The sequence below is a fragment of the Shewanella sp. SR43-4 genome, from assembly GCF_014163845.1.
GTDB classification, from domain to species: Bacteria; Pseudomonadota; Gammaproteobacteria; order Enterobacterales; family Shewanellaceae; genus Shewanella; species Shewanella vesiculosa.
Genome location: NZ_JACJEB010000006.1, coordinates 115,343 through 230,685, shown reverse-complemented (window position 1 = coordinate 230,685; position 115,343 = coordinate 115,343). Strand labels below are relative to the sequence as shown.

The following is a 115,343-nucleotide window of genomic DNA, read 5'->3' as shown; positions in this document are numbered from 1 at the left end:
ATGAGAAGTCGCTCGATATTACTCGCATTAAAGTCATTACCGAAAACGGCGAAGTGTTTTTGCTTGGGTTAATTGACCGCAAACAAGCTGATTTAGCCGTTGATATCGCTCGAAATACAGCTGGTGTTCGCAAAGTGATTAAGGTTTTTGAATACACTGAATCTTAATCCTGCTGTAGCTAACAACTTATCGCGATTTAAAAAATTCATCCTGCATTTTGCTCGATGAATTTTTTTTGCGATCTTTTGGCTTGTATCCAAGGGATAACCAGTGACGGTAACACAATAAAACTAGCGCCTAACCAACTTAGTCCATCAAGCCATTCGTCAAAAAATAACCAGCCCAAGAAAACACAGAACAACAAACCTGTATATTCTGCCACCACAATTTGACTGGCTTGCGCTTGACGATACGCTAAGGCACAAAACCATTGGTATGCGAGTAAAAATACGTTACTTAACACTGCGATGACCACTAAAGAAACACTTATTCCCTCTATGCCTTGTACTAAGGCCATCACAAAAACTAACGGCATGCTAAGTAAATTATAAAGCATTAGCGTAACGATTGGACTTTCTGTACTAGGTAACTTGCGCAGTGCCAACTGGTTAATCGCAAACGTAAATGCTGAAATTAATACTGCAATACCAAACCAGTTAATTTCACTTGGGCGCAGTAAAATAATAATGCCAATAAACCCCAAAATAGCCGCTAACCAATGCGCTGCAGTAACGGTTTCTTTCAAAAACAAAAATCCCATTAATACAATCATTAATGGCGCTGAGTAAAATAACGAACTCACTGTAGCAATCGGTAGCGCAATTAAGCCCATAACTAAACATACAGCGCCAATAGCGCCGGTATTAGCCCGCACTAAATGCACCTTTACGTGGCGGCTGGTTGGTTTTTTAGCCGCCAACCACAAAGGCAGCAACATGATTACTGATGTTAACTGTCTAATTAACAGAAATGTTGCAGCGCTACTGCCCTCTGGAAGCCATTTTATAGACACATCATACATAGCGCTAAAAAGGTTACCGACGACCAATAACATCATGCCGATGGCGATTGTGGATTTCATTGTACTTACAACCTAAGAATCAATAATTAGCTGCATCATATCCTTAGCAATTAATAACGAATAATGATGTTTTTAATCAATGCATGAGTTAAATTCATACATAGTAAATTTTAATAAAATAAACTCATATTTAAGGTGCATATGCGCAAACTACCACCACTGAGGGCACTACAAGTATTTGAAGCGGCTGCAAGGCATGCGCACTTTTCTCGGGCGGCAACTGAGCTTTGTATTACTCAAAGTGCGGTATCGCATCAAGTGAGGCTGCTTGAAGCTCATTTTGGTGAACGATTATTTAGCCGCGAAGGTAGGCAACTCTGTTTAACCAGTAAAGGCAGTGTGCTTTATCATGAGCTAGAACAAATATTTAATGAGCTGAATGATTTAAGCATGCAAATCACTGGAGACAGTAATGATCAACTCCGTTTAGCGGTATACAGTTCATTTGCCATTAAGTGGCTCATCCCTCGCTTAAGCGATTTCCATCGATTGCATCCACAAATTAAAATTCGCCTAGATATGATCACCGACGACCCACTGATGAGTGATAGTGTGGCTGATATGTTTATTACTGGGCAAAGTGGCCAACCCGGTTATGTGCATCGCATGTTACACCAAGAGAGACTGATCCCAGTGATCTGTCCTGGGCTGCTCAATACCGACCTCTCGGCGCTGAGTGTATTACGTCAGCATGCATTACTTACCGTTGACGAAGGGCCAACAGGCTTTGATTGGGAGCGCTGGTTAACCGTTAATGGCATTAGCATAGCAGCGACACAACAACAGCATGTATTTAGCCATGTGTTGTTAGCCATTGAAGCGGCAATTGCCGGTCAGGGTATCGCGCTAGCGTCAGATTTTATGGTAGAGCGAGATATTAGTAAGGGAGCATTAGTCGCGCTTGACTTACCCGCTATGTTGACTGGCTTTGAATTCAATTTTAGCTGTAAACAACGACGTTTAAAGGAACCTGCTATCGCTGCGTTTGTGCAATGGTTAACCAAAAAATAAGCCAGCAATTTGCTGGCTTATCAGTAACAATAGCTAAAGTTTTACTTACACGATAAGGCCAATTTTTTCGTAGACTTTTTTAATGGTCACTTCTGCACGCGCTTGGGCTTTTTCAGCACCTTCCGCCATCACTTGGCTTAGGAATGCATGATCGGCGCGGAACTCTTTAAAGCGAGCTTGTAATGGCTCAAGCATACCAACAACCGCTTCACCGGTAGCCACTTTTAAATGGCCATACATTTTGCCTTCAAATTCTGCTTCTAAAGATGCAATTGACTGCCCTGTACAACCTGACATTAAACTCAGTAGATTAGACACACCCGGCTTTTGTTCGATATCAAAACGCACCACAGGCGGCTCTTCACTGTCAGTCATGGCTTTTTTCACTTTCTTTAAAATCGCTTTAGGATCTTCAAGTAAACCAATAACGTTATTGCGGTTGTCATCTGATTTGGACATTTTCTTTAGTGGGTCTTGCAGTGACATGACCTTAGCACCATGCTCAGGAATAAACGGCTCAGGAATAGTAAACGTGTCGCCATAAGCATTGTTAAAACGAGTGGCAATATCGCGAGTCAATTCTAAGTGTTGCTTCTGATCTTGACCAACTGGGATTTCATTAGCTTGATACAGCAAAATATCTGCCGCCATGAGCACAGGATAACCATATAGCCCAACGTTAATGTTATTAGCATGCTTTAAAGACTTATCTTTAAACTGGGTCATGCGGTTTAACTCACCCATTTGGGTGTAACAGTTTAATACCCAACCAAGTTGAGTATGCTGCGGCACTTGCGACTGAATAAATACGGTGCTTTTTTTAGGGTCAACACCACACGCAAGGTACAAGGCTAATGTATCTAAACAGGCTTCACGGAGTAACTTAGGATCTTGACGAACCGTGATGGCATGTAAATCAACAACACAATATAGGCAATCATGACTATCTTGCATGGCAACCCATTGACGAAGTGCGCCCATATAATTACCTATGGTTAATTCGCCTGATGGCTGCGCACCGCTGAGTACTATGGGTTTAGTCATGTGTTTTATTGCTCCAGATTATCTTTTTGAAAATTAAAATTATTATGAAAGTAAGTATTGCTCTATATCAGCAAAATTTTCGCATACCGCATGGGGATGACTTAGGCCGATATCTTCGCCGTAGTTGTAGCCATAGGTCAAGCCAATAGACATAACATTGGCAGCTTTAGCTGCTAAAATATCATTCTTTGAATCACCAATCATCAGTAATTGCGACTCATCCAATTGCCACTGTCCAAGCAAATGCTGCAACGGCATAGGATCCGGCTTCATTTTGGCTAATGAATCGCCGCCGAGCACTTCGCTAAACACATCATCGAGACCAAAAGCACTTAATATCGGCAAGGTAAAACGATAAGGTTTATTGGTGACGATAGCCAGTTTAAAACCAGCTTGTTTTAGCTTTTGTAACGTGGTGATCACCCCAGAGTACAAACGACTATGCGTATGTAAATGCTCACTATAGTAAAGCATAAATAGTGGCATCGTTTTCTCAAGTAATGCCTGTAGCTCAGGAGTATTTTCTGCCATGCCAGAGGCATAACTTAATGCACGTTGCATTAATACACGCGCACCATTTCCGACCCAACTCAGCACTAGCGCTTCTGTTACGGGTGGATATTGGCATTGTGCTAATGTGGCATTGGTGGCTACAGCTAAATCAGGCACACTGTCGATTAATGTACCATCTAAATCAAAAGCGATAGCGCTAATGTTTGACCATTGCATCATGTTAAGTCCTAATAATACGAAAAGACGTTATGATACCGTAGCAAGTTCTGCACGCATTTGATCAATAACAACTTTATAATCTGGTTGATTAAAAATTGCCGAACCCGCGACAAACATATCTGCACCGGCAGCCGCGATTTCAGCAATATTGTCGACCTTTACGCCACCATCGACTTCTAAACGAATATCAAACCCACTCGCATCAATGAGTGCACGAACTTGGCGAAGTTTGTCTAATGTATGCGGAATAAATGACTGACCACCGAAACCTGGGTTAACCGACATCAATAAAATAACATCAAGTTTGTCCATTACGTGATCTAAATAATGCAATGGTGTGCCGGGATTTAAGACTAAACCAGCTTTGCAGCCAGATTCTTTAATAAGCTGTAAGGTACGATCAACATGCTCTGAAGCTTCTGGGTGAAAAGTAATAATTGAAGCGCCAGCTTTAGCAAAGTCAGGAATAATACGATCGACGGGTTTTACCATTAAATGTACATCAATATCTGCAGTGATGCCGTAATTACGCAGTGCAGTACATACCATAGGGCCAATGGTTAAATTAGGAACATAGTGATTGTCCATTACGTCAAAGTGAACAACATCCGACCCCGCATCTAATACGGCTTTAACATCATCACCTAAACGGGCAAAATCGGCGGACAAAATTGATGGTGCAATTAAAAATGGGCGCATAATCTTCTCTATTGGCAGATCAAAGTGTCGACATTTTACCCTTTGCAGCCGCAACCCTCTAGTCTCACGCGAGAAATAACCACTCTGAAACTGGAATTTAGTCGAAAATGCCAACATTGGTCAACTTTGTTATTTTTTAAACAGAAACCAGTGTTCAATAACTAAGCTATTTTGCTATAATGCGAAAATGTTGTTATGTTTATGATCCAATATAAGATCTTACATCTGTTGTAGTATTAATCGATTTTACACCACGGATAGGGCAAAATTTATGCTTAAGTACTTAATACGCAAGCTTTCTGGTCGTGATGGCAAATTATTGTCAATACAGATTTTTGCTGTTTTTGCGACATCAGCTTCGGCACTATTGCTAAGCCAAGTATTAATGAGCACCGAAAATAACTCTGCCAATAGTAAAGCCTGCGTGTGTAATAGCGGCACCAACTACAATACTAGCTTGCCAAGTAGTCATCCTACCAATCGATGTGCAGAACAATCAAACGATGTGAGCTGGGGAAATTGGGTTACAGGCAACAGTCGCTCAAGCCAATTTCATTTCATTGATCTACTTGAACTGATCCACGGCCACAAAGATAAGCCATTAAATGATATGCCATCATCTGGCAGCCCAACTCAGATATCGCGTTAATGTCTATTTGGCGAGTATTTAGTAGTACTGTAGCGGCTTTTTTTGGCGTGCAGACAGAACAAAACCGTCAAAAAGATTTTCAAACTCAATCTCCTCTGCCCTTCATCATCATGGGAATTATCTTAGCAATTACTTTAGTGATTTCAATAATCTTGATTGTTAACCAAGTATTAAGTTAATTACCTGCTTTGCTAGATATGCCACTGTAATATTATTCTTCTTCACGATAATGATGGTCATATAACGCCATAATTTCGTCGACTTTATTACGTGAACCACCTTTAGGACTAATATTACGTTGCACCGAAATCGTTGAACAAGATGCACCGCGATATAATTCTCGAGTTAACGGAATATCATGGTTACTGATCAGCACAGGAATATTTCGCTCATGAGCAATAAGCCGTGAATGACGTGCAAGTAATGCTTGATCGTCTAGGCTAAAACCAGGGCCGGCATAAGTGGTAAAACTGGCTGTTGTCGATAAAGGTGCATAAGGCGGATCACAATAAATAACATCGCCGCTTTCAGCAATATCAAAGGCTTGTTCGTAACTTATACATTTAAAGGTCGCTTTTTGCGCTTTTAATGAAAAATAACGAATTTCGGCTTCTGGAAAATAAGGTTTTTTGTACGAGCCAAACGGCACGTTAAAACCACCTTTACGATTGTATCGACATAGACCATTAAAACCATGACGATTCATATATAGAAAATATACTGACCGAATAAATGGATCGCTACAGAGATTAAATTCTGCACGAATACGATAATAGGCATCTTTGTCATTCATCTCATCGACAAACATTGCTTTTGCCGCTTGAATGTATTTATCAGGCTGTTGCTGAACAATTTGGTATAAATTGATTAAGTCTTGATTAATGTCACACAACAAATAATCATCAAACTGAGTATTGAGGAATACCGAACCCGCGCCAACAAAAGGTTCAATGAGTCGATTGCCTACTGGAAGGTGTTTTGCTAGCTCATCAACGAGCTTGTATTTACCGCCTGCCCACTTTAGAAAGGCTCTATGCTTTTTTATCATGAAAAGGAATTATACCAGCAAAATTAAAGCTGAAGATTGTACTCTGTTTAACGACAATTATCATCGGCTAAAGTAGATTAATTGTGTTGATTCTTCATGTTATTGACTTAAATGCTCCAGAATATGATGCAACTAATCTTGTCGCTTATAATCACTTAAGTCGGCCCACTTTCTAACCCAAGGTGCCGCTAACCCATATTTTTCCTGCAGACTTTTCGCTTTTAAGCTAGCGCTCGTAGCCGTTTCAAAATCACCCAATAATATAATGTGACGTTGTTTGTAACTCATAACGTAAACCTGCGGCTCTTGCGCCAATTTCACTAATATAGGCATAAGTGAATCTTTGTCATTCACACTCGCAAGTTGCAGTGTAAACCCTTTAACTTTTAGGTTGGGAGTATTGTCTCGCTCAACGATATCATTCGGTTTATTGACCGGATTAACTTGTGCTTTGGGTAATTTCCCCTGAAAAGACAAGCCCGTTAATGATGAGTTGACCACCACCTCGGTATAATTATCAACAGGCACACCTTCAACAAGCTCAGTCGCATCTTTATCTTCAATTAGGCTATCTGTAATGACTGGCTCCTCTATAAGCAACTGTGCTTGCTCATTGGCGCTCGACTTAGTGAATACCAATTGCCTCTGAGCAAAATAAGCGGTTAATGTTTTATCGGCATAACTCATCACATATTTTGTTGCTTTGGCACGCAACCTTGATTGCTCAGCCGTTAATGTTGGCGATATCGATGTAGAAATTGCTGGAGGTAATTGACGACTAATACCCCACCACATTGCCACACTCGCTAATATGGCAAACAAGGCAATAAACATTTTCGCCGACCATGGCCAAGATGCTTTGCTGGTTTGCGGCTCTTCTAATGCTAACGCTAATAATTTAACCACTTCAGCTGGCGTGCCCTGCTGTTTTTCTAATTGTTTATGGATGATTTCACGGGGAATAAACGGCGTTTGCTGGCTACGAAGTAATAAACTCTGGTAAAGACCATCTCGCTCAGGTAGCGATAAAGGCTCGATCGTAACCGGGAGCAATCTAGCACGAATATCATCGGTTAAATCTGCCACTAAGGTATACCAAAAATCAGGGCTAACCGTTACTGTGACCGCTACAGGTTTACCAGCACAATGGATTTGACTCAGAAGAATGCATTCAGCCCAAATATCTTTAGGCAATAGATCGGCATCATCAATAATGATGTGTAATGGCTTTTTCAAACTTGATTGAATTCTAAGAACGGTATCCATTAAAGGACGTTCGTCATCAAATATGGGGGCAGAGATGAGTTGAACAAGAATTTTTCGACGAATTTCTGCACTATCGGCATGTTGAGGGCATATAATTAAAGCTGAATTGTAATCATCTAACTCACTGGCTAGTGCAGCTGTAAGCGTAGATTTACCTGAGCCATCAACGCCACAAACCACCGACATCTGTTCACTATAGCTAGCAATATGCTGTAAACGCTGAATAAGCGCTTCTTGAGTGGGGAGTAACAATAGTCCTGGAGTCGTCAATGATTCACCACACTATAATTGATATGTAGGAAGCATAACTTATTCGCAGCTAATAACCTGTTTTAACAAGTCTTCACCTACATCACTAAAGACGTCAGCTTGGCCTATACCTGTGGGTAATACTAAGCGAATCTTACCACCTAAAACTTTCTTATCACGGCGCATATGCTTAATAAACTGTTCAAAATCCATCGACTCGGGAGCCGTTATAGGCAAATCAAACGCTAGCATTAACTGACAAATACGTTCAACACTTAAATCATCTAATAGATTGAGTTTACATGCAGTTTTTGCCGCAAGAACGGTACCAGCAGCGACAGCCTCACCATGTAACCAAACTCCGTAGCCCATTTCGGCTTCGATAGCATGACCGAAGGTGTGCCCAAGATTTAATAACGCTCTGACACCTTGTTCAGTTTCATCTTGCGCGACAACATCAGCTTTAATCTGACAACATTTTGCAATGGCATAGTTAAGCGCATCAGTCTGGAGTGACTTTAATGGGTTAACATTTTCTTCCAGCCATAGAAAAAATTCTGCATCCCAAATAATACCGTACTTAATGACTTCTGCCATACCTGCTGCAAACTCATTTGCAGGTAATGTCTGTAAGCAAAGCGTATCGATAATCACAGATTTGGGTTGATAAAATGCGCCAATCATATTTTTCCCAAGAGGATGATTTACTGCCGTTTTACCACCGACAGAGGAATCAACTTGGGACAATAATGTTGTCGGCACTTGAATAAAATCAATACCACGCTGATAACATGCTGCCGCGAAACCAGTCATATCACCAACAACACCACCACCGAGAGCAACTAAGACTGAGTCTCGGGCAAAATTGTGCTCAAGTAGTTCAGTAAAAATATAATCTAGGTGCTGTAAATCTTTAAATTTTTCGCCATCAGGCAAAATAACCGTTTCAACACGCGCGCAAGCGCTCATCGCTTGTTGTATCTTTTGAAGATACAACGGAGCAATGGTGTCATTTGAAACAATTAAGGCTTTCTTGTTTGTTAGGTAGCGAGCAAATAGCTCGCTATCATTCATCAAATCCTGGCCAATATAAATGGGGTAACTTCTATCACCTAATTGAACCTGAATCTGTTGCATGTTGTTACCTAAAAGCCGAGTTGCTCGATAATTTGGTTTGCGACGATCTTCGCGCTTTGCTCATCCGTTTTAACGATAACATCCGCAATTTCCTCATATAAAGGATTACGAATTTCCGCTAAGCTTTCGAGCACTTCACGTGGATCATCTACTTGTAACAACGGGCGACGCTTATCACGCTGAGTACGCGCAACTTGCTTGTCGATAGTTGTCTCTAAGTAAACCACTATACCTCGAGCAGAAAGATAGTTGCGGATATCTTTACTCTGAACAGAACCACCACCTGTCGCGAGAACGATACCTTGCCTTTCTGAAAGATCACCAATGACTTGAGCTTCACGACGACGGAAACCCTCCTCACCTTCAACATCAAACACCCAGGCAATATCTGCACCGGTACGTTGTTCAATCTCGTGATCTGAATCGTGGAAATCTAAATGCAGCATTTGCGCCAGATGGCGACCAATTGTGCTTTTACCTGCGCCCATAGGGCCTACCAGAAAAATATTGCGTTTTTCAGCCATTTCGTATACGTCTGAATCTTATATGGAAGAATGCCTTATCGACTTAAACCTCAAGCCGACCTATAATTTAACCTTGCTCTATTGAGACTTGACGAAGGATTATCTCAGTTAAGGGCTACCGCTTGCAAGTCATCACAGCTATTTATAATGATTTTATTATAACCTCGAAGATAAAAACACCCTAAATAATGTAATGTTTACAGTTAAGTGTTTGTTAATACAAAGACTATAGTTTACTGCAGACAACATAATCTAATTAATATCATTCGCTATAAACTTTAAGAAAGTCACTATTATTGCCACCATAGGCAGTCATTTTACTCACTTGAGTGATATTTACCGCTAGTGTATTTATCCTACGTGGTAATTTGCTGCTCATAAACATGTGCCATAAAAAAACCAGCGCTTACGTCGCTGGCTTTTTATGCTCGTTATCGCTAAAGAAAACTATCGTTTATCAGCAACAATCTTAGGGGTAACGAAAATCAACAATTCTTGACGCTCGTTGGTGTCAGTTGAGTTTCTAAATAAGAAGCCTACTAACGGAATATCACCCAATACCGGCACTTTACTCACTCGGCTAATTAAGTTCTGTTGGTATATACCACCAAGCACAATGGTCTCACCATTATCAACCAGCACTTGGGTACCAATACGTTGAGTATCAATCGCAACAGCTTCACCAGTCGCGGTGGCAACCGTTGTTCCTTGAGAGTCTTGAGTAATTTCAAGATCAAGGATAACACGGTCATCTGGGGTAATTTGTGGGGTTACCCGAAGCGATAACACTGCCTTCTTAAAGGTAACCGTTGTTGCACCACTAGATGCTGACTCAACATAGGGAATTTCAACACCCTGCTCAATATACGCCGACTTTTGGTTAGACGTCGTAATACGTGGGCTGGCAATAATCTCGCCTTTGTTTTCTTGCTCTAATGCGCTTAACTCTAAATCAAGTACCGTACCGTCAGCCAATTTAGCAACATGAAAAGCAATACTGGTTGCAGAGCTTGCTGCTGCCGGTAAATTTACATTAAGACGATCATTAACACTTGGGATAATACCGTTAGCAATATCAGTGGCGCCATTAATGGTACCAGAGGTGCCTTTTGTGCCTTGCTGGTCGGTGATGCCCCAACGGATGCCTAAATCTTCAGACACATCGTCTTTCACTGTCACCATGCGGGCTTCAATCAATACTTGCTTAATAGGAATGTCTAATACATCTATTAATCGGTGTACGTTCTCTAAAATTTCCGCAGTGTCTTTTACCAATAGCGTATTTGTACGTTCATCAACGGCAACACTGCCGCGAGATGATAGTAGAGTGGAATCGGTAGTTTTAAGTAAATCCGCTATATCGACGGCTTTGGCATAGTTTATTTGTAAATATTCAGAATATAACGGGGCTAACTCTTTTACTTCTTGGCGATTTTTCAAGTCGTTACTTTCGCGAATAGCAAGCTCTTCACTTGGTGCAACCATTAAAATATTGCCTTCAATACGTTTATCCAAACCTTTAGTTTGTAAAATAAGGTCCAAGGCTTGATCCCAAGGCACGTCATCTAAACGTAAGGTAATTTCACCTTCTACGGTATCGCTAGTAACAAGGTTAAAGTTATTGTAATCAGCAATAATTTGTAAAACAGTACGGACTGAAATATTTTGGAAGTTAAGTGACAATGAGCGACCATTATATTTTTTGGCCTCTTTAGCAACCGAAACTCGTTCAACTTTATCAATGCTAACTTTAAACACATTACCGTCTTGGCGGTAGTTATAGTCATAGTTACCATCAACATCAACCAAGATACGGGCAGTAAGATCGTCTTTAAATGTTTCAAAACTATTCACTGGTGTGGCAAAATCTTGTACATCCATAACATAAAGCAAATCATTACCAATATCGGTGTTATAGAGTTTTATTTCGAGCTTTGAACCAACTTGTTCAACATTAGCGGCTACAGAACGATTGCTAAGATTAAATAATATTTCTCCGCCACCGGTTTTGTTGCGACGAAAATCAATACTACTAATACCGTTAACAAATGGATTATTAGCTTCTACTGGACCAGCGACATCATCATTAATCGTTAACCGATAACTATTACCAACAATTTTACCTTGGTACGGTTTTACTTTATTCATTGCAACAATGATCTGTAAATCGCCACCTTGTTGTTGTGTATTAATTTCTTTTACGCCAACAGTATTCACCGGAATATTGTTTTTAGTTAAATTAGAAATAGTATCAGAGAAATTCAACATGATTTCTGCTGGATCTGCCGATAAATCAACAGACGGTGACACTATTGATGATTCAAAAATCAACTCTAATTCTAATTGATGATCAACCATTGAATGGTATTTGACGTCCATAAGACGATTAGCAGCTATCGCACTGGGTATTAAACCCATTAATAATACTGCGCCTAAAAACGCTCTAAAAAATAATAACTTTGTTATTGCTTTTTTTATCGCGGCAGAAGATTCCATTATTCTCTCATCCTTCGCACGTTATTTTCCTGATAATTCTAAATTGCTGGATCTTTGTGACCAACAACCCGAACCATCAGGGATTAATTCTATAATTTCGATAAATTGCGGCGTTACTTTAGCAATTCGGCCATGATAAAGCCCTAAATACTCGCCTACACCCATGCGATAAACATTGGCATCGCTAGATTCGACTAAAGCCCAAATAGTTCCATCTTCGCTTAATGTTCCACGCATTCTTAAATTGTCTAATGCATAAGTTTCTAAACGACTTTTGCGACGTTTTAAGTCTGGTTGTAAACAATCTTTAGATGTATCAATCACCTCTTCTGTCAATTCCCTTGATGGTGGAACAAACGGGCTGCGCATCAACTCAGCTTGATATGCAAAATGTTCAAACTTTGGTGTTTGCTTCAAAGGCGGTATACGGGCGACGTGTTGTGCCTTTGTAGTAGTAACAAATAGCTCTAAATCGCTGCGATCGCCAATACAACCACTCAATAAAAACACCATTGATAAGAATAAAGGCAAAAATTTCATTATTTCTGTCCCTTATTGGCCTGTTGCGTTAATTCTGCCCCTTCTTTAAAGCGATACGTTTTAGCGAGAATATCCATTGATAAACCACCACTATCGTTCTGCTTTATAATAAAGTCGTGCAGACTGACAATTCGAGGTAATTTTGCAACCCCGCTCACCATATTACCTATTTTATGATAATCACCTTCCACTGACATCTTAATTGGGAATTCAATATAAAAATCACGTTCGATTTCATCATCCCAATCTAGGCTATTAATTCTAAGGCCAGCATCAGTAGCAACAAACGTTAAATCATCTAATAAACCAGGCATCTCATTTTCAGAAGGCAACATTTTAAGCAATTCGGCAAACTGCACTTCCATCACGTCTAATTGCTCACGGTACAGTTTAAGATTAGCTGCTAAACGATATTTAGTTTCAAAATCTTCACGTAATTGAATTTCTTTTTGCTGTTCAGCTTCCATCTCATTGATCGAGTCGGAAATAAACAAGTAATAACTGCCACCAATAACACATAGAGACAAGAAACCAGCAAATACAATTTTTACCAGCTTAGGCCAACCACCAATGTTTTCAAAATCGATATCGTTAAATTGATCTAGGTCGAGATTCATTTTCTCGCTCCTTGGTTCGGATCAACATTCGCTTCTTGTGAATCATCACGAATAGTGACACGTAATTTAAAACGTTGTAACTGCCTTAACTCTTCATTTTGGGTCACAATCGATTGCATACTCGGATCGTTCAGATAAGCAGAAGTTTTAACCTTTCTCATCATATTAGCGACGTTATTGTTCGATTCACTTCGTCCCTCAATTAATAACACGCTACCTTTCTTCTCTATACTTGAAAGATAAATACCAGGCGGAACAATTCGAACTAATTCATCTAAAACATGGGTCGGTAAATTACGCGATTGTTGTAAATTGAGAATAATCTCAGTGCGACGTTCTATGTCTTTTTTACGTTCGGTAATTTTTCTAATTTCGGCAATCTGGGTATCAAGCAAACTAATTTCCGATTCCAAATAGGCATTGCGTTGACGTTGATCATCAGTGACCACCTCCAAAAAACCCAAAAATAAATAAACGACTAATGAAGTCACTAAAAAGACTAATGCTAAAATACCGATGAAGTCGCGTTTTTGCTTCTCTCTTGCTTCTTCACGCCAAGGTAATAAGTTTATGTTCGCCATTGAGCATAACTCCTTAACGCAAGACCACATGCCACCATATATTTACTCATATTAGGTTGAAGCTGACTCTTCATCACATCATCTGCATGCAAACAGCCTTGGAAGGGGTCAGCAAGAATAGTATGAGTACCTAACTCGTTGGTAAGTAATTCAACCATTCCTTCTAACTTAGCTGTACCACCACATAAAACGATGTAGTCAACTTTTTCACGGCCACTGGCAGTACAGTATATCTGTAAGGTTCGTTTAATTTGTTGTAATAATTGCGTCTGAAAAGGTGATAGAACTTCGAACATATAATTACGGGGTAATTGCCCTGTTATCTTAGCTCGTTCAGCCTCATCATGGGGCATTCCATAAAATGACAAAATTGATTGAGTAAATAACTCACCACCAAAAGCTTGTTCACGTATGAAAGTAGTATCACCATTTTCAACCACTGAGAATGTGGTCATATTGGCACCGATATCAACCATGGCGATTGATTTATCTTTAGCACCATCAGGTAACTGGCCATAAATTAATTCTGCAGAACGTCCTAGGGCATAGGCTTCCACATCGACAACTTTTACATCTAGCTCGACTGCATCTAGTGCATCTACTCGTGAATCAATGTTTTCGGTGCGACATGCACTCAGTAGCACATTCACTTTCGTTGGATCGGTAATGTTAGGATTAAGTCTTTCAAAATCAATACTGACTTCATCGAGCGAATAAGGAATAAGATTGTCAGCTTCAATCTCAATTTGAGCTTCCATTTCCTCTTCATTCAACGCAGCATCCATATAAATGACCTTAGTCATTACAGCAGATCCTGAAACAGCAACAGCAGCAAATTTGAGGGATTTAGGTAATCCCCGTCGAATTTGTCTTAATGATTCAAGTACCGCTTCAGAATCACGAATATCATGATCAACTACAGCTCCTTTTCTAACAGGAACCGCCGCATGGTTTTGAATTTTATATCCATCCGCAGTCTTGCTCAACAATATGGCTTTGATTTCATGAGATCCAATATCGATCCCGACCATTTGAGGTGCTTGACGCTTCCATAATTTTGAAATCATAGTCCGTCATCACAATTGTATTTTTATTTTCTAAGAGATTAGCACATAATCAACTCGTTATAAGTATTTGTATAAAATGTTTCAACATTTTACAAATACTATTTAGTTATTTCATGTTTTACTTCACCAAAAACCCTCACGCTTATATACTAACGTCACTATTTGTAATTTTTCTGGAATTCTAGAGTGAAGTGGTTTAAACGTTTATTAATTGCATTTTTTAGCCTATCACTACTTGGCATTGCTGCTATAGCTGCCGCTTATTTTTATGTGCTACCCGATTTACCCGATGTTAATTCGCTAAAGACGGTTCAATTACAAACTCCGCTGCGTATTTATAGCCGCGATGGCAAACTGATTTCTCAGTTTGGTGAAAAACGTCGTATACCTGTTGAGTATGAAGAGGTCCCGACTCAGTTAATTAATGCCGTGCTCGATACCGAAGATGCGCGCTTTTTTGAACATAATGGCATTGATCCAATTGGTATTATTCGTGCGGCGGTCATTTTGATAACGACGGGTAAGAAAAGTCAAGGTGCCAGTACGATAACCCAGCAAGTTGCCCGAGGTTTTTTCTTATCGAATGAGAAAACGTACATTCGTAAAGTAAAAGAAATATTTCTAGCGCTAAAAATTGAAAAAGCACTCACTAAGAAAGAAATCTTAGCTCTTTATTTAAATCGCTCATTTTTAGGTAACCGTGCCTATGGCGTAGGTGCTGCAGCGCAAGTTTATTATGGTAAAGAACTTAACCAACTGACGTTACCAGAGATGGCAATGATTGCCGGTTTACCACAAGCACCATCAGCAGCAAATCCTATTAGAAATACCGAACGGGCAATATCTCGTCGAAATTGGGTTCTAAGCCGCATGCTCGAGAAACGTAATATCACTCAAGCAGAATATCAAGAGGCCATCAATAGCGCTTCTACCGCGAAATATCATGGCGCTGAAATTGACTTATATGCTCCATATGTTTCGGAAATGGCACGTGATTACATGATCCAGAAGTACGGTGAAGAAGCCGCCTATACCAATGGATATAATGTCTACACCACCATATCTTCAGATCTACAATTAATGGCTCAGGAGTCATTAAGAGATAATGTTTTTGCTTACGACCAACGCCATGGTTACCGAGGCCCTGTCACTGAATTATGGACTGATACACCACTAAGCAACGATGAGATTGTGGCGATTTTAAAGCGCACGTCTTCGGTACAGGGCATTATGCCAGCAGCTGTGCTAAGCGTAAAAGACCAACAAGCACAAGTGATTGATGAAAAAGGCGAACTGCTGACTCTTGAATGGAATGGCTTAAAATGGGCGCGTAAGTTTATTAGCGATAAACGTCAGAGCTTACCACCGAAACTTGCAAGCGATATATTAACCGCCGGCCAACAAGTCTGGATCCGTCACAATGGTAAGCATTGGCAATTATCACAAATTCCTCAGGTATCGAGTGCAACCGTCTCGCTTGAACCTCATGACGGAGCAATTAAAACGCTTGTAGGCGGATTTAGCTTTAGCCAGAGTCAATTCAATCGAGTGACTCAAGCTAAGCGTCAATTAGGCTCTAATATTAAGCCTTTTATTTATGCCGCTGCTTTAGAAAAAGATTACACCTTGGCTACGCTTATCAATAACGCACCAATTAACAAACCCGATACCCGCCAAGGTACTGCATGGCGACCAAAGAACTCACCTGATATCTACGGCGGGCCAACACGCTTACGTGTGGGTTTAGCTCAGTCGATTAACGTTATGTCAGTTAGAGCAATGCGACATACCGGTTTAGACGACACCATAAAAGAGCTGATAAAGTTCGGATTCGACCCAAGTGATTTACCACGCAATGAATCGTTAGCTTTAGGTTCTGCATCGGTAACACCATTACAAGTTGCTACTGCATTTAATACTTTCGCTAATGGTGGCTACTTAGTTGAGCCTTACTTTATCGATCATGTCACCGATGCATACGACAACATGGTTGAACAAACCATTCCAACTATTGCATGCAGTAAACCAGAACCATCTATAACAGGGCCAACAGAGCTTACTGATATTGATGACCCATTTACTGTGATGGCAACAGAGTTAGATGAAGATAATGTCAGCTCAATCACCGCAGAGCAAAATGTATGTACTAATCCACAAGCTCATTTTGCCAAAAGAGTTATCTCTGAACAGACAGCATTTTTGATTACTGAAGCTTTAAAAAGCGTGATTTGGGGTGGCGGTGACTGGAGCCATGGAACGGGGTGGAATGGTACGGCTTGGCGAGCATCAAAATTAATTAAACGTCATGATATTGCGGGTAAAACAGGAACAACTAACGAATCTCGTGATACTTGGTTCAGTGGTTTTAATCCTACACTAACCGCAACCTTCTGGGTTGGTTTTGATGATCATGGTCGTCAATTAGGCCGTTCAAGCTGGATGGCTAATGGCGATCCAGATCAAATATCCGGTGCTGAAGCAGGAGCAAAAACTGCCGGTCCTGGTTGGAATGACTATATGAATAAAGCCCTATCTGGCACCCCAGAAGCGCCCGTCATTCCACCTAAAGGGATTGTATCTGCGCGTATTGATTTAGCCACGGGTAAATTGACTCGAAAAACAGACTATACGACAGAGTTTGAGTACTTTGTTGAAGGCACTGAACCTAAAGAATATGTCACTGAAACTCAGCAAAGTGGAGATATCTTTATCGACAATGTTGCTGAAGATTTATTCCAATAATATCGATTTACATTAGCTAATAAAAAAGCCATTCAACTGAATGGCTTTTTTATAACAGATGATATGACATTACAATGTAGCTAACCTGCTACTGATGTGTTCGGTATCAATAGTTGATGTAGCTCAGTTAAATTTCGTACCTGATAACTGGGAACAATATTATCGCTTATAGGTTGGTCATGATGATTTAACCAACATGTGTCGATACCCGCATTGATCCCCCCTAAAATATCTGAGTGTAGGTTATCACCGACCATCAGCACTTGGTGCTTCTGCGGCTCTCCCATTAAGCTGAACGCATGCTGAAAAATAGCTACATCAGGTTTTGCTTTACCCAGTTGTTCAGAAATTACCACTGGATTAAATGCATCTTGGAAACCGGTACGACTCAAACGGATATTTTGTAATTCGGTAAAGCCATTAGTAATAATGCCTAAATTGACCTTACCCGACAATGAATCAACTAATTCACGAGCTCCCGGTAAAGGGAGACAAATATCAGCCATAGCACTTAAAAACTGACTATTTAAATGCTGTGGTGTTACGGATAATTTAGCAGCCCAATGAGTAAATCGAGTGTGTTGCAAATGTGCTGCGCTGATTAAACCGTTCTGATACTCGACCCATAACGGTTTATTAACCTGCTGGTAAACAGAAAAATCTTCTGCACTAAAATCAATATCAAAGCGCGAAAACATTAATTTTAATCCAGCAAATGCATCGAAATGAAATAGTGTTTCATCTGCATCAAATAAAATCCATTTATATTTATTGAGCATATTTGACATCAATTAAATCCTTATTTTAAAAACGCTAACCTAACTAAGTTTGAATAATAAAAGTTATCGAGCAGAGCTTTGGTCTACTATTGGTATTGGCTAGCAATGGGCAATATAACGAGATGATTCTTACGATACTGGCTAAGCGCTAAATAAAGACATTAACCTAGTTTCTTGCTGCAGTAGACTTTGATAAATGGTTAACTGATTGATGGCACGATCAAGATTATGGTTTTCATATTTAATCCCAAAATAAACGTCACCATTTAAATAATCAGTTAAAAAACGAACACCAAGCATTAATGGCATCACTTTGGTTCCTAGCCACAAACTACGCTTTTCAAGCGGAGTAATAATACCAACAAGAGAAGCAATATAAGAGTTGGCAGCGGCGATAATAATTTCAGGACGCGCGTAAACATTGGCTAAATTAGTCGAATCTTCCGCCTCAGGTGAGCAAAATGCACGAACCATATCGCCAAAGTCATACATTAAATATCCTGTCATACAGGTATCTAAATCAATAATAGCTAAACTAGACATGTCTCGACTATCAAACAACATATTATTGATTTTAGTATCATTATGGCAAACCCTGATCGGTAAATCGGTTTCATATTGCAACAATGTTGTCACTAAATCAGTTTGAGCCAAACAAAAATCGACCCATTTTTTACACTGCGCTAATCGCTCATGACTATCGTTAATCTCAGCACTATGCAATTGAGCCATACGTTGAGGTAAATTTAAAAAATTGGGGATCACATCGATAATATCAGTGGGGGTTAAGTTACTCAGTGCCGCAGCAAAATGCCCAAACGCCTCGGCCGCTAACTTAGCTTGCTCGGGCGTATCAACTACTTCAATTGTATCGCTATGGGGCAAATAATCTATTGCCCGCCAAAATCCTTGCTCAGCTAAATCTACGTAAAGCGCGCCAGAAACGGTAGCGATTGGACTCACCACTTGCAAGGGATATTGTTGCTGTTGCCGCTTAGCCAATAAATGCTGACTAATGTTAGCGGCATTTTGAATCATAACCCTAGGATCAGTAAATATTTGAGTATTAATCCGCTGCAACACCATCGTTTTAGCTTGATCTCGCACCAAAAAAGTCTGATTTATATGGCCATTACCCAGTGGATGAATGGAGCTGTGCTCGGTACTAAAACCAAACTGAGGTAACACATTGCTACGGATAAAATTAACCAATCAACACTCCAACACTAATATCACCAAAACCTAAGGTAACCAATACATCACTTTGGTCCGGTTTCTCTCTGTAATCGTTACTGACTCAGTATCATTTCAAATTGAGGGTTTTGCATCAAGGTTGCTTGACTGCCCTTTAAGTTAAATTCATAGCCACACAACTTAAAGCTGCCTCTGAGCGCGACATCATTGACAATGGCATCTTTGTCTAATGGTGTAAATCTAGCCTCACTGGCACCATCATTAAGTAAATCAACGGTGATAGGTCGATAGCGACTACCGTCATTAAACTCAAGATTAGCGCAGGTTTTATCACCCGTTGCTGTCGCTAAACGCCACATATTTTGCGCAGCGCCGCTATCTCCTAACCAGCGCACAATCAAGATTTCACCCTCTAACGCCAGCCAAAATCCGTCTGGTAGTTTTACCATCTCTCGAGTGCCAGCTTGTTGTTGATGACTTATGCCATCAAGGTGTGCGGCTTGTTCGGTTTCGTCGCTAGAAAAAACATTGACCAATGCAAAGACCAAATACACGACTAAACAGATAGCCAAGATAAGCGCAGTAATTTTACCAATTAAAATAAGCTTTTGCTGGTGTAATTTGGCCACATTAAGCCAAGATTTTGCTAGCTCGGTAATCGACCCAGATTGTAATGCATCTTGATCGACATAAAGCGGTTGATTATTACGCACTGACGCTGTGGAAAATGAGCTAGTGTATTGGTCATCTATTGCAGCATCTGCATCGAGGGCCGTGTTATCTTGCTCAATATCAGCCTGTGGTAAAACATCATCAATAGTCTGATTGCTCTGGGTTTCGCCAGAATATGGCTCAGATGATGTACTAAAGTTCACGTCATTATCAGTTAACTCTACGGCTGAAAATGTACTCTCTGGCGTTGCCTGAACAGGCATAGCCTGCCCTTTCATAACTGGCTCTTGTCTGTGATAAACCGAACCTATATTGGATACTGGCGCCATATTTGGTCCATTATATCCTTGTACATAATTAATGATATTTCTAGGCGGTAAAAATGCCAAATAGCCACCACAGGCTAAGCCGAATAAAAATACGCCAGCTGACGCGCCCAAAGGCGCCATAAAGTAAGTCAATATGCCAAAAGCCAATACAGGTATGACACAAATCATCGCTAACTTAGCCGATTTATTGGCATCATTTAAGCGACGAAGTGCAGCCAAACCAACAATAGGCATAACCGCCAGCGTCACAATCACATTAATTACACTCGTCGGAAATACGATAGCAGCAACGGTTAACAACAAAAATGCAGCGAATATAATTGCCATTAACCTTAAGCCTGTGTCACGACCATCTCGGCACAGTAGGGTTTTTACAGACATCAATCATTCCTATTCATTTACGAAAAAATCAAAAAAAACAGCTAGGTACATAACAGAATTTATCGGTAATTATACACAGTGATGGCAAGGTGATTAGATTGTTTTCACCATCAAAACTGACAACCACTATCAATAGCGCAAAGCCTACAGAATTTATCTTATAAAGCCAGACCCAACCTAGGTTTTACATAACTTTTTTATTCATTAACCTGTCTGTTGCTTGTCGCCCATTTATCGCAACAAGGCACAGTAGCAATCGCTATGATTGCGCTAGCATAACCTTACAGTTAACGAGTATAATATTAAGCTTTCTTAATGAATAATCGGATGAGAAACCCTATTTATGAGCACTCGTGGAAATCTTTTTATTGTGTCAGCCCCCAGTGGCGCAGGTAAATCATCACTTATATCAGCACTATTAAAAGATACACCATCTGATAAACAGGTTTCAGTGTCACACACGACCCGTAAACCTCGCCCTGGCGAAGTCGATGGCCAACATTATCATTTTGTCACTGTTGAGCAATTTAAAGCATTAATTGACCAAAACGCCTTTATTGAATGGGCTGAAGTCTTTGGCAATTTTTATGGCACCTCCAAAACCGTCATTGAACACACTTTGGCTAATGGTATCGACGTCTTTCTAGATATCGACTGGCAAGGTGGTGAACAAGTTAAAAAACTAATGCCATATGCGATTGGGGTATTTATTTTACCGCCATCGAAAACTGAACTAGAGCGTCGTTTAACTGGTCGAGGCCAAGACAGCCAACAAGTGATTGATTCACGCATGGCACAAGCGGTTTCTGAAATGTCACATTACGCACAATATGAATTTGTGATTGTAAATAATGATTTTGATGACGCCCTAACCGATTTAAACGCCATTATTCGCAGCCAAAGACTAACCTGTGCTAGTCAGCAGCATACCCACAATGATATGCTTATTGATCTCTTGGCAGACTAATTGTCATAGTGTACAATTTTGCGTCATTTTTCCCCATAGATAACACTGGAGTTTCAACACATGGCTCGCGTAACTGTAGAAGACGCCGTAAATAAAATCGGCAACCGTTTTGATATGATCCTGGTTGCAGCGCGTCGTGCACGCCAAATCGCCGTCCAAGGTAAAGAACCTATGGTTGATGAGATGAATGATAAACCAACGGTTGTCGCATTACGTGAAATCGAATTAGGTTTAGTCACCTCAAACACTTTAGATGCTGATGAGCGCCAAACTGTTCGTGAACGTGAAGCAGCTGAAATTGCCGCTGTAGCAGCCATAGCAGAAGGCCGCGTTTTATAAGGAGTAGCGCCACTTGTATCTGTTTGAAGGTCTAAAAGAGTCAGCATCCAGCTATCTAGAGCCGGATCAAGTAGAATTACTCAAGCAGGCCTATTTGGTTGCGCGTGATGCCCACGAAGGGCAAATGCGCACAAGTGGCGAGCCTTATATCACCCATCCCGTTGCGGTTAGCCGCATCTTGGCAGACATGCGCCTCGATCATGAGTCGCTTATGGCTGCCTTGCTTCATGACACCATTGAAGATACACCGGTAACCAAAGAAGAACTCACTGAGTTATTTGGTGCTGATGTTGCCGAACTGGTTGAAGGTGTTTCCAAGCTTGATAAAATCAAGTTTCGTGACAGAAAAGAAGCCCAAGCAGAAAACTTCCGTAAAATGATGATGGCAATGACTCAAGATATTCGAGTTATCCTCATCAAATTGGCCGACCGCACCCACAATATGCGCACATTAGGCGCTCTTCGCCCTGATAAGCGTCGTCGTATTGCTCGCGAAACGTTAGAAATATATGCTCCAATTGCTAATCGATTAGGTATTCATAATATTAAAATCGAACTTGAAGATCTCGGTTTTCAAGCCTATTACCCTATGCGACACAGAGTGATCCGCGATGTCGTAAAAGCAGCTCGTGGTAATCGTAAAGAACTGATTAACAGTATTGAAGTGGCTATTGAAACACGCCTTGAAGAAGCTGGAATTCCCACTAAAGTCAAAGGCCGTGAGAAAAACCTCTATTCAATCTATCGAAAGATGCGCAGTAAAGAACTTCAATTTCAAGAGGTTATGGATATATATGCGTTCCGTGTTATCGTCGACTCTATTGATACCTGCTATCGCGTATTAGGTGCTATGCACGGATTATACAAGCCGCGCCCTGGACGTTTTAAAGATTATATCGCCATTCCAAAAGCCAACGGTTACCAATCACTGCACACCTCGTTATTTGGCCCCCATGCGGTGCCTGTTGAAGTACAAATTCGTACCGAAGAAATGGATCAAATGGCCGACAAAGGTGTCGCTGCGCATTGGATGTACAAAAACAATACCGATGCGGCTCAACAAAGCACTTCTCAAGTTCGCGCTCATAAATGGATGCAAAGTTTGCTGGAATTACAGCAAAGTGCTAGCAGCTCATTTGAATTTGTTGAAAACGTTAAAACTGAGTTATTCCCTGAAGAAATCTACGTATTTACTCCAGAAGGTCGTATATTAGAATTACCAGTCAATGCCACGGCGGTCGATTTTGCCTACGAAGTGCATACTGATGTGGGCAATACCTGTGTTGGCGCACGCGTTAATCGTCAAGCATACCCGCTGAGCCAACCATTAATTTCAGGGCAAACCGTTGAAATTATTACCGCCAAAGGTGCCCGCCCTAATGCTGCATGGCTAAATTTTGTGGTAACGGGTAAAGCCCGAGGTAAAATCCGTCAGGTATTAAAGAGTCTTAAAGGCGATAATGCTATCGCATTAGGCAAACGTTTATTAAACCATGCCTTGGGTGATACCAAGCTGGAAACTATTCCCGCTGAATTACTTGAGAAAGTGATCAAAGAAACCAAACATACATCATTAGACTCGCTGCTAGCAGATATTGGCTTAGGCAATGCCATGAGTATTGTGATTGCCCAGCGCTTGGTTGGTGAGCAGTTTGATTCTCAAGAAATCAATAAAGAACGACCACAAATGCCAATTCGCGGTGCCGAAGGTATGTTGGTCACTTACGCCAATTGCTGCCGCCCAATCCCTGGCGATGCGGTCATTGCTCATGTAAGCCCAGGCAAAGGTCTGGTAGTGCACATGGAAAGCTGCGCCAATATTCGCGGCTATCAAGGCGAGCCAGATAAGTACATTTCAGTACACTGGGACAACGTAGAAGGGGTTGAATACCAAGCTAACTTACGCGTTGAAATTGTAAACCACCAAGGTGCTTTGGCAAAAATCACTTCGATCATTGCTTCTGCTGGTTCTAACATTCACAACCTCAGCACAGAAGAACGTGATGGCCGTGTATATCTGATTAATTTACGTATTTCAGTTAAAGATCGCGTTCATCTTGCAAACGTTATGCGCAGGATCCGTGTTTTACCTGAAGTCTTACGCACTTCGCGTAACCGCTAATGATTTCATGAGTGGTTTAGTTAACCTCTCATGAATATTCATATTTTAAGTTATTACTCAGTTATAGTCGCGGAAAATACTCTTTGTTCTTCCTCAATATAATCAGTTAACGACACCATCTGCATCACCCGTTGCTGGGTTTGATTGGCCGCCTTGCGCCACTTTTTATGCTTATCAGAGCGATCAATCTGGTGGTTAAAACGTACCACTAAATAATGGCCTTCATCTAAACCTAAACAATACATATCTGTCCGACTGCGTGAACGAGGATTTACTAATTGATAAAACACCCATTCGGTACCATTTACTTGTACCGTAGTAGCATCTGGAATTTTGGGGTAACCGCCGTTGTTTATAGCAGCTTCTAATTGAATAGCCATTACCTCATCTGAAAGAGTGGTATGTTTACTCATTTCTTGCCTTATTCTAGTGTTGCTACCTCGAGCTTTCTCACCAGGCTCAGGGTGATTATAATATTCATCATATTCTTGATTGAGCCATGTACCAAGCGCCTGATTATCAAGCGTATTAACGCCATCAGGGGTCTTCTTTATTCTAAACACGGTGCTGAGCATGCCGTATTCACTGCTGGGGAAAATACCAATAATGGGTAAATACATCCAAACCCGAGTATAGATATGCACATAAGTTTCATGGGTGTGAGTTTTTTGCTTCGTATTAAACCAATGCCTATTTCTATAAGGATAATTAACCTCTTTGGGTAACTGTCGAGCAACTATATTACTGATAGGAATAGTTATTTTTAACAGTTTGTCTTCTAAAATAAACCGCTCAGTGACGAGCTGAGTAAAATCAGCGCCACCAACAAAGCCTTGCCACAAGCTCTTCAATAAACCCATTACGCCGTTTCTTGCCTAGATGAAGTTTGCAGAGCTGACGAAGTATCATTGGATAGTCGCGATTGTGGCTCATCTGCAACATAATCAGTTAATGACACCATCTCCATCACCCGTTGTTGGGTTTGATTTGCCGCCTTGCGCCATTTTTTGTGCTTATCAGATCGGTCAACACGATGACTAAAACGCACCACTAAATAATGACCTTCATCTAAACCTAAACAATACATATCTGTCCGACTGCGTGAACGAGGATTTACTAATTGATAAAACACCCATTCGGTACCATTTATTCGTACCGTTCTAGCATCAGGAATAGACGGGTAACCACTACCACTGATACAAGCCTCCAGTTGCTCAGCCATTACCTCATCGGATAATGTCGTATGTTTACTCATTTTCGCTCTTAAATAAGTATTTCGCCCCTGCATTTTATCTCCAACTTCAGGGTGATTATAATATTCATCATATTCTTGATTAAGCCATGAACCAAGCGCCTGATTATCCAGCGCATTAATACCATCAGGGGGTTTTTTTATTCTAAACACACTGCTGAGCATACCGTATTCACTGCAGGGCTGAATGCCAATAATAGGTAAATACATCCACAACTCAGTATAAATATGTACATAGGTTTCGTGGGTGTGAGTTTCTTGTTTATGACTAAACCAGTAGTTGCTTCTATAAGGATAATTAACTTCTTTTGGGGGCTCTACCGTGGCAATATTGCTGACTGGCATAGTTATTTTTAACAGTTTATCTTCTAAAATAAACCGCTCAGTGACGAGCTGAGTAAAATCAGCACCACCAACAAAGCCTTGCCACAAGCTCTTCAATAAACCCATTATGCCGTTTCTTGCCCAGATGAAGTTTGCAGAGCTGACGAAGTATCATTGGATAGTCGCGATTGTGGCTCATCTGCAACATAATCAGTTAATGACACCATCTCCATCACTCGTTGTTGAGTTTTATCAGCAGCCTTGCGCCACTTTTTATGCTTATCAGAACGGTCAACACGATGACTAAAACGCACCACTAAATAATGACCTTCATCTAAACCTAAACAATACATGTCTTTTCTGCTTCTTGAACGGGGGTTGACCAGTTGATAAAATACCCATTCAGTATTATTAATTTGTACCGTGATTGCATCTGGAATCGGTGGATAACCACTGCCACTAATATAAGCCTCCAGTTGCTCCGTCATCACCTCATCTGATAGCGTTGTATGTCTACTCATTTCAGCTCTTAACTCGGTATTGCAACCTCGAGCTTTATCTCCAGGAATAGGGTCATTATAATATTCATCATATTCTTGTATCACCCAAACTCCTAGAGCCTCATTATCCAGCGCATTAACGCCATCAGGGGTTTTTTTTATTCTAAATGTGCAGCCCTGCATACCATATTCACTACTAGGGAAAATACCGATAATAGGTAAGTACATCCACAACTCAGTATAGATATGCACATAAGTTTCATGGGTGTGAGTTTTTTGTTTCTGACCAAACCAATAGTTGCTTCTATAAGGATAATTAACTTCTTTTGGGGGCTCTTCCGTGGCAATATTACTGACTGGCATAGTTATTTTTAACAATTTGTCTTCTAAAATAAACCGCTCAGTGACGAGCTGAGTAAAATCAGCACCACCAACAAACCCTTGCCACAATGTTTTTAGTAATTTCTTCATAATGTTTTTTGTTTTTTTTGTGCTTCTTGCATTAATTGCTCAGCTTTCTGAATATATTTTTTAACTTCTTTTGCGCGAACTTTTGAACCTAACGTCGATAATTGGGCATAATAAGTTTTTACCCCCAAAAAAGGCAGTGTATGTGGACTTACACCCGTAGAACTAAACATTATTGAGGGAAAAAATTTAATTGAACGAGCAAAACTACTGGCAGAGAGATCATTTTTACCGGCAAGATTAGGCACGGGATCGAATGGATTATTACGTGGTTCATGGGTTTTTAACCCCACCAATTTAGCCGCTTGCTGCAAGTCAGCCACATTAGCACCACTGCCATGAATAGCTAATTCTTGACTAGTTAATAAGCCTTGATAATGAACTCGATAATAGCGTAATGCCGATAAGAAAATAATTGCCCCTTGGCTGTGGGCGACCCATTTGACCTTTTTACCCAACTGCTGGTTTTGCTTCAATACTGCCGCCAAGTGCTGGGCATTATGCGAAGCATTACTTTGACTTTTATCAAATGCACACTCAATAAGATCGCGCACAACTTTATCACTAGGATTATGAAATAAAGTATAAGCTTGAATTGCATCACTTTGATAGGCAGTATCTAAATGGGTGCCCATTAACCACTGCGCTTTAGTAAACTCATTTAACATACCATTGACTGCTGCATGGGCAGTATTCACTTGCGTAGCAGGTTTAGTACGACCCCATTCATCTACAAGATTCTCAATTTCATCTTTGCTTTTTACCCCATCATACTTAGCCCCAGCACCAATTCTTTCAACCTGATACAACATGGTGCGTTCATCTGTATGGCGATCTCTCTCACCAAATAATTGCTTATCAAAATAAATATCGGTTACCTCAACTTGGCTATTAGCGGCAATTTTATAATCAATAAAGTAATGATAATTACGAAATGGAATATCAGAGCGGCGCATATGCCTAAAGGGATTACGGCTTTGTTTAACTGACGAGGCTGCTGTTGGGTGCAGGCTGATAAATTGAATTTCTTTAATCACCTGCTGTTGGTCATAATCATTAAGGCTTTGCAGCATAACAAATGCTTGATAGGAAAATTCAACTTTTTGGTAATTAAAGTCAACCGGTAATCGAAGTCCATGCTCTAATGCTGTTTGATGGTCTAAACCCATTAAACTATGAGGTGAACTCGGTTGTAGTGCATTTTTATTTGCGCCGCTGTTTTTCCATGTCATGCTAATCATCCCTGATATATAAATTATGTATCATAAAATGGATTGTCGATTTTATATATAGCTACAAATAACTGGTTTTATTATGGTAAGTAATACTTGATGATAATGAGATAATAATAAGCTCATATATACCCATTTAGGTCAGACGTTATTCGTAGCATTGAAACTGTTTAAGGAGGCTTGCTCAAATAGCGCTAAGCCGATACATTGACTATTAATTTTTACCAACCAACACAATTAAATAAAGAGAATTCAACATGGCTGAAAAAATTATCATCGCAACCGACAAAGCCCCCCAAGCTATTGGTACTTATTCACAAGCAGTTAAAGTCGGCAGTACCGTTTATCTTTCAGGTCAGATTCCGTTAGACCCAAAAACCATGACCATGGTGAGCGATGATTTTGCAGAACAAGTTGTACAAGTGTTCGAAAATTTAACCGCGGTATGTGAAGCTGCTGGCGGAAAAATGAGTGACATCGTTAAGCTAAATATCTTCTTAACCGATTTATCTCATTTTGCCACGGTAAACGAAATTATGAGTCGTTACTTCCAACAACCTTATCCAGCTCGTGCCGCGATTGGCGTCAAAGAGTTACCAAAAGGGTCATTGGTTGAAATGGACGGAATCATGGAAATTTAGCGACAACCGTACAATTTTCTTAAAGGCACCTAGGGTGCCTTTTTTATTATCTGTGGATTTTACACTGTAGAGTATTTACTCAACACCTATTGTTTCTTCAGTAAATTCTGCTAACGTGTTTGTTGTGTTACCTTGCACACATACTGTGCAATTGTTTGCGCCAGCGCACAAAAATGGCCATACTAAATTTATAGAGACCCACAATAACAATAAAGAACATGGAAGCGTCGATGGAAAATTTAATTAAAACTCCTGTTGAGATGTTGTCTCATTGGGTAGATACGCAAGGCGACAAAGTTTACCTTCGCCAGCCGATTGACGGTAAATATGTAGATTTCACCTGGCGTGAAGTTCAACAAAAAGTGCAACAACTTGCAGGTTCACTGCGCCATTTAGGTCTAGAGCGCGGTGATAAAGTTGCTGTACTGTCTAAGAACTGTGCCGAGTGGTTTATTGTCGATTTAGCATTAATGTACGGTGGTTATATTAGTGTGCCTGTTTATCCAACTGCTAATGCCGAAACGATTCGTTATATACTTGAGCACAGTGGTGCAAAAGCCATCTTTACTGGCAAGCTTGATCATTGGGCAGAACAAGAAGCTGCCGTGGGCGGTGAAATTCTCCGTTTAGCCATGCCATATGACACCATGCCTGCCCAATATCATTGGGAACAGCTATTGAAGCTGGGGCAACCTCTGGTTGACGAGCAGTTACCCACTGCTGATCAAGTCATGACGCTCATTTATACCTCAGGCTCAACCGGCAAACCTAAAGGCGCGATCCAAACCTTTACCAGTTATGGCTGGGCGTGTGAAGCCGTGATCCGTGATTTACAAGCAAACACGACTGACCGACTATTATCTTATTTACCGTTAGCACACATTACCGAACGCGTAGCTATTGAAGGTTCATCATTCTATTCTGGGGCAACGGTTTCTTTTGTTGAAGGTCTCGACTCATTTGTTGATGACATTCAGCGTTGTCGTCCAACGATATTTTTCTCCGTACCGCGTTTATGGACGGTATTCCAACTCAATATCATCAACAAAATTGGTGAGAAAAAACTTAAAACCTTACTTAAACTGCCCATTATTAGCAGTATTGTTAAGCGTAAGATTAAAAAAGGTTTAGGGCTGGATCAATCACGCTTAAACGGCTCAGGCTCGGCGCCAATACCACCATCATTGCTTCAATGGTACAACGATATCGGCATTGATATTTGTGAAGCATGGGGGATGACTGAAAACTGTGCTTACTCGATAATCAACCATCCATTTAATGCCAAGAAGATTGGCACTGTCGGCCGTCCAGTTGAAGGATGCTTGGTGCGTCAAACTGAACAAGGTGAGTTGTTAGTTAAAAGTCCTGGCTTGATGAGCGGCTATTACTTACAAGACGAAGCCACCGCTGCCGCATTTACCGAAGATGGTTTTTTCCATACTGGCGATTTATGCGAAATTGATGCAGACGGTTATATCGATATTACTGGTCGAGTTAAAGACAACTTTAAAACCTCAAAAGGTAAATATGTCGCACCTGTCCCTATTGAACGTAAATTGGCTCAAGATTCACATATAGAATTAATTTGTGTTATTGGCTCTGGCTTACCACACCCAGTCGCATTAGTGCAGCTTTCAGAAGGCTCTAAATTGCAGCCTCGTGAGGAAGTAAGAACATCATTGAAAGAGACGCTCGACAGCATTAACCCGCATCTTGAATCACATGAGCACGTTGATGCCATTATAATCGTCAATGATGACTGGACCATTGAGAACGATGTGTTAACTCCAACGTTAAAAATTAAACGTCACGTACTGGAAAAAACATTCAGCGCCAAAGTAGACGGTGTGCGCGGTGCAAAAGTACGTTGGGAAGACGAATTGTAGTCATCCACTATCGATTATTTCGCCTCAAAAAATACACGCAATATGCGTGTATTTTTTTGACATATTCTGTCAATATACGCGCCATCAACTATGCAGAGTTTACATAGCGTTGCATACCCATTAATTAGGCAGAGACTCATGTTCATTGCGTTATATATTATCGGCGGTTTTATCATTTTAACCTTTGGCGCAGAAGCTCTTGTGCGCGGAGCCAGTGCCGTAGCGCTGCGTTTAGGTATTGCGCCGCTCATTATAGGCTTAACCATTGTGGCATTTGGTACTAGCGCCCCTGAATTAGCGGTGAGTGTAAAATCGGCATTAGCAGGTAATCCTGGGATTGCCTTAGGTAATGTTGTCGGTTCCAACATTGTTAATGTCGGTTTAATTTTAGCCATCACCGCCCTTATTCGCCCTATTACCGTGCAATCTCAAATGGTTAAGCGCGATATTCCTATTATGATTTGCGCGTCAGTACTAATGTGGTTTTTGCTGCTTGATGGTGAAGTCAGCTTTATCGACGGAGCCATCTTATTTGGTGCACTTGTTAGTTATTTAGTCTTTAGTTATGTCAGCGCCAAAAATAATCCAGAAGATGTTGATGTTAATACCAATCCACAACACCCAGGATTATCAATCGCATTAATTATTGCTGGAATCGCAATGTTAGTCGGTGGTGGCATATTATTTGTGGATGGTGCTGTTGATTTAGCCAAGCAGTTTGGCATTAGTGAAGTCATCATTGGCTTAACGATTGTGGCTATTGGCACCAGTATGCCAGAACTCGTTACCTCGGTGATGGCGGCTCTTAAAGGTCAAAGTGACATTGCCATCGGTAACGTTGTTGGCTCTAATATTTTCAACGTACTCGGTATTTTAGGCGCAACAGCATTAATTCACCCAGTATCCGCTGCCGGATTTAACGAAGTTGATTTTATCGCCATGCTGATTTTTGCGTTTATGGTATTGCCGTTTGCTTGGAGCGGTTTACGTATTGGTCGTCGTGAAGGTGGAGTGTTATTAGCTGGTTACCTTGGCTACACCAGTTATTTAGTGATGCAAGTGGTTTAAGTTATCGACAATATTACTCATACTAAAGGCCGAATATTCATTCGGTCTTTTCATAACACTTTGTAAGCCTATACTCATATTTAATACGAGATCCTGACAATACATGACATTTGTCATCTTCAATTGATGACCTTTGTGTCTAAGAATAACCCCAGCCTATCGCCATACTACACCTATCCCAACAACATCTTGATTGGGGGAAACGTAAATGGAGATAACCATGAAAACCTTACTACTGATCACCAGCTTAACCTTAGTCAGCCAAGCTAGCTTTGCTAATATTAGCGATATTGATGCTGCTGCCAATACCATGAACATCAATGAACTCAGCCAATACAGTGAACAGGCTATTGATTATGAAAAAGCCTATGCTGATTATCGTCTAGCCATTACTGCCAACATAATGGGTCAACGTCAACTCGCTACAGATTCATTAAACGATGCTCAGCAAACACTAGAATCTCTTTTAGACCAAGACCCATCTGCAGACCCACAAGCGCTACTTGCTGCGGTATACGGAATGCAAATCTCGTTTGATAATAGCAAAGGTGCTGTATTAGGAATGAAAACGGCACAATTACTTCAACAAGCAAACGATCTGGAACCTAACAATCCGCGCGTCAGTTTAGTGCGAGCAATTAATGCATTTTATACCCCTAGCGTATTTGGTGGCGGACTCGACAAGTCGCAAACATTAGCAACCCAAGCAATTAGTCAATTTGAGCAGCCTTGTAATGAAATCTGTTGGGGACATGCAGAAGCCTATACTTGGCGCGGACTCGCTAAACAAGAACAAGGCGACTTAAAGGGTGCTTTACAAGATTGGCAAACCGCCATTGAAGTTGACCCTCAGTATGGTTGGGCAAGATATCTGTTAAACCAACAAACAGTAAAGCAGTAATCGACCAGTTTATTATTACTCGCATAGGTTTGAGTTAGCGCGCAGTTACTCTATGATTAACTGCGCTAGGAGGCACTATGACACTCGGTTTAACAATACCCAACGAAAAGAGTTATGAGCAAAAAACCGCTTGGGTTTACCTCATAAACTTAGGTTTTTACTTTATTCCATTGTATTTCATGGACGGTCAATGGTTAAACATTACGATCGCTATCTTATTATTAGTGCCATTTATTATCGGTTATTTCTGGGCTTATAACTGTAGCAAAGAGCGAGCCCTCAAACCTATTGGGTTAATGTTTGTCACAGCAATAGCCTCATCATTTGTTAGCAGTGGCGCCATATCACTGTTCAGTTTTTGCTGTTTCTTTATTGGTTTTTTCTACTCACTTCGTACTGCCATATTGAGTTTTATCGGACTGAGTATTTTGCTTTTAGTGATCGATATTAGCATGGATTACACAGGCTACTTTTTTACTTTTTATGGTATGGGAATTTGCTTAGGGGTGGGAGTGTTTGGGATAATTGAACAAAACCGCCAACGCATCAAACGCCAGCAACAACAATCAAAAGATGAAGTCGCCAATTTAGCTACCGCATTAGAACGCGAACGTATTGGCCGCGATTTACATGATGTGATGGGGCACCACTTAGCCGCCATCGCCTTAAAAGCTGAACTGGCAGACAAACTCATTGCCTCAGGTAAAATCGATTTAGCGCAGCAGCAAATTCATCAAGTGAGCATGATAACTCGAGACTGTTTAAGCCAAATTCGCCACACGGTATCGGGCTATAAACATCAAGGCTTAACGCATACCTTAAACACCTTAGCCAACACGTTAAGAGATAACGCTATTGCTGTCAGCATAGAAGGCACATTTCCTAAACTCAGTGAACTCATGGAATCGCAAATCAGCTTACTGTTAACTGAGTTGATTAATAACACCATAAAACACAGCCACGCAACACATTGCACCCTGCGTATTGAACAAAGCCCAAATTGCCTCAAACTCAACTTTATCGAGAATGTACCGGTTAAAACCATCACTAAAGGCAACGGATTAACCGGTATTCAAGAGCGAGTAACCTTGCTACATGGCACCATCGACTATCAATTAATTCCCCATTATAAAGTAAGTATCCAATTGCCACTAAGTGAGTCCGTTAGATGAAAATTCTATTAGCCGAAGATCAAGCCATGGTAAGAGGCGCCCTCGCCGCGTTACTCACATTAGGATGTGATAGCTTAAATGCAATAGAGATTGTCGAAGTCGAAGATGGCGATAAAGCGATGCAACAACTTAAAACCGATTCGTTTGACCTGCTACTTACCGACATTGAAATGCCTGGGAAATCAGGTTTAGAACTGAGCCTATGGTTGCAACAGCAACGCAGTCAGACCAAAGTGATTATTCTGACCACCTTTGGCCGAGCGGGTTATATCAAACGAGCATTAGAATACGGTGTCGGTGGTTTTTTATTAAAAGATGCACCTTCTGCTGACTTAATTAACGCGATTAAACAAGTCATGGCGGGTAAACGAGTCATCGATCCAGAATTGGCTTTCACCGCTATTGGTGAAATAGATCCTCTCAACGACAAAGAAAGGCGCGCACTGCGTCTGGCAAGCGAAGGCTTATCAACCAGCGATATTGCCAGTCAGTTGTTTATTGCAGAAGGTACAGTACGAAACTATTTGTCAGAAGCCATTAATAAACTCAATGCCAGTAACCGAATTGATGCCGCCAGAATTGCCAAGCAAAAGGGTTGGTTGTAATTAGTGGCTTAATATTGCCTTGTATGCAAAGTCTGCTAAGATACCTTAAACATCTGTATATAATTACAGTGATTTGAGATTGATAGCTTGAAATCACTATAATTTTTACATCTTTGGTAATCAATTTAGGTGAGCACAATTTGCTACGACTGGATCTTGTTCCGATCACCGACCTTAAAGGCGTTGCTAAAAAGGTTGCGGAAAAACTGGCTAAGTTAGGTATTAAAACAGTACAAGATGTGCTGTTTCATTTACCGCTGCGTTATGAAGACCGTACGCAAATCCATGCTATTGCCGCATTACCTCCTGGCAGTTATGGCACCATAGAAGCAGAAATTCAGTCAACTCAAATCATGCAAGGTCGGCGGCGCATGTTAGTGTGTAATGTCCGTGACCACAGCGGAATGATGAGCCTGCGATTTTTTAATTTCTCTATGGCGCAACGTAATGCCATGGAAAATGGCGCCAGCATTCGGGCTTACGGTGAAATACGCCGTGGCAATCATAATAAAGAAATTGTTCACCCCGAATATCAAATTATTCATCCTGGTGAATCTGTCACATTAAGCGACACCCTAACGCCGATTTACCCGACGACTGAAGGGGTAAAACAAGCCAGTTGGATCAAATTAACACAACAAGCCTTGGCGATGTTGGACCAAGGTGGATTACCTGAGTTGCTGCCCAGTGCATTACAGCCAAACAATATTAGCCTGCGTGATGCATTGCATATTTTACATCGCCCCCATAGCTCAGTATCACCTTTTGAATTAGAACAAGGTCAGCATCCTGCCCAACAAAGATTAATCCAAGAAGAACTGCTGGCACATAATCTGAGCATGTTGCAACTACGCCAACGCAGTAACCAAGATGCCGCGGTGCCAATGCCAGCGACAGGTCAGTTACTAACGCCTTTTCTAGCGCAACTGCCTTTTAAACCCACTGGAGCACAACAGCGGGTTGTCGCCGAAATCAGCCAAGATATTCAACATCCAACGCCGATGATGCGTTTAGTTCAAGGCGACGTGGGTTCAGGTAAAACCTTGGTGGCGGCACTGGCGGCATTACAGGCAATTGAAAACGGTTACCAAGTGGCCATGATGGCACCGACTGAATTACTCGCCGAACAACATGCCAGCAACTTTGCAGCATGGTTTGAACCACTTGGGCTAAAAGTCGGCTGGCTGGCGGGTAAATTAAAAGGCAAAGCTAGGGTTCAATCACTTGAAGATATCGCTTCTGGCGCTGCACAAATGGTTATTGGAACTCATGCAATATTTCAACAAGCGGTGGTGTTTAATAAACTGGCGCTGATTATTATTGATGAGCAGCATCGTTTTGGTGTGCATCAACGCCTAGACTTACGAGAAAAAGGTGTCAGCCAAGGCTTCCATCCACACCAGCTTATAATGACTGCTACGCCAATTCCGCGTACCTTAGCCATGACCGCTTATGCCGATCTTGATACCTCGACCATTGATGAACTGCCTCCAGGACGAACTCCCGTAACCACAGTAGCCCTTGCCGACAGTCGCCGAGAGCAAGTGATTGAACGTGTAAAACAAGCAGCATTAAACGATAATCGCCAAGCTTATTGGGTCTGTACTTTAATTGAAGAGTCTGAAGTACTTGAATGCCAAGCGGCTGAAGACACCGCCACAGAACTCGCCATAGCGTTACCAGAACTGAAAATAGGCTTGATCCATGGAAGAATGAAAAGCGCTGAAAAACAACATATCATGGCGCAATTTAAAGCGGGTGAATTGAACTTACTCGTCGCCACTACCGTCATAGAAGTTGGCGTTGATGTGCCTAATGCCAGTTTAATGATTATCGAAAACCCTGAACGCTTAGGCCTAGCGCAGTTACACCAATTAAGAGGTCGAGTCGGCCGTGGGGCTGTAGCTAGCCATTGTGTATTACTTTACAAAGCCCCGTTATCACAAACGGCCACCAAACGTTTAGGCGTACTCAGAGACAGTAATGATGGTTTTGTTATTGCTCAAAAAGACTTAGAAATTAGAGGTCCAGGCGAAGTGCTTGGCACCAAACAAACCGGTTTGGCAGATCTTAAAATTGCTGATCTGATTCGTGATCAACACTTAATTGCACCAACTCAAAAATTAGCATCTCATGTTTACCAGCAAGTGCCACAAAACGTAGATGCTATCATTCATCGCTGGATCGGTGATAGACAACAATATGTCCAAGCGTAATATAGATCATAATATATTGTTCATTATCATCAGTTATCACTAGACAAGTGGGCCGAATATTGCAAAATGGTATATAAATTGTGTTTGTTATCTAGTCAGCTAGTGGGGATCACCTTACTGCAAGCAAAGCGAAAGCTTTAACGCAGTGAAAGCGATTTGAAATCAGTCCTCCGCAACTGTTTAGTTATTGAATGTAATTAGTATCATGCAGAATTTTTCGACTCCATCTAGATCTTTGTATCGATTAGCTATAACGCCAAGGAATTGAAATGCAAGTTAATGAAGAAGATAGAATTACCCCACAAGCCACGGAAAAAACTGGCTCTAACATGCTATTAATCGCTATAGCCGTTATCGCGCTATTAGGCGCCAGCAGTTACTTCTATTTTACGAGTGATGATACCGAAGAATTAGAACCGGTTGTCATGACACCAGTTGAACTGCCAGAATCAGTACCAGAGGTGCCAATAGAACAAGCGCCGATTGAAGAACCGCAAAACGTTAGCACTGTTGATGATATGGTTCCCGCTGGAGAATCTGAATCGTCTGCTGCAGTGGCAGAGCCTCTGCCAGTATTAGCTGAATCTGATGATTTTGTTGAAGCAAAAACATTAGCCATTGCCAACGGTATGAAAATTGCGCCGATGATCTTGAAAAAGGACATAGCTCGCCAATTTGTGGTGTTTGTTGATAACCTAGCCCAAGGTGATATCGTGCATAAAGCAAGCCCGTTAAAAGGCCCTGATACCCAATTTACTGTGAGCGAGATAACCAATAAAACCTATCTTAATCCAGATGGATATCATCGATATGATTTGTATGCGAATTTCATCGAAGGCTTGAACGATAAAGATTTAGTCGCTACTTACATTGAATTAAAACCACTCTTTGCTGAAGCGTTTACTGAACTCGGTTACAGTGATATTGATTTTGATAAGCGTATGCAGCAAGCTTTTAGCATGGTTGCTAGCGCCCCGATTATTGAAGACCCTATTGAGCTTTCATCAATCAGTGTGAACTATAAATACGTTGATCCTAACCTTGAAGCGTTGCCCAGTGCACAAAAACTGTTGATCCGTATGGGACCTGACAATACTCGTAAAATTAAAGCTGCGGTCAAAAAGCTACAACAAAGTTTTCCAAACAAATAAGCTTATATCCACGAGTAACCCTAGCAGATTAAGCTATCAAAAATGAACGCGACATATGTCGCGTTTTTTATTGAGCCATCACCTTAGCTAATCCCCCTCCACTATTAGGCTTTTTCGTTTGCATGACTTCTTATCTACATTAACTTCAGTGTACAATCGCTAAGGTTAACTAATCTTTATTATTTAAATGATTATTAACTGTTAAATAAGGATAGCTTGGCAGTTATAGAGGGAAAGTCATGCAGTTAGTATTTGAGCTTCTATCATGGGGGGCATGGTCACCAAACTTTCAAACCACAGAAAGTTGGCTACAATGGCAACAGCCAAATGGCAACTTGACGCCTAAGCCCGACTCGCCAGCTTTAAAGCACATTCCGGCCATGCAACGTCGTCGTTTTAGTCGTTTAACTAAAATGATGCTAACAGCAGCTCACCAATGCCAGCCAGAAGAGCATTGTCGGAGCATTTTCTCATCTCGTCATGGCGAGCTCACGAGAACATTAGGCTTACTTAATGACATTACCCAGCAGCAAGCTTTATCGCCAATGGCTTTTAGTCAGTCAGTGCATAATACTGCCAGTGGTATTTTTGGCATTGTAAATAATAACACTACAGCCTCTACATCCATTGCTGCTGGTGAACAAACCCTTTCTCAAGCACTTATTGAAGCCTATGCCCAATTAGCACAATCTCCAGAGCCCTTATTAGTCATTTATGGTGACGATCCTGTGCCGCCGATATACAGCGAATTTACTAACGAAGTCGAACTGCCCCTCGCCTTGGGGTTGTATCTTGCACCAAAAGATCACATAGGTTACCACGTTGAAAAACAGGCGCCTCAACGGACAACACTGAGCTTGTCTGATTATCCACTGGATGTCGCTAATCCACAGGGACAAAAAAATATAAGTTTAAGCGAGTTAATCCACCATATTGTTGGCGCAAAAAATATTCAAGGTAAATTGTGCCATTGGTATTGGTCGCTTGAACACCATGACTGATCAACAAGAGATGCCACATGCTGATGCTATTGAGTCAACAAAAACACCCGCACCGAAACTCAGCGGAGTGCGATATATTCCTCGCTGGTTAGCTGGAGTTGGCTGTTATATTACCTTTGGTTTAGGTGGCCTATTGTGTTCATTAACTATTTTACCTCTATTACAACTTTGGCCTACTAAACCAGAACTGCGAGTTGCAAGAGTGCAACGATTAGTCAGCTGGATGTTTAGAATATTTGTCGCCATGCTTAGTTTTGCTGGGGTGATTGCTGTGAGTACTAAGAATATCGAAGCACTGCAACACGCTAAAAGGAAAATTGTTATCGCTAATCACCCCACATTAGTGGATGTGGTGGTATTAATTAGCTTGATGCCTAATGCGGGCTGTATTGTCAAACAAGGTTTATGGCGTAATCCATTCTTTCGCGGCGTACTCGCCAGTGTAGGGTATATTCCCAATCGCGAAGTCAATTGGCTCCTGCACGACTGCTTGCAGGTATTAAATCGTGATACTAACTTAATTATCTTTCCAGAAGGGACCCGAACATTAACTGGTAATATCGTTAACTCATTTGCTCGTGGCGCCGCCAATATTGCGCTTCGCACCCAAACAGATATTTTACCTGTAGTATTAAGAACCGATGTTGCCGGCTTAACCAAACAACAACCTTGGTACCAAATACCGCGACAAACCATCAATATGTCAGTAGAAATTGGCACAAGCATCCCATACCTGCGGTATGATGCTCAACAGGGTAATGAAGCCAAAATGGCTCGACAGCTGACGCGCGACTTGCAGCAGTTTTACATTGATACACTTAAACAACCTATCAAGTCCAATTGATAGCCATACTGATAAGAAAGACAAATAATGAACTTACACAACCAAATAAAACAACTGATCATTGATTGCTTAGATTTAGAAGATGTCACTGTCGATGATATCGAAACTGACGCGGCCTTATTTGGTGACGGTCTGGGGTTAGACTCGATCGATGCGCTAGAGTTGGGCTTGGCGATTAAGAAAGAGTTTGATGTCAAAATTGAAGCCAATTCAGATGCAACTAAAGCACACTTTTTCAGTGTTGCTAGCTTAGCTAGCTTTATTGAATCTCAACGTGTTTAGGAGCTAGCATGCAAAATCGTGAACAAATACTCGAAATGCTTAGCGCTATTTTAGTTGAAGACTTTGAAATAAATGCGGCAGATATCACCCTCGAAGCCACTTTGTACGAAGATCTGGATTTAGACAGTATTGATGCCGTTGACTTGGTGATTAAATTGCAACAGCAGACCGGCAAAAAAATTCAGCCTGAGGCCTTTAAAGCAGTGCGAAGCGTCGATGATATCGTCAATGCCATTGAAGGTTTAATTAAAAGCTAATGCGCTTAGTCCTGCTGATTATCACAACTTTGGTTATTATCACTTATCCTTTAGCTGTGTACTTTGGATTGCAATATTTACCACCAGGCACAATCGCCTTATTACTATGCTTATCGTTAATAATGCGATTTATTATCAATAAACAGCAAGTAAAATCCATGACGCTGCCAATATTGATTGGTATAGGATTAACTGCAGCCAGTTTTATTGCTCAGCGTCACCACTGGTTATTGTTCTATCCAGTGGTGATAAATATGAGTATGTTGGGACTATTTGGTTATTCACTGATTAATGGCCCAAGCATGATTGAACGTTTAGCGCGCTTAAAAGAGCCTGACTTGCCAGACTCCGCCATTACTTACTTACGCACTATTACCATACTCTGGTGTGGGTTATTTATTATCAATGGTGCCGTGGCTGCCTATACGGCCCTAGCAACCAGTATTGAAATATGGACACTTTACAACGGACTGATAGCTTATCTGCTTATGGGTATGCTGCTCAGTGGAGAATGGATTTACCGTCGTTTTTGGTTGAAAAAACATGAATAAACTTTTACTCAATTGGTTAGCAACAGGGCCGGCCTCCCAGCAGCTGATAAGCTTTGATCATCATGACATCATGACGGGATCATTATTTTGTGCCCAAGTTGCTCATCTGCATGCGCAACTGAGCCAAAGTACAGCGAAGCGCTGGTTGCTTGCCGCCAAGCACAGTGACGTATTTGCCGCCGGTTTATGCGCGGCATTGTTGGCGGGTAAACAAGTGATATTACCTGCCAACACCCAAGGTGGCACCTTGAGCCAACTTAATCATGAATTTGATGCCATTATTGCCGACAGGCCTCTATGTGAGGTGCGTGAGTACATTGCGCTAAAAAAAGAATTAAGTTTACCCGCTGCACCTTGGCCGAAAACAGAAACCTTGGGGGAATTAATCTTATTCACCTCAGGCAGTAGCGGTCAACCGAAAGCGGTTAAGAAAACCTTGCAACAACTGGATGCTGAAGTCAGCATTCTTGAACACACCTTCGCCGAACATTTACCTCATTGCTCAGTCGTTTCAACGGTTTCGCATCAACATATCTACGGCTTATTATTTAAAATTCTCTGGCCTTTGGCTGCGAGCCGCGCATTCTTAAGCGAACAAATCGACTATCCAGAAACCTTAAGCTACTACTTGGCTATTATGCCAAATTTATGTTTAATCAGTAGTCCTGCTCAATTGACTCGCTTACCTGATGCACTTGAAAACCAAAGGCAACAACGTATTCCTAGCTTAATTTTCAGCTCGGGTGGCCCGTTAAACTTTGAGGCAGCCCAGGCGGTTAAGCACTGTTTTAATCAATTACCGATTGAAATATTTGGCAGTACTGAAACTGGCGGTATTGCCTATCGCCGCCAGCTGCAACCTCAGCAGCCATGGCAAGCCTTTAACCAAGTCAATATTGATATCGCGCCACAAGACGGAGCATTAATGTTGCAGTCAGTCTATTTAGACGACCCGACTCAATGGTTAAAATGCGATGATAAAATTGAACTGGTAAATGATGGTCAGTTCCGTTTATTACACCGACTTGACCGCATTGTAAAAATTGAAGAAAAACGTTTGTCATTAGCCCAAGTTGAGCATTTACTGCAAACGCATCCTTTTGTGCGCGAAGCTGCGGTCACGGTATTAGAACAGCCGCGGACCATGTTAGGTGCTGCAATATGTTTAAGCGAGTTAGGCTTGCAAACCCTAAAGGACGAAGGCAAATTGGCAGTTAATAATGCATTAAAAAGCCATTTATTGAGTCAGTTCGAGCGCATCACGTTACCAAGACGCTGGCGCTATCCAGAAAACTTGCCGCTCAATAGCCAAGGCAAGCGTACCCAATCAGAAATTGTAGCCTTATTTAGTCATGATTAAGTCCGAATTACCTCATATCATTAGCCATGAAGGCGATAATAATAGCTATCATTGGCGCTTATTTATTAGTGCAGATTTAGCCTTTTTTAAGGGCCATTTCCCAGAGCAAGCTGTATTACCTGGGATAACTCTAGTCGATTGGGCGGTCAAATTGGGTTGCGAGGCATTTGGCTATTCCGCTACGGTTGCCACATTAGAAGTACTTAAGTTTCAGCAACTCATATTACCCGACACCTATGTAGATTTGGTGATTGAACACCAAGCGCAAAAAGCAAAACTGATTTTTAGTTACCGCGATCAAGATAAACGCTTTGCTTCTGGGCGCATTGTTATCAAACCCGCATGGGTTGATGCAGCAACCAATATTGAGAGTGACTCATGAAGCTCGCCTTGGTTATTCCTAACTACAATCATCATATCGCCATAGAAAAAAACCTCGCAGAGTTGGCAAAATTCAACCTGCAATGTTATTTGGTTGATGATGGCAGCCAAGATGAAACTCGTTACCTATTACACGCCATGGCGGAAAAATTTGCCTGGGTAACGCTTATTAGTCATCCGTTTAATCGTGGTAAAGGAGCCGCTGTGACTAGCGGGCTGCGCCAAGCTTATCGTGATGGTTTTAGTCATGTATTACAGGTCGATGCTGATGGACAGCATAATTTAGACGATATTCCGTTAATGATATCGACCAGTGAGCAGCACCCACAAGCATTAATATCTGGCCAACCAATTTATGATGAGTCTGTGCCTAAAGGGCGTTTATACGGGCGTTATATCACTCATTTTTGGGTGTGGGTTGAGACCTTAAGTTTTGATATTCAAGATTCTATGTGTGGCTTTCGGATCTACCCACTCGCTGCGACTGAGCAATTATTTAGCCAGCAAGCGTTAGGCGAACGGATGGACTTTGATATTGAGATCATGGTCAAGCTTTACTGGCAAGGCACTGCCGTCGTGCAGGTGCTAACCAAAGTCATCTATCCTGAAGATGGCATCAGTCACTTTCAAGGCGTTCAGGATAATATGCGCATCAGCTGGATGCACACCAAGTTATTTTTTGGCATGTTAGCGCGTCTACCACGTATTATTAGCACACGGTTTTTGCAGCAAAATGAGTCGCCCCCAGCTCAAGTTCAGTCACCAAAACATTGGTCCACAATGACCGAGCGAGGCAGTTTTTGGGGGATTAAGCTGTTAGCCCAATGCTATCGTTTGGGCGGACATTGGTTGTGCCGAGCGGTTATGTATCCAGTAATTTGTTATTTTTTCCTCACTGGCTCAACAGCTCGACGTGCATCATTAGACTTTTTACACCGAGTGCAACTGCAACAACCCAATCACCCTCATCTCAGTCGCGAGGTCAATTGGCGCGATAGCCTCAAACATTTTTTTGCCTTTGGTAATGCCGCCCTCGATAGAATTGACGCTTGGTGTAACCGGATAAATCTAGACCAAGTCGACTTTGACGACCGTAAAATACTCGCAGATCAAGCGGCTACTGGCAGGGGCGCCGTATTAATTGTGTCGCACTTAGGTAATATGGAACTGTGCCGCGCTATCTCTGTCCACCAGCAAAATGTCAAAGTGAATGTGATGGTGCTAACCCAAAATGCGGAAAATTTTAATAAGGTTCTACAGCAGCTTAATCCACAAAGTAGCCTAAATTTAATCCATGTTAACGAGCTCGATCCGAGTACTGCCATGTTACTGCAGCAAAAAATCGACCAAGGTGAAATTGTGGTAATTGCCGCTGACCGCACCTCGTCGAGCAGCCAGGGCCGTGTAACCTATTTACCGTTTTTAGGCCAAGATGCAGCTTTTCCACAAGGGCCATTTATTTTAGCAAGCTTACTCGACTGCCCGGTTTACACCTTATTTTGTATTCGTCAGCATGGCCGTTATCAAGTACATGTTGAACATCTAAGCGACAGCTTAAAAGGTCCACGTACAGGTCGAATTGAACGCTTAACCGACGCCATGAGCCAATACAGCCAACGCTTAGCGCATTTTGCCCAACTCGCTCCGATGCAATGGTTTAACTTTTTCGATTTTTGGCGCAAAGACGAGCTGGTATGGCGTAATACTCAGCACTCTCCCTCAAGCGCAACCCATTTACCCAGTCAGGATAGATAATTCATGAGCCATTCATCTTCAATGTCATCAACCGCCGACAGCACAGTGCATTTAGGCCAACGCTATCTTAGTCTTGAGCAAGTGGTGGCTATAGCCAAAGGCGCTGCGGTCAAACTGACAGACACTGCTGACTATGTTGAATATATTCAAAAAGGTGCACGCTTTATTGACAGCGTACTCCATGAAGAAGGCGTGGTTTATGGCGTGACAACGGGTTACGGCGACTCGTGTACAGTTAATGTTAGCTTAGATTTAGTCCACGAATTACCGCTGCACTTAACCCGCTTCCATGGCTGTGGCTTAGGCGATGTATTTAGCCCGATGCAAGCCCGCGCGATTATGGCTTGCCGCTTAAACTCACTGGCGGTGGGCAAATCAGGCGTAAGTTATATACTGCTACAACGCATCGAGTGGCTCTTAAACAATGACATTACTCCAGTAATCCCCCAAGAGGGCTCGGTCGGCGCCAGTGGCGATTTAACCCCATTATCTTATCTTGCTGCGGTATTAGTTGGCGAACGCGAAGTGATTTACCAAGGTAAACGCCAAGCGACTAAAGATGTTTATCTACAATTTGGCATGATGCCATTAACTTTGCGCCCTAAAGAAGGTCTCGCATTAATGAATGGTACTGCGGTTATGACGGCACTTGCTTGTTTAGCCTATGACAGATCGCAATATTTAACCCGCCTATCAAGCCGGATAACCGCCATGGCATCGTTAACGCTCAAAGGTAATGCAAACCATTTTGATGAAATTTTATTTGCCGCCAAGCCTCACCCAGGTCAAAACCAGATTGCCAGTTGGATCCGTGAGGACTTAAATCATCATGTGCATCCCCGAAATTCAGACCGCCTACAAGACCGTTATTCTATCCGCTGTGCACCGCACATCATCGGCGTATTGCAAGATGCTCTACCATTTATGCGTCAGTTTATTGAAACCGAACTTAACAGCGCTAACGATAATCCGATTGTTGATGCCGAAGGTGAACATATTCTCCATGGTGGCCATTTTTATGGTGGCCATATTGCCTTTGCCATGGATGCGATGAAAAATGCCGTAGCCAATATCGCCGACTTAATCGATCGCCAAATGGCCTTAGTGATGGACCCTAAATTTAACAATGGCTTACCGGCTAATTTATCTGCTGCAGAAGGTGAGCGCCGCGCGATTAATCACGGTTTTAAAGCCGTGCAAATTGGCGTATCAGCATGGACTGCTGAAGCATTAAAAAACACTATGCCAGCTAGCGTGTTTTCACGTTCAACAGAATGTCACAACCAAGACAAAGTGAGCATGGGCACCATAGCTGCACGTGATTGTATGCGTATTTTACAGCTCACAGAACAAGTCGCTGCCGCGGCATTGTTAGCCATGAGCCAAGGTATTCAACTGCGTATTATGCAGCAAGAACTCGATGCGAGTTCATTAACCCCCTCTCTTGCAACGACCTTAGCCCAAGTCAGCGAAGATTTTGAACTGCTAACCGAAGACCGTCCTTTAGAGACGGTATTGCGCCAAACAGTGGAAAAGATTCAATTGGGTCTGTGGGAGGTGTGCTAAATGAAAGGTTTATTACTGACCGAAATGGACATGGTGATCCCGTTTCACGATGTTGATTCGATGGGCATCACTTGGCATGGTAATTATTTACGTTACTTCGAAGTTGTGCGCTGCTTATTGCTGGATAAACTCGGTTATAACTACCGTACTATGCAACAATCGGGTTATGCATGGCCGATTGTCGATGTGCAAGTAAAGTATGTTAAAAGCAGCACTTTTGATCAAAAAATCAAAGTGATCGCCGCCATTGTTGAATGGGAAAATCGTTTACGCATTAACTACCAAATTGTTGATGCCCAAACCAATGCGCGGATAACGAAAGGCTATACCATTCAAGCTGCGGTAGATATTACGACCGAAGAATTATGCTTTGTCACCCCTGAAGTATTTCAGGAAAAAATTCGTCGATTACTTGATGTGAGCCAAGCTTAATGAATACTCGCAAAGGCATGTTTACTCAGGTTTGGATAGTGATCTGCCTCTGTTTGCCTCTTGGCAGTATTTCCGCCAATGAACATTCACTAGCAAGCAGTAATAAACCACTGACTCAAGCACAACTGGCAGATGTTCAGGCGTTGTATACTCAACCCGCCACCACAGAGGCCCTCAGTGCGCTAGCGCAACAACTGAATTTACAACTTGATACCAGAGGGCAGTTTATTCAGCGGCGTCACTTACAGGTGCTAAAAAAGCCCTTGCTCAGCCAGGGACAATTTATTTTTAGTCCGACGCAAGGGTTAGTATGGCAGCAGCTGCGACCATTTAGCACCTTGATGGTGCTAAAAGATCAGCAGTTAATTCAGCAAAACAGTCAAGGCAAGGTGCAACAACTGAATGCTATGGCCAGTGGTAGTCCAATCGCACAGCAAGTACCGCGGTTACTGCAAGCAATTATGGCGGGTAATATTGCTGCTTTAAGTGCGGATTTCACTTTATTTATGCCCGCTAATTACAACGCAGGCACGCCATGGCAACTTGGTTTGCAAGCTAAAGACCCACAACTACGCGCATCCATGGGTAATATCACGCTCAGTGGCGATACTCTATTACGCTCATTAATCATCACCAGCAGCCAGGCCGATATCAGCGATTATACTCAAATTCAATTTCTTGATGCCCAACAAGGGCCGCTCAGCACAACTGAACTCGAGCTTTTTAGCCTTGGCAGTGAGTCCAATCAATAATGCTTCGATTATCGCTTAATGCAGTGTTATCTCCCATTGGGCGTTTTGCCTTATGGGGAGTATTGCTGCTCGCAATGATAGTCACAGGCTTTGTGCAATGGCAGCAAGGTGCACATATTCAGACTGATATTTTGGCCATGTTGCCGCACCTACAACAAGATAAGCTTACCGAGAAAGCCTTAAACAAGGTAGAACAGCAACTGGCTAATCAAGTGTATATTGCGGTAATTGCCCCAAACGAAACCCAAGCTATCGGCGCAGCCAAGCAGCTGATGACATCGCTCAATCAATCCAATCAATCGCCCTTTACTGCCGTTCGCAGCGGCGCAGATGATAATCTACAACACTTAGCTAAAGTCTACTTCGAACATCGCTTTGGCTTACTGACACCAGAGCAAGCGCAGGCCATTGAAACCGATAATTGGCGCCAACTGCTTACCGCAGCCCAAAGCCAACTTTATAGCACATTTGGTTTTGCCAACAGCCAACTGCTCAGCAATGATCCATTACTGATGTTTCCAGCCAACTTACTGGCGTTATCGCCCAATAATGCGCTGCGCAGCCAACAGGGTATTTTACTCACAGATACTGCCGACGGTGTGGCGGCGATTGTGATGGCCAAAGGCCGTGATAGCGCCTTTAGCCCCAACGCTCAGCAACAGCAAATTCAAGCATTGGAATCTGCGTTGAGTCACATTAACCAGCAATATCCCCAAGTGAGTTTTCTTAAGGCGGGGGCGTTATTTCATGCCATTGCTGCCACCGAGTCAGCCAAACAAGAGATCAGCCGCATTGGCTTAATTTCCATGTTGGGGATTATCTTATTAGTCTGGTTGGCATTTCGATCGGTGATGCCATTATTCGCGGCACTACTTACCTTAACGAGCGGTGTGGTGTTTGCGCTAGTCGCCACCTTAAGCCTTTTTGGCGAGCTGCATTTACTGACATTGGTATTTGGCACCAGCTTAATTGGCGTAGCGATTGATTACAGCTTTCACTTTTACTGTGAAAAACAGGCTCACCCCAATGACAACGCCAGTGACACCTTAAGGCGTATTTTTCCGGCGCTCACTCTCGCTCTTGCTACCAGTGCCAGTGCCTTTATCGCTATTGGTTTTACCCCGTTTCCTGGGATGCAACAGGTGGCAGTATTTTGCGCCGCTGGCTTAATAGGTGCGTACCTAACCCTACTACTGGTGTTCCCATTATTGGGCAACCATGCGCTAAAACCAACACCAGGATTAACCCTAGCCCAAGGTTATCTAACGTTATTAAAACGCATTTTTACTGCGCCGCAATGGTGGCAAAAAACCACCATAGCGGCACTGCTGCTGTGTTTAACCGCTATATTATTTTTTGGCTTATCCAAAGCAGACGCTAATGATGATATTCGTCAATTACAGCAAAGTCCTGCAGCCATCACCACAGAAGAAAACCAGCTTAGACAACTACTTAGCGGCGGCACAGACAACCAATTTATTTTAGTCAGCAGTAACAATGAACAAGGTTTATTGCAAACCTTAGAACAACTGACACCTGTGCTTAATCAAGCCATTAGCGATGGCGAGTTAGACCAAGCCATAAGCCTAAGCCGCTTTATGCCCAGCATTGCCAGTCAACGCCACAATTATGAGTTACAACAACAACTTTATCAGCAACATTTGCACGAAATCATTAGCAACATGGGCCTAGATGACAACATAAATGCCAGCCTGCTGAGACAACTTGATCATGCAAAATCAAAATATCTAACCCCAAAAGAGATGTTAGCCCTAGCCAATGATGACTTACGTGCCTTATGGCTTGGTGCTGTAGCGACCACAGACCAAACCCAGCAATATGGCGCAATTGTATTGTTAGGTGGTATTCACTCATTAACCTCTATTGAGCAACGACTGACTCGCCATCATTGGTCTTTGGGGCAGGTGCAGTTAATTGATAAAGTCGGCGATATATCGGCTTTAATGGGCCAATATCGTCAACTAACATTGCAGTTACTAGTGTGGGTATTTGCTTTGGCCTGCCTACTCTTCAGTATTAAATACGGCATTAAGCTGGCATTAGCCATTGTTTCGGTACCCGCATTATCAGTACTGCTTACCCTGGCGTGTTTAGGCTTAGTTGGCTCAAGCATTAGCTTGTTTCACGCCTTAGCGCTTATTTTAGTGCTGGGAATTGGTATCGATTACAGTCTATTTTTTGCCGAAGCCAAACACACCAGTCGCGGAGTCATGATGGCTATCTTTATGTCAGCCTGTTCAACACTATTGGCTTTTGGTTTGCTGGCGCTGAGTCAAACTCATGCGATTCACTTTTTTGGTCTTACATTATTATTTGGGATCAGTTTTTCCTTTTTACTCGCACCATTTATTTCATTTATCACAAGGAAAACAGTGTAAATGTTAAGCCATCAGACACATAAAATCAGCAACATGGATGTTGATGTAGCCATCATTGGCGCCGGCCCTTCAGGTGCTATAGCCGCAAGCTTGTTACGCCAGCAGGGCCATCGCGTTGTGGTGATTGAAAAACAACATTTTCCGCGTTTTTCAATTGGCGAAAGCTTACTCCCCTGTTGCATGCAATTTATTGAACAAGCCGGCATGCTCGAAGCCGTTAATAATGCTGGGTTTCAGTTTAAAAACGGCGCAGCATTTAGCCACCAAGGTCGCTATACCACCTTCGACTTTACCGATAAGTTTACTCCAGGCCCGGGTACCACCTTTCAAGTTCAGCGGGCTGATTTTGATAAACTCTTAGCTGATACAGCAATAAGCCAAGGGGTTGAGGTTCGATTTGGACATCAAGTCGATGCAATTGATTTAACTCACGATCCTCGCTTAACCGTAACCAACGAGCAAGGATCACAGTATCAGGTGAATGCTAAATTTGTGCTTGATGCCAGTGGCTTTGGTCGAGTATTACCACGATTGTTAAACCTAGAACAATCGTCAACTTTACCCCCACGAAGTGCTATTTTTACTCATATTGAAGACAACATCAGCGATCCTAGTTTTGATCGCAATAAGATCCTCATTAGCGTGCACCCCAAGCATAAGGATATTTGGTACTGGTTAATCCCTTTTAGCAATAATCGGTGTTCAATTGGGGTGGTCGCTGAACCGCATTTACTCCAACGTTTATCCGGTAGTCTTGAACAACAGTTGTTAGCTATCATCAATGAAGAGCCGGTACTGCAACGCTTGCTGACCAAGGCTAATATCGTTCAGCCCTGTGCCACCCTAAAAGGTTATTCGGCCAACGTCACCACTTTAGCAACCAACAAGTTTGCTTTATTGGGTAATGCAGGCGAGTTTCTTGATCCGGTATTTTCATCAGGGGTAACGATTGCAATGCAATCTGCGTCTATGGCTGTAGCATGTTTACATAAGCAACTTAATGGCCAAAAAATTGATTGGGATAGCCAATACTCAGAGCCATTAATGCAAGGGGTTAATACCTTTAGAACTTATGTCCAAGCTTGGTATGATGGTCGATTTCAAGATGTCATTTTCTATCAACAAGCTAACAACACCATTAAACAAATGATTTGCTCAATCTTAGCCGGCTATGCTTGGGACATGAATAACCCATTTGTAAAAGAGTCTGAACGCCGCCTCAATACCATTGTCGAGTTATGTCGGGAGCCCAATGTTGCTTAACTTATTTGGACATTTTATTAATGTGTTATCACGCCGTGTTGTGGCCCTGCTTCTGTTAAGCTTTTTAACCGCTTGTAGCCAGCAAATAGCCAGACAAACTTGTGTCCCTCTAACGAGTGAAGCACAATATTGCTTAAATCCAACCTCGTCGGTATTAACTGATGCTCAGCATCAAGACATTAATTTAACTCAAATGGTTAACTTTACCCGTGGCCAAGATAGCCATGAGTTATTAACCCAGCTTGACGTTAATTCACAACGGATGACATTAGTGGGATTAGCCCCGCTTGGGCAAGCGTTATTCACTCTTGTATACGATGGACAAACTCTGCAAAGTGAGCAAAGTTTGTTATTGGGTAAACAGTTTAAAGCAGAATACTTGATGGCAATAATGCAGTTAATTTACTGGCCAACAGAGCAAGTTAATCAACAATTGAGTGGTGGAAACTTGGTAACAATATCCTGTGATATGGCACTATGTAAGCAACTGGTCGATGATAATGGCGCGTCAATAACATTAACGTACAACAATATTGATCCTTGGTTGGCACAAGTGAATGTCGACATCGATGCTGCTGATGTTCACCTGCAAATTAACCCGATTGAATAATCAGTGTGCCACCAATAAACAGACAGTGATAAATAGGCCATATAAGCAAATATGAATAGTCGCATTGCAATAACTCACATTGGATTGTGTACACCTCTGGGCAACTCGCCTGAAGAAGTGTTGCCACGTCTCATTAATGGTGATGTCAGTGCCATGCAATGGCGCGATAATTTGCTGTTCAATGCGCCCACATTAGTCGGTTGCGTTGATGATAAACGTTTAATCGCTATCGCCGATCATTTAAGCCTGTTTGCTTGTCGGAATAATCGTTTATTAAACACCGCTGCTCAGCAGCTTATCCCTGCCGTCGAGCAAGCCAAGCAACGTTTTGGAGCCGATCGGATTGGCGTCGTGTTAGGTACGAGTACCTCAGGTATTTCTAAAGGCGAAGCGGCGTTAAAATATAAGCTTGAACATGGCAATTTCCCGCCAAGCTACCATTATTCACAGCAGGAACTGGGCAGTACTAGTGAGTATCTTAAGCGGTTATTTTCGCTATCAGGCCCTTGTTATACCGTCTCTACAGCGTGTTCATCAAGCGCCAAAGTGTTTGCCAGTGCCCAACGATTACTTAATGCCAATTTATGCGATATGGTGATTGTGGGTGGCGTAGACAGTTTATGCCAACTAACCGTTAATGGCTTTGCTGCATTAGAGTCGGTATCCAAAGGTCATTGTAATCCATTCAGTCGCCATCGTGATGGGATCAATATTGGTGAAGGTGCAGCCTTATTCACTTTAGAACGCGGCCAAAGCGATGTAATGCTGGCGGGAATAGGCGAGTCTGCCGATGCACATCATATTTCAGCGCCACACCCCCAAGGACATGGCGCAATTGCCGCTATGCAATTGGCGCTATCTGCCGCTAATATTTCGCCGCAGCAGATTAATTATGTCAATCTGCATGGCACTGCCACACCTAAAAATGATGCCATGGAGTCTCGCGCAATAAATGCGGTATTTAACCATTTATCACCACTGTGTAGCTCAACTAAACCACTAACTGGCCATACCTTGGGAGCTGCTGGAGCCATTGAAGCAGCCTTTTGCTATTTGTTATTAAGTCCCCTTAATCATAGTAAGCGCCTACCTCCTCATGTTTGGGATGGCCAATTTGATGATAACGACCCGCAAATCTCCTTGATTAATGCCCACAGTAATACTGGGCTCAGTGAGCTCAATTTCATTATGAGCAATTCATTTGCCTTTGGCGGTAGTAATGCCAGCCTGATTTTTTGTCGAAAGGATGCCTAGTTTCATGTCTATACTCACAGCCGATGCTGCTATGTTAGCGCAAGATGTTAGCAATTTTATTCCGCACCGTGCGCCGATGATCTTAATCGATAAGCTGTTAGAGCATCGTCCAGATAGCCTAACCACAGAAACCTATATTAGCCCTAGCAGTGCTTTTTTTAATAGCACAATCAATGGGGTGCCTAATTATGTTGCGATAGAGTATATGGCTCAAAGCGTGGCGGCATTAGCAGGCATCGAAGCACGACTAGACAACGAAGCTATCCTAGCCGGTTTTTTACTCGGTACCCGCAAGCTACAAATGCATATAGACACTTTTACCTTAGGCCAGTCATATCGCACTCAAGTGACTAGACTGTACCAAGAAGAGTCGGGATTAGCGGTATTTGATTGCCATATTTATCATCAAGATACCTTAATAGCACAAGCCAATATCAATGTGTTCCAACCCAAAGATACCCAAGCTTATATTGATGAAAGCCAAGCCACGGCTAAGCATGATCAATAAACCTTTTTACATCCTATTGGAGTTCCTCGAATAAATCACGGAGAGACATTTTGAATAACAGAGTATTAGTTACCGGTTCAAGCCGAGGAATAGGCAAAGCCATCGCAATAAAATTAGCCGAAAATGGCTTTGATATTGCGCTGCACTTTCACAGCAATCATGCCGCAGTGGCGCAAGTACAAAAAACCTTATTAGATCTTGGTGTTCAAGTTAGCGTATTGCAATTTGATATTGCTGACCGCCAGGCAGTTAAGCTTGCTATCGAAACGGACATTGACGCAAATGGTGCTTATTACGGGGTAATTCTGAATGCTGGTATCAACCGTGACACCACCTTTCCTGCCATGACCGAAGAGGAGTGGGATAGCGTGATCCACACCAATCTTGATGGTTTCTATAATGTTATTCACCCAACGGTGATGCCGATGGTACAAGCACGTAAAGGCGGGCGCATTATCACTCTCGCATCAGTATCTGGCATTGCAGGCAACCGTGGTCAAGTCAATTACAGCGCCTCAAAAGCGGGGATTATTGGAGCCACTAAAGCGCTGTCTCTTGAATTGGCAAAGCGCAAAATTACTGTCAATTGCATTGCCCCAGGGTTAATTGAAACCGATATGGTCAGCGATATTCCAACCGAAATGGTTAACCAAATAGTGCCGATGAAACGCATGGGTAAACCCAGTGAAATAGCGGGCCTGACTAACTTTTTAATGTCAGATGATGCCGCCTATATTACTCGTCAAGTGATCTCAGTTAATGGAGGCATGATATGAAGCGTGTGGTCGTGACTGGAATTGGCGGCATTTCTGCATTAGGCCAAGACTGGCAGCAAATTAAAGCGAGCCTATTAGCTAAACATAATTGTGTCATTCGCATGGATGAATGGGACAGATACCCAGGCTTAAATACTCGTCTTGCGGCACCAGTCACAGAGTTTGTTACTCCTAAGCACTATTCACGCAAAAAAATTCGCTCCATGGGTAGAGTGTCTCTAATGGCCACTCGAGCAAGTGAATTAGCGTTAGAGGATGCGGGGTTATTAGATGATCCTATTCTTAATTCTGGCAAAGTTGGAGTCGCTTATGGTTCATCAACTGGCAGTACCGATCCCATTATTGGATTTGGTGAGATGTTAAAAACCGGCGAAATGTCTGGCTTAACCGCCACCAGCTATATCCGTATGATGGCGCACACAACGGCAGTCAATGTGGGGGTGTTTTTTGGCTTACAGGGCCGAATTCATACCACCAGTAGTGCATGCACATCAGCCAGCCAAGGCATAGGCTACGCCTACGAGGCGATTAAGTACGGTATGCAAACGATTATGTTGGCCGGCGGTGCTGAAGAACTTTGCCCGACTGAAGCGGTAGTATTTGATACCTTATTTGCCACCAGCACCAAAAATGATCAACCAGAGCTAACACCACGCCCATTTGACAGCCAACGAGACGGTTTAGTTATCGGTGAAGGTGCGTGTACACTAATATTGGAGGAGCTTGAGCATGCTCAAACGCGTGGCGTTAAAATTTATGCTGAGTTAATTGGTTTTGGCACAAACTCAGATGGCCAGCATGTCACCCAACCCAATGCCAAAACGATGGAAGTGGCGATTCGTTTAGCCTTAACGGATGCCAAATTATCCGAACAAGAAATTGGCTATATCAGTGCTCATGGTACGGCGACAGATCGGGGAGATGTAGCCGAAACGGCTGCAACTTATGCGGTCTTTGGCGCTAATACGCCAATCTCATCACTTAAAAGTTATACCGGCCATACTCTAGGGGCTTGTGGCTCATTGGAAGCCTGGACCAGTATCGAAATGATGAATGAGGGTTGGTTTGCGCCAACCCTTAATCTCACGGATATTGACTCTGAGTGCGCACAACTCGATTATATTAAAGACGAGATACGCTACATAGACACCAATTATATTATGAGCAACAACTTTGCTTTTGGTGGCATTAATACTTCATTAATCTTTAAACGCTGGCGCTGATCGCAGCAATCTGGATAAGCCCAACTTGCTGTCTGCGACAAGCAAATAATAAAACAGGCGAAAGTTATCCATTCGCCTGTTTTAATGTGGATTACACTTTATAAGCAGCTGCTTTAGCTTGATAATCTTCGGTGATTCGTTTCATCTCTACCGCTCCACCAGCCAATTTTTGCACCTGTTCCGATAGCAGCACTACCGCTTTGGCATTGTCTAAAATCTCCGCACCAATTTGAGTCAGTCTGCCCGCTTGCTCTTGGGTACCATTAGCCACATTGTTACTCAAAGTCGCCACTTGGCCAATCTGACCAGAACGTTGATCTAACCCTTGGGCAATATTATTTGTATGCTGCACATTTTGGCTCGTACGCTGCCTACCTTGATCCATTGACTCAACGGTTTTTAACATGCTGACATTCAAACGACTGAGCACTTTTTCAATGCTATCGGTCGATTGACTAGTCCGTTTTGCTAGAGTACGAACTTCATCTGCCACAACCGCAAAACCTCGGCCACTCTCACCCGCTCTCGCCGCTTCAATGGCTGCGTTTAATGCCAGTAAGTTAGTCTGATCTGAAATACTGCGGATCGCCTGAAGTAAAGTGGTGATCGAAGTGACATCTTGAGTTAAATCAGTCATCGACTCGGTCACTTCAGTCATATTAGTTTCTAGCGCCTGCATGTCTTTCATGATATTTAATGCACTTTGACGATCACCAATACTTGAGGTTGCCCCCTCTCTTGCTTGATCAGCAGAAACTTGGCTATCGTGAGCCATTTGCTGAAAACTATCGATCACATGTTGAGTCGATTCGGCAATAATTCCAGCTTGAGCATTTTGCTGTTGAACCCCCTGCTGAGCTTGCTCGCTCAAGCTCATCAAATTATCTGAAGTACTGCCCATCTTGACGGCAATATCGCGATAGTCATTAAATAGCTGCGACAACTCTTCGAGCATTAAATTAAAGGATATCTCCGCTGGTGTGTCAGCAGAAGATAAGCGTATCGATAAATCTTTATTAGACGATATCTGCTCGATGGCACCGGCAATACGTTGATTGGCAATGGCATCGGTGCGCATAAAAAAGGCAATACGAATAAGAATAAAGGTTTCGGCGGCAGCAAATAATGCATGGACCAACATGATGGTCCAGTTGCAATCGCCGGCAAATATCATCACTGGAGTATCAAACAAGCTCACACCTTGCAGCTGAATATAGGTTAAGCCAATATGATGTACTGCAACGGTAAGAAGCGAGGCCAGTAAAGGCTGCCAGCGTAAGTAAATTAAAAACACCCCCATAGAAGCAAAAATATGAAAATGCATTTCAATCATGCCCATTTGGCTTTGGATCAGCAACGCCGAGACGGTCATCATGATCACAGCACCAACAATGGCAAATAACTCAGTCCCCTTTAGCAGACTATAGCTAAGCTGTACTATGACTAAAATCGCGACTGCCGAAAAGGTACTGAAAGTCAGCATTTTTGCGCCAAAGAAACCGCTAATAAACAGTAATGGCGCTTGCAACATTAAAATTTGATATATGTGTGAATCGTGTTTTTTTAACAGTTCAATTGTGTATTTATCACTCATAGACATACCTAAGTTTCAGAGGAAATAATTTGCTTAAGTTCAAGCAACATTTTTTGAGTTGAAAGCTGCTTCGACGTGTAGATCCGCTTAACCGCCCCATTAGGCGACAATAAAAACAACTTGCCGACATGATTAATGCTGGCGAGCTCAAGGTTAATATTCTCAGATAAACGTCTATCCAGTTGCTGTAAAGCATCGTCAGACAATGACGCACTCACAAAACGCGGTGAGATATCATCTATTATGCTTTTACGAACTGCCAGAGTGTCATTGTTGGGGTCAATCGTCACAAACATAAATTGCACCTCAGCTCCAGTTAACAAAGCATCCTGCTGTATGTGTTGCTCCAATTGCATCATTTGTTGGATCCTTATCGGGCAAATTTCAGAGCACGATAAAAAACCCATAAATAAATAAGTGTATCCTGCAGAAGAGGCAGGAAAGTGATGAATGTGCTTGTCAACGCCTTGCCAACTAAAGCTCAGCTGTTCGCTGTCATTGCTACTAATGCCATATGCCTGCTCATTGGCAGACCATTGGCTAACCACCATCAATATAGGCACAAGACCTAAGGTGATAAAAATCAGCACTATTGCAATCGCTACTCTTTTTAAATGCATAAGTTCATATCAATCAGCATAAAATCATTATAGTCACTATTTTATATTTGCCCATAGCGCCCTCAGGCATCATTAATAAGTGAGCCTATTACATTTTGTGCCATAGCCGCCACAATACGGTTCAAAATGAGCTTTAGGTTCATTCAATGAGTAAATTAATTTTTTAATAGTAGTATAAGTATCACAAAGGCAAATGCTCAGTAACAGAAGTAATCTAGAGTCTGTTGAGCTATGAAGGCTGTTTTAGCAACAAACTATTGGTCCATAGCTCAAACCGTGAGTGATCTAGTTTCGTTGTGTCGTTACGCTATATAAAAAAGCCAATAACGCTGTAGAAATGGCCAACAAGGTTACCAAAGGGTCGACTAAAAGTATTTTACTCATTGTTGAGCGAATTTTGCTTAGATTGCCAGGCAGCAATCGCCTCGCTTAACACGCTTTAATCTCGAAAAAATTTAACCAAAAATAGATCAACCGCCTATCAAAGGTAATAGACACAATTAGCATAAAAAAACACCTAAACCCGCAATGGGTTTAGGTGCTCTTAACTCGAAAATTGACTTAACTTAACCTGAACTCGGGTTAACTTAGAGTGTAATAGCGTCAATCGCTTTTTTAGCTTGGCTTATGCCAGCTTCTGCAGCATCTGGACCCATGTTTAATGATTCAGCATAAACGGTTTCAACATCAGTAATCCCAATAAAACCAAGTACTGTGATTAAATAAGGCACTACGTGATCTGTGGTGCCACCTTTATGAGCCCCGCCGCGGGTGGTCACTATAATGGCACGCTTACCTTCAATCAAGCCAACTGGGCCGGTATCGGTATAAGTAAAAGTCACGCCAGCACGGGCAATGAAATCGATCCAACTTTTTAACGTAGTTGGTATGCTAAAATTGTACATTGGTGCAGCAATAACAATAGTGTCATGAGCTTTAATTTCAGCCACTAATTCGTTCGATAGGGCTAATGCAGCTAATTGACGCTCAGACAAATCATCGCCACCACGAAGACCAGAAGCAATTTCACCATCTAACATTGGTACTGGTTCACTGCCTAAATCACGCACAGTAATTTGCGCACCTATGCTGCTCCATTGTTGATTTAAATAATCAACTAATGCTGAAGATTGTGAATAACTGCCTAGAACGCTTGATTTTAAAATTAATACTTTTGCCATTGTTAAGTCTCACCCATATGTTTGTTAGGTCATATGGCTACACGCCTGACCAATTGAGCCAGTATATTAGTCTATAAAAAAGAAGAAAAGTGCATTAATTTCGCAATAACATTCGATAAAATAGAAAGATATTAACTCAATCTACACTAGATGATTGTTGTGGCAAAGACACAAACTGGCCGGTGAACGTAGCGCACATGATCTCATCGCAATACAAGGCGACCTCTAAAGTCATCTTGACGCGTCGACCTCGAGTTAATGGAGTTAAATCAGTATAAGGCCAAATCACTTTAGCATAAGGCTGTTTAGTAACAGGCTTCAAATACCTTACTTTCGCATCAGCCAAGACAATGTCGCCATGAGCTTGTGACAACTGCTGCTGTAACCACACCATTCCCCATCCAGTTAGGGTCATTAAAGTATAAATGCTGCCAGCAAACATGGTGTGATGTAAGTTAATATTGGGCTCAATTGGTGCGGTCACCTTTAAGCTATCGCCATTGAATAATACTGGAGTAATCCCCATAAATTTACTGACAGGAATAGTGTTGTGCCAAGTTTCACACAAGGTTTTGAGCAAGGCTGTCACCTTAGCGTCTGATTGTGCTTCAGTGAACGACATATCAATCATAACGGCATCCCTCCGATGGTTGATCTATGATGACAATAGAACTGTCCTATACCTGCAGATTAAAGGTTACAGGGCCATCATTGACCAACTCGACCTGCATATCTGCACCAAATTGACCCGTCTCGGTCATAACCCCTTGTTGACGGCAATACTCCACAAAAGCCAGATAAAGACTATCAGCTTGCTCGGGTGTTGCGGCACAAGAAAAACTCGGTCTTAAACCTTTACCAGTATCAGCTGCCAAGGTAAATTGTGACACCACTAATAATTTGCCACCAACTTGAGCCAGATTTAGATTCATCTTGCCATTTTCATCACTAAACACCCGATAGTTAATGACTTTCATGGCTAATTTAGCCATTTTATCAATATTATCTTCGCGCTCCACACCGAGTAGCACTAATAAGCCTTGGTCAATTTTGCCGACTATTGCGTCGTCTACCGAGACTGATGCGCGTTTAACACGTTGAATTAATGCAATCATAACCATCCTAAAAATATTCTATTTAGCGACATTTTTTGGATAACATCATATTAAATAGAACAACATTAACAAATTATTATTAAATGAAGCTGTTTATTAGCTGAACTTAGATGCCGCGTTATCTAAACGTAAAATGGCTTGGGTAACGGCTTGAAAAACGGCTTGATCCGTTAAGGCATGATATCCCGCGCTAACATGCTGATAATCTATAGATTGATGACCACACTCTTCAATAAACGCCGTTAATATATGTTGAGGACAAACCCAATCATATTCACCTTGGATTAATACTGTTGTGGCCTCAATAGCGCTTGTAAGTGTTTTAAATTGGCTATACACATCAAAAAAATGCTGTTGCACATAATGATGACCTATTTTCGCGCAGCTTAACGGTTGGGCGACCTCGCCCATAAACTGACTTGGCTGCGCTAATGCATATTCCCACATAAGCCAGTGTTGCACTGCATTTTCAACTACTTGTGGATTATGATGATTGAGAACAACTTGGTAAGCATTCATAAGGTGATCAATAGCAATGGCCGGACTATGTGTATCGGCCTGTGGTAAAGCCGTTGTAAGCTTGGGCTCAAGAACATCAATGAATCGTGCATATTGAGTATTAAAAAACTGGCTTGCACCATTAGGTCCATATAACCAATTTATGCCAAGTTGAGAGGGAATAAACATTCCCCATAACACTTGAGCGATCACGCGGCTAGGATACAAACCACTGTACAACCAAGCCAATGTCGCGCCAAAAGAACCTCCGGCTAAATACCATTGCTCAACATCAAAGGTGCACCTTAGCGTTTCAATATCAGCCACCAAATCCATTACTGTGTTGTGCAATAGACACCCAGATGGTAACGAGCGTCCCGCGCCGCGTTGGTCAACAAAATAAATATGAAACCCTGTACTAACAAATAAGCTTAGCTCACTCCGGCAACAACCTGCACCCGGGCCGCCGTGTAAATACAATAATGCTGGGCCCTTTTCGCAACCATATTCAGCAACATGTAATTGATGACTGTTACCCACATCAACAAATTGCTGTTGAATAAATAGCGGTAATTCAGTCATCAAGATTAATACTTATCAGTTGAGGAAACCGATCCAGTAGACGGCTTATCAACTACTAAAGGATCATGCACATTGTGTAGGCTTTGCTTTTCAGTCTCTGAAAATATTTCGGCTTTAAGATCTTCTGCAATGACAGATAAGCCCTCTAAATATTCTGGTAAAGCCGCGGTAATTTCAGCACCAAGCAAAACAATAATCCACGATAAATATACCCAAACAAATAAAATAGGAATAACCGCCAGCGCCCCATATATCGCTTCGTAACTTGGAAATTGAGTCACATAAAACGCAAAGCCTTTTTTACCGGCTTCAAACAAAACTGCTGCAACAATGGCCCCTAATAAGGCATGTGAAAACTGCACTTTTTTATTCGGTACCACCATGTACAACAGTAATATTGAGGCCGCAGAAAACAGTAACGGCAGGCGTTCAACAATCCACGGCACTAATCCAGACAACTCACTGCCAGTTACCACCTCTAATGACACAACATATGAGGTTGCCACCAAACTAGCACCAATAAGCACAGGACCTAGGGTCAATACCATCCAATACATTGAAAAAGAAACAACATATGAGCGTTTATCAGTAATTCGCCAAATATTATTGAGCGCTTTATCAATAGCGGAAATCAGCATAATAGCAACGAACACTAACGCAATAATACCGACAAAAGTGCCTTTAGATGCATTGGCAACAAACTCATTAATATAAACTTGAACCGTATCCCCTGCAGCAGGGATAAAATTATTATAAATAAACCCTTCAATGTTACCTCTAATGCCTTTAAACACCGGAAAAGCCGATAACATCGACATGGTGACGGCGATCATAGGCACCAATGACAGCAGGGTCACATAAGCTAAATGCCCTGCGCGGATATTAATTTGATCTTCTGTCAGCCGTTGTTTGAGATGGAGTAGAAACTGCCAAATCCCACTCAAAAAAGCCACAATAGGGCTGTAATTAAACTTTTTGGGCATAATAATCCTTATTTAATACCTCGTTAGTGGAGATAACATTTGTATTAAGTCACTAACTTCGTACAATGTTATAACATATTAGTCATCGAATAATGGAGCAAATTGATGTCACAACAAGGTTCGGCGGGCAATGTGCTCGCAGCTGTCGCGAGTTTGTTTTTCCCGGGTTTAGGGCAGCTTTTACAAGGGCGTATCTTAGCGGCTTTATTATTTTTCTGCATTACTGCCGTTTGCTATTTCTTTTTTGTGCTGGTGATCCCTGCAATCATTGGTGGTCTATTCCATTTGTGGAGCATCATAGACGCTGCAAAATTTAAATCAGGCAGTTAATCAAATAATTAACCTCAGCGAAGTCTTTTTCGCCTCACACAATAAAAGAGACACATTGATGAAAAAATGGATATCACTGGCACTATTAAGTAGCAGTTTACTGTTGAGCGGTTGTCAAAGCGCCTACTACGGTGCAATGGAAAAAGTCGGCTATCACAAGCGCGACATTATGGTTGATAGAGTACAAAGCGCTAAAGAGTCGCAACAAGACGCTCAAAAGGAGTTTAGCTCTGCGTTGGCAGAAATGCAGGCATTATTGGCATTTGATGGCGGTGATTTAGAAGATGCCTACAATAAAGCCAAAGATGAGTATGAGTCAGCTCAATCTGCAGCTGATGAAGTCAGCAATCGCATCGAGAAAGTCGAAGATGTCGCTGATGCATTATTTGACGAATGGCAAACTGAAATCGAAGAAATTAGCAAAGCCAGTTTACGCCGCAACAGCACCAACAAACTCAATGAGACCAAGCGTTCATATAACTCGCTGGTCAAAAGCATGCGTCGTGCCGAAGCCAAAATGCCACCCATTTTAACGGCAATGAAAGACAATATGTTGTATTTAAAACATAACCTAAACGCGCAAGCGATTGGGGCCATTAAAGGCGATTTTGCCAATTTACAAACCGACATATCCAGCCTGATTAACGACATGAACAAATCAATCGCTGAATCAAATAAGTTTATTGAGTCAATGGAGCAAGGCTAGCCATTAGCAAAAACATCAATTCAATACCCAAAAGCACTGTCTCTACATTCGTCATCTATGATGTTCTGACAGCTGCTTTGGAGATTGTTGAACTGATTGATATTCAAGGGTAGATCAATCGATCGGCGATTCATCTACCGGTAACGCAGTGCGGCTAAAAATTTGCTTTAGTACCACAGTGGTTTCAATACTCGCGACAAACTTGAGGTTACCAAGAGATTTCTTGATAAAGTGCTCATAGGAAACTAAGTCTTTAGCAACTATTTTGAGCACATAATCATACGCCCCAGTCACTACTGCACACTCCATCACTTGTGGGAGTTGCGCCATAGTAGATTCAAATAATGCGGTTGATTGATCAGTATGCTCAGTTAAACGAACCGATGTATAAACCACCACATTCAAGCCTACCTTTAGCGGATCAACTTGCGCACCATAACCTAAAATAACCTTATCTTGTTCAAGTTTTTTGACTCGTCGCAAACAAGGAGTATCTGACATATTAACCTTATCGGCTAATTCAGAAACAGCCATTCGGCCCTGACGTTGCAGTATTTCTAATAGCTTGAGGTCTTTCTTATCCATTGAACACATCGTTTTTGAGTGAGTGATTAACGGTATAAATATCACACTCTTGAGTGAAATCCTCTAAAAACTTACGTTATTCACAAAAATATCAAACAATTGCGCACTACAAAAAATAAGCCTGACAATATTGTTATTTTTTAACATAAAAAAACCCGATAAGTGATTATCGGGTTTTGTTGACTGATTTATTGCCGAAGCAATTGAGTCGTTACAAGCTGTAGTACATTTCAAACTCAAGTGGATGAGTAGTACGTGCTACACGCTCAGATTCTGCTGTTTTAAGCTGAATATAAGACTGAATAAAGTCTTCGCTGAACACGCCGCCTTTAGTTAAGAACTCATGATCCGCTTGTAAATTTTCTAGTGCGTTTTCTAATGAAGTCGCAACCTGTGGAATTTCAGCCGCTTCTTCAGCAGGTAAGTCATATAGATCTTTATCCATTGCTTCACCTGGGTGGATCTTGTTTTGAATACCGTCAAGACCAGCCATTAGCAATGCTGCAAAACCTAAATATGGGTTTGCATGTGGATCAGGGAAGCGCGCTTCGATACGACGACCTTTAGGGCTTGGTACCACTGGAATACGAATTGAAGCACTGCGGTTACGAGCAGAATACGCAAGCATAACTGGCGCTTCAAAATGTGGCACTAAACGCTTGTAAGAGTTAGTGCTTGGGTTAGTGAATGCATTCAATGCACGAGCATGCTTAATGATGCCGCCAATGTAATAAAGAGCAAGGTCACTCAAACCAGCATACTTATCACCAGCAAATAAGTTTACGCCATCTTTAGACAAAGATTGATGCACGTGCATACCACTACCGTTGTCGCCAACGATTGGTTTTGGCATAAATGTCGCCGTCTTGCCATAAGCATGAGCCATGTTATGAACGACATACTTAAGAATTTGAATTTCGTCCGCTTTTTTAGTCAATGTGTTAAAACGCGTAGCGATTTCGTTTTGACCGGCTGTTGCCACTTCATGGTGATGCGCTTCAACCACTTGACCCATTTCTTCCAGCACTAAACACATTGCTGAACGTAAGTCTTGTGAAGAGTCAACTGGCGCAACTGGGAAGTAACCACCTTTCACCATTGGACGGTGACCAGTGTTACCTTCTTCATAGCTTTTAGCTGAGTTCCATGAAGCTTCTTTAGCATCAATTTTAACAAAACAACCTGACATGTCAGTACCAAAACGGACATCGTCAAATAGGAAGAATTCAGGCTCTGGACCAATCAATACTGTATCTGCGATACCAGTAGAAATTAGATACTGCTCAGCTTTTTTTGCAATTGAACGTGGGTCGCGATCATAACCTGTCATAGTACCAGGCTCTAAAATATCACAACGAATAAGTGCGGTTGTTTCTTCAGTAAAAGGATCAAGTACAAACGTTGTAGGATCAGGCATGAGTACCATGTCAGATTCATTAATGCCTTTCCAGCCTGCGATTGAAGAGCCATCAAACATTTTACCGTCTTCAAAAAATTCTTCATTTACTTGATGAGAAGGAATAGAAACGTGCTGCTCTTTACCTTTAGTGTCGGTAAAGCGTAAGTCTACAAACTTAACTTCTAACTCTACAAGTTGTTTTAAAACTGATTCAACTGACATTCTCAAGCCTCCGGTAGGGTAAAGGGTTGTCCCTTAATATAATCTTGGTATTCGCCAGATGGTGCATCTGGAAAACGAATCTGTGCATAATGGTCTGTAATAAGCGATATTCATGCCACTTCGCTAACTAATTGATTTTATTAATATGAGACTTCTATCAAATCTTCAAAAAAATAAATCTGCACCATCTTCGAGCACCACTATGTTTCATCATGGTGCAAAAGTCCATAATAGTGCACCCTGTAAATATGGCTATTTTAAACAATGTCACATTTTTGTATTACAGTATGGTTATGCTTAATATATAAACGTTTTATGCTGTTTTTTAATCCATAGCAAGCGATAGATTTACAAGTGTTCAAAAATAATCCTATCTACAAAAGCTGCTGTGAAGTAGAATGGCACGCTTTTTTACAGTAGCTATAACCTATAACTACTGTTAGATCCTTTTTTTTTATTTGCTGGTTTAGAGGTTTATCCGTGCTAGAGAATTTACGTAACATCGCCATTATTGCCCACGTTGACCATGGCAAAACAACCCTGGTTGACAAAATGTTGGCGCAGTCAGGAACCCTTGCATCTCGTGGAGAAGCTACTGAGCGGGTTATGGATTCTAACGATCTTGAAAAAGAACGTGGGATCACCATTCTGGCAAAGAACACAGCCATCCAGTGGAACGACTACCGTATTAATATCGTAGATACTCCTGGTCACGCCGATTTCGGTGGTGAAGTTGAACGTGTTCTATCTATGGTTGACTCAGTATTACTTTTGGTTGATGCAGTTGATGGTCCTATGCCACAAACTCGCTTTGTAACCAAGAAAGCATTCGCTCAAGGCCTTAAGCCAATTGTTGTTATCAACAAAATTGACCGTCCAAGTGCTCGTCCAGATTGGGTTATTGACCAAGTATTCGATTTATTCGTTAACTTAGGTGCCACTGACGAACAACTCGATTTCCCAATCGTTTATGCTTCGGCATTAAATGGTTTTGCAACCTTAGATCCAGATGTAGCGAGCGATGATATGACGCCGCTATTCCAAACTATCGTTGAGAAAGTGTCTTTCCCAGATGCTGATGCAGAAGCGCCATTCCAAATGCAAATTTCTCAAATCGATTATAACTCATACGTGGGTGTTATCGGTATTGGGCGTATTACCCGTGGTAGCGTTAAGACTAACCAACAAGTGACCATTATTGGCGCTGACGGTAAGACACGTAACGGTAAAATGGGCCAAGTATTAGGTTACATGGGTCTTGATCGTACTGAAGTACCAATTGCAAATGCTGGTGACATCGTTGCCATCACAGGTTTAGGCGAGCTTAAAATCTCTGACACTATCTGTGCTGTGAATGCAGTAGAAGCAATGCCACCGTTAACTGTTGATGAACCAACACTAACGATGACATTCCAAGTAAACACTTCTCCGTTCGCGGGTAAAGAAGGTAAGTACGTTACTTCACGTAACATTCTTGAACGTTTACAGACTGAATTGGTTCACAACGTAGCACTACGCGTTGAAGAAACAGAAAGTCCAGACCGTTTCCGCGTTTCAGGTCGTGGTGAATTACACTTATCGATTCTAATTGAAAACATGCGTCGTGAAGGTTATGAATTAGCTGTATCGCGTCCAGAAGTTATTCTAAAAACAATCGATGGTGAGTTATGTGAACCATACGAAACAGTTACTGTTGATGTTGAAGAAGATCATCAAGGTACCGTAATTGAAAAATTAGGTGTTCGTAAAGGCGAAATGAAAGACATGCAGCTTGATGGTAAAGGTCGTGTACGTATCGACTTCGTTATCCCAAGCCGTGGCTTAATTGGTTTCCAAACCGAATTCTTAACTGCAACATCTGGTACTGGTCTAATTTATCATTCATTTGATCATTACGGTCCACACAAAGGTGGCGATATTGGTCAACGCGCTAACGGCGTATTGATTTCAAACGCAACAGGTAAGGCACTAACATTCGCGTTATTCGCATTACAAGACCGTGGTCGTATGTTTATTGGTCACGCTGCTGAAGTGTATGAAGGTCAAGTAGTGGGTATTCATGCTCGCTCTAACGATTTGACAGTAAACTGTTTGAAAGGTAAGCAGCTAACTAACATGCGCGCATCAGGTACTGATGAAGCACAAGTATTGACGACTCCTATTACACTGACACTTGAGCAAGCTCTTGAATTCATCGATGATGATGAATTAGTTGAAGTAACTCCTAAGAACATCCGTGTTCGTAAGAGATTCTTAACTGAAAACGAGCGTAAGCGTAATAACCGCAGTTAATTACCATTAATGAGTGGCAACACTCATTAAGACCTAAAAAGCCCAGATGCCTGCATCTGGGCTTTTTGTTGCCTGATCTCTACAGGCTAAATGCAAAAGAGCCTAGGACGCTGCGCTGCTAGTACGCTTCGCGGCTAGAGGCTATAAAGTCAACAGCTTAACAGCAAAGCGACGCTAGCAGTGACGCAGTCACGCCCTAGCAGCGAAGCGATTCTAGCTGTGAAGAAGTCACGCCCTAGTAGCGAAGCGATTCTAGCTGTGAAGAAGTCATGCCCTAACAGCGAAGCGACGCTAATGATACAAGATGAAAACATTTAACTAGATATTTTACGTAAACGCAGATAGATTCGACTCAAGATGATTTTTAAGGAGAATATATGAGTATGTTGCAACAGGTAAGCGTCGCTAAAAAAGCCAATGTGTATTTTAACGGTAAAGTGATTAGTAGAAGTGTGGTGTTGGCTGATGACAGTAAACAAACTTTAGGTGTTGTGTTGCCTGGTGAATATGAATTTGCTACTGCTCAAGGTGAAATAATGCAGGTCATCTCAGGCGAATTTGAAGTGTTATTGCCTGGTCAAACTGAATGGGCAGTCTATGCTACAGGTACTCACTTTCAGCTTGCACCAAATGTGAGCTTTAGTATCCGTACGGCACAAATTTCAGAGTACTGCTGCCAATATATATAGGGTTATTGCACCTTAATAAACAATATTGATTTAATAGTGCCCGCTTACATTCAGCTTAAACAACACAGTTTAAGCTGATTTTTTTTATAAAAACGTCTACTCTAATTGAAACTATCGTTTTATGGAGTGCATTATGCGTATTCTCATCCTTATTGGTTTATTATTATTAAGCGCGCAAAGCCTCGCAACTGTTTACCGCTGGGTCGATGAAAATGGTAAAGTGCATTACTCAGATGAAGCGAAAAATAATGCTGAAGCTGTTGATCTAAAAGAAAATACGCAGAATAATATAACCATTAACACTCCCACCAAAATCAACACCACTGAGCAAAAAGAAGCCCCAATTAGCTACTCAATCTCAATCACCTCTCCTCAAGAAGAGGCAACGATTCGAGATAATAACGGCGCGTTCACCGTATCAGTAAGTGTCTCTCCGGAACTGCCTCGCGGTGTGATGATGACATTATTGGTTGATGGTATTGTCACTGCACCACCTCAAGCATCAAATATATTTACATTAACCGGCATTAACCGAGGTGAACACTCACTGGTTGTTAATGCTGTAACACAAAGCGGCAAAGTCCTTGCATCAAGCTCTCCTAGAAAGATATTTCTTCACCAAGCATCTGTATTTGGACCCGCAAGAAAGTCCAAGTAAATAAGATAAAAATCAGTTTATTCATTAACTTAAAAAAATATGTGTGACTACTTATCTTAGTGAGAGCTTGTGTGTTTCGGGTTGCGAATTGCACCAATTCGGTGCAATATGATAGTGCAACCCTATACTAGGACGGCTAATGGACACAAATAACCTGCTCAATCACTTAGTTACCGCTGTGCTGGTTATTAATAATCAGCTCAAGCCATGTTATGCCAATGCTGCTGCTGAACAATTATTGGGGGTCGGTAACCACAAGCTATTAGAACAAACGCTTCCTGAACTTTATCAGCTTATGGGAGTTGAGCCACAGTTATTGCGCGATGCCGTTAATGCCGGCCAAGGGCTCACCATTAATACTGCCGTATTGATTACCCTTGATGGTCAGCATCACACTGTTGATATTACCTTGATGCCAATTGAAAATGATAATAACCTCAGTATCTTAGAACTGCGTCAAGTGGATCAACAGCGGCGTATTCATCAACAGCTGAATATGGACGCGCAACAGCAAGCTGCACAGTTTTTGGTCCGTAACTTAGCTCATGAAATTAAAAACCCACTGGGCGGCCTTCGTGGTGCGGCACAGCTATTGTCTCGAGAACTAACTTCACCTGATTTAAAAGAATTTACCACCTTAATCATCGAACAAGCAGATAGGTTGCGTAATCTAGTAGACCGCTTACTTGGCCCGCAACGTCCGACACAGCATACACAACAAAGTATTCATCAAGTCATTGAAAAAGTGCTTAAACTAATTGAAATGGCGCTGCCAGAGAATATCCATTTAAAACGAGATTACGACCCGTCCATTCCTGACATTGAAATGGACTCAGATCAAATGCAACAAGCTGTATTGAATATTGTCCAAAATGCCATTCAGGCTTTAGAGCATTGTGGCGGAGATATTGTTATCCGCACTCGCACCCAGCATCAGGTCACGATTGGAACCCACCGCTATAAAGTGGTACTTGCATTGTCGATTATTGATAACGGCCCAGGTATTCCATCTGAACTATTGGATACCCTTTTTTACCCTATGGTTACCGGTCGGGATGAAGGGTCTGGATTAGGTTTATCCATTGCACACAACATTGCCCGATTACACCGCGGTCGCATCGATTGTATTTCGGTTCCAGGTCATACCGAATTTATTATTAATCTGCCATTACAATAACTAGCATGCCCTATGTAGGCAGAATGAGGTAGTAACATGAACATTAGTGAACAAGTTTGGATCCTCGATGATGATAGTTCGATCCGTTGGGTACTCGAAAAAGCTCTTAAAGGCGCATCACTGTCAACAGCCAGCTTTGCTGCTGCAGAATCTTTATGGCAAGCCTTAGAGGCATCTCAACCACAAGTCATAGTGTCAGACATCCGCATGCCAGGGACTGATGGGTTAACCTTACTGGATCGCTTACAGCTGCATTATCCGCATATTCCAGTGATCATCATGACAGCTCACTCTGACTTAGACAGTGCGGTGAGCGCATATCAAGCAGGTGCATTTGAATACTTGCCCAAACCGTTTGATATCGACGAGGCGATTAATTTAGTAGAACGCGCACTGACTCATGCCACAGAGCAAACACCTCAGCCGGTGATAGATACTTCGATTAAAACCCCTGAAATTATTGGTGAAGCACCAGCGATGCAGGAAGTTTTTCGGGCCATAGGTCGCTTATCTCGTTCGTCAATTAGTGTATTGATCAATGGTCAATCGGGTACAGGTAAAGAACTCGTTGCCGGGGCATTGCACAAACACAGCCCGCGTAAAGAAAAACCCTTTATTGCGCTTAATATGGCAGCCATTCCAAAAGATTTGATTGAATCAGAACTCTTCGGTCACGAAAAAGGGGCATTTACAGGTGCCGCGAATGTGCGCCAAGGTCGTTTTGAGCAAGCCAATGGCGGTACCTTATTTTTAGATGAAATTGGTGATATGCCAATCGATGTGCAAACTCGGTTATTACGAGTACTTGCTGATGGACAATTCTATCGTGTTGGCGGCCATCAAGCTGTGCAAGTGGACGTTCGCATTATTGCTGCAACCCACCAAAATCTTGAAGTATTGGTACAAAAAGGCACCTTCCGTGAAGATTTATTTCATCGTCTCAATGTGATTCGAGTTCACCTACCGCCATTATCACAGCGTCGTGAAGACATTGCCCAGCTCGCTAATCATTTTTTAACCACAGCAGCAAAAGAAATTGGCGTAGAGCCCAAAATATTAACCAAAGCCACTGCAGTCAAACTGGCTAATTTACCTTGGCCTGGCAATGTGCGACAACTGGAAAATACGTGTCGATGGTTAACTGTAATGGCTTCTGGACAAGAAATATTACCACAGGATTTACCACCAGAATTACTCAAAGATCCGGTTAGCAGCCAACAGAAAACAGCTGGAGCAAGTGATTGGCAAACCGCGTTAACAGATTGGATTGATGAAAAGCTTGCTGCGGGTGAAAGTGATTTATTAACTGAAGTTCAGCCTGAATTTGAGCGTATCTTACTTGAAACAGCGTTAAGACATACTCAAGGCCATAAACAAGAAGCCGCTAAACGCCTCGGCTGGGGAAGAAATACCCTGACACGTAAATTAAAAGAGCTATCAATGGACTAAAAAGCAGAACTACACAATATAGCCATAATGATGTTATAACATTGTTAATCTTATTGCTGTGGCAGCACTATTTTGTCTAATTCTAATATAAAACATTATCTCAAATAGTCGACGTTACCGCATTTACACATGGCATTGACTTGGCTGCAGAAGCAATAGTATACGTACCATGAAAATTGCGGCCTAAAATGTAATATTCAACTAAGGACAGATTGTGAATTCTGATGCTCCTTTTGGTGTGGTTATTCATCAAGACTTTATACCACTGTATGCAGATGATAGTTATGCAAAAATCTTCGGTTATCAAACCGCTAAAGAAATCTTAGCGCTGAAAAGTATTTTAGAGTTAATCGATCCTGAACTACAGGATCTCGCGGCACACACTTACTATGCATTAATGAGTGGAATCGAAAAGCCTCAGGTGCGAAATTATATTAATCGTAACCGTCTTGGTATGACGATTAATGTATTAGCCATTGAACACCTTGTCGAATGGCAAGGTCGAACAGCACTGCAAATAACAATTGTTGATTTAACCGAAGTCACCGCACTCAAACAAGCTGTTGTACAAAGTGAGCATCGCTATCAACAGTTAGCTAATGGATCGGTGCAAGGTGTTTTGGTGCATCGCAACTTTAGCCCGCTATATTGTAATGAAACACTCGCGACCCTACTTGGCTATCCTAATCGCCAAAGTATTATGTCACTCAAATCGATTATGGGTATCATTGAACCTAGTTATCAAGCACAGCGAATAGAGGCTAACAATGCATTGCTAGCCAATACCATTACACCTCAGACTGTCGATATCCAGTGCTTGCATTCAAGTGGTCGTCTCATATGGGTAAAAATACTGGAGACTGTTATCAGTTGGGAGGGACAACCCGCCACTCAAATGACCATGATAGATATTACTGAATCTTATTTGCTAAAGGACTTACTCAATAAGGAAATCTATATTGATTACCTTACCAAGGTGCTGAATCGACGAGGGCTATTGCATTTTAGTCAGCGATTAATAACCGATACCAATCTTAAACGTGAGCACCTTTATTGTTTATTGATCGGCGTAGACGATTTAAAGCAAATTAATCATTTATTTGGCCATAAAATGGGTGATAAAGCCCTAGTTAATTTTGCTCAACATTGCCAAAGCAATCTAGGTGAAGTCGACTTAATCGCTCGTTGGTGTGGTGATGAGTTTATTGCCATCATCCAAGCTAATAGCAAAAAGATAGCCTTAAATGTTGCCGAGAATATTCGCCATAGCAACGACGATAAATCGCTAAGAGAACCAGAAACCAATAAGCCTATTCGTTTTAGCGCCAGTGTTGGCGTGTCGAACTGGCAAGCCGATGATACTATCGACAGTTTTATTTTGCGGGCAGATTCAGCATTAGAGCAAGCTCGATCCCAAATAACTAATCAACTTGTTTTTACATAATCTAAAGGCGATTAACACACTATATTACATGAACAAAAAGCCGCTACTGCGGCTTTTTAGTATCGAAAATATCAACCCCATCACAGGCTGATATTTACAACAGTATGCTTAGTGAACCCACAATGATAAAGGCAATAGTACCCAGTAGGGTTTCCATAACGGTCCACGTTTTTAAGGTGGTTTTTTCATCCATTCCCATTAAACGTCCAACCAACCAAAAACCGGAATCATTAAAGTGTGATAACACAGTTGAACCACCTGCAATGGCAATAACAATAAAACATAAATCCAAAGCACTTAATCCAGCGGTTGCCGCTACCATAGGCGCAATTAACGCCGCTGTTGTGGTTAATGCCACGGTTGCCGACCCTTGTGCCACCCGAAGACAGGTGGCAATGACAAATGCCGCAACGATTAGAGGCATACCTGTATGTGACAATGCATCCGCTAATGCCTGACCAATTCCACTTGCACGTAATACGCCACCAAACATGCCACCGGCACCCGTCACTAATATAACCGCGCAAATAGGCCCTAATGAGTCGCCACACAATTTCTCAAGCTGTTGCATACCATAGTCTTTGGCAAATACCACTAAACATACTAATAAGGTAATCAGTAATGCAATTGGCGTCTTACCCAGCATTCGCAGTAATTCAACTATTGGTGACTTACCATCGATAACGCCAGCAACGGCTAAGGTGTTTAGCCCAGTGTCCATAAAAATGAGTATCACAGGTAACAGCAAAATCGACATTACCGTGGCAAAGTTCGGGATCTTATCGACATCGATAATCGGAGCTGTACTGAGGAACACTTTTGACACGGGAATATCAAATTTTTTACCCGCATATAACCCAAATAAATAAGCACCAATATACCAAGTGGGGATCGCCACCATCATGCCAACAAAGAGTAATAAACCAATGTTAGCGCCGAGTAAATCCGCAGCCGCTACCGGTCCAGGGTGTGGAGGAACAAACGCATGCATCACGGCAAATGCACCGGCAGACGGTAAAGCATACTTAAGAGGTGAATCGCCAAAGCGTTTAGCAACACTAAAAATAATCGGCATCATCACAATTAGGCCGGCATCAAAAAATATTGGGAAACCAAATAATAACGAAGCAATACCTAAGGCTAATGGGGCTTTTTCTTCACCAAAACGGCAAATTAAACTATCAGCAAGCACTTTCGCACCGCCAGTTACCTCCAAAATCTTCCCTATCATAGCGCCAAGACCAACAAGCAAGGCAACAGAAGCTAAAGTGCCACCAAAACCCGCCATCATTGTTGGCACCACTTGATCACTATTAATACCACTGGCCAGTGCTGTTGCCACACACACCAATGTTAATGACACAAAAGCGTGCAGTTTCATTTTAATAATCAGTATTAATAACGCGATAATGGCTAGCGCAGCGATCATCAGCAAGTAAGTCGGGTCTGCGGTTGGTACTATTGTGTCCATACTATATTCCAAAGAGATTAATGAGAGTGCTAATTCGAATTCACAAACCTCAATGAGATCAGTAAACTCAAGGCATAAACTGAGCTGAAAAAATAAGCCTTTAATTATATAAGCTTATATTAAGGAATGGTAAGAGAATGACAGGGAAATGCATTATTGTAATGGGTGTGTGCGCATGTGGTAAAAGCAGCGTAGGCGAACTGTTAGCAAAAGTGATGAATGCCACTTTTGTAGACGGTGATGATCTGCATCCGCAAGCCAACATAGAAAAAATGGCTCGAGGAGAACCCCTAAATGATGCCGATAGGGCACCTTGGTTATCACGTATTCGAGATTTGGCTTTCGAATTTGAAACCCAACATAAAACGGTGATCATTGGCTGCTCAGCACTCAAACAATCTTATCGAGATCAAATCCGTAAAGGTAATCAACAGGTCGGATTTTTATATTTAAAGGGTAGCTATGAACTGATTTTAGCGCGGATAATGGCAAGAAAAGGCCACTTTATGAAACAGAACATGGTCGATAGCCAGTTTGCCACATTAGAAGAACCCACTAATGAACCATTAGTGGTAACCGTCGATATTGATGCCAGTATTACAGACATAGTGCAGCAAGCTCTAGCACAATTTCGTGCTCAGGGATTTTAAGCTAACACGACTAAACACTAACCAGTGCCAGCTTAAATACAAATATTGTTGAGCTGGCATTGATTACGATTCTCTAATCTCTCTACACCGGATCTTGGTGAATAATCACCTCTGCATCATCAAACGCCGCTTTAATCGTCAAGCCTGCTTTATCTGCTATTTCATGGGCATCATGCAATGATAAGTTACCCGCTAATTCCATGTGCAACTGAATAAAGGTCGTTTTCCCAGCCTGGCGAGTACGTAAATCATGAATGCCTTGGACGCGAGGATCTTGCTTAGCTAAGGCTTTAATTTTATCACGAGTCTCAGTGTCTAATTCGCGATCAAGCAAGCTTTGAACTGAACGATAACCTAACCCAAGCGCTTGATTGCCGATAAAAAATGCAATGAACACCGCAAACAAACCATCGGCCCACCACCAGCCATATTGCGCCAATATTAGGGCGAACAACACAGCCGCATTCAATAATAAGTCCGACTTATAATGCAATGAATCAGCTTCAACTAACGAGCTCTTAGTTTTTTTCAAAGCATGTCGTTGCAACAAAACAAGGGCAAATGTCATGACTATCGCAATAATAGTAACCACGATACCACTCATGGCATTGGTAACTGGTACTGGATGAATTAACTTTTCGCCGCCATACAATAATAACAGCGACGCCGAGCCTAAAATAAACGCAGCTTGCGCCAAACTCGCTAATGGCTCAGCTTTTCCGTGACCATATCGGTGATCTTTATCCGCAGGAACAATGGCATATCGAATGGCAATAAAATTAACTATCGACGCGAGTGCATCAGCAAATGAATCCGTTAATGACCCCAACATACTGGCAGAGCCTGAATACAACCAAGCCAATAATTTGATCACGATAAGGCACAGTGCTGTAGCGACTGAAGCGCGGCTCGCTAATTTGACCCAAAAGTCATATTCAGATGATGTACTCATAAAGACGTTGTCGACTCTTTTTACAGATAATTTAACAGACCTTACTATAGCAAGTTAGCTGGCTGTTTTGGGTAATGTTTTATTAAATAATCTTAAATTGCACCAAGACCTTATATAAAGTCGCAACGGAGACAATGCCACTCCATATAGGCATTAACTAAAAAGCCATTACCCAAAGGTAATGGCGATTATGTTGCTTTAACCATGCTGAGCTAGCAACTGATTAACGACGTGGCTTGTGGCCTTTACCTTGTTGAAAGTTATCTTGAAACATTTGTTGCTGTTCAGGGGTCAATAGTTGATAAATTTCATTCTGCATTTTTAAGTGGTTCAACATTTTTTGCATGTGTTGCTGTTGCTTTGCTTGGGCCATTTCAGTGGCTTTCGCTTCATCAAAACCAGCGGTAGTGATTAACGCTAGCATGTCAGCTCGGTGCGCAGCTCGCTGTTCTTTAGTTGGGCGCTCAGGACGATTACCTTGATATTTATTTAACACGGCTTTGACATCAGCTCGCTGTGAATCCGTTAAATCTAACATGCGTAGCATTTTATGCATGCCACCCTTATGACCATGATATCGGTCACCTTTAGCGGCGACATTCTCTGTCTTTACCGTGTTATCAGTAGTCTCTGCCGCATATAACTGGCTGGCTAAGAACGCTGAACTTGCCACTAAGGCCACTAAACTCGTTTTGATGATTGATGATGTTTTCATTGTTAAGTTCCTCGGTATGTATGGGATTTATTGTCTGCCTCAGCAGATTTGATACTCAGTTTACCCAATGCAATGTCAATGAGGGTTAAGACAGAGTAAACCTATGTAAAGAAGGTTTTTCATAGCACTTTAGCGCCAGTAATTCATGATCAAGTTGGCATATTGAATGATAAAAACCCCAGTAATGCGAGCCAGTTAACGTAATTCAGACTTGATCCTTACAGTAATCATATTAGGGCATAAAATCTAACTATTAGCGCTTTAATGGAATAAATTATGAACCGATTGATTGGCCAATTACTGTTACTTCTTTGTGTATTGATATTAGCTCCAAGCTCAATAGCCAGTACCGTGGCCTCAACAGACGACTCAATTTGGTATACTCAGCAAAACCAGCAGCCAGTGGTAAAGCTGCATTTCTTTTGGTCGAAAACCTGCCCTCATTGTCGTGAAGCCCATCCTTTTATTGATGCTCTAGGCGAACGTTTTGACTGGATCGAATTACACGACTACGTCATTAGTGAACCCGGCAATGTTGATAAACTCATGGAAATGGGCCAAAAAACAGGTGTTGAACCCAAATCGGTGCCCTACTTTGCTATTTGTGGTGAGGCCGTAGTGGGTTATAACAGCCATGAAGTGACTGGACGTTTCATTCTAGAGCGCTTGGTTAACTGCTACCAACGCCAAGGTGGTAAAGCAGACATTGGTGATAAGCTTGATGATTTCCTCGGAGCTGCGCCAGTTGCAAGCGCACCACTGTTTGAAACCTGTAGTGACAATAGCGACGATCCACAAGCCGAAGGCTCATGTGGTATGTCATTTGACCAAGCCAGCGACATAGCCCCTGCGCCAACGGTTCAGCCTGTCGACATTCCACTCATTGGCGCTGTACATCCAGAAGAAATGTCATTGCCGGTTCTAACCCTAGTATTAGCAGGTGTTGATGCCTTTAACCCGTGCGCCTTTTTCGTGCTGCTATTTTTACTGAGCATTATGGTGAATGCTGGCAGCCGCAAACGTATGCTGTTGGTGGGCGGTATTTTTGTATTTTTCTCCGGTCTTATCTACTTCGTATTTATGAGCGCCTGGCTTAACTTATTTCAAGTTCTCGGCGGCGGTGATGGCGGTATCATTATCACTTGTGCGGGGGTATTGGCGTTGATAGCAGCAATCGTCAATATAAAAGATTACTTTTATGGCCGAGGCGACGTTAGCTTATCCATGTCGGTGGAAAACCGTGGTTCGCTTATTAAGCGTATGGGGAAATTATCTAAAGCCAGTTCATTACCAACAATGATTTTAGGTTCAACTATTCTGGCAATTTTAGCTAATACCTACGAGCTGCTCTGCACCGCAGGCTTTCCAATGATTTACACCTCAGTGTTGTCATTATCAGATCTCGATACCATGCAACGTTACTTATACCTCATCGCTTATAATGTGGTTTACGTTATACCACTGGCCGCTATTGTGATTGTCTTCTCAATGACATTAGGTAAACGCAAACTCACCGAAAAAGAGGGTGAAGTGCTTAAACTGATGTCAGGCATAATGATGTTAGGTTTAGGTAGCATGTTAGTGTTTAATCCTAATGCTCTACAAAATGCGGTCTTCTCGGTCGGCCTGATCCTCGGCTCAATTATACTGACCTTTATCATTGCCAGAATTAAACGCTACATAGTGCAAAATAAAGCGGGGTAAATGTAAAACTGTGCAATGTTGATATGATTTAATCTTGGCATGAGATAAGCTCAATTGATCGAAAAATCTGTATGTTAACGTCAACATACAGATTTTCTTTGTGCCAGAGGACAGTTATGAATCGCATTTTACTTATCGACGATGATATTGGTTTATCCGATCTACTCAGCCAATTACTTGAGTTAGAAGGATTTGCACTAAGCCAAGCTTACGATGGTGAGCAAGGGCTGATGATGGCACAACAGCAAGACTTCGATTTAATCCTTCTTGACGTTATGCTACCCAAGCTTAATGGCTTTGAAGTATTGCGAGCTTTACGGCAGCGCAAACAAACTCCAGTATTGATGCTCACCGCCCGCGGTGATGAAATCGATCGGGTTGTCGGTCTTGAAATCGGCGCCGATGACTACTTACCAAAACCGTTTAATGATCGCGAATTAGTCGCTCGAATTCGTGCCATATTACGGCGAGCACAAACCACCCAACAAGATAGCCAAGCCCATGAAATGATGCAGTTTGGTGATTTACGACTCGATCCAACCCGCCAAGAAACCTATTGCAATGAGCAACTGATTATCCTTACTGGTACCGAATTTTCCTTGCTGTTCAATTTAGTTGAAAAATCTGGCGAGCTGGTGACCAAAGACTCGTTAAGCGAAAATGTATTAGGCAAAAAATTAATGCCATTTGACCGAAGCTTAGATATGCATTTATCTAACTTACGTAAAAAATTACCTGAACGCCAAGACGGCCGCCCACGAGTTAAAACCCTCCGCGGTAAAGGCTATATTTGGATACCGTAATGCTGAAAAACAATCCATTTAATCGGCTGTTTTTTAAATTATTGCTCGGCTTTTGGCTATGCAGTTCGTTAATTATTGCTCTAGTGTCGTTATTACCGCTATTACAGCAAAGCCATGATCGCTCACCTTTACCACCTAGCTTAGAGCAGGTGCTAAAAAACATCGCTGAACGAATACAACAGCAACCACAGTTACTCGAAGGCAAAAGCCTCCAACGTCTGCATCGTAGTCGCAATAAGGATGGAAGCCGCAACCATGGTCCTATGCGGGTATATTTAACCGACGGCGAAGGACAAGTATTAAATACTCAACGAGTATCACGCGAATTTAGACGTTTTCAGTTGATGGCAGAAGAGGCAGATCAGCCCATTAGCCACCAATTTAGAGATGAATTTATTTTTGGCCCCTATTCTTTTGAGGTCAATGATAAAGCCTATCAGTTATTTGGCCGTTTACCCGATAGTCATCCTCGGCCATGGTTTTTATTCTTTGCCGATAATAAATTACTCACAGCAGGCTTAGCCATTTTATTATCTGGGCTATTATGTGGTTTGCTGGCGTGGTATTTAGGTAAACCATTACGCTCGCTTAAACACAGCGCTAATGCCCTCGCAAGAGGTGATTTATCGAGCCGAGTTGATGCAGCCACAGCGAGTAGACGTGATGAAATGGGCCAGTTAGCCCAAGCGTTCAATGGCATGGCTGACGCAGTACAAACCATGATTAACAATCAGCAACGATTAATGGGTGATATTTCTCACGAACTGCGCACGCCGCTCACTAGACTGCAATTAGCCTTGGCCCTCGGCCGTAAAAAAGGTCAGCAAAGTGAAGAACTAGAACGTATTGGCTATGAAGCTTTACAGCTTGAAGCATTAATCAGTGAGTTACTTACCCTATCTCGGGTTAGCTTGGCCAGCCATGAAAATAAAATCGAGCTCGAATTAGCCGAGTCATTAAGCCAAGTGTTAGATGACGCTGAATTTGAAGCCGAGCAGCAAGGGAAGCTATTACAAATTGATATACCAGAGGCACTGCAATTGCCTCTTCACCCAAAGACACTCTCGCGCGCCATAGAAAATCTGCTGCGTAATGCAATTTGCTATGCCAACAGTCAAATAACCATCAGTGCGGTCCAGGCGGGTAAACATATACTCATTACAGTAGAAGATGACGGTCCTGGTATCGACCCCAAAGAACTTGAAGCTATTTTTAAACCTTTCTATCGCCCAGATACCGCTAGAGACAGAAAAAGTGGCGGTTGGGGATTAGGCTTGGCAATCACCCAAGCTGCCATTACGCTACATCAGGGCAACATAGTGGCAGAAAATCTGATTGGCCCGACGGGCAAGCGCCAAGGCCTTAAACTGAGTATCAGTTTACCGATAAATTAGGCTAGCTAAAAAAGACAATAACTTAACCTGTGCATGCTTATCGTCCTGAATAATGGCATTATCTAAAACCCCTGCACACGCAGGGAACAAGCAAACATCAATAACAGCTCAGTTTCATAAACCGACACAGCTAAATTAACGTTGTAAACATTTAATAGAAAAGCAATTCAACGATAAGCATGTATTTAGGTAAAAATTACCCTTAACTGGCAACATTTTCCGATTAATGTAAGCAGCCTGAGCCGCTTAACCTTTAGGCATACTTATCTTGACCGCTACTAACGTTTAGCAATCACCCATACTGCGTGAACTATCCCTGGAATGTAGCCTAGCAAGGTTAAAATTATGTTTAATAATAAGGTTTTACTTAGCCCTACTTGTAGAAAAACCCCAAGTGGCGGCAGTAAAATTGCGATTATAATACGTAATAAATCCATGATATTCTCCATTTTGAATGACTGAGGTTAGCGGTTCCCCCCAGCGTGTATTAACTAACTTACATTGATGGTCATAAAGTACAACGCAATTACCAGACCACTATTGCAAGTGTTGCTATTATTACCCTTAATGAGCATCATTTTTTAAGCAACGACAACACCGCATATATTGACTTATTAGTATGCCTTTAGTAGAAAAAAGCCCTTTTTGCATGCTGAAAAACATTAACGGATAACGCTTACAAGCTTTGGTGTCGGTGACGATTATTTGCTAGTATTGAATAAAGACGGGCTTGTACCTAGCGGGTAATCTTATGATTTGTCGATTTTTTTTAAACAGCATTCCTCATTGCAAGCACCGCTCATGCTCAACATTAAGTCGATGGATTCTCCTATGGAGTTTAGTCACTACTTTTGTTTGCTTGACCAGCTTTGCGCCTACTTATGCCCAGGCAGCCCCCTCACCCAACACGGTGAAACAACTGATACAAATTAACGATCCAAGCAGTGCAATCGACATTGAAATACAAGGCTCTGTCGTCAATCTGCATGGCTCCGTCACCGAGCAAGCCAGTAAAGAACGCATACTGCAAACCATCGCCGCCTTACCTGGTGTGACTCAGGTTGTAGATAATATTCAATTACGCGCTATGGAGCCGTTATCTTTAGCTCCTCTGCAGCAAGATGCACGGCAGTTTTGGGCCAAAACCTTACAGTATTTGCCCAGCTTAGCCCTAGGACTGGCAATATTTTTGCTACTCTTTTGGCTTTCTCGCCCTATTGCTCGCCTGCTTATTCAGCCCTTAACTTGGGTCACACAGAGTGAGCTTATTCGTTTAGTGATGCAGCGCAGCTTTAGTATGCTGATCATATTATTAGGGCTGTATATCTTTTTGCGTCTCGCTGGCTTAACTCAATTTGCCGTTGCCATTATTAGTAGCACTGGGGTAATAGGTCTCATTTTAGGTTTTGCCTTTAAAGACATCGCCGAAAACTTTATTTCCAGCTTACTGCTCAGTGTCCAGCGCCCGTTCAAATTAGGCGACGTCATTGCTGTGGAAGGTCAATTAGGCATTGTAAAAAAAGTCACCGCAAGGGCCACTACGTTAGTCGACTACGATGGCAACCACATCCAAATTCCCAATGCCACAATTTATAAAAACGTGATTAAAAACCTGACCGCAAACCCAAGAATACGGGGCAATTTTATGATTGGTATTGGCTACGATACCAGTATTCGTAAGGCTCAGGACATCGCCATGGAGATCATGATGGCTCACCACGGCGTACTAGCAGATCCTGAACCGCAGGTACTGATAACCAACCTAGGTTCTTCCACTATTAACCTGCAAGTGTATTTTTGGGTTAATGCAGAAACTCATAGTGTTCCAAAAGTGGCTTCAATTTTAATGCGCTTACTGGTGCGCGCTTATGAAGCGAATAAAATCAGCATGCCAGATGATGCTCGCGAACGCATTTTCCCTCAAGGGATACAATTAGTCTCCAGCAGACATCAGCAAGACCAAACTCAGTTAAGTGGCCAACCAATAACGGAGCAAGCTAATTTACCAAATGAGCAAAAGATTTCAGAGTTATCCGATGAAGTCCATGATGATGCTAGCGTTGATATCAGCAGCGATACTGATGATATACGCCGACAGGCAGCGCAATCTCGCGATCCAGAGAATGGTGCCAATATTATCTAATAACGATGTTCACAACCTATATTCAGCCTAATATTGGCGATAACAGCAGTAGAATCGGCTGCTAAAGTATCAATAAATAACTGGTCTTTAATCAGCTATGATGGCCTCAAATACAGTTGACGCCAAGTCTCCATCAAGGATGATCATTCGTGCTATACCGCCCATTTCACCAAGTAGGCATTGATAACGTCTCGCAGAAAAACCTTGCTTAAGGTATAATTCGTCCCTCTTTTTATGCTTCGTACCTAAGGTTGCTATGTTTCATATTGCCCTTTATGAACCCGAAATTGCTCCAAATACCGGAAATATCATTCGTCTATGTGCCAACAATGGCTCACAGTTACATTTGATTGAGCCATTGGGTTTTGATCTCGAAGAAAAGAAACTCCGTCGCGCTGGACTTGATTATTCCGATATGACCAGCGTCACTCGCCATAAAGACTATGCCGCGTTTTTAGAGGCGATGGCAGGAAAACGGATTATCGCCTGTACAACTAAAGGTAGTCGTCCTCATACTCAAATTGCTTTCCAAGAAAATGATGTCTTGTTATTTGGCCCTGAAACCCGTGGCTTACCAATGGATATTATTGATGCAACCCCACTGGGACAGCGATTACGTATCCCAATGACCGCCAATAGTCGTAGTTTAAATTTATCAAATTCAGTTGCCATCATTAGCTACGAAGCATGGCGTCAACTGGATTTTGCAGGCGCTGAATAATGAAGAAAACGCTATCCCCAGAAACCCAAAATGATGCTTTAGCAATTGCCAAGGCAACTCAAAAGCCTGGACAAGTTAAAGAACAAACTAAGCTGATTGCCGCGGGGATTGAAAAAGGGATAGCGGAATACAAAAAACGTGAAAAAGCGAAAGCTCGAGAACGTGATAAAGCGCGTAAACAGCAACAGAAAAACAAACATGCGATTCCAAGCAATGATGATGCGGATATGTCTTACAATGAGCAAGAGAGTCTATTCAACCCTCTAACATGGTCGTTAGCCGCCTTATTACTCTTGAGTTGGGCTGGATTTGCAGCTTATCTATTTTATCGCTAATTGAATGATTTAAATTAGTTTCTAATCTGTCGGCGGCGCAACCTCTGCCGACGGTTTAAGTAAGCTAATGGCTCTAATGACCTGATACTGATCACTGTCATCATCTAAATAATGGGCGTTTTGTTGCCACTGCCAGCCTTTTATTGTCGGTTTTGCATCACCAATCACGGGATCAAACTGTAACTGCACTAATGCAGGACGCTGATTTATTTCACCTTTACCTAGAAATGAATAACTGCCCGCTTGCTCATACAGGGTCAGCTGTTGTGATATATCGTCGGTGACGCCATTGGCATACAGCAATAAAATATGATCTTCTTGTTGTCTAAACCACCAGGTCTCGCTGTTTGAAAAGCGGCTACCACGGCTAACACTAATGTATAAATTCCGTTGATCAGCCGAACACATTACCGAAGTACTTACCTTTTTAGCAACTGTATTAGGATTAGCTGCATTGCCCTGCCACTCGCCAGCTAATTGACTACAAAATATATCTAAAGTCACTTTGCCTGCATAAGAGGCCGTTGAATGCATTAGTAACAAGATCGCTGTCAACGGTATTATTGATCGATATTTTGCGCTCATCAAACCCCCCTCTTATTAACATATCCTTTCACATCGCAAACAATCCAAACTCAATATAGCTAACCCTATCGGCCTCTATTTAGGCGCAGCGATCTCATTGACTCAAAGAATTGAGTTAATGAACTTACTCAATGAACTTACTCGATGAACTTAGCTGCTAACGTTTAGCGTCTAAATTTAATCACATTATCAGTTAGATCCATAAAAAATGGCCCACTTATGTGAGCCATCATAGGATATTACGAATTAACTAACTGACTCGCAACTACTGGCCAAAGCCTGTAGCTGTGATGTCGACTTTAGTGACTTCACCATACTGCGCTGCAACATCAGCAATGTTGTCAGCGTTACCAATCAACACAAACTGTAAGTTTTGTTGCGGGAAATATTGCTTAATCAAACGTTGTGTATCTGCAACAGTAAGCCCATCAACCTTGGCTTGGAATTGATTAATAAAATCATCATTAAAACCATACAAGTACATGTCAGACAATAAACCAGCTAATTGACCACTGGTCTCATATTTAGGTGGAAACTGGCCTTTCACATAGGCTTTAGCAGAATCTAAAGTGGTTTGATCAATGCCCTTTTCCCATAGTCGAGCATAGGTTTTTAAGGCTAAATCAATGGCTTCTTTTGTTGTTGATGATTTAGTAAACGTACTGATTTGAAAAACGCCAGATTGCGCATAAGGGCTAAAACCAGAACGAGCACCATAAGTTAAACCAGCATTGACGCGTAATTCATCATTTAACCATGAGGTAAAACGACCACCTAAAATAGTGTTAACGACAGTTAACCCAACATAATCTGGGTTGTCATAACGAATACCCACGCCACCAATTAAAAAAGTGGTTTCAATTGCATCAGGCTTGTCGACCAACAATACATGCGGCTGAGTTAATGTCGGTAAGTTTTGGCTTAAGTCAGGTTGAACCACAGTTTCTGTGGTCTGCCAATCACCAAAGGCTTTATTAAGCTTGGCGGTCATCTCAGCGACATCAAAATCACCCACCACGTTAATGGTCATGTTGTTTGGTTGATAGTAGCCTTTATGAAAAGCGCGTAACTCTGCAACAGACAGTTTAGCGATAGTGTCACTATTACCCGATACCGGATTAGCATAAGGATGTTCACCAAAAACTAACTTATTAAAGTAGCGTCCGATCACGGCCCGAGGGCTTTCTTTTTGTTGAGACAAACCGACGATTTCACGTTGTTTTAGCTTATCAAATTCGGCGCTATCAAAGTCTGGTTGACGTAATACATGACTAAAAATAGCGAGCACGGTATCGACATCTTTGCTCATCATATTGGCACGAACATAACTGCCTTCTAGATCGGCACTGGTATCAATACTGGCACCCATAAAGTCTAGTTGCTGCTCTATGTCTGCCTTAGATTGGCCCGCAGCACCTAGCATTAAACTTTGTGAGGTAATGTAAGCCATACCAGAGGTAAGATCATTCACCGCCCCGGCCTTAACCACGGCATCAATGGTCACTAATGGCACTTCTTTTTGTACCATTAAGGTCACTTTTAAACCATTATCTAGGGTGACAGATTGGTAGCTTGGCATCACAAAACTCGCCGTGCTAGCAGAGGCACTATCGGCCGTTGATTGCTGCGAAGTCGCACAACCACTTATGGCTAAACTACAAGTTAACGCGATGGCCGATAACGATAGGTTAATTCGGGTGTGAGCTATAGTTTTCATTTGTCAGACTCCTCAGTCGCAGCGAGCACACCGACAGTTCGATTCGCTTTAATTAAATAGGTTTGTGCAACACGCTGGATATCAGCTGGAGTCACTTTGTTATAAGCTTCTGGGGCATTAAACAGTTTGGTGTAATCCCCAAAATACAGCTCGTATGTGCCTAAGGTATTGGCTTTACCGTTAATGGTTTCCATGGTGCGGTAAAAATCCATTAGCTTAATATTTTTGACTTTTTCAAGCTCTTGTTGAGCCACACCTTGGGTGGCAATAAGGTTAATTTGCTCAATTAAGGCTTGCTCTAACGTCTCGGCGCTCACGCCTGCATTCGCCACACCTAAAATATAAAATAAATTAGGGTCGAACGACATCGGCATGTAAGTTTCGGCAGCAACCGCTAATTGCTTGTCGACTAAGGCTTGATAAAAGCGTGAGCTATTACCTTCACTGAGCATTGACGCTAACAAATCCAATGCATAGTAGTCAGCATGGCTAGTTGCGGGTACATGGTAAGCCAACATAATGTTTGGTGTGCTCACAGACTCTTTTTTAACAAAGACTCGGCGTTCACCATTTTGTTGCGGTTCAATAGTACGCACAGCTTTTGGCGGTGCTTGGGCAGGAATAGGCGCAAAATACTGATTAGCTAATGCTTTCACTTCAGCTAACTTCACATCACCGGTAATGACCACTAGCGCATTGTTCGGGGCATAGTAGGTTTTATGGTATTGCTGTAAATCTTCTAAGGTCCAAGCAGCAATATCCGACTCATAACCAATCACTGACCAGCTATATGGATGTGCAGCAAAGGCAACACTTTTCAGCGCTTCTTGAATCGTGCGCCAGTTAGAGTTTTCCAGCCCGGTAGTGCGCTCTGACTGCACCACACCACGCTCGCTTTCTACCATCTCAGAGTTAATATCGAGGTTGGCAATGCGATCAGCTTCTAAATCAAAAATGGTTTCTAAACCATTGGCAGGAAACCAATCTGTATACACTGTCATGTCTTCTGTGGTGTAGGCATTATTCGCGCCACCAGCAGCTTCCATTGTGCGATCAAACATTTTCGGACCAAACTTTTTAGAACCGTTAAACATCATGTGTTCAAAAAAGTGTGAAATGCCAGTAATGCCAGGCACTTCATTGCGCGAACCGACTTTCCAAAAAATATACATGTTGGCATTAGGGATAGAGCTATCCTCCAGCACCATAATCTTCATGCCATTGTCTAAGGTAAAGCTATTGATGTCTTCAGCTTGTGTTGCTGACACGGCAGGCGCACTCAGTACGCCTATCGTCATCAGCAACGCCATTATCTTACGGGTCATATCTCGCTCCTTTTGAGCTATCATCCACAGGTTTATCTAAAATGGGTTTTATTGTGTAGCGCTTAATGCGGTTAAGGCAACTTGCGTCATGGTTTGCACACCTACTCTCAAGGCACTTTCATCAACATAAAATGCGGGTGAGTGGTTGCTGGCAACTTGACTGATATCTTGGTCCGCTGGTGTCACACCTAAGAAAAAGAACATCCCCGGCGTTTGCAGCGCATAATACGAAAAGTCTTCCGCGCCAGTCATTAGCCCGGGCTCTATTAACATATTGTCACCCACCACAGAAGCAATAACAGGGCGCATTTTACTGACTAATTCTGGGTTATTAACGGTTACTGGGTAACCAGATTGGATAAACGTTACCGCCGTAGCACCTAGGGTTTTAGCCGCATTAGCAGCCACTTCGGCCAATTTAACTTTAATGTCGGCACGCATCTGTTGATCAAAGGTACGAATGGTTCCGATGAGCTCTACTTCATCGGGAATAATGTTCGATCGAATTCCACCATTAATGGCCCCAAAACTCACCACTGCAGGTGCTTTGGTAATATCAACTTGGCGACTAATAATGGTTTGCACACTGTTAATAATTTGCGCTGATGCCACAATAGGATCAACACCACTCCAAGGACGCGAGCCATGGGTTTGCTTGCCAGTAACCTTAATCGTAAATGAATCTTCACTTGCCATCGCAGGGCCAGAACGCAAGCCTATTACGCCAGAGGGCATACTCGACGTAACGTGCATTCCAAAGACTTGATCGGGTTTACGCTTGGCGAATAAACCTTGCTTGAGCATTAACTCTGCGCCACCTTCTTCACCTTCTGGAGCACCCTCTTCGGCAGGCTGAAAGATAAACATTACGTCACCAGCCAAACTGTCTTTTACCTTCACTAAATTGTCGGCAACGCCCATCAACATGGCAACATGAGTATCATGACCACACGCGTGCATGACGCCAACTTTTTGACCGCGATAAGTATCGATGACTTTAGATGCAAAAGGCAAATCAACGACTTCAGTTACGGGTAAGGCATCCATATCGGCACGTAAAGCAATTAAAGGCCCAGGCTTACCGCCTTTGAGCATCGCTACCACGCCGGTATGGGCAATACCGGTTTGCACTTCAAGTCCCAAGGACTTAAGGTGTTTTGCAATCACTTCACTGGTACGAAACTCTCGGTTAGATAATTCAGGATGTTGGTGAAAATCGCGGCGCCATGCAATCACTTTACTTTCGACTTCAGCGCTTAACTCTGCGGCATTGGGCACACTTGCTACGGTTGATGCACTGTAAACACTGGAGGCAAATAAGCTTGCAAATACTAAAGCGAGAGAGGTCAGGCGCATGTCCATTCCATTGGTTATTATATGAGTACAACAAAACTACCTTGAAATGACAATTTTGTTAAATTTTTTACTCATTTGCTAACAAGTCAATTGTATCTATTTATTAACGCGCAATGGTCGCGATTAAGCTTATGAACTTTCATTGGGCTTAAGAAGTGGGATAAGTGAGGGCAAATAACAATATTGGCCTATTTCACATCAAACTTTACCCATAGTGAGCCTATTGCAAGTCAGGGCAGCATTATTAGTGATACTGAGGCCTGTCCAATAAAGATTGATATCCCGAGCTGATATTTATAACTCATCATGCAACTCAATCAACCATGACTGAGCCAATACTAACAAGCGGGCAGGTGAAAAAATACCACGTCGCTGTAGATCACCTCAAGCTGCCAGCCTTGTTGCCGCGCTATCCATTCAAAGGTTTCTAGGGCGTAAAAATTAATATGAGTCGGGTCGATTTTATAGTGCCAGTTGATAAATCCATCAAGGTCCGACACCCGCTTGGTCATCACGGCCAATATGCCACCTGGGAGCACTAATTGGCTTAATTGCTCGACTAACGCCTGTGCATCGGCAATGTGCTCAATCACTTCGGTTAAACAGACAAAATCATACTGCTGACTTAGTACTCGAGTATCTGGGTGATAAAACAAATCATAATTAGCAACATTAATACCGTGCTTTGCAGCCATTTGACTTAATACCGCCCCTTCGCCGCAACCAAAATCTAATCCATTTGCATTCGGTTTTACGCGGGTCAATAACGGAGTTAAGGTGCGGGATAAAAAATGTTGATAACCCGCATCGGCAAAGTCGTTATGGTGGCAATCGTAGTGAGCTTTCTCAGCGGCTTCATCCCAATAAAACGCCGTTGGAACCGATACCATAAAACATTGCGGACAACGAACATAAGCTCTTTTTTTATCTTGATGAAAAGCTACTGTGTCATGGTGACATAAAGGACAAGACGACAAAGGGATGCTCCAAAATAAGCCAAATACAGATAATTAACGCACTCACACTATTCAGATTGAACAGGCTCAATACTGGTTTCTTTAGGGATTTTGCGAGTTTGAGTGGCAGCCTCTTGCGCCTGTTGTAAATACTTTTGCTGACGGGTTAAACGCTCATCAGATTGGACTCGGGCTTTTTCGAGCTGTTGTGCTTCCCAGTCATTAGACTGCACTTTTGCTAATGCTTTTTGTTCACGTTCTGCGGTGGCTTTGGCAGCCTCACGCGCTTTTTGCAATTGTGTTTGTTCAAGTTCAGCCGACTCTTGACGTGCTTGCTCGCCCTTTTCAGCCAAGGTCATTTTTTTATGTGGCTTATCTGCCGCGACGGTAACGAACGCTAATGAACTCGCAGTAACGAGCAAAATCAATGAGCCTATCAGCCGATTTTTCATATGGTCTATCCTTTGAGTTTATCGCCGTTATAACGCTCACGAACCAGAGTTGGCATAGCCGTTAACTTATGTTGCACCATTGCGTTAAACACTGCAAATATTGGCGCAATGTCTGCTGCAGGATTTAATGCAACCAGAGTGTAGGCAGCCGCTTCGAGGGTTGACAGGCTGTCGCTGCGTTTCGCTTTACGAATAACATATTGCGACTCATCTTCACATTCTAGATGCAATGAAGGGTAATTAAGTAACCACGGATTGAGCTGCAACATTCGGTATGCTTTACGCCAAGTACCGTCAACTAAAATAATAATCGCCGCCTCACTCGCTCCAGCCTCGGCGACAGTTTGACTGTGCTCATTAGGGTAAACCACATAAATCGGCTTCGTTTGCGCAGCTAAATAATGTTGCAGCTCAATAAAGTCCGTGGCAGCCTCACCCACGTAAATTTTCATCTGCGGCATCACCAGCTTCAATAACCTCACGGTATTTTTAGCATGAGCCACTTCAGATGGGTGCTGCATCACCACTACCTCGGTATTTGAAGATACCTGTTTGATCGCATGACACACGCAAGCCGACTGTGGATATTGGCAATATATACAATAACTTCTGCTCATTTTTTGTCTTATCTTGTTGCAAACATGTAAAGTTAAGTTCAATATGCTTGGATTTACACCATAACATCTCAAGGAAGAACCACTATTATGACAGGAATTATGACAAGAACTATGACAAAGATGTCTGTGGCATTAATGCTCGCATTTGCCACAAGTTCCGTTTATGCCGCTCAAAATAATGCCTACCATCACGAAGCAGAAATCGGTTTTTTAGACTCATCAGGTGAAGCGGATGGCCTATTTAACGCCAATTATCACTATTATTTTAAAGCGGTTGAACAAGCTGAAAAACCCTACGAATTAGCCGCGTTCTTTAATCAAGGCTCAACTATTTCAGCGCGATATGCCACGACTGACATCGAAGATTTATATAATATCTCTGGAGAATACGTTTTTGACTCAAAATGGTTCTTGGGGGCTGGAGTCACCCAGTTAAGTACAGATAATGCTGTATCTGACACCACAACATACGAGATTATTGCAGGGTATTTTTTTAGCGAACACTCAAAGTTATCCTTGAACTATACTACCAACTCAGAATCAAAATCTAACAATGGCGCATATCTAGAATATGAATTTGAATCATATTTTAGCCAAGATATTGATGCTATCACGTTAACTTACGAACATTTTATTCCATTACAATCAACCGCTGGAGTGTTTATAACTGGGGCTGTAGGTTATCAAAACCCTCAATATACCAACAACGAAATTCTCACCCAAGTTGATGGACCTACTCCGACTATAGTGGAAGATTCTAAATTAAACTTTGAAAATGACATTTATACTGTTGCAGTGTTTGCAGATTGGTATATCAATAACGCATGGTCAGTGGGTGCGACTTACTACCGGGCAGATGTAAATACTGATTTCAGCAGCAGTAATATTGATGACTCAAATCAAAGTAGCCACAGCAACAACATCACTGAAACTGGTTTAAATACACGTTACTTCTGGCATTTTTCAGATGTGTTCTCGGCTAAGTTTTCGCTAGAACATTATTTCGAGAATAGTGAATATAATAGTGATTCAGAAACTAATTTTGGCGTAGCAATTAACGCCCGCTTTTAAGTCTCACCATATTGAGGCAAAAAAATACCCGCGGAATGTGGTTAGCATTCTGCGGGTTAAAGGTGATGTTACTAAAGCTTAATTAATCGTGTTGTAATTGTTCTTGATGCAAATGACTTAAGCGATTCATTGCCATAATAATCAGCAATACCGAACTAAAACCGCCCATCACTAGTGCGATGGCATAAGGCGCAGGTATATCGGTTAGTTGGATCAACGCCGTCAGTATTGATGCCCCACTCATTTGAATACATCCCAGCATAGCCGTCGCAGTACCTGCTCGCTCACCGAAAGCTGACAATGCCATACTGGTTGCAGGGCCAAGTAAAATAGCAAAGCCAACACACAAAATCATCATCGGAGCCATAAACGCTATTGCGGCGGCTAAGCCTGCTTGTGGACCGGCAAAGTAAACCGCTGCTTCAATAACCGCAGCAAGCAGCATTAACGACAAAGCTACCACTACGCCAGGTCTATTCCCAATACGCTTAACCAACACTGGAGCGGCAAAACACGCGACAATATTGATGGCAGCATTAAGGCCAAACAGACCACTGAAGGTTAATTCTGAGATGCCTAAGTGACCAATTATCCACACAGGTGAGTACGACACGTAACATAATATCGATGCCATCGCGATCATGCAGCAACTGGCATAAAACATAAAATGTGGGTCACCAATAACCGGCTTATAACGACTCCAACGGTATAAAGGTCCTGTGCTGTCGGTATTTAATGGACGCGTTTCAGGGAAACGGAACCCCACTAAAAACAACACGAAAATGGCATACAAAGCCATAAAAATGAAGGTAGAACGCCAGCCAAACTGTAATGCTAATAAGCCACCAAGTGTTGGAGCCAGCGCGGGCACCACACAAATGGCACCATTGAGATAACTGTACATCGACACGCTTTCTTTGCGGGAATAGCAGTCACGTACCGCGCTAAAGACCACAATAGAGGTTGAACATGCGGCTAACCCTTGAAAAACTCGAGCAATCTGCAACCATTCAAATTCAACCGAGTAAGCACCCAATAAACTGCTAATGCCATAAAGCACAATCCCAAATAACGCGACAGGTTTACGACCAAAACGGTCGGCGAGTGGACCAATTAAAATTTGCCCTACGCCCATCGCAAATAAAAATAACACTAAGGTGGACTGTACTTCACTGTTAGAGACACCATATTCCAATGCCATTGCAGGCATAGACGGCAGATAAATATCAATAGCTAATGGGCTTAATAGCACCATAAACATTAACAGTGGCAATAGGTTACGACGCATAAACTTCTTTCTCTTAAATTTTTAATGCACAAAGGTCACCCTTAATAGGGCGTTATAATAAGCCAAGTGGAGGTATGAATGAAAATGATATAAAATCCAAAGTGAATTTCCATTTGAGAATATCACATGAATTTAGACAATCTGGCTCGGGTCGACCTTAATCTATTAGTCATTCTCCAAGTATTACTTGAGGAGCAAAGTGTTACTCGAGCAGCTCATCGATTGCATGTTAGTCAATCGGCGGTGAGTAAAAGCTTAAATCGTTTGCGAGAAACATTAGATGACCCACTATTTCAACGCACAGCGCACGGTTTAAAGCCCACGGCTCATGCAGATGCATTAAGACAGCAACTGCCGTTAGTGCTGCAAAACTTATATCAACTTACCCAGCCTCCCACTTTTTACCCCGCGACCAGTAACCGCCAATTCTCATTATCTATGGTTGAAAGTGCTTATGAAACCTTAATCCCCTATTTTATCGGGCCACTATTGCAACAAGCACCTTCAATAAAATTAGATTCTTATGTCTGGACCGAAAAATCTATGCAAGATCTACAGCAAGGGCAAATCGATTTTGGCCTGGCTGGCAGAGATATTTATCCACAAACTGATGTCAATATTGAAAAAGTACCCGAAGGTATAGAATCACAAACACTATTTAACGACCATCAAGTTTGCCTAGTGCGTAAAGATCATCCTATTTTACAGCAAGTAAAAGCGGGTCAATGGGATCAAGCTCACTACCTTAACATGTCTCATGTTCAGGTTAGATGTGAAGGCAACGATTGGTGGGCTCTCGATTATCATCTGGCCAATTTAGGCTTACATCGTCATCTATCGACTACAGTACCAGACTTTTATGGTGCAGCCAGCGTCTGCGCGAATACTGATTTAATTTTTACCTTGCCATCAAGTTTTGCTCATCATGCTCAAAAACTCTATTCACTGGTTTCTATTCCCTTACCGTTTGAATTTATGCCAATGGCTTATGTGTTTCTATGGCATGAAAGAAATAACCAAGAACCAGGGCATCAATGGTTTCGTAATATTATTTTCAACAGTGTCGAACGAGCTATCGCGAATCAACACATGAGTAAAAATGATTACTGATACTTTTACTCGATCCCGCTCAAGCGGGTCATTAGCAAGTATTTACCTTAGATAGTTGAGCGCCAAAGCGTAAACATTAACCGAATTTAACGTGACATATTATGTCTCAGCAATGCAGACTGTACTTTAAATCATCGTTACTGATTTATAGGTAACCTTTTTAGACCCCATTTTCAGGCTAAGTGTACCCAGGAGCTACTATGAGATTTAATCAATCATTCCACACTGCCAATTTGAAAAACAGGTTCACTAGCATGAACCCTATTTTGACATTACTGATGCTGTTTGCCATCGCATTGACCACCATAGTGTTATTACCGTTTTTATTGTTGTTAGGCTTATTAAGCTTTATTACTTTACAGTTGCTAGGTAAAAAAATATTGCACAGAAAACAAGCACAATCCCAACAAGGCGATATCTACCAAGGCCGTGCGGATGTGCAGCGCGAACAAACAGCGCCATACGCTGATATGTTCAGTCGTGCTAAGCCCAATCAATCACAACGCAATGGACGTACGTTTGAGCATCAAGCAGATTAACGAACCGCAAATTGCACTTAGTGAAGATCCATTAGCGGCTGCGATCATTAATCAACATGACCGCTGCCTAAGTTGATGTAACTGTTATCTTGATTATCGCTAATTGCCAAACGCAGCAGTCCTTTAGCACAAAGCGAATGTAGTGATAGCCCAAATGTGAGCAAGCGGCCTTTGCGCGGGTGATGAAGAGATCAAAATGCAAACTTAAAAATAAAGCGAAGTCAGAGACTTCGCTTTAGGATTAAGTTAATTTTGTATACAAGCAGTAAAGACTAAAAGTTATAAGTGACACCAAACATCACGTTACGGCCCATTAGTGGAGCATAGTCCTTAAGTAATGAAGTATGTGGTCTTGCTTCTTGATTCAACAGGTTATTTGCTTTGACATAAAGCAACATATCACCCGAATTCGTGTATAAACGATAGGTAACCGCTGCATTTGCTAAAGCATAACCTGCTGTTTCAGTTTCATTTTCTGCTGTATCAGTTTGTTTACCATAACCAATCGCGGCAATTTCCGCGTGCCATTGCTGTTGATCATAGTTTAACGTTGAGCCTATACGCATAGGTGGCATGAGCGGTAAATTACCACCATCAACCAATTTGCCGCGAGTGTAATCACTGAACATATCTAACGACCAATTATCATTGAATGGGATAGTGGCCTGAGCCTCAAGTGAATATAACTCAGCATCACCTTGGGTAAATTGATATACAGGTAAATCACCTTCTGGATCAGCGCCAACAATATCAGAGGCAATTAAACCGGTATTTTTCTCGTAGTAGAAATTGTTCACTCTGTTATAAGCCATGCTTAATGAACCAGTCCATGCCCCCTCTAATTTACGTAAGGTTAGGTCGATATTATTCGCGATCTCTTTGTCGTTATTACCACTGTCAGTCATAATTTGACCGTTTACAATGGAAAACTGTGAACCGATCTCAAAGCTTTGCGTAGCATCATGAGGTCCGAAGCTGTATAGCTCTTCGGCGGTTGGAGAACGCTGAGCTCGAGTCAAGGACAAACCTAAATTGTACGACGGTGCGAAATCCCAAACCATTCCTGCCGACAAGGTCAAATCATTGTCGACTAAATCTTCAGCTTGATAGTTTTGCTCACCATTAATGGTCTCTAAAATCATCCCCTCTGGCGCTAAGCGATAATGTTCTATGCGTCCACCGAGTTCAAAACGAAAATCTCCGACTTTACGCTCCTGGACAATAAAAGCTGCCAAAGTATCTGTTTTACTGTTTGGCGTGAGCGCTTCCTCGCCCTCAACAGAAAAGTCACGGTGAACCATATGCAATCCCATGGTGCCTTGCCATTCACCCCAAGGGTTATTGTTCAGGCTTAAGCGCGCCTCACTTTGTTTATTAAAGAAAGTGGTACCTGCAACGCCATCTTCTTCTTCTGAGTGTTGATAGTCAGTATAACCAGCATCAAAACGCAACTTACTAAAACCAGCAAATGGGTCTAATAAGCCGCTGTGTAACTGCCACGCAGTTTTCTTTAAATCGATGGTGATATCCGCAGCATCAGCCTCGCCGCGGCCAGGAATACCGTAGTTAGATTCGGTTCGAGCACCTGATACGCTGACAAATCCAGTATCTGCGGTATAACCTACACCAGCAGCATAGTCATCGAGTTTCAAGCTACTGTTATCGAGTTTTCCATGGGTTTCGGGCATATCGACAATTGCATTACCAGGAATATCAACATCATCGGTAACGCGATGAGTACCATCTAAATGCCAATTGAACTGACCATTGCCACCATCAATATCGCCGTTGAATGTACGACCATTACTGGCAGTATCGTAGCGAGTACCAAGTTGTCCTGAAACGCCATCGACAGGCGCCTCGTGGTATCGCTTATCGACCACATTGACCACGCCACCAATTGCGCCGTTGCCATAAAGCAAAGTGCCAGGACCGCGAAGAATTTCAATCTGTTGTGCCGATGTAGCCTCAGTGGTTACTGCGTGATCCGCAGATACAGTAGATGCGTCACCTACAGAGAGACCATTTTCAAGTACTTGCACACGAGGGCCGCCCATACCACGGATAATAGGACGACTGGCCCCAGCACCAAAGTGGGAAGCTTGTACACCGGGGAGTTTTTCTAGGGTATCGCCAAGCGTGGGTTCGATATTAAGTTTAAGCTGATCTTCGGTAAGTACACTTATTGGTGTGGTACTTTCGAGTGCCGAACGCGCAAGAGGTGATGCAGTGACCACGATATTTTCCATTATGGCCTGCTTGAGTGAAACATCCTGTTTAATCACACCTGTAGTGATCTGCAAATCCTGATCAACATGCTTAAAATTATCATCACTTACGTGCAAATGCACATGGCTATTATCGGCAACGGTTAACTGATACTGACCTTGTGAGTTAGTCATTTTCCGAGGGCCACCATCAATGCTGACTTGAGCACCAACAATAGGTGCGCCTTGTGGGTCGGTGACTTGGCCTTGTAGTTGCGCAGCCATAACCGGTGAACATACGCCAGCAACTGCTAGCGCTATAGAAGATAATGCAAGTTTCATTGTGCCTTTCCTTTAGATAAGCAAAAAATTATAAATTTTTATATTGTGATATTGCTTAAAAAAGGCTGGGAGGAGCACGAACATTGAAGTGACGTAATACCGACAAGCTAGGTTGTTGATAAGGTGTATGCGCAATATATTCCGGCTGTTGCAATCCCATCGGCGGCATGCGCAAAGATGATGGACCGGCATTTAGGTTATGACCAAAATCGCACACAATACAATGAGTATGCTGATGTTCCAGACCGTGCTCAGCAGAATGCAGCAGCGCGAATGATTGTATTACAATCAGCCATACGCCGAGCAGTAGCCATAGCCACTTTTTGTGAGTCTGAAACATTGAGTGAGTCATGATTATTCTACGGGTCAAATTCATCTTAATCGGATTATTATCCGAATGATTGATTTAATAGATCCTAATTTATGCTCTCACCCTACTTGATTTTTTAGTCTGTCGTCTAGTGGCTTTTAGTAACAAAACTTATTTAATACTCATTCCATTAAAAATCTGCGCAGTTAACAATGATTCAGCACTCTCTAGACAAATAACAGCATTGAAGGCTTTCTCTATCTAGCCAGCGTATTAAGCTGCGTAGTGTGAGTAATATCAGCAGCTAGAGTGTTAACGTTGAAAGGATTAACGGATTAACGGATTAATATCCATGATATTCAAGCCTCATGCCCGCCAGCAACAACTTACTTTACAGAAGTAAGCTCTTGGCCTGTTGCAAGGTAATTAACTCTTCTTCAGTGGGGTTGAGTGCGATGACACTGTCAATCTGCATGGCTAATGATTGCCACAATGGCTCGATGACTTGTCGGTGTTCCTCATTAGCATGCGTTCTAGCGAGTGTGAGTAGATATGCGGCTTGTACTACATCGATACGGCCTAAAATACCGTCAGCTAGCGCCACGCTTAACTCTATCATTGCACTCACATTGTGGCCGTACTTAATCGCCTGGTGTAAGTAATGTTCGGCCTTAGTTCGTTGTTGTTGGCTGGCATTGTCATCGTGCAAAATATCACTGCCACAATGTAGCATGGCATCAACCTGCCCTTGCTCAGCGGCTTCGTTCATCCATTGCAGGCTTGCAGGTACGTCTATATCGCATCCTAGCCCTTCGACTAGCATCAAAGCTAAATGATATTGGGCATTAGAATATCCGGCTTTCGCGGCTTTATTCACCCATAAAAATGCATCTTCAAATTGTTGGGTTTGATAAAACAACACTCCAAGATTTGACATGGCCTCAGCATTTTCAGCATTGGCGGCAAGGGTTAATAAACGCTCGGCTTGGATCAGATCAACACTAAATTGAGAGCTGCCAACAAGGTAGAAAAACCCCAGTAATGCTTGTGCTTCGACAATGCCTTTTTCGGCAGCCTTAGCAATAAGTTGCTCACCTTCAATTGGATTTGGATGACCACAATATCCATGTAATAAGCTCACACCATGCTCAAATAATGCCGCTTGATCCTGAGTGGATGCTAAAGCAAACCAATAACCCGCTTGTGCAAACGCGTCCGCGGCAGAGTTTCGCGTTGATGTTTTTTCTGTCATTGAATCAACATCATTAAACGTAGAACGAGCCAGTAATACTTGGGCTAAAGCCTGTTCCTGCTCTTGTAGCATTAAGCCTTTGGCTTTTAGAGACATGCCAACTAAATACTGCGCTTGCGCGTCGTTATCCATCACTGCCCGGTAACATAAATCACGCCCAGCAAATGAGTCAAAAGCGTCAAATTGATACCTAGGTGCTGATTGCTGTACTAATGGGTACAGTTTTTTAATCAATTGCAAAATATGCTCAATCGACTTTTCTGCAATCGTCACGAGTTGTGCTTGGGTTAAATGGTATTTTTCTGGATGGGCACCACGGTTACCGTCACTGCGAAGCCGATGTAATGCGCGCACAGCTGGCGGATCGATTAATCGTGCTTGATGTAATTGTTCAATTCGGTCGTACAAATTAGGGCTAGTGAAAATAAGCCCATGGGGAATGGCGAGTTGGCTAGTGAGCTTATGGGTAAAACTGCGAATATACACTAGCGCTTGAGTAGGAATATCACGGACATAACTTTTGGCTAAACGATAATCGTCGCTAAGCTCAGTAGAGAAACCATCAATAAACTCAATATCATTTAACAATGGTCTCTCCTTTTTGAGTGTCTACAAGCTATTATCCCTCGGTGATGTCAGCATCTGCAGTTTTACGATTGACCATATACAATCTAAACAAAGCGATGTTAACAAACAAACCTAAGAATGAAAAAGTCGCTTCTACGATAAGTTGCAGTGGAAAGCCAACTTGCATCGCGACTTGTGAAAACATGCCAGCCAATAAAGACAATGGCACGTATAGCATTAATACTGCAATGGTTTTAATCGTGATAGGGCCACTAAATTTAAAGCTGCTCTTAATCGCTTCAAGGGGCGTTAAACGTTCAACCACCACCATAAAGTTCACGTATGCAAGCCGAGAAAACAAATATAAGCTGACTAATAAACCAATTAACCACAACGGGCCAAATGCAGCAAAAATCATTACCGGCGCTAAAATGGCTAAGCCAGAAAATACACCAGCTAATAATAATGGTGGTACAAATGGCAAGCTAGCCTTCAATATTTGTCCCGGCGCAAGATCATGCCCTTGAGAGCGTAGCTCTAAATAGAGTGTTAAAGCCGCAATTAAAAATGAAAATACTAACAACAGTACCATCATTGCCGCAGCATGAACTGCGCCAAATTGTGGATTTTCAGCATCAGCCTGCATCATTTCATTACCTAGCCAAAGTTGGATAGCGACTTGGATTAATAGTAATGGCAATGTCAGTATGGCAAGCTGACGGATGTGGTTTCGAAAAAAGTTAAATGCTTCAGTCAAAATTGCAAACAATGACATGTGGGTTCCAGTAATCTATTAACGACAAATATTGCGCTTAGGATACCCAAAAAAAAAGCATTTTGCACAAGTCTAATGAGCAAAAATCGTGATCATCTGTCGCATTTATGTAAATCAGGCTAAAATGACCCGAAGTTTAGACATTGAATGGCATGATAGGACACTCACTATGAAATTAGCATCCGCATTACCGGTACTGGTTACCGTATTGATATTCTCGGCACCGACATCTGCAGGCTGGTTGGATAACGTGACTGAAATAACTAAAAAACCAGCAACAGAACAAGCTAAAGCCATTGCACAGCCAGCAGCATCAGAGCAATCAAGTGCATTAGTGAGCAGCGTTATGTCGCAACTTGGATTATCTCAAACTCAAGCTGAAGGCGGATTAGGATCATTGCTTAATTTGGCCCAAACCAATTTAGGTAACAATGATTTCAGTCAGCTAAGCAACAGTATCCCCAATGCTGATGGGCTAATGGCTGCAGTACCTGCGCTATCATCGGATAATGGTATGTCGGGATTATTATCAAAAGCAGGTAATTTAGGCTCTTCGTTACAAGGGAGCGCTATGGTATATGATGCTTTTGAAAAACTCGGTATATCAAAAGACTACATTGTACCTATGGTTGATATCGCTAAAAACTATCTTCAGCAAAGTGGTGGTGAAGGCACAGTGGATTTATTAATGAAAGGTCTAGGTTCAATCTTATAACCTGCTTTCAAGAGCCTAACTTGTTAACCCAAGCAACACTTGGGTTAACATAATTTAATCCCAAGCTATTCGCTTGGGATTATCATTTTTGCTAGCATCAAAATGAACAGTAATATTGGACAGCCTAATTATGATCGCAAAACTAAAGCACTTTATCCAATCCCATACTCAAGAAAGTAGCCCAGAAGACAAGGTAAAACACCTCAATCTTGCTGCAGCAACGCTGTTGCTTGAAGTTGTCTATGCAGATGAACACTTGGCATCGTCGGAAGCCGCTTTGCTACCCGCAATGCTGGTTAATACACTTCATATTAGTGCAGATGAAGCCTCTGAACTGATCAATGAAGCTAAACTCAGCCGCCATAATGCCACCTCATTATTTGAGTTTACCACTGAGATCAATAGCCAGTTTAGCGTTGAAGATAAGCAGAAACTACTGCTTGCGATGTGGAAATTAGCCTATGCCGATGGTGAATTGTCGCAATATGAAGACCAAATTATTCGCCGCACAGCTGATTTACTGTATTTAAAACACAGTGAACTGATTCAAATGCGCAATATCGCCATGGAAATACGTTAAGTCATGGCCAATTAGCCTTGGGTATTACTCATTAAATACTTACGCGTAAGATGGGCTTTTTGCCAAAACATAAATGGCGCAATCACTAACACCAATACCGTGGCGTAAATCATATTACTGCCAAGGGCAATGCCCAAACCAATACAAAACACACAACCTGCAATAACTAATGGCAAATATCGTTTACTGAGTAATTTAGCCGCTGACAACATCGCCAGTAAGTAAATAATCACAAAAACGCCATTGCTCCATGCAATTAAGTCTTCTAATTCTTGCGAGCTAAAATAGGTAACAACAATCACCACCGCCATTGAGCCCAAAATCGCAAACAAGGCTCTAAAAGGGACTCCATGTGGGTTTAACTTGTCGAAATAGCGCGGCAAAATACCTTCTTTACTAAAACTCCACAATAAACGGGCGGCACTGGCAGCATAGACATTGACCGTGGCTAAACCGCTGGCTATGCCTAAAATACCAATAATATAGGCGCCATATCCACTGAGAAAAGTGTTTGATAATAAATAATCAAATGCCGATATCATGGCTAAGCCGGCACCCTCTGTTGGCACCATGAGAAGTAAAAACGTGCAGGCTAAGTAAATAACCCCAACCAATACCGTGCCCATCATCATGGCAGGCAGCAAATCTTTATCCGGCTGACGAAAATCACTGGCCAAATGCGTCATGGCTTCGATGCCTAAAAAGCTCCAAAAACCAATGCCCATGGCTAACATCACCCCACTAAATTGCGGATGGCTACTGTGGGCAAAGTTTTCTAGCTGCCCAACATTTAAGCCACTGGCTCCAAATAATATTGCCACAACCGCAACAATCAATAGTGTCAGCATAAACTGTAACTTTGCCGACACTTGAATACCTTTAATATTGAGCAGCAGTAACACAGCAACAATCAATAACTCTGCGACTAATTGACCTAGCCCTGATATTGATATCAGTGCTTCTAAAAATTGAAAGGTCATCAAAATTGCAGCAGGTGCCCCAATGGGGATAACTAATAAAAAGATTAGTCCAATTGTTCTTCCTGCGGTTGCACCAAATGCCTTTTCAATAAAGTAAGCAGGACCAGAAGCATGAGGAAAACGACTGGCTAACAAACCAAATACTAATGCGACAGGGATAATTGCTACCGTTAAGAGTAACCATGCTAATAACGAGGCTGAACCCGCTACCTCTATGGTCATTTGCGGCAAAATAAATACCCCGGTACCTAACAAAGTGGTAGCCATTAAGCCTGCACCTTGCCAGCGGCCTATTGTTGCATTCATTTGATTCATTATTTTATTCTTACTGAAATAGGTGGCGACATTATAAGGCCAAACAGCAAAACATTCTGCGGGTTAATTGGCTCAAGTTGCTTTACTAAACCGACATAATGACGGAAAAGTGACAACTTTCCATCATAATGACAGAATAGAACGATAGTACTCAATTACTGAGATATAAATCATTGGATAAATTTGATAAAGCGATTGTAAGCGAATTACGCCTCAATGCTCGGCAGAGCATTTCGTTTATTGCCGAAAAAGTGAGTTTATCGCGCAGCGCTGTGACAGAACGAATCAAGAAGTTGGAGCAAACGGGTGTTATCCGTGGTTATCAGGTTTTACTGAGTGAGTCGCAAAAGCAAGGAGTATCAGCCTACTTTGAAATTCAGCATCGTTGCGCCCGTTGCGCTGAAGTGATTCATATTTTTACCACAATACCGGAAGTGATTACCTGCCAAGGCATCACAGGAGACATGGATTTACTGGTCTATGTACATGCTAACTCAATGCAGCGATTGCATGAAATCCGTGAATTTATCGATGCTCAGGCTGACATAGTCAAAATAAAAACTCATGTGGTATTAAGCGAGTGGATTAACAATCAAGCATAAAAAAAGCTCTGTATAAAAAAAGCTCTGTATAAACAGAGCTTAATAGTTAAGTCTCGTGACTAGGCTAATTGTTTACCTATCTCTAAACCCTTACCGCGTAATTCATCGAATCGGTCGGCTAATCCATCCATATCCATCTTGATGATACCCGCTTCATGATTGGCCTTTCCGGCTAACCAAGCAGTAAACGATTCTTCATCTCGATCATCATCCCAGTGACGAAAGACTTGGTGCGATAAATAAATCACCGAAGCAAGTTTAGATGCAGGTTTTGCCGCTAACGGATCTCGTTGATATTGAATGCCTTGTACCAATGATGGCGTAAATTTCCAGGTCTTAGCTAATAATGCCCCGACAGCAGGAGAGTCAAAGCCGAGTAATTCGGTTTCAAGTTGCTGCTTATCCCCACCCGCTTGCACTGCGAGTCGAATGTTAGCTGACATCTTAGGCTCAACGACAGCAATTAATAAATCGCCAATATTATGTAAAATTGCGCAGGTAAAGGCTTCATCTGGAGGAACACCACAGCGCTTAGCCATTTCTTGCGCATATAGCGCCTCTTCAAATGTCTCGCCCCAAAAATCAGCTAAGTCAACACCATCAACATTGGGAATGGCACCAATTACCGCAGAAGCAATAACTAAGGTTCGTAAGGTTTGCATGCCTAAGCGGATCACGGCTTCATCTATACTGCCTACTTCGCGGCTTCGCCCAAAATGGGCAGAATTAGCGAGTCTTAATACCCTTGCACTAATTAAAGGATCTTGAGCAACTTTCGCAGAAATACTTTTTACCGTGCTATTGTCATTGTTTACCGCATCTAACAGCTCACTAACCGCTTTAGGTAAACGGGGTAATTCATCGACTCGTTTTAATAATGCCGCTGATTCCATATTTATAGTGTCCTTGTTGTTATTGTTTTTAATGTCTTATTTAAATCATATTAGTAACTGTAGTACAACAAAAATAAAACAAGACCGAATATGGCTGCTGTTTGATTGAAACGTTAAGCATTTTTTTCGTCATTTTTGGATAAAAACCTGCACTAAATCTTAGATGTAACGCTAACTTAGCGTTACACTAATATTCGATTATTTATTTGTAATATGAGCCGATATGCAACAACAAACCAGCGCCGATATGAATTTGTTATGGGGTCAATTGATCTTGGAGGAACTGGCACGCTTAGGAGTTAAGCATGTCTGTATGGCACCAGGTTCTCGCTCTACTCCGTTAACATTGGCCGCTGCGAGTCAAACCTTACTGACACGCCACATTCATTTTGATGAGCGTGGATTAGGTTTTATGGCCCTCGGACTGGCAAAGGCCAGCAATGCGCCTGTCGCCATCATTACCACTTCAGGTACTGCGGTGGCAAACCTTTACCCGGCCATTGTAGAAGCATGGTTAACCCATGTGCCGTTGATTATTTTATCGGGTGACAGACCGCCTGAATTGATTGATTGCGGTGCTAATCAAGCGATTATTCAGCCCGCCATATTTGCGCAATATGCCAAGCAAGTTAATTTACCGACGCCTGATCTGGGTTATCCGGCGAGTGCATTACTGAGTACGATTGATCACGCTGTGGCCAACCAGCATCAACCAGTACACATAAATTGTATGTACCGCGAGCCTCTATACCCCGCAGAATTGGTCACATTAGCTCATGTGAAGAAAACGGCTAGTGTAACAACATCAACGTATCTTGCGCCCTTAAACCAATGGTTTGAAACCACTAAGCCACTGACTCGTTATGCTCGTCCAGCCAGTGCTGAGTTACCGTCTACCGACACCTTAATGCGCTTTGTTCATGGTAAAGGCGTAATAGTAGTAGGAACTTTAGCTCCAGAGGATAATGCTCAGCAAATCGTCGCATTAGGGCAAAAGTTGGGCTGGCCAGTATTGGTCGATGCGCAATCACAATTACGCCAGCATCCTGGGGTAATTGGTCACGTTGATCAGTTATTATTAAACGCTAAAGCCAACAAACAACTTGAACAAGCTGAGCGGATATTAGTGTTTGGTGGGCGCTTTATTTCCAAACGATTAATTCAATATATTGCCCAGCAAAATTGGCATAGCTATTGGCAAATAGGTAAGTACAGCGATCGTTTAGATCCGGCCCATCAAGCTAAAGATTTTTTCCAAGCCAGTGTTCAAGCCGTATGCCAGCTCCCTTGGCCACGCTCATCACAGGCCAACTGGGCATTAGCATTATTACCGCTAAATGAGTCGTTAGAGTCGCTGTTGAAACAACAAATAGACAATACAACCTTTGGTGAAGCGCAAGTGATACGAGCAATCGCTTTAGCGCAAACAGACCAAAATGTACTGTTTATTGGTAATAGTTTACCGATTCGCCTCTATGATATGTATGCGCCAATTGCCACTAACACACCGGCAATTTATACCAATCGTGGCGCGTCGGGTATTGATGGTTTAATTGCCACCGCTTGTGGTATTGCGGCAGATAAAAATGCACCAACCACTCTAGTTATGGGCGACTTGTCTTGCTTGCATGATTTCAATTCATTGGCACTCTTGAAGCAAATGACTCAACCATTTGTGCTGGTTATTCTCAATAACGATGGCGGCAATATCTTTAATTTATTGCCTGTTCCTAATGAAAGCCTGCGTAATGATTTTTACCGCTTAAGTCATGGTTTAGAGTTTGGCTATGGTGCCGCCATGTTTGGTTTGGCTTATCGACAAGCAGATGACATTGAATCGTTTAATCAGGCTTATCATGAAGCCTTTGAGTTTAATTGTGCGTCAGTCATTGAAGTTAATGTCAGCCCAACTCAAGCGAGCGATCAAATAACGCAAATCAACCAATGGGTGAAACAACACTAATGGTGATGATCCATCGTTTTGGCCAACCACAATTACCCGCATTACTGATGCTGCATGGTTTTTTGGGCAGCAAAGACGACTGGTCTATTTTAATGCCGCGTTTAAGCCAATATTTTCATTGTATTTGTATTGACTTACCTGGTCATGGCGAGAATATCGACACTTTAGACTCGCCGGGGTTGCACCAAGCTGCAAAGCTGATCGCCAATAAAATACATGCCATGGGTTATAGGCAGTTTCATTTACTCGGCTATTCTCTTGGGGGGCGAATTGCACTGCATATTGCCGATGACTTTGCAGATTCACTCTTAAGCTTAACCCTCGAATCTGCTCATCCTGGTTTGCAAGACTCTCAGCAGCAAGCGGCTCGATCCCAAAGCGATAACCTGTGGGCGAACAAACTCAAGTATTTACCCATAACAGACTTTCTCAGCCTGTGGTATCAGCAAGCTGTTTTTAGCGACTTGAGTAAACATCAAAAACAACAACTTATCGCTATACGGCGGATTAACGATCCCCAACGCTTGGCTAATTGCTTTATAACAACCTCACTGAGCTTGCAACAAGACTGTCGAAAGGTGCTTGAGCGCCTAAACTGCCCGTGTCATTTTATTTATGGTGTAGATGATAAAAAGTTTGCACAAGTGGCTATCGATTGGCAGGCTTCACTCGCCGATTCTGCTCAACACTTACAGCTAAAGCCATTGCATGCCGCAGGGCATAATATTCACAGCCTGCACCCTGACTTATTTACCGATACCTTACTGGCGTTATTATGCCCAGAACCGTTAACCGGTTTAAAGGAGCAATAATGTCATTACTTGACCACTTAACCATCAGCCGTTGTAGCCTGTATCAGTATCAAATTGAGCTTAACTCTTATTTACCTGTAGGTAAGCAACGAATTGATTGTCGTAAAGGCTTGGTGCTCGAGATCCAACTCAATAACCAGCAAACAGCTTGGGTTGAAATCGCGCCACTGTCAGGCTTAGACATTAATAGCCAAGTGATCAGCGGCTTTAGCCAAGAATCCCTTGCTGAGGTGCAATGGCAACTGCAGCATGTGTTAGCAAATTTAATTGATCAACCCTTGGCGATATTAAATGACATGGCCCAGCAGATGTCGCTACCATCGCTAGCATTTGCATTGAGCTTATTGGATGCAAAATTAACTCATATATTGCCTATTCGCATCGATAATCCTCATACTCAATCAGCTGTAGTTCCATTACTTTATGATGGTATGTCAATCGAGGTTATGACCCAAAAGCTCCTAACACAAGGCGACATAAACAGCGTTAAAGTTAAAGTGGCTCAAACCGACATGGCAAGCGAGATCCAATTTGTGTATCAAATACTGGCTATCGCACCGCACGTCACTTTACGTTTAGATGCCAATGCAGGCTTTAGTCTTGAACAAGCTATCGACTTTTTAGCCTGCTTACCCAAACACAAAATTGAATATATTGAAGAGCCTTGCATTAACCCTAACGATAATCGACAAATATATAGCCAATTAGGGATTAAATATGCGCTTGATGAATCACTCAACTCGCCTCAGTTTGATCTAGATGTCGCCTTACAACAACCCGGTTTAGGCGCATTAATCATCAAACCCATGTTATTGGGTTCGCTGGAGAAATTGCAAAATATGATAAGCCAAGCTCATCTTGAGGGGGTACGTTGTATATTAAGCTCAAGCTTAGAAGCGAATATGGGCATTAACGACTTACGCTTGGTAAGCCAAGCTTTAACCCCTGATGAGTCACCGGGCCTTGATACATTAAGCGCCTTTACGCAGCCCTTGCTGTTGGCTACATCAGAACTATCACCGCAACTCAATGAGCAAGTACTAGAGCCACTGATGCATATAGGCCAAGCACGTGACTCAAACAAGGTGAATTAATCATGATGTCACCTTTGCATCAAGCAGGGTTAAATTACCCGAACGCCATTGCCATTGAAGAGGCCACTTTAGACCAAGATGTGAACTCTCGGATCAACTACGCTCGCTTAAGTGGTTTAGTCCATCATGTAGGGCAACAATTACAAGCTCAAGGCGTCAAGCAAGGCGACATAGTCGCATGTTTATCCCACAATAATATTGAGATGATCTGTCTGTATTGGGCCTGCGTTGATGCTGGGTGGGTATTTTTACCTCTGTCGCCTAGATTTGCCGATATGCAGATCAATCAGCTTATTGAACGCTTTGATCTGCAATGGCTCTGGACCGATACTCCCACCAGAAAAACGCTAATAAAAATCCGCCATTGGCTCGATATTGATCTGCCTAAAATCTTACCTCAAGGCGCCAGCCACAGCGCTGAAATATCACCCCATATAGCTTCAAACATTATTCTCACCTCTGGCTCAAGTGGCCCACCAAAAGCAGCGGTCCATTGTTTAAACAACCATCTGAGCAGCGCCAGAGGGTCTGCGAGCTTCATTGCTCTTAAGGTATCTGACACTTGGTTATTATCATTGCCACTGTTTCACATTGGTGGTTTAGCCATTATTCATCGCTGCACCTTAGCCGGCGCCTGCATTGTGCTACGAAATTCCGCACAGCCACTGGCTGAGCAACTGACTGACAACCATATTACTCATGTGTCATTAGTGCCCACCCAAGCGATTCAGATACTGCAACAGCAACCTGATGCATTTGCCCATATCAGCGCCTTACTTTTAGGTGGTGGCGTCATAGAACCCGCACTTATTGAGACGCTAAAACAGCAAAATATCAATGCTTACACTAGCTATGGTATGACAGAAATGAGCTCGCAAATTACCACAGCGAAAGCGAATTTATTAGGTCATCATGGGTATCCTTTACCTTCAAGACAGCTTAGATTAAAAGATGGCGTTATTTACGTCAAAGGTGAGTGTTTATTTTTAGGCTATTTAACCGAGCAAGGGTTAACCTTACCATTAGATGATCAAGGCTGGTTTTGTACCAATGATAAGGGCCAATTAGATCCTGAAGGGCAGCTCAGTATTTTAGGGCGAGTGGATAACATGTTTATCTGTGGCGGTGAAAATATTCATCCAGAACAAATTGAAGCTGTGTTATTAAGCCATCCAAATGTCGCCCAGGCAATTGTATTTGCAGTAACCGATGCGACGTTTGGTCACTTACCTGGCGCTATTATTGATTATTGCGCAGTAGACAATAGCCATAACGTTGGGAGCAACCATAACCTCCATTGTGACCATAATAAAATGGCGATCGATATAGATGTTGTCAACTTGCAACTGAGTCAGTTAGTTGAATCAACACTGGCACGCTTCAAGCGTCCTAGGCAGTTTTTTGTCTGGCCACAAAATGTGGTTTCAAGTGGGTTAAAAGTGCCTAGAAAAAGCATTATTGCGGCAATTCAACCGCAGATAAGCGCATCAAAAACAGCGCAGTAATTCATAGCGATACCCTAAACAAAGTGGCTATCAGCCATAGCAGTTTATTAGACTCACGTTACCTGCAACAGATAATGCCGCGTAAACGACACTGCAAATTTTAGCCATAAAAAAACCTGCCGTAGCAGGTTTTAATTGAGCAACAAACAGGCTGGAGTATTACTCCATGCAAGATTTAAGCTTGTTCATAGCATTTTTTTCTAGCTGTCTAATACGTTCAGCAGACACTTGATAAGTCGATGCAAGCTCTTGCAAGGTGACTTTATTGTCATCTAACCAACGCGCACGTAATATGTGCTGACTGCGTTCATCTAAAGTTTTGATAGCTGATAATAAACGTGCTTGAGAATCAGCTTCCCAATTAGCATGTTCAACCTGATCGGCCAAATCTGAAGAATGATCTTCCAGATACAATGCTGGGGCAAAATCATGATTATCATCATCACTGTCATTGGTTAAGTCAAAAGCCGGATCTTGGGCTGCCATCCGCGACTCCATTTCGGTCACGTCAGCTTTCGATACTCCCAAATTCTCCGCGACCATAGTCACTTCAGCATCACTAAACCAACCTAAACGTTTTTTAGATTTACGAATATTAAAGAATAACTTACGCTGTGCTTTTGTGGTCGCAACTTTCACAATACGCCAGTTTTTCAACACGTATTCATGAATTTCAGCTTTAATCCAATGCACGGCAAAAGACACCAGACGCACCCCGACATCAGGGTCGAAGCGTTTAACCGCTTTCATCAAGCCGATATTACCTTCTTGAATAAGGTCAGCCTGCGGCAAACCGTATCCTGAGTAACCTTTGGCAACATGCACAACAAAACGAAGATGGGACATAATTAGTTGCTTTGCAGCATGTAGATCGCCATTTTCTTGTAAACGCTTGGCGATGTCGTACTCGGTATCCGCATCCAACATGTTAATGCTGGTCACAGACTGGATGTACGCTTCTAGACTGCTAGTGCTGTGTGGTACAGCCAGCGCCATTGATTGCGTTTGATAAGTCATTCGCTCTCCTACTACATTCAAAAATATATTTCAGCTAACTCAATACGATGAGTCGAGTCTGTTAGTTCACAACACTATCAGCTAACAACACTGTAGTTGATAAAGAAACGAGGCTCACTCGATTTAGCCGATAAACTATCAACTATATGACATCATATGTCAAATAAGGTTCAACTAGGTGAACATTTTTACCGCAAGGTAGCCACAAAGCAAGTGAACAAAGGTTCATTTATTATCAGCTGCTGATAATTATACGCCTGCTATTATGACGGTTCAATGCTACGTAAGTGCTGACGTACAGACAAATACGATCCCAACCAGCCTAAAAATGAGGCCAGTAATACCAGCTTAATCAACTCAGAAAATGTTAATGCTTGAATCGTTAACTCACTACCGTATAAACCCAATAACTCGGCTAAAGCACCATCAAGATACCACACTAACACATTAATAATCAGCCACGCCAAAATCCCGCCTATCACGCCATACCAAATCCCAGTATATAAAAATGGCCGTTGAATAAAGGCTTCTGTCGCGCCGACGAGTTTCATGACTTCAATTTCGGTTCGACGATTCATGATCGCCAAACGAATGGTGTTACCAATCACTAATACCACTGCGAGTACCAATAAAGTGGCAATCGCTAGTACGGTTTTTTCAAGTAACTTAAGCAATGCTTGCAAACGTTCTAGCCATTCAATGTCTAAACGACCAAAATCAACTTCGGATTCGCGTTCTAATTTTACCAATAACTCACGTGCGCCTGTTGGACTAGAGTATTTAAGCGAGGGCGTTACCGTAACTACAGCAGGTAATGGGTTTTCATCTAAATATGACAGCGCCTCACCAAATCCCGATAAACGCTGAAACTCTTCTAGTGCTTGCTCGCGACTAATGTAAGTGACTGATTCAACTTCACGAAAAGCTTTAATGCGCGACAACAAACTTTGAATAGATTGTTCACTGCGCCCTTTGTTAATAAATAATGAAATTTCTGCGGCACTGTTCCAAGACTGAGTGATATTTTCGGCATTTTTAACCAATACCTGCAGTGCAGCCGGTAAGCTTAAACTCACGCCCAATACAGCCATGGTCATAATAGATGATACTGGGTTGCGCCAAAGTTCGCCCATACTCGACATGCCTTGCTGTACATGACGAATAAAAAACATCACGATTCGGCCACTCAAGGGTAATTTACTTTGAGTAATACTCGGTTTTTTACTCATCCCATATTCTCCTCAGCAGCTGAACGTTCCCCACCAAGCATTCGTCCTTCACGCAGCGTAAAAGTACGGTATTTCATGCGCGCGATGAGACCTAAATCATGGGTGGCAATAAGCACGCTGGTACCTGAGTCATTAAAGGCCTCAAATAAGCGTAAAATATCCATCGATAATTTAGGGTCCAAGTTACCCGTAGGTTCATCAGCTAACAGTAAAGGAGGCTTATTAACAATAGCGCGCGCGATACCGACGCGTTGTTGCTCACCACCAGACAGCATGATCGGTAAATGTCGTTCTTTGCCATATAAACCGACCATGTCGAGAGCACCTGCGACACGCTTACGAATTTCACCATGGGTAAAGCCTTCAATCACTAACGGTAAGGCGATATTGTCAAAGACGGTTTTATCCATCAGCAAGTGATGATTTTGGAAAATCATGCCGATATTACGTCGTAAATAGGGCACATGTTTCGGCCCTACATTCGCAATATTATGCCCATTAATAGACACCTTACCTGCCGTGGCACGTTCAATCACGGTAATCAATTTGAGCAAAGTGCTTTTACCGGCACCAGAATGGCCAGTTAAAAAGGCCATTTCACCTTGTCGAAGATGAAAATTGACATCCATAAGGGCTTTTTGGCCCCCTGAATAGACTTTACTGACCTGCTCAAATTGGATCATATATTATTGGTCCGTTTTATCCTGACTAAATAATGCTTCAATAAAATCATTGGCGTTAAAGGTACGCAAATCATCAATTTGCTCACCCACACCAATATGACGGATCGGAATAGAAAATTTATCGGCAATCGCAAAAATAACCCCACCTTTGGCGGTACCATCTAACTTACTGATGGTAATGCCGGTCACACCAACCGCTTCTTTAAAGAGTTGTGCTTGGCTAATGGCATTCTGCCCGGTACTCGCATCCAAGGTTAGCATCACTTCATGGGGAGCATCAGGGTCGAGTTTTTTCATTACTCGCAATACCTTTTTTAACTCTTCCATTAAGTGGCTTTTATTCTGTAAACGCCCAGCTGTATCGGCGATCAATACGTCAACTTTACGTGCTTTAGCAGCTTGTAAGGCATCAAATATGACTGAAGCACTGTCAGCACCAGTATGTTGTGCCACTACAGGAATATTATTGCGCTGCCCCCATACTTGTAACTGCTCTACCGCTGCTGCGCGGAAAGTGTCACCCGCTGCTAACATGACAGATTTACCTTGGCTTTGATACTGTTTAGCGAGCTTACCTATGGTGGTAGTTTTGCCCACGCCGTTGACACCAATCATTAAAATTACAAACGGGCCATTAGCATTTTCGGCAACCAAAGGAACGGCTACCGGATCGAGCATTTTTTGCATTTCTTCACGCATTAAATCATAAAGTGCTTCGGCATTTTTAAGTTGTTTACGTGATGCATGTTCGGTGAGGCTTTTGATCAATTTAGTCGTCGTTTCTACGCCAACATCGGCAATCAATAATTGTTCTTCAAGTTCTTCAAATAACTCATCATCAATTTTTTTACCGCGGAAAAAGCCAATGAAACCTGAACCGATATTTTCACTGGTGCGCATCAAGCCACGCTTTAAACGGGCAAACATACCTTCTTTCTGCGGTTTAGCTTGAGGCTCATCTTGTTCATCTAACGCAATCGACTCTATTGGAGCCTGTTGTTCAACTAACTGCTCGGCGGCTAGCGCTTCAGTAGCTAAGATTTGCGCAGCAATATGCTCGGCCTCAATACGGGCTTGCTCTGCTTGCTCATGCTCAAGGCGTTGTTGCTCCGCCTGTTCTGCTGCCAGCTTTTGGGCTGCTAACACTTCTGCGGCCTGACGTTCTGCTGCAATACGAGCGGCCTCAAGACGATCAGCCTCAACACGAGCCTGCTCTGCTTGCTCATGCTCAAGCCGTTGTTGCTCCGCCTGTTCTACTGCCAGCTTTTGGGCTGCTAGCACTTCTGCAGCCTGACGTTCTGCAGCAATACGAGCTGCTTCAAGACGATCAGCCTCAACACGAGCCTGCTCTGCTTGCTCATGCTCAAGCCGTTGTTGCTCCGCCTGCTCGGTTGCCAGCTTTTGGGCTGCTAGCACTTCTGCGGCCTGACGTTCTGCAGCAATACGATCAGCCTCAATACGAGCTTGCTCAGCGCGTTCATTGTCTAGACGCTGATGCTCGAGGCGCTCATGTTCGATACGCTCAAGTTCCAGTCGCTCGGTTTCTTCTATACGGGCGGTGTCATCGGCTTGCTTGTGCAGCTCAGCATGTTGGGGTTGTTCAGTAGCCTCTATAGCAATGTCATGCTGTTTATCAACATCAAGCTGTTGTTGATCTTCACCTTCAGGGACGGGCTTATCTTTACGAAACCAGGAAAAAAAACCTTTCTTTGCCATGTTTGCTACCAGTATTTATATGCTTAAAAATTCAGTTGAAGCCGTTTGTTGCATCTCTAACCAGTAAAATGATGAATACTCACATTTAATCACAAGTTTGATATAAAATAACGACGGTTCAGATTGTGGCATAGTCTACCACTTTCTTTTTTCTTTGTTCAGGCAAAATCACGAGGATGAGATGGCTAAAAAAAATACCAGCAGCGGTCAGGTGCGGATTATTTCAGGTCAATGGCGATCTCGAAAGCTACCCATCCATGATCTTGAAGGTTTACGCCCAACAACCGATCGTGTGCGCGAGACCTTATTTAATTGGCTTGCTAACGATATTCGTGGCGCCAGAGTACTTGATTGCTTCGCTGGCAGTGGCGCATTATCCCTCGAAGCTTTATCCCGTTATGCCAGCTTTGCAACCATGATTGAACTGCAAAAAAATGCGGCTAATCAGCTAAAACAAAATCTTGCCACCCTGCAATGCCAAAATGCAGAGGTTATTAATGGCGATAGTTTACAAATACTTGCAAAAGGCACTTCAACAGGATTTGATATGGTGTTTATCGATCCGCCGTTTCGTAAAGATTTAGTAAACAACACCATTGATTTATTGATGCAACACCAATGGTTAAACCCCAATGCACAAATTTATCTCGAAACCGAATCAGAATTGACCTCATTCGATGTGCCAGCAACCTGGGTTGCCTTAAAAGAAAAAAAGGCAGGTCAAGTATGTTATCGACTGTACCAATATCAGCCGAACAATACCGAATTATCGGCCGATTAAGTCAATGCCGATATCAATAAACGATATTGTACTTATTGGTAAAACGGCTACTTTGTCGATGTGGTGTTTGGTGGCTTACGGCTGGTTTATTTTCAGCGCAGACGTTCGGCTCTTTATTAATGTATTAGCCTGTATTACCGCGGTGATGCACCTGCTACTAGTACTCATCACATTCTTAAAAAATCCCCGAAACAACAAGCCTGCGCCACATTATCGGGCGATTTTGCTTTGGGGAGTATTTGCGCTATTTGAGCACTATCATTCACAGCACTCTAGCCCGCTTATTAACAGCATCAACAAGTAATCAAACGCCGAGAAGCTGAACCATTGGTATAAAAAAACCTCGTTATTTAACGAGGTTTTTTAGTTAACAATATCGGCACATTACTTTTTAGGATAAGGATGCGCGACACCTTTATGACAATCGACACAGGTCTTTCTGTCTTCTGGTGCTTTTTTAAAGTTCATACTGTGCATTCTTACGGCCATTTTCTTCATCGTATCTGGCTGATCTTCATAAATACGAGTGTGGCAATGGCGACAGTTAGCTGAATCATTACCGCGAAAGTATTCTAATGCTAAATCAGCTTGTTCTTTACGGTTTTCATCTAACCATTCTTGCGTCATAAAGCCATCAATGGTCATTAAACCAATTAAATCTTTAGAAACAATAATTTTTTT

General features: G+C 42.3%; 113 protein-coding genes (2 of these 113 running past the window's edge). 61 read left to right on the top strand and 52 right to left on the bottom strand.

Annotated features, from left to right (window positions below; translation table 11 throughout):
* Nucleotides 1–167 carry the 3' portion of a division/outer membrane stress-associated lipid-binding lipoprotein gene (gene dolP, locus H5123_RS09145; RefSeq protein ID WP_124017504.1) on the top strand. It extends 403 nt beyond the left edge of the window, so 167 of the gene's 570 nt are visible here — the last part of the coding sequence; its start codon lies beyond the left edge, outside the window; the stop codon is at nucleotides 165–167.
* Nucleotides 168–205: 38 nt separating this feature from the next.
* Here the strand turns inward: dolP and H5123_RS09140 are convergent, their stop codons facing one another.
* The gene (locus tag H5123_RS09140) at nucleotides 206–1,081 is read right to left on the bottom strand and encodes a DMT family transporter (protein WP_182697762.1); all 876 of its coding nucleotides are present in this window, start codon (nucleotides 1,079–1,081) and stop codon (nucleotides 206–208) included.
* 141 nt (nucleotides 1,082–1,222) lie between these two features.
* Between H5123_RS09140 and H5123_RS09135 the strand changes: the two genes are divergently transcribed.
* Nucleotides 1,223–2,092: a LysR substrate-binding domain-containing protein gene (locus H5123_RS09135; RefSeq protein ID WP_182697761.1), complete on the top strand. Its 870-nt coding sequence runs from the start codon at nucleotides 1,223–1,225 to the stop codon at nucleotides 2,090–2,092.
* 45 nt (nucleotides 2,093–2,137) lie between these two features.
* On the opposite strand, the gene trpS is transcribed toward H5123_RS09135, so the two are convergent.
* From trpS to rpe, 3 genes are read right to left on the bottom strand one after another with little or no spacing between them, the layout of a single operon-like run.
* Nucleotides 2,138–3,136, bottom strand: coding sequence for a tryptophan--tRNA ligase (trpS, locus tag H5123_RS09130; RefSeq protein ID WP_124017501.1), 999 nt, complete (start codon nucleotides 3,134–3,136; stop codon nucleotides 2,138–2,140).
* Nucleotides 3,137–3,178: 42 nt separating this feature from the next.
* A complete protein-coding gene (locus tag H5123_RS09125; protein WP_182697760.1) occupies nucleotides 3,179–3,868 on the bottom strand; it encodes a phosphoglycolate phosphatase in 690 nt (229 codons plus the stop codon).
* Between the two features lie 27 nt (nucleotides 3,869–3,895).
* Entirely contained in the window at nucleotides 3,896–4,567 is a 672-nt protein-coding gene (gene rpe / locus H5123_RS09120; RefSeq protein WP_124017499.1) for a ribulose-phosphate 3-epimerase, read from the bottom strand.
* A 271-nt stretch (nucleotides 4,568–4,838) separates the two neighbouring features.
* Between rpe and H5123_RS09115 the strand changes: the two genes are divergently transcribed.
* Complete coding sequence (locus H5123_RS09115) at nucleotides 4,839–5,216, top strand: hypothetical protein (RefSeq protein WP_182697759.1); 378 nt, start codon at nucleotides 4,839–4,841, stop codon at nucleotides 5,214–5,216.
* On the top strand, nucleotides 5,216–5,395 hold the full coding sequence (locus H5123_RS09110) for a DUF2970 domain-containing protein (RefSeq protein WP_124017497.1): 180 nt from the start codon (nucleotides 5,216–5,218) through the stop codon (nucleotides 5,393–5,395). The genes H5123_RS09115 and H5123_RS09110 overlap by 1 nt, the downstream gene beginning before the upstream one ends.
* Before the next feature lie 32 nt (nucleotides 5,396–5,427).
* On the opposite strand, the gene H5123_RS09105 is transcribed toward H5123_RS09110, so the two are convergent.
* The 9 genes from H5123_RS09105 to H5123_RS09065 all read right to left on the bottom strand — a co-directional run bounded on the left by H5123_RS09105 (nucleotide 5,428) and on the right by H5123_RS09065 (nucleotide 14,741).
* Entirely contained in the window at nucleotides 5,428–6,264 is an 837-nt protein-coding gene (locus tag H5123_RS09105) for a Dam family site-specific DNA-(adenine-N6)-methyltransferase (RefSeq protein WP_124017496.1), read from the bottom strand.
* A gap of 132 nt (nucleotides 6,265–6,396) precedes the next feature.
* A complete protein-coding gene (locus H5123_RS09100; protein ID WP_182697758.1) occupies nucleotides 6,397–7,800 on the bottom strand; it encodes an ATP-binding protein in 1,404 nt (467 codons plus the stop codon).
* 39 nt (nucleotides 7,801–7,839) lie between these two features.
* Nucleotides 7,840–8,916, bottom strand: a complete 1,077-nt coding sequence (gene aroB / locus H5123_RS09095; protein ID WP_124017494.1) for a 3-dehydroquinate synthase — start codon at nucleotides 8,914–8,916, stop codon at nucleotides 7,840–7,842.
* A gap of 8 nt (nucleotides 8,917–8,924) precedes the next feature.
* Nucleotides 8,925–9,440, bottom strand: a complete 516-nt coding sequence (gene aroK / locus H5123_RS09090) for a shikimate kinase AroK (RefSeq protein ID WP_011635865.1) — start codon at nucleotides 9,438–9,440, stop codon at nucleotides 8,925–8,927.
* Between the two features lie 447 nt (nucleotides 9,441–9,887).
* Nucleotides 9,888–11,936: a type IV pilus secretin PilQ family protein gene (pilQ, locus tag H5123_RS09085; RefSeq protein ID WP_124017493.1), complete on the bottom strand. Its 2,049-nt coding sequence runs from the start codon at nucleotides 11,934–11,936 to the stop codon at nucleotides 9,888–9,890.
* A gap of 21 nt (nucleotides 11,937–11,957) precedes the next feature.
* Nucleotides 11,958–12,476 carry a pilus assembly protein PilP gene (locus H5123_RS09080; protein WP_182697757.1) on the bottom strand — a complete coding sequence of 173 codons (519 nt, stop codon included), beginning with the start codon at nucleotides 12,474–12,476 and terminating at the stop codon, nucleotides 11,958–11,960.
* A complete protein-coding gene (locus tag H5123_RS09075) occupies nucleotides 12,476–13,093 on the bottom strand; it encodes a type 4a pilus biogenesis protein PilO (RefSeq protein WP_124017491.1) in 618 nt (205 codons plus the stop codon). The genes H5123_RS09080 and H5123_RS09075 overlap by 1 nt, the downstream gene beginning before the upstream one ends.
* Nucleotides 13,090–13,674: a PilN domain-containing protein gene (locus H5123_RS09070; RefSeq protein ID WP_124017490.1), complete on the bottom strand. Its 585-nt coding sequence runs from the start codon at nucleotides 13,672–13,674 to the stop codon at nucleotides 13,090–13,092. Before H5123_RS09070 ends, H5123_RS09075 begins: the two co-directional genes overlap by 4 nt.
* Nucleotides 13,662–14,741, bottom strand: coding sequence for a pilus assembly protein PilM (locus H5123_RS09065; RefSeq protein ID WP_124017489.1), 1,080 nt, complete (start codon nucleotides 14,739–14,741; stop codon nucleotides 13,662–13,664). Before H5123_RS09065 ends, H5123_RS09070 begins: the two co-directional genes overlap by 13 nt.
* A gap of 186 nt (nucleotides 14,742–14,927) precedes the next feature.
* Here H5123_RS09065 and H5123_RS09060 point away from each other — a divergent pair, with 186 nt between their 5' ends.
* Complete coding sequence (locus tag H5123_RS09060; RefSeq protein WP_182697756.1) at nucleotides 14,928–17,483, top strand: penicillin-binding protein 1A; 2,556 nt, start codon at nucleotides 14,928–14,930, stop codon at nucleotides 17,481–17,483.
* 80 nt (nucleotides 17,484–17,563) lie between these two features.
* On the opposite strand, the gene yjjG is transcribed toward H5123_RS09060, so the two are convergent.
* The 3 genes from yjjG to H5123_RS09045 all read right to left on the bottom strand — a co-directional run bounded on the left by yjjG (nucleotide 17,564) and on the right by H5123_RS09045 (nucleotide 20,838).
* Nucleotides 17,564–18,271 carry a pyrimidine 5'-nucleotidase gene (yjjG, locus tag H5123_RS09055; protein WP_182697755.1) on the bottom strand — a complete coding sequence of 236 codons (708 nt, stop codon included), beginning with the start codon at nucleotides 18,269–18,271 and terminating at the stop codon, nucleotides 17,564–17,566.
* A gap of 132 nt (nucleotides 18,272–18,403) precedes the next feature.
* A complete protein-coding gene (locus H5123_RS09050) occupies nucleotides 18,404–19,474 on the bottom strand; it encodes a phosphotransferase enzyme family protein (protein WP_182697754.1) in 1,071 nt (356 codons plus the stop codon).
* A gap of 77 nt (nucleotides 19,475–19,551) precedes the next feature.
* A complete protein-coding gene (locus tag H5123_RS09045; protein ID WP_182697753.1) occupies nucleotides 19,552–20,838 on the bottom strand; it encodes a DUF805 domain-containing protein in 1,287 nt (428 codons plus the stop codon).
* A gap of 343 nt (nucleotides 20,839–21,181) precedes the next feature.
* On the opposite strand from H5123_RS09045, the gene gmk reads away from it, so the two are divergent.
* The 3 genes from gmk to spoT are packed head-to-tail and all read left to right on the top strand — an operon-like array spanning nucleotide 21,182 to nucleotide 24,266.
* Nucleotides 21,182–21,805, top strand: coding sequence for a guanylate kinase (gene gmk / locus H5123_RS09040; protein ID WP_124017484.1), 624 nt, complete (start codon nucleotides 21,182–21,184; stop codon nucleotides 21,803–21,805).
* Between the two features lie 60 nt (nucleotides 21,806–21,865).
* A complete protein-coding gene (gene rpoZ / locus H5123_RS09035; protein WP_011635854.1) occupies nucleotides 21,866–22,144 on the top strand; it encodes a DNA-directed RNA polymerase subunit omega in 279 nt (92 codons plus the stop codon).
* Between the two features lie 13 nt (nucleotides 22,145–22,157).
* On the top strand, nucleotides 22,158–24,266 hold the full coding sequence (spoT, locus tag H5123_RS09030; RefSeq protein WP_182697752.1) for a bifunctional GTP diphosphokinase/guanosine-3',5'-bis pyrophosphate 3'-pyrophosphohydrolase: 2,109 nt from the start codon (nucleotides 22,158–22,160) through the stop codon (nucleotides 24,264–24,266).
* Between the two features lie 53 nt (nucleotides 24,267–24,319).
* On the opposite strand, the gene H5123_RS09025 is transcribed toward spoT, so the two are convergent.
* The 4 genes from H5123_RS09025 to H5123_RS09010 are packed head-to-tail and all read right to left on the bottom strand — an operon-like array spanning nucleotide 24,320 to nucleotide 28,042.
* Entirely contained in the window at nucleotides 24,320–25,126 is an 807-nt protein-coding gene (locus H5123_RS09025) for a hypothetical protein (RefSeq protein WP_182697751.1), read from the bottom strand.
* On the bottom strand, nucleotides 25,126–25,968 hold the full coding sequence (locus tag H5123_RS09020; RefSeq protein ID WP_182697750.1) for a hypothetical protein: 843 nt from the start codon (nucleotides 25,966–25,968) through the stop codon (nucleotides 25,126–25,128). Before H5123_RS09020 ends, H5123_RS09025 begins: the two co-directional genes overlap by 1 nt.
* Nucleotides 25,968–26,813, bottom strand: a complete 846-nt coding sequence (locus H5123_RS09015; RefSeq protein ID WP_182697749.1) for a hypothetical protein — start codon at nucleotides 26,811–26,813, stop codon at nucleotides 25,968–25,970. Before H5123_RS09015 ends, H5123_RS09020 begins: the two co-directional genes overlap by 1 nt.
* Complete coding sequence (locus H5123_RS09010; protein WP_220487589.1) at nucleotides 26,810–28,042, bottom strand: hypothetical protein; 1,233 nt, start codon at nucleotides 28,040–28,042, stop codon at nucleotides 26,810–26,812. Before H5123_RS09010 ends, H5123_RS09015 begins: the two co-directional genes overlap by 4 nt.
* 257 nt (nucleotides 28,043–28,299) lie before the next feature.
* Between H5123_RS09010 and H5123_RS09005 the strand changes: the two genes are divergently transcribed.
* The 26 genes from H5123_RS09005 to H5123_RS08880 all read left to right on the top strand — a co-directional run bounded on the left by H5123_RS09005 (nucleotide 28,300) and on the right by H5123_RS08880 (nucleotide 54,896).
* The gene (locus H5123_RS09005) at nucleotides 28,300–28,683 is read left to right on the top strand and encodes a RidA family protein (protein WP_182697748.1); all 384 of its coding nucleotides are present in this window, start codon (nucleotides 28,300–28,302) and stop codon (nucleotides 28,681–28,683) included.
* A 230-nt stretch (nucleotides 28,684–28,913) separates the two neighbouring features.
* On the top strand, nucleotides 28,914–30,569 hold the full coding sequence (locus H5123_RS09000; protein ID WP_182697747.1) for an AMP-binding protein: 1,656 nt from the start codon (nucleotides 28,914–28,916) through the stop codon (nucleotides 30,567–30,569).
* Nucleotides 30,570–30,707: 138 nt separating this feature from the next.
* A complete protein-coding gene (locus tag H5123_RS08995) occupies nucleotides 30,708–31,637 on the top strand; it encodes a calcium/sodium antiporter (RefSeq protein ID WP_182697746.1) in 930 nt (309 codons plus the stop codon).
* A 220-nt stretch (nucleotides 31,638–31,857) separates the two neighbouring features.
* Complete coding sequence (locus H5123_RS08990; protein WP_182697745.1) at nucleotides 31,858–32,538, top strand: tetratricopeptide repeat protein; 681 nt, start codon at nucleotides 31,858–31,860, stop codon at nucleotides 32,536–32,538.
* 77 nt (nucleotides 32,539–32,615) lie between these two features.
* Nucleotides 32,616–33,710: a sensor histidine kinase gene (locus H5123_RS08985; protein ID WP_182697744.1), complete on the top strand. Its 1,095-nt coding sequence runs from the start codon at nucleotides 32,616–32,618 to the stop codon at nucleotides 33,708–33,710.
* Nucleotides 33,707–34,315 carry a response regulator transcription factor gene (locus H5123_RS08980; protein ID WP_182697743.1) on the top strand — a complete coding sequence of 203 codons (609 nt, stop codon included), beginning with the start codon at nucleotides 33,707–33,709 and terminating at the stop codon, nucleotides 34,313–34,315. Before H5123_RS08985 ends, H5123_RS08980 begins: the two co-directional genes overlap by 4 nt.
* 140 nt (nucleotides 34,316–34,455) lie before the next feature.
* Complete coding sequence (recG, locus tag H5123_RS08975; RefSeq protein ID WP_182697742.1) at nucleotides 34,456–36,531, top strand: ATP-dependent DNA helicase RecG; 2,076 nt, start codon at nucleotides 34,456–34,458, stop codon at nucleotides 36,529–36,531.
* A gap of 269 nt (nucleotides 36,532–36,800) precedes the next feature.
* Nucleotides 36,801–37,682, top strand: a complete 882-nt coding sequence (locus tag H5123_RS08970; protein WP_182697741.1) for a DUF3014 domain-containing protein — start codon at nucleotides 36,801–36,803, stop codon at nucleotides 37,680–37,682.
* A gap of 239 nt (nucleotides 37,683–37,921) precedes the next feature.
* Nucleotides 37,922–38,683, top strand: a complete 762-nt coding sequence (locus H5123_RS08965; protein WP_182697740.1) for a beta-ketoacyl synthase chain length factor — start codon at nucleotides 37,922–37,924, stop codon at nucleotides 38,681–38,683.
* Nucleotides 38,676–39,527: a lysophospholipid acyltransferase family protein gene (locus tag H5123_RS08960; RefSeq protein WP_182697803.1), complete on the top strand. Its 852-nt coding sequence runs from the start codon at nucleotides 38,676–38,678 to the stop codon at nucleotides 39,525–39,527. Before H5123_RS08965 ends, H5123_RS08960 begins: the two co-directional genes overlap by 8 nt.
* Nucleotides 39,528–39,554: 27 nt before the next feature.
* Nucleotides 39,555–39,809, top strand: coding sequence for a phosphopantetheine-binding protein (locus tag H5123_RS08955; protein ID WP_011635842.1), 255 nt, complete (start codon nucleotides 39,555–39,557; stop codon nucleotides 39,807–39,809).
* 8 nt (nucleotides 39,810–39,817) lie between these two features.
* A complete protein-coding gene (locus H5123_RS08950) occupies nucleotides 39,818–40,066 on the top strand; it encodes an acyl carrier protein (protein ID WP_182697739.1) in 249 nt (82 codons plus the stop codon).
* Complete coding sequence (locus H5123_RS08945) at nucleotides 40,066–40,617, top strand: hypothetical protein (protein WP_182697738.1); 552 nt, start codon at nucleotides 40,066–40,068, stop codon at nucleotides 40,615–40,617. Before H5123_RS08950 ends, H5123_RS08945 begins: the two co-directional genes overlap by 1 nt.
* Complete coding sequence (locus H5123_RS08940; RefSeq protein ID WP_124017466.1) at nucleotides 40,610–41,977, top strand: AMP-binding protein; 1,368 nt, start codon at nucleotides 40,610–40,612, stop codon at nucleotides 41,975–41,977. The genes H5123_RS08945 and H5123_RS08940 overlap by 8 nt, the downstream gene beginning before the upstream one ends.
* Nucleotides 41,970–42,359 carry a thioester dehydrase gene (locus H5123_RS20850; protein WP_182697737.1) on the top strand — a complete coding sequence of 130 codons (390 nt, stop codon included), beginning with the start codon at nucleotides 41,970–41,972 and terminating at the stop codon, nucleotides 42,357–42,359. The genes H5123_RS08940 and H5123_RS20850 overlap by 8 nt, the downstream gene beginning before the upstream one ends.
* On the top strand, nucleotides 42,356–44,113 hold the full coding sequence (locus H5123_RS08930) for a glycosyltransferase family 2 protein (RefSeq protein ID WP_182697736.1): 1,758 nt from the start codon (nucleotides 42,356–42,358) through the stop codon (nucleotides 44,111–44,113). The genes H5123_RS20850 and H5123_RS08930 overlap by 4 nt, the downstream gene beginning before the upstream one ends.
* 3 nt (nucleotides 44,114–44,116) lie before the next feature.
* Entirely contained in the window at nucleotides 44,117–45,679 is a 1,563-nt protein-coding gene (gene hutH, locus H5123_RS08925) for a histidine ammonia-lyase (RefSeq protein ID WP_182697735.1), read from the top strand.
* A complete protein-coding gene (locus H5123_RS08920; RefSeq protein WP_124017462.1) occupies nucleotides 45,680–46,111 on the top strand; it encodes a thioesterase family protein in 432 nt (143 codons plus the stop codon).
* On the top strand, nucleotides 46,111–46,863 hold the full coding sequence (locus tag H5123_RS08915; RefSeq protein ID WP_124017461.1) for an outer membrane lipoprotein carrier protein LolA: 753 nt from the start codon (nucleotides 46,111–46,113) through the stop codon (nucleotides 46,861–46,863). The genes H5123_RS08920 and H5123_RS08915 overlap by 1 nt, the downstream gene beginning before the upstream one ends.
* Nucleotides 46,863–49,262 carry an MMPL family transporter gene (locus tag H5123_RS08910; RefSeq protein WP_182697734.1) on the top strand — a complete coding sequence of 800 codons (2,400 nt, stop codon included), beginning with the start codon at nucleotides 46,863–46,865 and terminating at the stop codon, nucleotides 49,260–49,262. Before H5123_RS08915 ends, H5123_RS08910 begins: the two co-directional genes overlap by 1 nt.
* A complete protein-coding gene (locus tag H5123_RS08905; RefSeq protein ID WP_182697733.1) occupies nucleotides 49,263–50,525 on the top strand; it encodes an NAD(P)/FAD-dependent oxidoreductase in 1,263 nt (420 codons plus the stop codon).
* A complete protein-coding gene (locus H5123_RS08900) occupies nucleotides 50,515–51,135 on the top strand; it encodes a DUF3261 domain-containing protein (protein ID WP_182697732.1) in 621 nt (206 codons plus the stop codon). Before H5123_RS08905 ends, H5123_RS08900 begins: the two co-directional genes overlap by 11 nt.
* A gap of 51 nt (nucleotides 51,136–51,186) precedes the next feature.
* Nucleotides 51,187–52,389 (top strand): beta-ketoacyl-[acyl-carrier-protein] synthase family protein, encoded by a 1,203-nt coding sequence (locus tag H5123_RS08895; protein ID WP_182697731.1) that lies wholly within the window; start codon nucleotides 51,187–51,189, stop codon nucleotides 52,387–52,389.
* 4 nt (nucleotides 52,390–52,393) lie between these two features.
* On the top strand, nucleotides 52,394–52,897 hold the full coding sequence (locus H5123_RS08890; RefSeq protein WP_182697730.1) for a hotdog family protein: 504 nt from the start codon (nucleotides 52,394–52,396) through the stop codon (nucleotides 52,895–52,897).
* Nucleotides 52,898–52,947: 50 nt separating this feature from the next.
* A complete protein-coding gene (locus H5123_RS08885; RefSeq protein ID WP_182697729.1) occupies nucleotides 52,948–53,673 on the top strand; it encodes a 3-ketoacyl-ACP reductase FabG2 in 726 nt (241 codons plus the stop codon).
* Nucleotides 53,670–54,896, top strand: a complete 1,227-nt coding sequence (locus H5123_RS08880; protein ID WP_182697728.1) for a beta-ketoacyl-ACP synthase — start codon at nucleotides 53,670–53,672, stop codon at nucleotides 54,894–54,896. The genes H5123_RS08885 and H5123_RS08880 overlap by 4 nt, the downstream gene beginning before the upstream one ends.
* A gap of 91 nt (nucleotides 54,897–54,987) precedes the next feature.
* On the opposite strand, the gene H5123_RS08875 is transcribed toward H5123_RS08880, so the two are convergent.
* From H5123_RS08875 to H5123_RS08845, 7 genes are all read right to left on the bottom strand, one after another.
* Nucleotides 54,988–56,490 carry a methyl-accepting chemotaxis protein gene (locus H5123_RS08875; RefSeq protein ID WP_182697727.1) on the bottom strand — a complete coding sequence of 501 codons (1,503 nt, stop codon included), beginning with the start codon at nucleotides 56,488–56,490 and terminating at the stop codon, nucleotides 54,988–54,990.
* Nucleotides 56,491–56,498: 8 nt separating this feature from the next.
* Nucleotides 56,499–57,110 (bottom strand): SCO family protein, encoded by a 612-nt coding sequence (locus H5123_RS08870; RefSeq protein ID WP_182697726.1) that lies wholly within the window; start codon nucleotides 57,108–57,110, stop codon nucleotides 56,499–56,501.
* A 587-nt stretch (nucleotides 57,111–57,697) separates the two neighbouring features.
* Entirely contained in the window at nucleotides 57,698–58,291 is a 594-nt protein-coding gene (locus H5123_RS08865; protein WP_182697725.1) for an FMN-dependent NADH-azoreductase, read from the bottom strand.
* Between the two features lie 136 nt (nucleotides 58,292–58,427).
* The gene (locus H5123_RS08860; RefSeq protein ID WP_124017450.1) at nucleotides 58,428–58,922 is read right to left on the bottom strand and encodes a thioesterase domain-containing protein; all 495 of its coding nucleotides are present in this window, start codon (nucleotides 58,920–58,922) and stop codon (nucleotides 58,428–58,430) included.
* Between the two features lie 46 nt (nucleotides 58,923–58,968).
* Entirely contained in the window at nucleotides 58,969–59,406 is a 438-nt protein-coding gene (gene dtd, locus H5123_RS08855) for a D-aminoacyl-tRNA deacylase (RefSeq protein ID WP_124017449.1), read from the bottom strand.
* 96 nt (nucleotides 59,407–59,502) lie between these two features.
* Nucleotides 59,503–60,486: an alpha/beta fold hydrolase gene (locus tag H5123_RS08850; RefSeq protein WP_182697724.1), complete on the bottom strand. Its 984-nt coding sequence runs from the start codon at nucleotides 60,484–60,486 to the stop codon at nucleotides 59,503–59,505.
* Between the two features lie 5 nt (nucleotides 60,487–60,491).
* Nucleotides 60,492–61,469, bottom strand: coding sequence for a virulence factor BrkB family protein (locus H5123_RS08845; RefSeq protein ID WP_124017447.1), 978 nt, complete (start codon nucleotides 61,467–61,469; stop codon nucleotides 60,492–60,494).
* Between the two features lie 105 nt (nucleotides 61,470–61,574).
* Here H5123_RS08845 and H5123_RS08840 point away from each other — a divergent pair, with 105 nt between their 5' ends.
* On the top strand, nucleotides 61,575–61,799 hold the full coding sequence (locus H5123_RS08840) for a hypothetical protein (protein WP_011635820.1): 225 nt from the start codon (nucleotides 61,575–61,577) through the stop codon (nucleotides 61,797–61,799).
* A gap of 58 nt (nucleotides 61,800–61,857) precedes the next feature.
* Nucleotides 61,858–62,505, top strand: coding sequence for a DUF2959 domain-containing protein (locus tag H5123_RS08835; RefSeq protein WP_124017446.1), 648 nt, complete (start codon nucleotides 61,858–61,860; stop codon nucleotides 62,503–62,505).
* A 114-nt stretch (nucleotides 62,506–62,619) separates the two neighbouring features.
* Here H5123_RS08835 and H5123_RS08830 read toward each other — a convergent pair whose 3' ends face one another.
* Entirely contained in the window at nucleotides 62,620–63,090 is a 471-nt protein-coding gene (locus H5123_RS08830) for an Lrp/AsnC family transcriptional regulator (RefSeq protein WP_124017445.1), read from the bottom strand.
* Nucleotides 63,091–63,301: 211 nt separating this feature from the next.
* A complete protein-coding gene (gene glnA / locus H5123_RS08825; RefSeq protein WP_124017444.1) occupies nucleotides 63,302–64,711 on the bottom strand; it encodes a glutamate--ammonia ligase in 1,410 nt (469 codons plus the stop codon).
* A gap of 480 nt (nucleotides 64,712–65,191) precedes the next feature.
* Here glnA and typA point away from each other — a divergent pair, with 480 nt between their 5' ends.
* The 6 genes from typA (at nucleotide 65,192) to H5123_RS20780 (ending at nucleotide 72,420) form a co-directional block, all read left to right on the top strand.
* Nucleotides 65,192–67,003 (top strand): translational GTPase TypA, encoded by a 1,812-nt coding sequence (typA, locus tag H5123_RS08820; protein WP_124017443.1) that lies wholly within the window; start codon nucleotides 65,192–65,194, stop codon nucleotides 67,001–67,003.
* A gap of 377 nt (nucleotides 67,004–67,380) precedes the next feature.
* Nucleotides 67,381–67,692, top strand: coding sequence for a pyrimidine/purine nucleoside phosphorylase (locus H5123_RS08815; RefSeq protein ID WP_124017442.1), 312 nt, complete (start codon nucleotides 67,381–67,383; stop codon nucleotides 67,690–67,692).
* Nucleotides 67,693–67,825: 133 nt separating this feature from the next.
* On the top strand, nucleotides 67,826–68,350 hold the full coding sequence (locus H5123_RS08810) for a DUF4124 domain-containing protein (protein ID WP_182697723.1): 525 nt from the start codon (nucleotides 67,826–67,828) through the stop codon (nucleotides 68,348–68,350).
* Nucleotides 68,351–68,489: 139 nt separating this feature from the next.
* A complete protein-coding gene (gene glnL / locus H5123_RS08805) occupies nucleotides 68,490–69,527 on the top strand; it encodes a nitrogen regulation protein NR(II) (RefSeq protein ID WP_182697722.1) in 1,038 nt (345 codons plus the stop codon).
* 36 nt (nucleotides 69,528–69,563) lie between these two features.
* A complete protein-coding gene (gene glnG / locus H5123_RS08800) occupies nucleotides 69,564–70,976 on the top strand; it encodes a nitrogen regulation protein NR(I) (RefSeq protein ID WP_124017439.1) in 1,413 nt (470 codons plus the stop codon).
* A 214-nt stretch (nucleotides 70,977–71,190) separates the two neighbouring features.
* Nucleotides 71,191–72,420, top strand: a complete 1,230-nt coding sequence (locus H5123_RS20780) for a sensor domain-containing diguanylate cyclase (protein WP_182697721.1) — start codon at nucleotides 71,191–71,193, stop codon at nucleotides 72,418–72,420.
* Between the two features lie 94 nt (nucleotides 72,421–72,514).
* On the opposite strand, the gene H5123_RS08790 is transcribed toward H5123_RS20780, so the two are convergent.
* Nucleotides 72,515–73,891 (bottom strand): GntP family permease, encoded by a 1,377-nt coding sequence (locus H5123_RS08790; RefSeq protein ID WP_182697720.1) that lies wholly within the window; start codon nucleotides 73,889–73,891, stop codon nucleotides 72,515–72,517.
* Between the two features lie 137 nt (nucleotides 73,892–74,028).
* Here H5123_RS08790 and H5123_RS08785 point away from each other — a divergent pair, with 137 nt between their 5' ends.
* The gene (locus H5123_RS08785; RefSeq protein WP_182697719.1) at nucleotides 74,029–74,541 is read left to right on the top strand and encodes a gluconokinase; all 513 of its coding nucleotides are present in this window, start codon (nucleotides 74,029–74,031) and stop codon (nucleotides 74,539–74,541) included.
* A gap of 82 nt (nucleotides 74,542–74,623) precedes the next feature.
* On the opposite strand, the gene H5123_RS08780 is transcribed toward H5123_RS08785, so the two are convergent.
* Together H5123_RS08780 and H5123_RS08775 are read right to left on the bottom strand one after the other, a co-directional pair.
* On the bottom strand, nucleotides 74,624–75,493 hold the full coding sequence (locus H5123_RS08780) for a cation diffusion facilitator family transporter (protein WP_182697718.1): 870 nt from the start codon (nucleotides 75,491–75,493) through the stop codon (nucleotides 74,624–74,626).
* Nucleotides 75,494–75,716: 223 nt separating this feature from the next.
* Complete coding sequence (locus H5123_RS08775) at nucleotides 75,717–76,208, bottom strand: Spy/CpxP family protein refolding chaperone (RefSeq protein WP_124017434.1); 492 nt, start codon at nucleotides 76,206–76,208, stop codon at nucleotides 75,717–75,719.
* A 276-nt stretch (nucleotides 76,209–76,484) separates the two neighbouring features.
* Between H5123_RS08775 and H5123_RS08770 the strand changes: the two genes are divergently transcribed.
* The 3 genes from H5123_RS08770 (at nucleotide 76,485) to H5123_RS08760 (ending at nucleotide 80,109) form a co-directional block, all read left to right on the top strand.
* On the top strand, nucleotides 76,485–77,912 hold the full coding sequence (locus tag H5123_RS08770) for a thioredoxin family protein (protein WP_182697717.1): 1,428 nt from the start codon (nucleotides 76,485–76,487) through the stop codon (nucleotides 77,910–77,912).
* Between the two features lie 116 nt (nucleotides 77,913–78,028).
* Complete coding sequence (locus H5123_RS08765) at nucleotides 78,029–78,715, top strand: response regulator (protein ID WP_124017432.1); 687 nt, start codon at nucleotides 78,029–78,031, stop codon at nucleotides 78,713–78,715.
* Nucleotides 78,715–80,109: an ATP-binding protein gene (locus tag H5123_RS08760; protein ID WP_182697716.1), complete on the top strand. Its 1,395-nt coding sequence runs from the start codon at nucleotides 78,715–78,717 to the stop codon at nucleotides 80,107–80,109. The genes H5123_RS08765 and H5123_RS08760 overlap by 1 nt, the downstream gene beginning before the upstream one ends.
* Nucleotides 80,110–80,387: 278 nt before the next feature.
* Here H5123_RS08760 and H5123_RS08755 read toward each other — a convergent pair whose 3' ends face one another.
* Nucleotides 80,388–80,546 (bottom strand): YqaE/Pmp3 family membrane protein, encoded by a 159-nt coding sequence (locus H5123_RS08755; RefSeq protein WP_124017430.1) that lies wholly within the window; start codon nucleotides 80,544–80,546, stop codon nucleotides 80,388–80,390.
* Nucleotides 80,547–80,860: 314 nt separating this feature from the next.
* Between H5123_RS08755 and H5123_RS08750 the strand changes: the two genes are divergently transcribed.
* The 3 genes from H5123_RS08750 to H5123_RS08740 all read left to right on the top strand — a co-directional run bounded on the left by H5123_RS08750 (nucleotide 80,861) and on the right by H5123_RS08740 (nucleotide 83,308).
* On the top strand, nucleotides 80,861–82,252 hold the full coding sequence (locus H5123_RS08750) for a mechanosensitive ion channel family protein (protein WP_182697715.1): 1,392 nt from the start codon (nucleotides 80,861–80,863) through the stop codon (nucleotides 82,250–82,252).
* 256 nt (nucleotides 82,253–82,508) lie between these two features.
* Nucleotides 82,509–82,973, top strand: a complete 465-nt coding sequence (gene trmL, locus H5123_RS08745; RefSeq protein ID WP_124017428.1) for a tRNA (uridine(34)/cytosine(34)/5-carboxymethylaminomethyluridine(34)-2'-O)-methyltransferase TrmL — start codon at nucleotides 82,509–82,511, stop codon at nucleotides 82,971–82,973.
* Complete coding sequence (locus H5123_RS08740) at nucleotides 82,973–83,308, top strand: DUF2956 domain-containing protein (RefSeq protein WP_182697714.1); 336 nt, start codon at nucleotides 82,973–82,975, stop codon at nucleotides 83,306–83,308. The genes trmL and H5123_RS08740 overlap by 1 nt, the downstream gene beginning before the upstream one ends.
* A 21-nt stretch (nucleotides 83,309–83,329) precedes the next feature.
* On the opposite strand, the gene H5123_RS08735 is transcribed toward H5123_RS08740, so the two are convergent.
* The 7 genes from H5123_RS08735 to H5123_RS08705 form a co-directional block, all read right to left on the bottom strand.
* Nucleotides 83,330–83,893 (bottom strand): hypothetical protein, encoded by a 564-nt coding sequence (locus H5123_RS08735; RefSeq protein ID WP_259395619.1) that lies wholly within the window; start codon nucleotides 83,891–83,893, stop codon nucleotides 83,330–83,332.
* A 265-nt stretch (nucleotides 83,894–84,158) separates the two neighbouring features.
* Nucleotides 84,159–85,610, bottom strand: coding sequence for a pitrilysin family protein (locus H5123_RS08730; RefSeq protein ID WP_182697713.1), 1,452 nt, complete (start codon nucleotides 85,608–85,610; stop codon nucleotides 84,159–84,161).
* Nucleotides 85,607–86,920 (bottom strand): M16 family metallopeptidase, encoded by a 1,314-nt coding sequence (locus H5123_RS08725; protein ID WP_404948302.1) that lies wholly within the window; start codon nucleotides 86,918–86,920, stop codon nucleotides 85,607–85,609. The genes H5123_RS08730 and H5123_RS08725 overlap by 4 nt, the downstream gene beginning before the upstream one ends.
* Before the next feature lie 63 nt (nucleotides 86,921–86,983).
* Complete coding sequence (locus H5123_RS08720) at nucleotides 86,984–88,297, bottom strand: amidohydrolase (RefSeq protein ID WP_182697711.1); 1,314 nt, start codon at nucleotides 88,295–88,297, stop codon at nucleotides 86,984–86,986.
* Between the two features lie 332 nt (nucleotides 88,298–88,629).
* The gene (locus H5123_RS08715) at nucleotides 88,630–89,268 is read right to left on the bottom strand and encodes a class I SAM-dependent methyltransferase (RefSeq protein WP_182697710.1); all 639 of its coding nucleotides are present in this window, start codon (nucleotides 89,266–89,268) and stop codon (nucleotides 88,630–88,632) included.
* A 47-nt stretch (nucleotides 89,269–89,315) separates the two neighbouring features.
* Nucleotides 89,316–89,699: a hypothetical protein gene (locus H5123_RS08710; RefSeq protein ID WP_124017421.1), complete on the bottom strand. Its 384-nt coding sequence runs from the start codon at nucleotides 89,697–89,699 to the stop codon at nucleotides 89,316–89,318.
* Between the two features lie 5 nt (nucleotides 89,700–89,704).
* Nucleotides 89,705–90,316, bottom strand: coding sequence for a tRNA-uridine aminocarboxypropyltransferase (locus H5123_RS08705; RefSeq protein ID WP_182697709.1), 612 nt, complete (start codon nucleotides 90,314–90,316; stop codon nucleotides 89,705–89,707).
* 111 nt (nucleotides 90,317–90,427) lie between these two features.
* Between H5123_RS08705 and H5123_RS08700 the strand changes: the two genes are divergently transcribed.
* Entirely contained in the window at nucleotides 90,428–91,387 is a 960-nt protein-coding gene (locus tag H5123_RS08700; RefSeq protein WP_182697708.1) for a putative porin, read from the top strand.
* Nucleotides 91,388–91,469: 82 nt separating this feature from the next.
* Here the strand turns inward: H5123_RS08700 and H5123_RS08695 are convergent, their stop codons facing one another.
* A complete protein-coding gene (locus tag H5123_RS08695; RefSeq protein ID WP_182697707.1) occupies nucleotides 91,470–92,675 on the bottom strand; it encodes a multidrug effflux MFS transporter in 1,206 nt (401 codons plus the stop codon).
* Nucleotides 92,676–92,801: 126 nt separating this feature from the next.
* Between H5123_RS08695 and H5123_RS08690 the strand changes: the two genes are divergently transcribed.
* Entirely contained in the window at nucleotides 92,802–93,785 is a 984-nt protein-coding gene (locus H5123_RS08690) for a LysR family transcriptional regulator (RefSeq protein ID WP_182697706.1), read from the top strand.
* A 200-nt stretch (nucleotides 93,786–93,985) separates the two neighbouring features.
* Nucleotides 93,986–94,324 carry a hypothetical protein gene (locus tag H5123_RS08685; protein ID WP_182697705.1) on the top strand — a complete coding sequence of 113 codons (339 nt, stop codon included), beginning with the start codon at nucleotides 93,986–93,988 and terminating at the stop codon, nucleotides 94,322–94,324.
* 272 nt (nucleotides 94,325–94,596) lie between these two features.
* Here H5123_RS08685 and H5123_RS08680 read toward each other — a convergent pair whose 3' ends face one another.
* The 4 genes from H5123_RS08680 to H5123_RS08665 form a co-directional block, all read right to left on the bottom strand.
* Complete coding sequence (locus H5123_RS08680; RefSeq protein ID WP_182697704.1) at nucleotides 94,597–96,873, bottom strand: TonB-dependent receptor; 2,277 nt, start codon at nucleotides 96,871–96,873, stop codon at nucleotides 94,597–94,599.
* A gap of 55 nt (nucleotides 96,874–96,928) precedes the next feature.
* Nucleotides 96,929–97,213 carry a hypothetical protein gene (locus H5123_RS08675; RefSeq protein ID WP_259395618.1) on the bottom strand — a complete coding sequence of 95 codons (285 nt, stop codon included), beginning with the start codon at nucleotides 97,211–97,213 and terminating at the stop codon, nucleotides 96,929–96,931.
* Nucleotides 97,214–97,574: 361 nt separating this feature from the next.
* Complete coding sequence (locus H5123_RS08670; RefSeq protein ID WP_124017413.1) at nucleotides 97,575–99,023, bottom strand: DUF4145 domain-containing protein; 1,449 nt, start codon at nucleotides 99,021–99,023, stop codon at nucleotides 97,575–97,577.
* A gap of 31 nt (nucleotides 99,024–99,054) precedes the next feature.
* Complete coding sequence (locus H5123_RS08665) at nucleotides 99,055–99,777, bottom strand: hypothetical protein (protein ID WP_124017412.1); 723 nt, start codon at nucleotides 99,775–99,777, stop codon at nucleotides 99,055–99,057.
* Nucleotides 99,778–99,946: 169 nt separating this feature from the next.
* On the opposite strand from H5123_RS08665, the gene H5123_RS08660 reads away from it, so the two are divergent.
* Both H5123_RS08660 and H5123_RS08655 read left to right on the top strand, forming a co-directional pair.
* Nucleotides 99,947–100,492: a DUF2780 domain-containing protein gene (locus tag H5123_RS08660; RefSeq protein ID WP_124017411.1), complete on the top strand. Its 546-nt coding sequence runs from the start codon at nucleotides 99,947–99,949 to the stop codon at nucleotides 100,490–100,492.
* Between the two features lie 130 nt (nucleotides 100,493–100,622).
* The gene (locus tag H5123_RS08655) at nucleotides 100,623–101,072 is read left to right on the top strand and encodes a TerB family tellurite resistance protein (RefSeq protein WP_124017410.1); all 450 of its coding nucleotides are present in this window, start codon (nucleotides 100,623–100,625) and stop codon (nucleotides 101,070–101,072) included.
* An 11-nt stretch (nucleotides 101,073–101,083) separates the two neighbouring features.
* On the opposite strand, the gene yjeH is transcribed toward H5123_RS08655, so the two are convergent.
* Nucleotides 101,084–102,367: an L-methionine/branched-chain amino acid transporter gene (yjeH, locus tag H5123_RS08650; RefSeq protein ID WP_182697702.1), complete on the bottom strand. Its 1,284-nt coding sequence runs from the start codon at nucleotides 102,365–102,367 to the stop codon at nucleotides 101,084–101,086.
* A gap of 173 nt (nucleotides 102,368–102,540) precedes the next feature.
* Here yjeH and H5123_RS08645 point away from each other — a divergent pair, with 173 nt between their 5' ends.
* Nucleotides 102,541–102,969, top strand: coding sequence for an Lrp/AsnC family transcriptional regulator (locus tag H5123_RS08645; protein ID WP_124017408.1), 429 nt, complete (start codon nucleotides 102,541–102,543; stop codon nucleotides 102,967–102,969).
* 59 nt (nucleotides 102,970–103,028) lie between these two features.
* On the opposite strand, the gene H5123_RS08640 is transcribed toward H5123_RS08645, so the two are convergent.
* Nucleotides 103,029–103,862, bottom strand: a complete 834-nt coding sequence (locus tag H5123_RS08640; protein WP_124017407.1) for an HDOD domain-containing protein — start codon at nucleotides 103,860–103,862, stop codon at nucleotides 103,029–103,031.
* A gap of 223 nt (nucleotides 103,863–104,085) precedes the next feature.
* On the opposite strand from H5123_RS08640, the gene menD reads away from it, so the two are divergent.
* Genes menD through menE form a run of 4 tightly spaced genes read left to right on the top strand, consistent with a single transcriptional unit; the run spans nucleotide 104,086 to nucleotide 109,236 of the window.
* A complete protein-coding gene (gene menD, locus H5123_RS08635) occupies nucleotides 104,086–105,825 on the top strand; it encodes a 2-succinyl-5-enolpyruvyl-6-hydroxy-3-cyclohexene-1-carboxylic-acid synthase (RefSeq protein ID WP_182697701.1) in 1,740 nt (579 codons plus the stop codon).
* Nucleotides 105,807–106,637, top strand: coding sequence for a 2-succinyl-6-hydroxy-2,4-cyclohexadiene-1-carboxylate synthase (menH, locus tag H5123_RS08630; RefSeq protein WP_182697700.1), 831 nt, complete (start codon nucleotides 105,807–105,809; stop codon nucleotides 106,635–106,637). Before menD ends, menH begins: the two co-directional genes overlap by 19 nt.
* The gene (gene menC / locus H5123_RS08625) at nucleotides 106,637–107,731 is read left to right on the top strand and encodes an o-succinylbenzoate synthase (protein ID WP_182697699.1); all 1,095 of its coding nucleotides are present in this window, start codon (nucleotides 106,637–106,639) and stop codon (nucleotides 107,729–107,731) included. Before menH ends, menC begins: the two co-directional genes overlap by 1 nt.
* Nucleotides 107,732–107,733: 2 nt before the next feature.
* Nucleotides 107,734–109,236, top strand: a complete 1,503-nt coding sequence (menE, locus tag H5123_RS08620; protein WP_182697698.1) for an o-succinylbenzoate--CoA ligase — start codon at nucleotides 107,734–107,736, stop codon at nucleotides 109,234–109,236.
* 159 nt (nucleotides 109,237–109,395) lie between these two features.
* Here the strand turns inward: menE and rpoH are convergent, their stop codons facing one another.
* From rpoH to ftsY, 4 genes are all read right to left on the bottom strand, one after another.
* A complete protein-coding gene (rpoH, locus tag H5123_RS08615; RefSeq protein WP_124017402.1) occupies nucleotides 109,396–110,253 on the bottom strand; it encodes an RNA polymerase sigma factor RpoH in 858 nt (285 codons plus the stop codon).
* Between the two features lie 263 nt (nucleotides 110,254–110,516).
* A complete protein-coding gene (ftsX, locus tag H5123_RS08610; RefSeq protein ID WP_124017401.1) occupies nucleotides 110,517–111,482 on the bottom strand; it encodes a permease-like cell division protein FtsX in 966 nt (321 codons plus the stop codon).
* Nucleotides 111,479–112,165, bottom strand: coding sequence for a cell division ATP-binding protein FtsE (gene ftsE / locus H5123_RS08605; protein WP_182697697.1), 687 nt, complete (start codon nucleotides 112,163–112,165; stop codon nucleotides 111,479–111,481). The genes ftsX and ftsE overlap by 4 nt, the downstream gene beginning before the upstream one ends.
* Nucleotides 112,166–112,168: 3 nt before the next feature.
* On the bottom strand, nucleotides 112,169–113,881 hold the full coding sequence (gene ftsY, locus H5123_RS08600) for a signal recognition particle-docking protein FtsY (RefSeq protein WP_182697696.1): 1,713 nt from the start codon (nucleotides 113,879–113,881) through the stop codon (nucleotides 112,169–112,171).
* A 181-nt stretch (nucleotides 113,882–114,062) separates the two neighbouring features.
* Here ftsY and rsmD point away from each other — a divergent pair, with 181 nt between their 5' ends.
* Together rsmD and H5123_RS08590 are read left to right on the top strand one after the other, a co-directional pair.
* Nucleotides 114,063–114,662, top strand: a complete 600-nt coding sequence (gene rsmD, locus H5123_RS08595; protein ID WP_182697695.1) for a 16S rRNA (guanine(966)-N(2))-methyltransferase RsmD — start codon at nucleotides 114,063–114,065, stop codon at nucleotides 114,660–114,662.
* A gap of 4 nt (nucleotides 114,663–114,666) precedes the next feature.
* Entirely contained in the window at nucleotides 114,667–114,966 is a 300-nt protein-coding gene (locus tag H5123_RS08590; RefSeq protein ID WP_182697694.1) for a DUF1145 domain-containing protein, read from the top strand.
* 80 nt (nucleotides 114,967–115,046) lie between these two features.
* Here H5123_RS08590 and H5123_RS08585 read toward each other — a convergent pair whose 3' ends face one another.
* Nucleotides 115,047–115,343: the 3' portion of a NapC/NirT family cytochrome c gene (locus H5123_RS08585; RefSeq protein WP_124017396.1), read on the bottom strand. Its footprint extends 267 nt past the window's final position; 297 of the gene's 564 nt are visible here — the last part of the coding sequence; its start codon lies off the right edge, out of view; it ends in the stop codon at nucleotides 115,047–115,049.

Excerpts from the sequence above, each read along its gene's own strand:
- H5123_RS09140 (WP_182697762.1), bottom strand. The coding sequence starts at position 1,081 with ATGAAATCCACAATCGCCATCGGCATGATGTTATTGGTCGTCGGTAAC.
- H5123_RS09135 (WP_182697761.1), top strand. The coding sequence starts at position 1,223 with ATGCGCAAACTACCACCACTGAGGGCACTACAAGTATTTGAAGCGGCT.
- trpS (WP_124017501.1), bottom strand. The coding sequence starts at position 3,136 with ATGACTAAACCCATAGTACTCAGCGGTGCGCAGCCATCAGGCGAATTA.
- H5123_RS09125 (WP_182697760.1), bottom strand. The coding sequence starts at position 3,868 with ATGATGCAATGGTCAAACATTAGCGCTATCGCTTTTGATTTAGATGGT.
- rpe (WP_124017499.1), bottom strand. The coding sequence starts at position 4,567 with ATGCGCCCATTTTTAATTGCACCATCAATTTTGTCCGCCGATTTTGCC.
- H5123_RS09115 (WP_182697759.1), top strand. The coding sequence starts at position 4,839 with ATGCTTAAGTACTTAATACGCAAGCTTTCTGGTCGTGATGGCAAATTA.
- H5123_RS09110 (WP_124017497.1), top strand. The coding sequence starts at position 5,216 with ATGTCTATTTGGCGAGTATTTAGTAGTACTGTAGCGGCTTTTTTTGGC.
- H5123_RS09105 (WP_124017496.1), bottom strand. The coding sequence starts at position 6,264 with ATGATAAAAAAGCATAGAGCCTTTCTAAAGTGGGCAGGCGGTAAATAC.
- aroB (WP_124017494.1), bottom strand. The coding sequence starts at position 8,916 with ATGCAACAGATTCAGGTTCAATTAGGTGATAGAAGTTACCCCATTTAT.
- aroK (WP_011635865.1), bottom strand. The coding sequence starts at position 9,440 with ATGGCTGAAAAACGCAATATTTTTCTGGTAGGCCCTATGGGCGCAGGT.
- pilQ (WP_124017493.1), bottom strand. The coding sequence starts at position 11,936 with ATGGAATCTTCTGCCGCGATAAAAAAAGCAATAACAAAGTTATTATTT.
- H5123_RS09080 (WP_182697757.1), bottom strand. The coding sequence starts at position 12,476 with ATGAAATTTTTGCCTTTATTCTTATCAATGGTGTTTTTATTGAGTGGT.
- H5123_RS09075 (WP_124017491.1), bottom strand. The coding sequence starts at position 13,093 with ATGAATCTCGACCTAGATCAATTTAACGATATCGATTTTGAAAACATT.
- H5123_RS09070 (WP_124017490.1), bottom strand. The coding sequence starts at position 13,674 with ATGGCGAACATAAACTTATTACCTTGGCGTGAAGAAGCAAGAGAGAAG.
- H5123_RS09065 (WP_124017489.1), bottom strand. The coding sequence starts at position 14,741 with ATGATTTCAAAATTATGGAAGCGTCAAGCACCTCAAATGGTCGGGATC.
- yjjG (WP_182697755.1), bottom strand. The coding sequence starts at position 18,271 with ATGTCAAATATGCTCAATAAATATAAATGGATTTTATTTGATGCAGAT.
- H5123_RS09045 (WP_182697753.1), bottom strand. The coding sequence starts at position 20,838 with ATGTCTGTAAAAACCCTACTGTGCCGAGATGGTCGTGACACAGGCTTA.
- gmk (WP_124017484.1), top strand. The coding sequence starts at position 21,182 with ATGAGCACTCGTGGAAATCTTTTTATTGTGTCAGCCCCCAGTGGCGCA.
- rpoZ (WP_011635854.1), top strand. The coding sequence starts at position 21,866 with ATGGCTCGCGTAACTGTAGAAGACGCCGTAAATAAAATCGGCAACCGT.
- H5123_RS09025 (WP_182697751.1), bottom strand. The coding sequence starts at position 25,126 with ATGGGTTTATTGAAGAGCTTGTGGCAAGGCTTTGTTGGTGGCGCTGAT.
- H5123_RS09020 (WP_182697750.1), bottom strand. The coding sequence starts at position 25,968 with ATGGGTTTATTGAAGAGCTTGTGGCAAGGCTTTGTTGGTGGTGCTGAT.
- H5123_RS09015 (WP_182697749.1), bottom strand. The coding sequence starts at position 26,813 with ATGAAGAAATTACTAAAAACATTGTGGCAAGGGTTTGTTGGTGGTGCT.
- H5123_RS09010 (WP_220487589.1), bottom strand. The coding sequence starts at position 28,042 with ATGACATGGAAAAACAGCGGCGCAAATAAAAATGCACTACAACCGAGT.
- H5123_RS09005 (WP_182697748.1), top strand. The coding sequence starts at position 28,300 with ATGGCTGAAAAAATTATCATCGCAACCGACAAAGCCCCCCAAGCTATT.
- H5123_RS09000 (WP_182697747.1), top strand. The coding sequence starts at position 28,914 with ATGGAAAATTTAATTAAAACTCCTGTTGAGATGTTGTCTCATTGGGTA.
- H5123_RS08995 (WP_182697746.1), top strand. The coding sequence starts at position 30,708 with ATGTTCATTGCGTTATATATTATCGGCGGTTTTATCATTTTAACCTTT.
- H5123_RS08990 (WP_182697745.1), top strand. The coding sequence starts at position 31,858 with ATGAAAACCTTACTACTGATCACCAGCTTAACCTTAGTCAGCCAAGCT.
- H5123_RS08985 (WP_182697744.1), top strand. The coding sequence starts at position 32,616 with ATGACACTCGGTTTAACAATACCCAACGAAAAGAGTTATGAGCAAAAA.
- H5123_RS08980 (WP_182697743.1), top strand. The coding sequence starts at position 33,707 with ATGAAAATTCTATTAGCCGAAGATCAAGCCATGGTAAGAGGCGCCCTC.
- H5123_RS08970 (WP_182697741.1), top strand. The coding sequence starts at position 36,801 with ATGCAAGTTAATGAAGAAGATAGAATTACCCCACAAGCCACGGAAAAA.
- H5123_RS08965 (WP_182697740.1), top strand. The coding sequence starts at position 37,922 with ATGCAGTTAGTATTTGAGCTTCTATCATGGGGGGCATGGTCACCAAAC.
- H5123_RS08960 (WP_182697803.1), top strand. The coding sequence starts at position 38,676 with ATGACTGATCAACAAGAGATGCCACATGCTGATGCTATTGAGTCAACA.
- H5123_RS08955 (WP_011635842.1), top strand. The coding sequence starts at position 39,555 with ATGAACTTACACAACCAAATAAAACAACTGATCATTGATTGCTTAGAT.
- H5123_RS08950 (WP_182697739.1), top strand. The coding sequence starts at position 39,818 with ATGCAAAATCGTGAACAAATACTCGAAATGCTTAGCGCTATTTTAGTT.
- H5123_RS08945 (WP_182697738.1), top strand. The coding sequence starts at position 40,066 with ATGCGCTTAGTCCTGCTGATTATCACAACTTTGGTTATTATCACTTAT.
- H5123_RS08940 (WP_124017466.1), top strand. The coding sequence starts at position 40,610 with ATGAATAAACTTTTACTCAATTGGTTAGCAACAGGGCCGGCCTCCCAG.
- H5123_RS20850 (WP_182697737.1), top strand. The coding sequence starts at position 41,970 with ATGATTAAGTCCGAATTACCTCATATCATTAGCCATGAAGGCGATAAT.
- H5123_RS08930 (WP_182697736.1), top strand. The coding sequence starts at position 42,356 with ATGAAGCTCGCCTTGGTTATTCCTAACTACAATCATCATATCGCCATA.
- hutH (WP_182697735.1), top strand. The coding sequence starts at position 44,117 with ATGAGCCATTCATCTTCAATGTCATCAACCGCCGACAGCACAGTGCAT.
- H5123_RS08920 (WP_124017462.1), top strand. The coding sequence starts at position 45,680 with ATGAAAGGTTTATTACTGACCGAAATGGACATGGTGATCCCGTTTCAC.
- H5123_RS08915 (WP_124017461.1), top strand. The coding sequence starts at position 46,111 with ATGAATACTCGCAAAGGCATGTTTACTCAGGTTTGGATAGTGATCTGC.
- H5123_RS08910 (WP_182697734.1), top strand. The coding sequence starts at position 46,863 with ATGCTTCGATTATCGCTTAATGCAGTGTTATCTCCCATTGGGCGTTTT.
- H5123_RS08905 (WP_182697733.1), top strand. The coding sequence starts at position 49,263 with ATGTTAAGCCATCAGACACATAAAATCAGCAACATGGATGTTGATGTA.
- H5123_RS08900 (WP_182697732.1), top strand. The coding sequence starts at position 50,515 with ATGTTGCTTAACTTATTTGGACATTTTATTAATGTGTTATCACGCCGT.
- H5123_RS08895 (WP_182697731.1), top strand. The coding sequence starts at position 51,187 with ATGAATAGTCGCATTGCAATAACTCACATTGGATTGTGTACACCTCTG.
- H5123_RS08890 (WP_182697730.1), top strand. The coding sequence starts at position 52,394 with ATGTCTATACTCACAGCCGATGCTGCTATGTTAGCGCAAGATGTTAGC.
- H5123_RS08880 (WP_182697728.1), top strand. The coding sequence starts at position 53,670 with ATGAAGCGTGTGGTCGTGACTGGAATTGGCGGCATTTCTGCATTAGGC.
- H5123_RS08875 (WP_182697727.1), bottom strand. The coding sequence starts at position 56,490 with ATGAGTGATAAATACACAATTGAACTGTTAAAAAAACACGATTCACAC.
- H5123_RS08870 (WP_182697726.1), bottom strand. The coding sequence starts at position 57,110 with ATGCATTTAAAAAGAGTAGCGATTGCAATAGTGCTGATTTTTATCACC.
- H5123_RS08865 (WP_182697725.1), bottom strand. The coding sequence starts at position 58,291 with ATGGCAAAAGTATTAATTTTAAAATCAAGCGTTCTAGGCAGTTATTCA.
- H5123_RS08860 (WP_124017450.1), bottom strand. The coding sequence starts at position 58,922 with ATGATTGATATGTCGTTCACTGAAGCACAATCAGACGCTAAGGTGACA.
- dtd (WP_124017449.1), bottom strand. The coding sequence starts at position 59,406 with ATGATTGCATTAATTCAACGTGTTAAACGCGCATCAGTCTCGGTAGAC.
- H5123_RS08850 (WP_182697724.1), bottom strand. The coding sequence starts at position 60,486 with ATGACTGAATTACCGCTATTTATTCAACAGCAATTTGTTGATGTGGGT.
- H5123_RS08845 (WP_124017447.1), bottom strand. The coding sequence starts at position 61,469 with ATGCCCAAAAAGTTTAATTACAGCCCTATTGTGGCTTTTTTGAGTGGG.
- H5123_RS08840 (WP_011635820.1), top strand. The coding sequence starts at position 61,575 with ATGTCACAACAAGGTTCGGCGGGCAATGTGCTCGCAGCTGTCGCGAGT.
- H5123_RS08835 (WP_124017446.1), top strand. The coding sequence starts at position 61,858 with ATGAAAAAATGGATATCACTGGCACTATTAAGTAGCAGTTTACTGTTG.
- H5123_RS08830 (WP_124017445.1), bottom strand. The coding sequence starts at position 63,090 with ATGGATAAGAAAGACCTCAAGCTATTAGAAATACTGCAACGTCAGGGC.
- glnA (WP_124017444.1), bottom strand. The coding sequence starts at position 64,711 with ATGTCAGTTGAATCAGTTTTAAAACAACTTGTAGAGTTAGAAGTTAAG.
- H5123_RS08815 (WP_124017442.1), top strand. The coding sequence starts at position 67,381 with ATGAGTATGTTGCAACAGGTAAGCGTCGCTAAAAAAGCCAATGTGTAT.
- H5123_RS08810 (WP_182697723.1), top strand. The coding sequence starts at position 67,826 with ATGCGTATTCTCATCCTTATTGGTTTATTATTATTAAGCGCGCAAAGC.
- glnL (WP_182697722.1), top strand. The coding sequence starts at position 68,490 with ATGGACACAAATAACCTGCTCAATCACTTAGTTACCGCTGTGCTGGTT.
- glnG (WP_124017439.1), top strand. The coding sequence starts at position 69,564 with ATGAACATTAGTGAACAAGTTTGGATCCTCGATGATGATAGTTCGATC.
- H5123_RS08790 (WP_182697720.1), bottom strand. The coding sequence starts at position 73,891 with ATGGACACAATAGTACCAACCGCAGACCCGACTTACTTGCTGATGATC.
- H5123_RS08785 (WP_182697719.1), top strand. The coding sequence starts at position 74,029 with ATGACAGGGAAATGCATTATTGTAATGGGTGTGTGCGCATGTGGTAAA.
- H5123_RS08780 (WP_182697718.1), bottom strand. The coding sequence starts at position 75,493 with ATGAGTACATCATCTGAATATGACTTTTGGGTCAAATTAGCGAGCCGC.
- H5123_RS08775 (WP_124017434.1), bottom strand. The coding sequence starts at position 76,208 with ATGAAAACATCATCAATCATCAAAACGAGTTTAGTGGCCTTAGTGGCA.
- H5123_RS08770 (WP_182697717.1), top strand. The coding sequence starts at position 76,485 with ATGAACCGATTGATTGGCCAATTACTGTTACTTCTTTGTGTATTGATA.
- H5123_RS08765 (WP_124017432.1), top strand. The coding sequence starts at position 78,029 with ATGAATCGCATTTTACTTATCGACGATGATATTGGTTTATCCGATCTA.
- H5123_RS08760 (WP_182697716.1), top strand. The coding sequence starts at position 78,715 with ATGCTGAAAAACAATCCATTTAATCGGCTGTTTTTTAAATTATTGCTC.
- H5123_RS08755 (WP_124017430.1), bottom strand. The coding sequence starts at position 80,546 with ATGGATTTATTACGTATTATAATCGCAATTTTACTGCCGCCACTTGGG.
- H5123_RS08750 (WP_182697715.1), top strand. The coding sequence starts at position 80,861 with ATGATTTGTCGATTTTTTTTAAACAGCATTCCTCATTGCAAGCACCGC.
- trmL (WP_124017428.1), top strand. The coding sequence starts at position 82,509 with ATGTTTCATATTGCCCTTTATGAACCCGAAATTGCTCCAAATACCGGA.
- H5123_RS08740 (WP_182697714.1), top strand. The coding sequence starts at position 82,973 with ATGAAGAAAACGCTATCCCCAGAAACCCAAAATGATGCTTTAGCAATT.
- H5123_RS08735 (WP_259395619.1), bottom strand. The coding sequence starts at position 83,893 with ATGAGCGCAAAATATCGATCAATAATACCGTTGACAGCGATCTTGTTA.
- H5123_RS08730 (WP_182697713.1), bottom strand. The coding sequence starts at position 85,610 with ATGAAAACTATAGCTCACACCCGAATTAACCTATCGTTATCGGCCATC.
- H5123_RS08725 (WP_404948302.1), bottom strand. The coding sequence starts at position 86,920 with ATGGCGTTGCTGATGACGATAGGCGTACTGAGTGCGCCTGCCGTGTCA.
- H5123_RS08720 (WP_182697711.1), bottom strand. The coding sequence starts at position 88,297 with ATGGACATGCGCCTGACCTCTCTCGCTTTAGTATTTGCAAGCTTATTT.
- H5123_RS08710 (WP_124017421.1), bottom strand. The coding sequence starts at position 89,699 with ATGAAAAATCGGCTGATAGGCTCATTGATTTTGCTCGTTACTGCGAGT.
- H5123_RS08705 (WP_182697709.1), bottom strand. The coding sequence starts at position 90,316 with ATGAGCAGAAGTTATTGTATATATTGCCAATATCCACAGTCGGCTTGC.
- H5123_RS08700 (WP_182697708.1), top strand. The coding sequence starts at position 90,428 with ATGACAAAGATGTCTGTGGCATTAATGCTCGCATTTGCCACAAGTTCC.
- H5123_RS08695 (WP_182697707.1), bottom strand. The coding sequence starts at position 92,675 with ATGCGTCGTAACCTATTGCCACTGTTAATGTTTATGGTGCTATTAAGC.
- H5123_RS08690 (WP_182697706.1), top strand. The coding sequence starts at position 92,802 with ATGAATTTAGACAATCTGGCTCGGGTCGACCTTAATCTATTAGTCATT.
- H5123_RS08685 (WP_182697705.1), top strand. The coding sequence starts at position 93,986 with ATGAGATTTAATCAATCATTCCACACTGCCAATTTGAAAAACAGGTTC.
- H5123_RS08680 (WP_182697704.1), bottom strand. The coding sequence starts at position 96,873 with ATGAAACTTGCATTATCTTCTATAGCGCTAGCAGTTGCTGGCGTATGT.
- H5123_RS08675 (WP_259395618.1), bottom strand. The coding sequence starts at position 97,213 with ATGTTTCAGACTCACAAAAAGTGGCTATGGCTACTGCTCGGCGTATGG.
- H5123_RS08665 (WP_124017412.1), bottom strand. The coding sequence starts at position 99,777 with ATGTCATTGTTTGCAATTTTGACTGAAGCATTTAACTTTTTTCGAAAC.
- H5123_RS08660 (WP_124017411.1), top strand. The coding sequence starts at position 99,947 with ATGAAATTAGCATCCGCATTACCGGTACTGGTTACCGTATTGATATTC.
- H5123_RS08655 (WP_124017410.1), top strand. The coding sequence starts at position 100,623 with ATGATCGCAAAACTAAAGCACTTTATCCAATCCCATACTCAAGAAAGT.
- yjeH (WP_182697702.1), bottom strand. The coding sequence starts at position 102,367 with ATGAATCAAATGAATGCAACAATAGGCCGCTGGCAAGGTGCAGGCTTA.
- H5123_RS08640 (WP_124017407.1), bottom strand. The coding sequence starts at position 103,862 with ATGGAATCAGCGGCATTATTAAAACGAGTCGATGAATTACCCCGTTTA.
- menD (WP_182697701.1), top strand. The coding sequence starts at position 104,086 with ATGCAACAACAAACCAGCGCCGATATGAATTTGTTATGGGGTCAATTG.
- menH (WP_182697700.1), top strand. The coding sequence starts at position 105,807 with ATGGGTGAAACAACACTAATGGTGATGATCCATCGTTTTGGCCAACCA.
- menC (WP_182697699.1), top strand. The coding sequence starts at position 106,637 with ATGTCATTACTTGACCACTTAACCATCAGCCGTTGTAGCCTGTATCAG.
- menE (WP_182697698.1), top strand. The coding sequence starts at position 107,734 with ATGATGTCACCTTTGCATCAAGCAGGGTTAAATTACCCGAACGCCATT.
- rpoH (WP_124017402.1), bottom strand. The coding sequence starts at position 110,253 with ATGACTTATCAAACGCAATCAATGGCGCTGGCTGTACCACACAGCACT.
- ftsX (WP_124017401.1), bottom strand. The coding sequence starts at position 111,482 with ATGAGTAAAAAACCGAGTATTACTCAAAGTAAATTACCCTTGAGTGGC.
- ftsE (WP_182697697.1), bottom strand. The coding sequence starts at position 112,165 with ATGATCCAATTTGAGCAGGTCAGTAAAGTCTATTCAGGGGGCCAAAAA.
- ftsY (WP_182697696.1), bottom strand. The coding sequence starts at position 113,881 with ATGGCAAAGAAAGGTTTTTTTTCCTGGTTTCGTAAAGATAAGCCCGTC.
- rsmD (WP_182697695.1), top strand. The coding sequence starts at position 114,063 with ATGGCTAAAAAAAATACCAGCAGCGGTCAGGTGCGGATTATTTCAGGT.
- H5123_RS08590 (WP_182697694.1), top strand. The coding sequence starts at position 114,667 with ATGCCGATATCAATAAACGATATTGTACTTATTGGTAAAACGGCTACT.